At 41.4% G+C, this 115,343-nt stretch carries 94 protein-coding genes, 3 tRNA genes, 3 rRNA genes and 2 pseudogenes (2 of these 102 running past the window's edge); 71 read left to right on the forward strand and 31 right to left on the reverse strand.

Annotated elements, in window-relative coordinates:
• On the reverse strand, positions 1-557 hold the 5' portion of the coding sequence (uvrA, locus tag FVA69_RS02415) for an excinuclease ABC subunit UvrA (RefSeq protein ID WP_109912590.1). It extends 2,278 nt beyond the left edge of the window; only the first 557 of its 2,835 coding nucleotides appear in the window; its start codon is at positions 555-557; its stop codon lies beyond the left edge, outside the window.
• Between the two features lie 718 nt (positions 558-1,275).
• Between uvrA and FVA69_RS02420 the strand changes: the two genes are divergently transcribed.
• Positions 1,276-1,797, forward strand: a complete 522-nt coding sequence (locus tag FVA69_RS02420) for a single-stranded DNA-binding protein (protein ID WP_109912589.1) — start codon at positions 1,276-1,278, stop codon at positions 1,795-1,797.
• Between the two features lie 274 nt (positions 1,798-2,071).
• Here the strand turns inward: FVA69_RS02420 and FVA69_RS02425 are convergent, their stop codons facing one another.
• A complete protein-coding gene (locus FVA69_RS02425; RefSeq protein WP_117163030.1) occupies positions 2,072-2,479 on the reverse strand; it encodes a helix-turn-helix domain-containing protein in 408 nt (135 codons plus the stop codon).
• 239 nt (positions 2,480-2,718) lie between these two features.
• Complete coding sequence (locus FVA69_RS02430; RefSeq protein ID WP_164528353.1) at positions 2,719-3,891, reverse strand: MFS transporter; 1,173 nt, start codon at positions 3,889-3,891, stop codon at positions 2,719-2,721.
• Positions 3,892-4,224: 333 nt separating this feature from the next.
• On the opposite strand from FVA69_RS02430, the gene ivbL reads away from it, so the two are divergent.
• From ivbL to FVA69_RS02450, 4 genes are all read left to right on the forward strand, one after another.
• Entirely contained in the window at positions 4,225-4,314 is a 90-nt protein-coding gene (gene ivbL / locus FVA69_RS02435; protein WP_109912586.1) for an ilvB operon leader peptide IvbL, read from the forward strand.
• A 103-nt stretch (positions 4,315-4,417) separates the two neighbouring features.
• Positions 4,418-6,115 (forward strand): acetolactate synthase large subunit, encoded by a 1,698-nt coding sequence (gene ilvB / locus FVA69_RS02440; protein ID WP_109912585.1) that lies wholly within the window; start codon positions 4,418-4,420, stop codon positions 6,113-6,115.
• Positions 6,116-6,117: 2 nt separating this feature from the next.
• Complete coding sequence (gene ilvN / locus FVA69_RS02445) at positions 6,118-6,402, forward strand: acetolactate synthase small subunit (RefSeq protein ID WP_004914949.1); 285 nt, start codon at positions 6,118-6,120, stop codon at positions 6,400-6,402.
• Positions 6,403-6,595: 193 nt separating this feature from the next.
• Positions 6,596-7,258, forward strand: a complete 663-nt coding sequence (locus FVA69_RS02450) for a hypothetical protein (RefSeq protein ID WP_109912584.1) — start codon at positions 6,596-6,598, stop codon at positions 7,256-7,258.
• On the opposite strand, the gene FVA69_RS02455 is transcribed toward FVA69_RS02450, so the two are convergent.
• Entirely contained in the window at positions 7,255-7,812 is a 558-nt protein-coding gene (locus tag FVA69_RS02455; RefSeq protein WP_109912583.1) for a helix-turn-helix domain-containing protein, read from the reverse strand. The genes FVA69_RS02450 and FVA69_RS02455 overlap by 4 nt on opposite strands.
• Positions 7,813-8,023: 211 nt before the next feature.
• Here FVA69_RS02455 and FVA69_RS02460 point away from each other — a divergent pair, with 211 nt between their 5' ends.
• Together FVA69_RS02460 and FVA69_RS02465 are read left to right on the forward strand one after the other, a co-directional pair.
• A complete protein-coding gene (locus FVA69_RS02460) occupies positions 8,024-8,776 on the forward strand; it encodes a sulfite exporter TauE/SafE family protein (RefSeq protein WP_164528354.1) in 753 nt (250 codons plus the stop codon).
• 94 nt (positions 8,777-8,870) lie between these two features.
• A complete protein-coding gene (locus FVA69_RS02465) occupies positions 8,871-10,154 on the forward strand; it encodes an MFS transporter (protein ID WP_109912624.1) in 1,284 nt (427 codons plus the stop codon).
• Between the two features lie 47 nt (positions 10,155-10,201).
• Here FVA69_RS02465 and FVA69_RS02470 read toward each other — a convergent pair whose 3' ends face one another.
• The gene (locus tag FVA69_RS02470; protein ID WP_110731422.1) at positions 10,202-11,890 is read right to left on the reverse strand and encodes a hypothetical protein; all 1,689 of its coding nucleotides are present in this window, start codon (positions 11,888-11,890) and stop codon (positions 10,202-10,204) included.
• A gap of 614 nt (positions 11,891-12,504) precedes the next feature.
• Here FVA69_RS02470 and FVA69_RS02475 point away from each other — a divergent pair.
• The 3 genes from FVA69_RS02475 to FVA69_RS02485 all read left to right on the forward strand — a co-directional run bounded on the left by FVA69_RS02475 (position 12,505) and on the right by FVA69_RS02485 (position 16,721).
• The gene (locus tag FVA69_RS02475) at positions 12,505-13,851 is read left to right on the forward strand and encodes an NCS2 family permease (RefSeq protein WP_004914933.1); all 1,347 of its coding nucleotides are present in this window, start codon (positions 12,505-12,507) and stop codon (positions 13,849-13,851) included.
• 263 nt (positions 13,852-14,114) lie between these two features.
• Positions 14,115-15,764 carry a Na+/H+ antiporter gene (locus FVA69_RS02480; RefSeq protein WP_004914931.1) on the forward strand — a complete coding sequence of 550 codons (1,650 nt, stop codon included), beginning with the start codon at positions 14,115-14,117 and terminating at the stop codon, positions 15,762-15,764.
• Between the two features lie 57 nt (positions 15,765-15,821).
• On the forward strand, positions 15,822-16,721 hold the full coding sequence (locus tag FVA69_RS02485) for a carboxylate/amino acid/amine transporter (protein ID WP_117163035.1): 900 nt from the start codon (positions 15,822-15,824) through the stop codon (positions 16,719-16,721).
• Here FVA69_RS02485 and metR read toward each other — a convergent pair.
• Positions 16,606-17,562, reverse strand: coding sequence for an HTH-type transcriptional regulator MetR (gene metR, locus FVA69_RS02490; RefSeq protein WP_004914926.1), 957 nt, complete (start codon positions 17,560-17,562; stop codon positions 16,606-16,608). The two genes, FVA69_RS02485 and metR, sit on opposite strands and share 116 nt — an antisense overlap.
• Positions 17,563-17,670: 108 nt before the next feature.
• On the opposite strand from metR, the gene metE reads away from it, so the two are divergent.
• Positions 17,671-19,944, forward strand: coding sequence for a 5-methyltetrahydropteroyltriglutamate--homocysteine S-methyltransferase (metE, locus tag FVA69_RS02495; RefSeq protein ID WP_164528355.1), 2,274 nt, complete (start codon positions 17,671-17,673; stop codon positions 19,942-19,944).
• 214 nt (positions 19,945-20,158) lie between these two features.
• Here metE and FVA69_RS02500 read toward each other — a convergent pair whose 3' ends face one another.
• Positions 20,159-20,548: a YidB family protein gene (locus FVA69_RS02500; RefSeq protein WP_004914918.1), complete on the reverse strand. Its 390-nt coding sequence runs from the start codon at positions 20,546-20,548 to the stop codon at positions 20,159-20,161.
• Between the two features lie 382 nt (positions 20,549-20,930).
• Here FVA69_RS02500 and ltnD point away from each other — a divergent pair, with 382 nt between their 5' ends.
• The 17 genes from ltnD to tatC all read left to right on the forward strand — a co-directional run bounded on the left by ltnD (position 20,931) and on the right by tatC (position 36,798).
• A complete protein-coding gene (gene ltnD / locus FVA69_RS02505) occupies positions 20,931-21,839 on the forward strand; it encodes an L-threonate dehydrogenase (RefSeq protein WP_004914916.1) in 909 nt (302 codons plus the stop codon).
• On the forward strand, positions 21,836-23,113 hold the full coding sequence (otnK, locus tag FVA69_RS02510) for a 3-oxo-tetronate kinase (RefSeq protein WP_164528356.1): 1,278 nt from the start codon (positions 21,836-21,838) through the stop codon (positions 23,111-23,113). Before ltnD ends, otnK begins: the two co-directional genes overlap by 4 nt.
• Complete coding sequence (locus tag FVA69_RS02515; protein WP_109912576.1) at positions 23,106-23,747, forward strand: 3-oxo-tetronate 4-phosphate decarboxylase; 642 nt, start codon at positions 23,106-23,108, stop codon at positions 23,745-23,747. Before otnK ends, FVA69_RS02515 begins: the two co-directional genes overlap by 8 nt.
• A gap of 10 nt (positions 23,748-23,757) precedes the next feature.
• A complete protein-coding gene (gene otnI, locus FVA69_RS02520; protein WP_123382776.1) occupies positions 23,758-24,537 on the forward strand; it encodes a 2-oxo-tetronate isomerase in 780 nt (259 codons plus the stop codon).
• 12 nt (positions 24,538-24,549) lie between these two features.
• Positions 24,550-25,317: a DeoR/GlpR family DNA-binding transcription regulator gene (locus FVA69_RS02525; RefSeq protein WP_004914906.1), complete on the forward strand. Its 768-nt coding sequence runs from the start codon at positions 24,550-24,552 to the stop codon at positions 25,315-25,317.
• 63 nt (positions 25,318-25,380) lie between these two features.
• Positions 25,381-26,340, forward strand: coding sequence for a D-erythronate dehydrogenase (denD, locus tag FVA69_RS02530; RefSeq protein WP_004260834.1), 960 nt, complete (start codon positions 25,381-25,383; stop codon positions 26,338-26,340).
• A gap of 10 nt (positions 26,341-26,350) precedes the next feature.
• The gene (locus FVA69_RS02535; RefSeq protein ID WP_004914902.1) at positions 26,351-27,727 is read left to right on the forward strand and encodes a GntP family permease; all 1,377 of its coding nucleotides are present in this window, start codon (positions 26,351-26,353) and stop codon (positions 27,725-27,727) included.
• A gap of 289 nt (positions 27,728-28,016) precedes the next feature.
• Complete coding sequence (gene udp / locus FVA69_RS02540) at positions 28,017-28,775, forward strand: uridine phosphorylase (RefSeq protein WP_004914901.1); 759 nt, start codon at positions 28,017-28,019, stop codon at positions 28,773-28,775.
• Between the two features lie 274 nt (positions 28,776-29,049).
• A complete protein-coding gene (locus FVA69_RS02545) occupies positions 29,050-29,832 on the forward strand; it encodes a tyrosine-protein phosphatase (RefSeq protein WP_109912574.1) in 783 nt (260 codons plus the stop codon).
• 150 nt (positions 29,833-29,982) lie between these two features.
• Positions 29,983-30,513, forward strand: a complete 531-nt coding sequence (locus FVA69_RS02550; RefSeq protein ID WP_004914898.1) for a DedA family protein — start codon at positions 29,983-29,985, stop codon at positions 30,511-30,513.
• A gap of 107 nt (positions 30,514-30,620) precedes the next feature.
• Positions 30,621-31,976 (forward strand): DNA recombination protein RmuC, encoded by a 1,356-nt coding sequence (rmuC, locus tag FVA69_RS02555; protein WP_109912573.1) that lies wholly within the window; start codon positions 30,621-30,623, stop codon positions 31,974-31,976.
• Between the two features lie 75 nt (positions 31,977-32,051).
• Positions 32,052-32,807 carry a bifunctional demethylmenaquinone methyltransferase/2-methoxy-6-polyprenyl-1,4-benzoquinol methylase UbiE gene (gene ubiE / locus FVA69_RS02560; protein WP_047756010.1) on the forward strand — a complete coding sequence of 252 codons (756 nt, stop codon included), beginning with the start codon at positions 32,052-32,054 and terminating at the stop codon, positions 32,805-32,807.
• A gap of 1 nt (position 32,808) precedes the next feature.
• A complete protein-coding gene (locus tag FVA69_RS02565; protein ID WP_004914888.1) occupies positions 32,809-33,462 on the forward strand; it encodes a ubiquinone biosynthesis accessory factor UbiJ in 654 nt (217 codons plus the stop codon).
• On the forward strand, positions 33,449-35,083 hold the full coding sequence (gene ubiB, locus FVA69_RS02570) for a ubiquinone biosynthesis regulatory protein kinase UbiB (RefSeq protein ID WP_004914885.1): 1,635 nt from the start codon (positions 33,449-33,451) through the stop codon (positions 35,081-35,083). The genes FVA69_RS02565 and ubiB overlap by 14 nt, the downstream gene beginning before the upstream one ends.
• A 113-nt stretch (positions 35,084-35,196) precedes the next feature.
• Positions 35,197-35,478 carry a twin-arginine translocase TatA/TatE family subunit gene (tatA, locus tag FVA69_RS02575; protein ID WP_004260812.1) on the forward strand — a complete coding sequence of 94 codons (282 nt, stop codon included), beginning with the start codon at positions 35,197-35,199 and terminating at the stop codon, positions 35,476-35,478.
• A 3-nt stretch (positions 35,479-35,481) separates the two neighbouring features.
• Positions 35,482-36,027, forward strand: coding sequence for a Sec-independent protein translocase protein TatB (gene tatB, locus FVA69_RS02580; RefSeq protein ID WP_004914882.1), 546 nt, complete (start codon positions 35,482-35,484; stop codon positions 36,025-36,027).
• A 3-nt stretch (positions 36,028-36,030) separates the two neighbouring features.
• Entirely contained in the window at positions 36,031-36,798 is a 768-nt protein-coding gene (tatC, locus tag FVA69_RS02585) for a Sec-independent protein translocase subunit TatC (protein WP_109912571.1), read from the forward strand.
• A 76-nt stretch (positions 36,799-36,874) separates the two neighbouring features.
• Here tatC and rfaH read toward each other — a convergent pair whose 3' ends face one another.
• Positions 36,875-37,369: a transcription/translation regulatory transformer protein RfaH gene (gene rfaH, locus FVA69_RS02590; RefSeq protein WP_164528357.1), complete on the reverse strand. Its 495-nt coding sequence runs from the start codon at positions 37,367-37,369 to the stop codon at positions 36,875-36,877.
• Positions 37,370-37,534: 165 nt separating this feature from the next.
• Here rfaH and pepE point away from each other — a divergent pair, with 165 nt between their 5' ends.
• The 3 genes from pepE (at position 37,535) to fre (ending at position 40,560) form a co-directional block, all read left to right on the forward strand.
• Positions 37,535-38,260, forward strand: coding sequence for a dipeptidase PepE (pepE, locus tag FVA69_RS02595; RefSeq protein WP_109912570.1), 726 nt, complete (start codon positions 37,535-37,537; stop codon positions 38,258-38,260).
• A 112-nt stretch (positions 38,261-38,372) separates the two neighbouring features.
• Positions 38,373-39,848 carry a 4-hydroxy-3-polyprenylbenzoate decarboxylase gene (gene ubiD, locus FVA69_RS02600; protein ID WP_164528358.1) on the forward strand — a complete coding sequence of 492 codons (1,476 nt, stop codon included), beginning with the start codon at positions 38,373-38,375 and terminating at the stop codon, positions 39,846-39,848.
• Between the two features lie 10 nt (positions 39,849-39,858).
• On the forward strand, positions 39,859-40,560 hold the full coding sequence (fre, locus tag FVA69_RS02605) for an NAD(P)H-flavin reductase (protein ID WP_164528359.1): 702 nt from the start codon (positions 39,859-39,861) through the stop codon (positions 40,558-40,560).
• 213 nt (positions 40,561-40,773) lie between these two features.
• Here the strand turns inward: fre and fadA are convergent, their stop codons facing one another.
• Together fadA and fadB are read right to left on the reverse strand one after the other, a co-directional pair.
• Positions 40,774-41,940 (reverse strand): acetyl-CoA C-acyltransferase FadA, encoded by a 1,167-nt coding sequence (gene fadA / locus FVA69_RS02610; RefSeq protein WP_004914870.1) that lies wholly within the window; start codon positions 41,938-41,940, stop codon positions 40,774-40,776.
• Between the two features lie 4 nt (positions 41,941-41,944).
• Complete coding sequence (gene fadB, locus FVA69_RS02615; protein ID WP_164528360.1) at positions 41,945-44,137, reverse strand: fatty acid oxidation complex subunit alpha FadB; 2,193 nt, start codon at positions 44,135-44,137, stop codon at positions 41,945-41,947.
• Positions 44,138-44,394: 257 nt separating this feature from the next.
• Here fadB and pepQ point away from each other — a divergent pair, with 257 nt between their 5' ends.
• The 8 genes from pepQ (at position 44,395) to rrf (ending at position 54,230) form a co-directional block, all read left to right on the forward strand.
• Entirely contained in the window at positions 44,395-45,729 is a 1,335-nt protein-coding gene (gene pepQ / locus FVA69_RS02620) for a Xaa-Pro dipeptidase (RefSeq protein WP_109912568.1), read from the forward strand.
• The gene (locus FVA69_RS02625; RefSeq protein WP_164528361.1) at positions 45,729-46,343 is read left to right on the forward strand and encodes an IMPACT family protein; all 615 of its coding nucleotides are present in this window, start codon (positions 45,729-45,731) and stop codon (positions 46,341-46,343) included. The genes pepQ and FVA69_RS02625 overlap by 1 nt, the downstream gene beginning before the upstream one ends.
• Before the next feature lie 28 nt (positions 46,344-46,371).
• Positions 46,372-47,823 carry a Trk system potassium transporter TrkH gene (gene trkH, locus FVA69_RS02630; RefSeq protein WP_109912566.1) on the forward strand — a complete coding sequence of 484 codons (1,452 nt, stop codon included), beginning with the start codon at positions 46,372-46,374 and terminating at the stop codon, positions 47,821-47,823.
• Between the two features lie 60 nt (positions 47,824-47,883).
• On the forward strand, positions 47,884-48,408 hold the full coding sequence (gene hemG / locus FVA69_RS02635; protein ID WP_164528362.1) for a menaquinone-dependent protoporphyrinogen IX dehydrogenase: 525 nt from the start codon (positions 47,884-47,886) through the stop codon (positions 48,406-48,408).
• 461 nt (positions 48,409-48,869) lie between these two features.
• A 16S ribosomal RNA gene (locus tag FVA69_RS02640) occupies positions 48,870-50,409 on the forward strand.
• Between the two features lie 132 nt (positions 50,410-50,541).
• Positions 50,542-50,617: transfer RNA gene (locus tag FVA69_RS02645), tRNA-Glu, on the forward strand.
• 336 nt (positions 50,618-50,953) lie between these two features.
• Positions 50,954-53,971: ribosomal RNA gene (locus tag FVA69_RS02650) — 23S ribosomal RNA — on the forward strand.
• Positions 53,972-54,114: 143 nt separating this feature from the next.
• Positions 54,115-54,230, forward strand: a 5S ribosomal RNA gene (gene rrf, locus FVA69_RS02655).
• Together the 16S, 23S and 5S rRNA genes with 1 tRNA gene alongside form the textbook arrangement of a ribosomal RNA operon.
• 782 nt (positions 54,231-55,012) lie before the next feature.
• Here the strand turns inward: rrf and idi are convergent.
• The 4 genes from idi to FVA69_RS02675 form a co-directional block, all read right to left on the reverse strand.
• On the reverse strand, positions 55,013-55,534 hold the full coding sequence (gene idi / locus FVA69_RS02660; RefSeq protein ID WP_004914838.1) for an isopentenyl-diphosphate Delta-isomerase: 522 nt from the start codon (positions 55,532-55,534) through the stop codon (positions 55,013-55,015).
• Between the two features lie 145 nt (positions 55,535-55,679).
• The gene (gene narL, locus FVA69_RS02665) at positions 55,680-56,336 is read right to left on the reverse strand and encodes a two-component system response regulator NarL (protein WP_004914835.1); all 657 of its coding nucleotides are present in this window, start codon (positions 56,334-56,336) and stop codon (positions 55,680-55,682) included.
• Between the two features lie 18 nt (positions 56,337-56,354).
• A complete protein-coding gene (gene narX / locus FVA69_RS02670) occupies positions 56,355-58,112 on the reverse strand; it encodes a nitrate/nitrite two-component system sensor histidine kinase NarX (RefSeq protein ID WP_004914834.1) in 1,758 nt (585 codons plus the stop codon).
• A 373-nt stretch (positions 58,113-58,485) separates the two neighbouring features.
• Positions 58,486-59,400, reverse strand: a complete 915-nt coding sequence (locus FVA69_RS02675) for a DUF808 domain-containing protein (protein ID WP_109911823.1) — start codon at positions 59,398-59,400, stop codon at positions 58,486-58,488.
• A gap of 303 nt (positions 59,401-59,703) precedes the next feature.
• Between FVA69_RS02675 and FVA69_RS02680 the strand changes: the two genes are divergently transcribed.
• The gene (locus FVA69_RS02680; protein WP_004914830.1) at positions 59,704-60,690 is read left to right on the forward strand and encodes a glycosyltransferase; all 987 of its coding nucleotides are present in this window, start codon (positions 59,704-59,706) and stop codon (positions 60,688-60,690) included.
• Between the two features lie 43 nt (positions 60,691-60,733).
• Here the strand turns inward: FVA69_RS02680 and FVA69_RS02685 are convergent, their stop codons facing one another.
• Complete coding sequence (locus FVA69_RS02685) at positions 60,734-61,678, reverse strand: nucleoside hydrolase (RefSeq protein ID WP_004914829.1); 945 nt, start codon at positions 61,676-61,678, stop codon at positions 60,734-60,736.
• Between the two features lie 265 nt (positions 61,679-61,943).
• Here FVA69_RS02685 and FVA69_RS02690 point away from each other — a divergent pair, with 265 nt between their 5' ends.
• The 4 genes from FVA69_RS02690 (at position 61,944) to FVA69_RS02705 (ending at position 66,272) form a co-directional block, all read left to right on the forward strand.
• The gene (locus tag FVA69_RS02690) at positions 61,944-62,687 is read left to right on the forward strand and encodes a helix-turn-helix transcriptional regulator (RefSeq protein ID WP_109911824.1); all 744 of its coding nucleotides are present in this window, start codon (positions 61,944-61,946) and stop codon (positions 62,685-62,687) included.
• 340 nt (positions 62,688-63,027) lie between these two features.
• The gene (locus tag FVA69_RS02695) at positions 63,028-64,332 is read left to right on the forward strand and encodes an NAD(P)/FAD-dependent oxidoreductase (RefSeq protein ID WP_164528363.1); all 1,305 of its coding nucleotides are present in this window, start codon (positions 63,028-63,030) and stop codon (positions 64,330-64,332) included.
• A 49-nt stretch (positions 64,333-64,381) separates the two neighbouring features.
• A complete protein-coding gene (locus FVA69_RS02700; protein WP_109911826.1) occupies positions 64,382-64,750 on the forward strand; it encodes a cupin domain-containing protein in 369 nt (122 codons plus the stop codon).
• 28 nt (positions 64,751-64,778) lie between these two features.
• Positions 64,779-66,272, forward strand: coding sequence for an aldehyde dehydrogenase family protein (locus FVA69_RS02705; protein ID WP_123382522.1), 1,494 nt, complete (start codon positions 64,779-64,781; stop codon positions 66,270-66,272).
• Between the two features lie 145 nt (positions 66,273-66,417).
• Here the strand turns inward: FVA69_RS02705 and FVA69_RS02710 are convergent, their stop codons facing one another.
• Positions 66,418-67,080 (reverse strand): helix-turn-helix domain-containing protein, encoded by a 663-nt coding sequence (locus FVA69_RS02710; protein WP_109911828.1) that lies wholly within the window; start codon positions 67,078-67,080, stop codon positions 66,418-66,420.
• 397 nt (positions 67,081-67,477) lie between these two features.
• Between FVA69_RS02710 and FVA69_RS02715 the strand changes: the two genes are divergently transcribed.
• From FVA69_RS02715 to FVA69_RS02740, 6 genes are all read left to right on the forward strand, one after another.
• The gene (locus FVA69_RS02715) at positions 67,478-68,968 is read left to right on the forward strand and encodes an APC family permease (protein WP_004914823.1); all 1,491 of its coding nucleotides are present in this window, start codon (positions 67,478-67,480) and stop codon (positions 68,966-68,968) included.
• Entirely contained in the window at positions 68,943-69,557 is a 615-nt protein-coding gene (locus tag FVA69_RS02720) for a DUF3156 family protein (RefSeq protein WP_042851671.1), read from the forward strand. Before FVA69_RS02715 ends, FVA69_RS02720 begins: the two co-directional genes overlap by 26 nt.
• A 58-nt stretch (positions 69,558-69,615) precedes the next feature.
• The gene (locus FVA69_RS02725; protein WP_241254167.1) at positions 69,616-71,184 is read left to right on the forward strand and encodes an alpha/beta hydrolase-fold protein; all 1,569 of its coding nucleotides are present in this window, start codon (positions 69,616-69,618) and stop codon (positions 71,182-71,184) included.
• 181 nt (positions 71,185-71,365) lie between these two features.
• Positions 71,366-72,805 (forward strand): alkaline phosphatase, encoded by a 1,440-nt coding sequence (gene phoA, locus FVA69_RS02730; RefSeq protein WP_004914820.1) that lies wholly within the window; start codon positions 71,366-71,368, stop codon positions 72,803-72,805.
• A gap of 206 nt (positions 72,806-73,011) precedes the next feature.
• Positions 73,012-73,542: a GNAT family N-acetyltransferase gene (locus FVA69_RS02735; RefSeq protein WP_117162881.1), complete on the forward strand. Its 531-nt coding sequence runs from the start codon at positions 73,012-73,014 to the stop codon at positions 73,540-73,542.
• Between the two features lie 118 nt (positions 73,543-73,660).
• A complete protein-coding gene (locus FVA69_RS02740; protein WP_115166586.1) occupies positions 73,661-73,915 on the forward strand; it encodes a DUF1435 family protein in 255 nt (84 codons plus the stop codon).
• A 103-nt stretch (positions 73,916-74,018) separates the two neighbouring features.
• On the opposite strand, the gene FVA69_RS02745 is transcribed toward FVA69_RS02740, so the two are convergent.
• The 3 genes from FVA69_RS02745 to rsmC all read right to left on the reverse strand — a co-directional run bounded on the left by FVA69_RS02745 (position 74,019) and on the right by rsmC (position 75,446).
• Positions 74,019-74,104, reverse strand: a tRNA-Leu gene (locus FVA69_RS02745).
• Positions 74,105-74,151: 47 nt separating this feature from the next.
• A tRNA-Leu gene (locus tag FVA69_RS02750) sits at positions 74,152-74,237 on the reverse strand.
• 195 nt (positions 74,238-74,432) lie between these two features.
• Positions 74,433-75,446 (reverse strand): 16S rRNA (guanine(1207)-N(2))-methyltransferase RsmC, encoded by a 1,014-nt coding sequence (rsmC, locus tag FVA69_RS02755; RefSeq protein ID WP_164528364.1) that lies wholly within the window; start codon positions 75,444-75,446, stop codon positions 74,433-74,435.
• Between the two features lie 133 nt (positions 75,447-75,579).
• Here rsmC and FVA69_RS02760 point away from each other — a divergent pair, with 133 nt between their 5' ends.
• A complete protein-coding gene (locus FVA69_RS02760; protein ID WP_164528365.1) occupies positions 75,580-75,990 on the forward strand; it encodes a DNA polymerase III subunit psi in 411 nt (136 codons plus the stop codon).
• Positions 75,959-76,411: a ribosomal protein S18-alanine N-acetyltransferase gene (gene rimI / locus FVA69_RS02765; RefSeq protein ID WP_109911832.1), complete on the forward strand. Its 453-nt coding sequence runs from the start codon at positions 75,959-75,961 to the stop codon at positions 76,409-76,411. The genes FVA69_RS02760 and rimI overlap by 32 nt, the downstream gene beginning before the upstream one ends.
• A gap of 86 nt (positions 76,412-76,497) precedes the next feature.
• Here the strand turns inward: rimI and FVA69_RS02770 are convergent, their stop codons facing one another.
• On the reverse strand, positions 76,498-78,057 hold the full coding sequence (locus tag FVA69_RS02770; protein WP_196718585.1) for a BCCT family transporter: 1,560 nt from the start codon (positions 78,055-78,057) through the stop codon (positions 76,498-76,500).
• A gap of 322 nt (positions 78,058-78,379) precedes the next feature.
• Here FVA69_RS02770 and FVA69_RS02775 point away from each other — a divergent pair, with 322 nt between their 5' ends.
• The 4 genes and pseudogenes from FVA69_RS02775 to FVA69_RS21805 form a co-directional block, all read left to right on the forward strand.
• A complete protein-coding gene (locus FVA69_RS02775) occupies positions 78,380-79,507 on the forward strand; it encodes an aromatic ring-hydroxylating oxygenase subunit alpha (protein ID WP_004914806.1) in 1,128 nt (375 codons plus the stop codon).
• Between the two features lie 38 nt (positions 79,508-79,545).
• The gene (locus FVA69_RS02780) at positions 79,546-80,994 is read left to right on the forward strand and encodes an NAD-dependent succinate-semialdehyde dehydrogenase (protein WP_109911833.1); all 1,449 of its coding nucleotides are present in this window, start codon (positions 79,546-79,548) and stop codon (positions 80,992-80,994) included.
• Between the two features lie 79 nt (positions 80,995-81,073).
• Positions 81,074-81,559: pseudogene (locus tag FVA69_RS21800) on the forward strand (ferredoxin reductase); the annotation flags it as partial.
• Between the two features lie 96 nt (positions 81,560-81,655).
• Positions 81,656-81,964, forward strand: a pseudogene (locus FVA69_RS21805) (2Fe-2S iron-sulfur cluster-binding protein); the annotation flags it as partial.
• A 45-nt stretch (positions 81,965-82,009) separates the two neighbouring features.
• On the opposite strand, the gene FVA69_RS02790 reads toward FVA69_RS21805, so the two are convergent.
• Positions 82,010-82,915, reverse strand: a complete 906-nt coding sequence (locus tag FVA69_RS02790) for a helix-turn-helix domain-containing protein (RefSeq protein ID WP_109911835.1) — start codon at positions 82,913-82,915, stop codon at positions 82,010-82,012.
• 34 nt (positions 82,916-82,949) lie between these two features.
• Positions 82,950-83,864: a LysR substrate-binding domain-containing protein gene (locus tag FVA69_RS02795; protein ID WP_164528367.1), complete on the reverse strand. Its 915-nt coding sequence runs from the start codon at positions 83,862-83,864 to the stop codon at positions 82,950-82,952.
• Positions 83,865-83,966: 102 nt separating this feature from the next.
• Here FVA69_RS02795 and FVA69_RS02800 point away from each other — a divergent pair, with 102 nt between their 5' ends.
• The 10 genes from FVA69_RS02800 to deoD all read left to right on the forward strand — a co-directional run bounded on the left by FVA69_RS02800 (position 83,967) and on the right by deoD (position 96,059).
• Positions 83,967-85,031: a tartrate dehydrogenase gene (locus FVA69_RS02800; RefSeq protein ID WP_164528368.1), complete on the forward strand. Its 1,065-nt coding sequence runs from the start codon at positions 83,967-83,969 to the stop codon at positions 85,029-85,031.
• Positions 85,032-85,233: 202 nt separating this feature from the next.
• A complete protein-coding gene (gene prfC / locus FVA69_RS02805) occupies positions 85,234-86,823 on the forward strand; it encodes a peptide chain release factor 3 (protein WP_004914793.1) in 1,590 nt (529 codons plus the stop codon).
• 192 nt (positions 86,824-87,015) lie between these two features.
• Positions 87,016-87,426, forward strand: coding sequence for a BON domain-containing protein (locus tag FVA69_RS02810; protein WP_110731411.1), 411 nt, complete (start codon positions 87,016-87,018; stop codon positions 87,424-87,426).
• Positions 87,427-87,558: 132 nt separating this feature from the next.
• Entirely contained in the window at positions 87,559-88,656 is a 1,098-nt protein-coding gene (locus tag FVA69_RS02815) for a patatin-like phospholipase family protein (RefSeq protein WP_004914789.1), read from the forward strand.
• Complete coding sequence (locus FVA69_RS02820) at positions 88,649-89,434, forward strand: TatD family hydrolase (protein ID WP_226537941.1); 786 nt, start codon at positions 88,649-88,651, stop codon at positions 89,432-89,434. The genes FVA69_RS02815 and FVA69_RS02820 overlap by 8 nt, the downstream gene beginning before the upstream one ends.
• 305 nt (positions 89,435-89,739) lie before the next feature.
• The gene (locus FVA69_RS02825; protein WP_181937082.1) at positions 89,740-91,023 is read left to right on the forward strand and encodes a NupC/NupG family nucleoside CNT transporter; all 1,284 of its coding nucleotides are present in this window, start codon (positions 89,740-89,742) and stop codon (positions 91,021-91,023) included.
• Positions 91,024-91,517: 494 nt separating this feature from the next.
• Entirely contained in the window at positions 91,518-92,297 is a 780-nt protein-coding gene (deoC, locus tag FVA69_RS02830; RefSeq protein ID WP_110731409.1) for a deoxyribose-phosphate aldolase, read from the forward strand.
• Between the two features lie 48 nt (positions 92,298-92,345).
• On the forward strand, positions 92,346-93,668 hold the full coding sequence (deoA, locus tag FVA69_RS02835; RefSeq protein ID WP_004914783.1) for a thymidine phosphorylase: 1,323 nt from the start codon (positions 92,346-92,348) through the stop codon (positions 93,666-93,668).
• Between the two features lie 52 nt (positions 93,669-93,720).
• Positions 93,721-94,944, forward strand: a complete 1,224-nt coding sequence (gene deoB, locus FVA69_RS02840; protein ID WP_004914781.1) for a phosphopentomutase — start codon at positions 93,721-93,723, stop codon at positions 94,942-94,944.
• Positions 94,945-95,342: 398 nt separating this feature from the next.
• Positions 95,343-96,059 (forward strand): purine-nucleoside phosphorylase, encoded by a 717-nt coding sequence (gene deoD, locus FVA69_RS02845; RefSeq protein ID WP_004914779.1) that lies wholly within the window; start codon positions 95,343-95,345, stop codon positions 96,057-96,059.
• A gap of 59 nt (positions 96,060-96,118) precedes the next feature.
• On the opposite strand, the gene FVA69_RS02850 is transcribed toward deoD, so the two are convergent.
• On the reverse strand, positions 96,119-96,613 hold the full coding sequence (locus FVA69_RS02850) for a GNAT family N-acetyltransferase (protein WP_164528370.1): 495 nt from the start codon (positions 96,611-96,613) through the stop codon (positions 96,119-96,121).
• Positions 96,614-96,817: 204 nt separating this feature from the next.
• Here FVA69_RS02850 and FVA69_RS02855 point away from each other — a divergent pair, with 204 nt between their 5' ends.
• Positions 96,818-97,957, forward strand: a complete 1,140-nt coding sequence (locus FVA69_RS02855; protein ID WP_117162876.1) for a hypothetical protein — start codon at positions 96,818-96,820, stop codon at positions 97,955-97,957.
• 93 nt (positions 97,958-98,050) lie between these two features.
• On the opposite strand, the gene FVA69_RS02860 is transcribed toward FVA69_RS02855, so the two are convergent.
• From FVA69_RS02860 to FVA69_RS02880, 5 genes are all read right to left on the reverse strand, one after another.
• Entirely contained in the window at positions 98,051-100,840 is a 2,790-nt protein-coding gene (locus FVA69_RS02860; protein WP_164528371.1) for a M16 family metallopeptidase, read from the reverse strand.
• Positions 100,830-102,536: an ABC transporter ATP-binding protein/permease gene (locus FVA69_RS02865; protein WP_164528372.1), complete on the reverse strand. Its 1,707-nt coding sequence runs from the start codon at positions 102,534-102,536 to the stop codon at positions 100,830-100,832. Before FVA69_RS02865 ends, FVA69_RS02860 begins: the two co-directional genes overlap by 11 nt.
• Before the next feature lie 69 nt (positions 102,537-102,605).
• A complete protein-coding gene (locus FVA69_RS02870; RefSeq protein ID WP_164528373.1) occupies positions 102,606-105,371 on the reverse strand; it encodes a secretin and TonB N-terminal domain-containing protein in 2,766 nt (921 codons plus the stop codon).
• A 117-nt stretch (positions 105,372-105,488) separates the two neighbouring features.
• A complete protein-coding gene (locus FVA69_RS02875; RefSeq protein ID WP_164528374.1) occupies positions 105,489-106,475 on the reverse strand; it encodes a FecR family protein in 987 nt (328 codons plus the stop codon).
• Complete coding sequence (locus FVA69_RS02880; RefSeq protein WP_115168249.1) at positions 106,475-107,011, reverse strand: RNA polymerase sigma factor; 537 nt, start codon at positions 107,009-107,011, stop codon at positions 106,475-106,477. The genes FVA69_RS02875 and FVA69_RS02880 overlap by 1 nt, the downstream gene beginning before the upstream one ends.
• 179 nt (positions 107,012-107,190) lie before the next feature.
• Between FVA69_RS02880 and FVA69_RS02885 the strand changes: the two genes are divergently transcribed.
• Entirely contained in the window at positions 107,191-107,973 is a 783-nt protein-coding gene (locus tag FVA69_RS02885) for an energy transducer TonB (protein ID WP_109911845.1), read from the forward strand.
• Between the two features lie 26 nt (positions 107,974-107,999).
• On the opposite strand, the gene FVA69_RS02890 is transcribed toward FVA69_RS02885, so the two are convergent.
• Positions 108,000-108,743, reverse strand: a complete 744-nt coding sequence (locus tag FVA69_RS02890) for an AhpA/YtjB family protein (RefSeq protein ID WP_232062763.1) — start codon at positions 108,741-108,743, stop codon at positions 108,000-108,002.
• A gap of 222 nt (positions 108,744-108,965) precedes the next feature.
• On the opposite strand from FVA69_RS02890, the gene serB reads away from it, so the two are divergent.
• From serB to nadR, 3 genes are all read left to right on the forward strand, one after another.
• Entirely contained in the window at positions 108,966-109,943 is a 978-nt protein-coding gene (gene serB / locus FVA69_RS02895; RefSeq protein ID WP_004914755.1) for a phosphoserine phosphatase, read from the forward strand.
• A 319-nt stretch (positions 109,944-110,262) separates the two neighbouring features.
• Positions 110,263-111,648, forward strand: coding sequence for a DNA repair protein RadA (gene radA, locus FVA69_RS02900; RefSeq protein ID WP_004914753.1), 1,386 nt, complete (start codon positions 110,263-110,265; stop codon positions 111,646-111,648).
• Between the two features lie 29 nt (positions 111,649-111,677).
• Entirely contained in the window at positions 111,678-112,913 is a 1,236-nt protein-coding gene (gene nadR, locus FVA69_RS02905) for a multifunctional transcriptional regulator/nicotinamide-nucleotide adenylyltransferase/ribosylnicotinamide kinase NadR (RefSeq protein WP_109911846.1), read from the forward strand.
• A gap of 189 nt (positions 112,914-113,102) precedes the next feature.
• On the opposite strand, the gene ettA is transcribed toward nadR, so the two are convergent.
• Positions 113,103-114,770, reverse strand: a complete 1,668-nt coding sequence (gene ettA, locus FVA69_RS02910; protein ID WP_004914750.1) for an energy-dependent translational throttle protein EttA — start codon at positions 114,768-114,770, stop codon at positions 113,103-113,105.
• A 32-nt stretch (positions 114,771-114,802) separates the two neighbouring features.
• Positions 114,803-115,343, reverse strand: the 3' portion of a protein-coding gene (locus FVA69_RS02915) for a site-specific integrase (protein ID WP_164528375.1). 758 nt of this gene lie beyond the right edge of the window; 541 of the gene's 1,299 nt are visible here — the last part of the coding sequence; the start codon falls outside the window, past its right edge — the gene reads right to left on this strand; the stop codon is at positions 114,803-114,805.

Below are 115,343 nucleotides of genomic sequence, written 5' to 3' on the forward strand. Positions count from 1 at the left end.
AGATCGCAAACTTCCCCATCAATTCGGGCGCGGATATAGCCTTGGCTGGCCAAGTTATCGAGTAGCTTAACATGCTCCCCTTTACGTTCTTTAACGACAGGAGCAAGTAGCATCATTCGGCGATCGGTGGGTTGAGCCAAAACATTATCGACCATCTGGCTAACAGTTTGAGCTGCAAGCGGTATGTCGTGATCAGGGCAGCGAGGTTCACCAACACGGGCAAATAATAATCGCAGATAGTCATGAATTTCTGTGATGGTTCCGACCGTCGAACGAGGGTTATGTGAAGTGGATTTTTGTTCAATCGAAATAGCAGGGGATAACCCTTCAATATGATCGACATCCGGTTTTTCCATTAAAGAAAGAAACTGGCGGGCATAAGCAGATAAAGATTCAACATAACGGCGCTGACCCTCTGCATACAGGGTATCAAAAGCTAAAGATGATTTCCCTGAACCAGATAACCCAGTAATAACAATGAGTTTGTCGCGAGGGATGACGAGATTGATGTTTTTCAGATTATGCGTACGTGCGCCGCGGACTTCGATATTATCCATTTACCACTTCCCGGATGATTTGATATTGAACAATCGCAAGAGACTATTATCACATATTTATGGCTGAATGGATATACAGTATTTCCTATTCGTCATATTTCAAACCGTGGCGTTGTTGGCTTCTCTCAGCTACGCAGGTCACATACTTTTGTATGCTCCCCGCGATACCTTCGCTTGCCGCCTAGCCACAGCTTGAACTATTTAGAATAGGTTCTGCTCGTCATATTTCAAACCGTGGCGTTGTTGGCTTCTCTCAGCTACGCAGGTCACATACTTTTGTATGCTCCCCGCGATACCTTCGCTTGCCGCCTAGCCACAGCTTGAACTATTTAGAATAGGTTCTGCTCGTCATATTTCAAACCGTGGCGTTGTTGGCTTCTCTCAGCTACGCAGGTCACATACTTTTGTATGCTCCCTACGATATCTTCGCTTGCCGCCTAGCCACAACTTGAATTATTTAGAGTAAGATTTTAATGGTGAAACAGAAAAACAGAAAAACAGAAAAACAGCGATCTGAATTTATCGAAAAGGAAAAGATAGATGCGGTATGCATTATTTTGTGTCTATACTGACAAAAGCACTATGAAATTTCACTAAAAGCTGGAAAGCGTTTCGCAAATTAACAAGCTCAATTTCAAATATTGGTGCAAATCAGCTCTGTCGTGGTAAACTTCACGGCTAATCCAGAGATTAAAATTCAATGCATCAGGAGTAATAAATGGCCAGCAGAGGCGTAAACAAAGTAATTCTTATCGGTAACCTAGGACAAGATCCAGAAATCCGTTATATGCCTAACGGCGGAGCTGTGGCAAACCTGACTCTGGCAACTTCTGAAAGTTGGCGTGACAAGCAAACCGGTGAGATGCGTGAAAAAACCGAATGGCACCGAGTCGTTATTTTCGGCAAACTTGCTGAGGTAGCAGGTGAATACCTAAAAAAAGGTTCACAAGTCTATATCGAAGGTTCTCTGCAAACACGTAAATGGCAAGATCAAAGTGGTCAAGATCGTTATACGACAGAAGTTGTTGTGAATATCGGTGGCTCAATGCAAATGTTAGGTGGCCGTGGCGGTGATGCACCATCACAAGGTCAAGGCGGTCAAGGTGGTTGGGGCCAACCACAGCAGCCTCAAGCGGCACAACAATTCAGTGGTGGTGGAGCGCCAGCCGCACGCCCATCAGCACCTGCACCACAAACCAATGAACCACCAATGGATTTTGATGACGATATTCCGTTCTAATTCTTACTGATTAGAATGTATAAATAAAATAAAGGCTTCCTTGTGAAGTCTTTATTTTTTAATAAATATAAATGCTAATAATATATATCTAGAAAATATTGTTTTTTATTGGAATGATAAAACAAATACAGAACCGAAACATTAAGAGTTTATTAATTCTAAATTAAGAATTTCTTAAATAAATAAAAAATCCCCAGCAATTAAATTACATGGGGCTTTGTATTGGTAGTGTTATAAAAAAAAGAAATATAAATTTTATTTTCATATTAGCGTATCAAGCTACTTTAGGTTCCAGTAGTAATGGGTCATTTTGGCTTTCACCGGACAGGCGGTAGATTGACGGTGACGTACCTAAATAAGCTCTAAATCGCTTTGCAAAAGATTGCTGGGAGTCAAATTGGTATTTTAATGCAATATCAATAACTTGAAGTTCAGTGGAGCATAGGTCTTTAGCAGCTTCACAGATCCTTCTTCGGCGAATATATTCACCTAAAGGCATACCAACAACTTTTCTAAATACTCTTTGTAAATGCCATTTTGTATATCCTGATTTTAGTGCAATATCATCAAGTAATAGACGACTGGTTAAGTTCATTTCAATCCAAACTAATATTTCATTAACAACTGTAGATTGAAATTCTGTGTACTTCCCATTATAGGGAACAGGGATTTCTTTATACATAATATCTTCCTATTAGTTACTTTTTAATCTTATCCCTCATTCAGTCAATAGCCAATAAATAAATAGTAAACAAAGTTGAATTCAGTTTGTTAATTGGCAAAACAGACAAAATACCGATTTTTAATTAGTTTATAGCCAGTAGAGTTTATCTTAAGGAGATATATTCATCATATCGATTAACAATAGATGAAATTATTACGCTCTCTGAATATAAAACCATCGCACAGTGATATCACTTTTTATTGGTGTTTGGGGATATATTTTTTTAGCTTCCAAAAACTCATTAAAATTGTAGCGGAAATGATTACAGATAGAACATTCATCGCTTGCCATCCGAGAGTGAAGAAAAGAACGCCTGCTCCTAAACTGCCTATTCCACCGAAAAAATAGATAAGAAAATCAGTCATGCCTTGTACTTTAGCTCGCTCATGCATTTTATATGTATGGGGCAGTAGGTTGGTGGTACTGATTAAAAGCAAATTCCAAGCAACACCCACAAATATACCCGCCAACAAATAATTGTAAAAATGGTTATCTAGCAGGTTCATAGTTGCTGATAAAATTAACAGTACGATACCGCAGAAAATAATGCGTTTTGCCCCTAAAAGATGAATTAATGTTCCAGTGAAGAATGACGGTGCAAACATACCTAATACATGGAATTGAAATACAATCGCAATAGAGGAAAAGGCGAAGTCATGTTGTTTCATAGATAACGGTATCGAGGCAAAAGTAAAAACTACAATGGCATACCCAGCGGCACTGACAATAGCGATTAATTTTAAAATAGGTTGTGAATACAATGCACTGTAGTTGCGTTTGACTAACACTTCATCCGATGGCGTTTTCACTATTTTCTTTAAAGGCACAACGAGTAATAGAATAAATGCGATCACATAAATGGCGGCTAACGTGATGAACGGCCCTGCAAACGGGTATTCTGTAAAAAAGCGCTGGGTGGTAATGGCTAATGTTGGTCCGATTAAGGCCGCAGCAATGCCTCCACTCATAATAAGGCCAATAGCTTTTGCTCGTAAAGAAATAGGTGCTTCTTCAATTGCGGCAAAACGGAATTGTTGTGCAGTACCAATAGCAATCCCAGTGAAAAACAACCCGATGGAAAAATACACTAAATGACTTTCTATCACACCAAGAATAGAGAAGCCTGCACCGATTAACCCACCGATGTTACCAATAATAAAGCCCACCCTTCTCGAATATTTTTGCATTAAAAATGCGATCGGAATAGTTGCTAAGATTAAGCCAACGTACTGACTTACCAGTGGAATAGTTGCATAAGTTGGGTTGGTAGCCAATTTTTCGCCAATAACTACTGCTACAGAAAGGACAATCGCATTTCCTGTGATAAATAATGCAAGTGTGATAGTTAACCACCAAACGGATTTTGGCATATATCCCTCTGTCTATTAATTAAAAATCAATTGGTTATATTTCTTACATTGAGGGAATAATCCCTCTGAATGCGGTAAAGGATACAACTTAAAGTTGACTTTAAGTCAAGGTCTGCGATGGTATTTTAAGTAGTGATTAATGCTATATTTTTTTATTTTAATGGATAATGTCGCTGCTGGTGCGAGATGTGATGAGAGTCGCAATTACTATTCCTTTGGGATAAAACAAGAAAAAATGATTGTCATGCTGGGAAATTTATGTTCTTTTAATAAAAGAAACTGAAAAACAATAATCAATAAATTAGACAGACTAAACAGGAAGAACCCGTGAACATGACGACTAATCACTTAAACCTACTACTAACCGCGCCACGTGCCGCGGTGGTCGTGCGTGTGGTGGTGGTCGTGGGCTTAGCGCCGTAACGGGTACAAATCAACGCAGATTTAGAAACCCCGCCGGCGCAAACCGAGCGGGGTTTTTTATCACCTCTCGCTCGGATCCGCAGGCTAGCAAAGGATAATTATGATGAGCGAATCGGGCACCACAACACCACATAAAACCCGCTTTACGGGCGCAGAATTAATTGTATATTTACTGGAAAAACACGGTATTACCATCGTTTCTGGCATTCCAGGTGGAGCGGCTTTACCCTTTTATGACGCATTAGGTCAAAGCCAGAAAATCCGCCATATATTGGCTCGCCATGAGCAAGGTGCAGGTTTTATTGCTCAGGGAATTGCACGTACCACGGGGAAAGCCGCGGTTTGTATCTCTTCAAGTGGTCCTGGGGCAACAAACTTAGTGACCGCTATCGCTGATGCAAAACTGGATTCTATCCCGCTGGTTTGTATTACGGCTCAAGTTTCTTCGTCAATGATTGGCACAGATGCTTTCCAAGAGGTTGATACCTATGGTATTTCGATTCCAGTCACCAAACATAATTATTTGGTCCGTAATATCAATGAATTGCCACAAGTGATTTGTGATGCTTTTCGTATTGCAGAGTCAGGCCGCCCTGGGCCTGTTTGGATTGATATTCCAAAAGATGTGCAAACTGCCACAATTGAACTAACTGAAATACCAGAAGTATTACCGAAAGATAAAGCACCTGCATTTGATGTGGAAAAAGTTCTGCAAGCGGCTGAAATGATTAATAAGGCGAAACGTCCAGTACTGTATTTTGGTGGTGGGGTAATTAGTTCTGATTCGACAGAAACAGCGATCGCATTCGCGGAAAAGGCTTCATTACCGACAACCATGACATTAATGGCACTTGGCACTATTCCAATGCGCCATCCATTATATTTAGGAATGTTGGGTATGCACGCTGCCGCAAGTACTAATATGATCATGGAAGAATCGGATCTATTGATTGTGATTGGTGCACGGTTTGATGATAGAGCGATAGGTAAAGCAGAGAAATTTTGCCCTAACGCAAAAATTATCCATGTGGATATTGATAAAGCAGAAATCAGCAAAATTAAGCGTCCAGATATCGCTATTCATGCAGATGCAGGGCAAATATTGGAATTATTATTGCCTTTAGTAGAACGCAATGAACGCACAGATTGGATGGCGAAAGTGAATCAATTAAAAGAGCAATATCCATTGAATTTTAGCGAGGCTGATAACCCGCTGAACCATTATGGCTTGGTTCTGTCTACGGCACGTGCGGCTGGTGAAGATGCGATTGTGACAACGGATGTTGGGCAACACCAAATGTGGGCGGCTCAAGCATACCCCTTGTCTCGACCACGTCAATGGCTGACATCAGGTGGGTTAGGTACCATGGGCTTTGGGCTGCCTGCTGCCATTGGTGCAGCGTTGGCAAAACCCGAAAAAACCATTGTGTGTTTTTCCGGTGATGGCAGTTTGATGATGAATATTCAGGAATTGGCCACCGCAGCGGAGCACCAACTGAATATCAAAATTATCTTAATGAATAACCAAGCATTAGGGATGGTACATCAACAACAAGATTTATTTTTTGAAAATCGCATATTTGCTGCAGCTTATCCGTATCAAACCGATTTTATTAAGATTGCTGCAGGGTTTGGTTTGCAAACTTGCGATTTAAATAATGAAGCAGACCCAGAAATGGCATTAGAAGCGATAATGAATACCAAAGGTCCATGTTTGATCCATGCCTTGATTGATGTGAATCAGAAGGTATATCCAATGGTTCCACCGGGTGCAGCTAACATTGATATGATTGGAGCGTAATTATGGTATTTGAACATCATCCGATTGCTTTAGAGCTAATTGTTCGTAATCACCCAGGTGTAATGTCACATATTTGTGGTTTATTTGCACGCAGAGCATTTAATGTTGATGGCATTCTATGTATGCCGATTAAAGATAAAGATGAAAGCCGTATATGGCTATTAGTACAAAAAGATGAGCGTTTGCCGCAAATGATTAACCAAGTTGAAAAATTAGAAGATGTTCGGGAAGTACGCTTTAGTGATGATTTGCGTCTTTTCGAAACAATGCAAAATTATTTGCAGTAATTCTGAGGTAAATTTTATGACCTAGTAGCCCATACCAACAGTATGGGCTATTTTCTTTTATGTTTAATCATAGCGATAATTAGGGTTTCCTAAACCGAACGAAAGTGGTATAAATTCAGTTACTGAATAATGATTTTTTGAACGCATTACAGGTTTGCATTTGGTAAATTGAATAATAAACAGGTATAAATTTATGCAAAATAACATCTATTTATCGAACACTTATCAATATGAAATTGAAACAACCATACTGGCACAAGGGAATGATGATGAAGGTCATTGGGTGGCTCTAAAAGACAATATTTTCCACCCACAAGGTGGTGGGCAACCCATGGATACAGCTTGGGTGAATGATATTGCTGTTCGCATTAGGAAACAACCGAATGGTTTAATTGTAGGATACCTTCCTGAAGGCGTTACTTTTAGTCAAGAAAATAATGTGGTTGCAAGGGTAGATAAGGAAAAACGTCAGCGTTACGCTGCGCTACATACCGCAGGTCATTTGCTGAATTGGGAATTACGTCGCTTTGGCTGGCTGGCACAAAAAGGCCATCATTTTCCTGATGAATCTCGAGTGGAATTTAGCATGATGGAAGGGGATGTCACTCCTTTTGATAAACTTGATAGCCAATATATCGAAGATATTGTTAACCAAAGCATTCGCAGTGGGCGGTCCGTTGCAATAAAGCAAAAGGGTGATTTGCGGATCAGTTATATCGACCAAACTGAAGAAATGCCTTGTGGTGGAACGCATGTTTCTTCGCTAGATAATATTCAGCATTTTTCAATTAAGTCGATGAAATTTAAAAAGGGAACATTGCGCATTAGTTATGATGCACAACATGCCTTAATTTAAACACTATCACTAAGATGAGAGTAAGTCATGACGACGGTGGCTTGGAGCTCCCCTTCCATGCATAGATAACTGTGTGGGAAATCACCACTGAAAGCATAGAAATCCCCCGCCTCCAAAAGGATATTTTGGTCGTTATGCAACCGCAACATGAGTGAGCCAGAATTCACCATAATGTGCTCGTGAGTTCCACTCATATGGGCGGGGCTATTAATGATAGCGCCTCTTTTCATGGTTAATTGCCAGATTTCAGAGATATTTCCCATGCTAATGCGAAATTTAAACTGTTGTGAATACTCTTTTTCACTGGGAGTGGCTTTAAGCAAGTAGGGATAAGCTTCATGTTGCCGCGTAAACAAATCGCTGAGAGGAAAGCGTAGAGCAATGGCGATCGACTCTAATGTGTCGATGCGTGGGTTTGAATCACCAGATTCCAGTTTGGATAAAGCGGCTTTCGAAATCCCTGATAAACGAGATAGTTCGTTTAGCGAGAGATCCCTTGCTTGCCTAAGTAAACGAATTTTCTGCCCTATTTTTAAATTAATTTTTTTATCCACAATGTGTCTTTACCTGAATTTTAATTTATTGTGCTAGTTCTGTATCACTCAGAGAAGTAAATTATACACTCTTAGTTGTATATTGTATTTAAAGTGGCTATTTTGTTTTTTGATATAGATTTGAAATTTAAAACCCTACAAAAATAAAACTATTTTCTGTATTTGAAAAAATCTATAGTGAGGACGTTAAAAAACTTCTGGAGTTAAGGTCATGCCGTTTGAATTGTTATCACCAGAAATGGCGATTTGTTTCTCGACATTGTTGTTTGCTTATTTGGTTTTTGGCATGGCGGGTTTTGGTTCTGCTCTTATTGCAACCCCTGTATTAGCCATGTATTTGCCGTTAAACATGATTGTTCCAATCCTTGCATTAATAGATCTAACCGCTGCAGTTTTAAATTTACTTAAAGATGGTAAAAATGCGGATTATCAGGAAATTAAATGGATAATTCCATTAATGATAATCGGGAGTTTAGTTGGTGCTGCGATTTTATTAAAAACGCGTCCCGATATACTCGTATTATTACTTGGGTTATTTGTTGTCGGTTATGTCTTACATGCTTTTTTTTCTAAAAAACCAAAATCACCTTTTTCAAAAGCGTTGGTTGTCCCATTTAGTTTAGTGGGCGGTGTTTTTAGTGCTTTATTTGGCAGTGGTGGTTTTATCTATGCCATGTATTTATCTAGCCGAATTGAAGATAAACAGCGTTTTCGTGTCACTCAAATGACGTTAATTGGCTTTAGCACGCTGACTCGAGTGGTGATATTTTTAGTAATGGGTGTGTATCTCAATCTAGATATTTTATTGATTGCTTTAGCATTTTCCCCTGCCATGTTAATTGGTACGTGGGTTGGTCGGCATATAACATTAAAAATTTCACGTGAAAGTTTTTTAAAAGTTATTAATGCCATAATTTTATTATCAGGTATTGTGCTGCTTTATCGATATTTTTTCGTCCTTTAAGTATTTAGAATATTAAAAATAGTTTTATAAAGATAAATAGCAGAATATATGAGTCGTGTTACAATCACCACGAACATTATTAGTTTTACTAGTAATGATGCGGTTTTTTATTTTTCATAATAATCTATTTTATGGAGTTAAAATCTGTTCTTTTGCTAAAAAGAAACGGGTTAATTTCAACATGAGCTCTGATAATCAGCGTTTACAAAATTTTCGACGTTCCCCATCTTTTGCTATTTTTACCATTACAATGAGTATTGCTGTCATTGGTATCGTTATTGGGCTAAGTATTCCAATGGTGGCTCTTAGGCTAAATAATTATGGTTTCAATGAGTTGTATATTGGCATTATTTCTGCGGCTCCTGCATTAGGTATGTTTTTAATTGCCCCTATGGTTCAACGTATTGTGCGTTGGTCAGGTAAGCGAAAGGCAATGCTATTGGCAACCCTCGTTTCTGCCATTAGCCTATTGCCATTATTGAGTACGTTACCACTTTGGCTGTTATTTCCATTACGGTTAGTTACGGGTTTAGCGAGTGGCGTGATGATTTGCTTGGGAGAAACGTGGATTAATGAATTATCCCCTGAAAATAAGCGGGGTCGGATCTTAGCAATCTATACTACCGTGTTCACAGTAAGTCAGCTACTTGGGCCTTCATTTATTGCTTATTATGGTGTGGAAGATAAATCGCCTTTATTGATTTGTACGTTGATCCATTTAATCTCTGTAGTGCTATTTATTTTAATGGATCAAAAAGTTGGTGACCGTTTAGCTGAAAATGCCGCGCAATCTAATTTTTCAATTATTCAATTTGTAAAAATTGCACCGGGTATTTGTGGTGGAATTTTATTTTTTGCTTTTTTTGACGGAACCATTTTATCGATGTTCCCAATTTATGGTATGGGAATGGGGCATACAGAGGCGGTTGCTGCATTAATGATTAGCGCCATCCTTGCTGGAGATGCCATTATGCAGTTACCTTTTGGCTGGCTTGCAGACCATATGAATAGAGAAAAACTGTACCGAATTTGTGGTATTATCACACTCGCAGCTAGCTTATTATTACCCTTCCTTATTACTCAACCTTATCTGATTTGGGTTCTGTTATTTATCTTAGGAGCCACGGCAGGGGCAATTTATACGATTGCCTTGGTACAAATTGGCCAATATTTCAAAGGGAATGAATTGATCATCGCTAATGCAGCGGCGGCCATGCTATGGGGAATTGGTAATTTATCAGGGCCATTATTGGCGGGAGTGGCGACTTCAATCTCACCAGTGGGCTTACCGGTGCTATTGGTTCTGTCTGTGGCAGTATTTTTATGGTTCACACGAGAAAAATATAGCGCTCAAATGGTTGAACAAGTCAGCCCATAAAGCGCATTTGTGGTGCCCTACTTAAGCTAGAGAGCACCACAAATAGATTATTCAATAACTTTATACACAACAAGGTTTTCTCGGAATTCATCTGGCCGATGATTGTGCCAGAATAATTCCATGCCTTGCGGTGCAGGTTTGATTGTTTTCGAGAGTACAATTAACCAGCGGCATTGTTCAGGTTTTTCAAAGCGGTCTTGGCGTTGGTGTAATACGCCAGTGTAATAGTAGAGCATCGGTGCTTCAGATTCGCCAATATTATCAGAAGCCATACAATCGTTTTTTGTAAATTGGCCTGCTAAATGCTGGTTTAAATCGACAAAAACCCCTTCGAAACCTTTTGCGTAGTCTATCCAGCCCAAAAACAAGGTTAAAATTATCCCCCAAGCGGCACATAGGCCTAATAACCAATTTTTCATCATGTGAAAAGCCGGTGAGATAAAGTTTGGAATAATTTTATTGCGTAAAAACCACACTAATGTAATCAACAGACCACTGATAAATGCAATGGAAGAAAAGGGCATTTGGTAGCTCATAGGAAGCCAGCGGCTAAATGGAGCTAGCCATTCTTGTTGGTGGCCAGCCAAGGTGATGAAATAGCAGAGCCATAAAAACAGAATGAGTACAGTCCATAAAATAGCCGCAAAGCGAGCGATACCATTAAGAATTTTTTCAGGGAAACTGAGTAGTGTTAGGGTTCCTAATATGGCCATGGGGGCAACAAAAGGGAGTAAATATAGCGCGCGACCAGACGCTGAAATCTGTAAAAAAATGATACCTAATAAAGGAAATAGCGCCAGCAGAAACTCATTTGAATTAAATAAACGTTTAATCGGGTGCCTTAGAAAATAAGCGACAGCCAGTAAACCGGAAGGAAAGGCAAATAAGGAAACTGCCGCTGGAATGCGAGTTAAATTAGCTTTTGCCCCTAATTTTTCAACCGAAAAACCAAAGAAGCGGCCGATATTATTTTCCCAAAACCACACAAGAAATAAATCGGGATGCTGAAGATACAGTTGGATAGGCCAAGGTAAAATGGCGATAAGCGCGATTAACCCCGCCGTTAAACTGTATAACCAAAACTGCTTAGTTCGGCATTGAGCAAGAAAAATAGGTGATAAAAAAAGGCAAATCCAGAGAACGCCAGGAATAAAAACGCCTTTTGACAACATGGTGACGATGGTCCCAAGAGATAACCAAAGTGCAGACATGCGCATTTTTTGTTGTTGTATCAGCCCCAATAACCCATATAAGCCAATAGTTGTTCCTGCCATTAGTGCAACATCGGTAAACATATCATGGCTATGCCTGATAATACCGGGAGCACAGGCATACAGTGCAAAAGCGACCCAAATCCGAGTATCAGTGAAGTCTGTGGCTTGGAAAAAACGACGCGCCAAAAGGATAAAAAATGAAAAATTAATAACCGAAAAAATTAAGCTTGCACTACGGGCTGCATCATAAAGTGGCATCAAGCTTGATAACCAATGAGAGGTAATCGTAGCAACCCAATAATAAAGCGGAGGTTTTTCCATAAATGGTTCACCCGCATTTGTGGGAACTAACCATTTACCAGTTTCATACATAGTTTGAATAATACCAAAACTATAATTTTCATCTTGCTTCCAAGGGCTATGGCTATATATTCCTGGTAATAAATACAGAGCAAGAAAACTAATAAAAAGCAGTAAAATACTCCGCTGTAATATGATTAATGGTGCATTCTTATTTGACATTTTAATACGTTTTATGTGTTTTTTACTTGATTAAATTGAAACTATAACTGCGGTTGATAATAATTGAGCTTATGTACTTAAATATATATTTACTCAGTGAATGATATTTTTTTAATGAAAAACAATAAGAAATGTATTTTTAGCCACATTTTTAACAGACGCATATTACCACCAGTAAATAAGTTTTTAGCTATTGGTTTTGTAAGCAAATATTCTTGGATTGTATCAAAAAAATAACCTTCCACTTTAAACAGACATTATATGAAAGGTATTTAGCTATTTTTACGTAAAATAAATGTAACTAAAAAGAATCATTATTTGAAAATAATGTTCATTGCTTAAGAGCCTATATATTTGGGAGCGGGGGAAAGAACAAACGGGTAAGAAATGCTAAAAATGCTTGATCATTCCCCCTGTTTAGAATGATAATTGCTCCCCTCACGATACGTTTTATTCTATTTTAAAAACCAAACGATTGCGCAACTGTTTTTATTGGGATTTTTTCTCAGCCAGTTTGTTTTTTCTTAAAAACGTAATCGTTTACGTCAACGTATAAATTAGTCGTTAGCAGTATTTGAAAGTCGTCGTTTTCCATTAAACAGCAGAGGTATACCATGTCAGGCCAACAGGCTTCATCCAGTTGCAAATTGGATTCATTTTTCAAGATAACAGCGCGCGGCTCTTCAGTTCGCCGTGAAATCATTGCAGGATTAACCACATTCTTAGCGATGGTTTATTCTGTCATCGTTGTACCTGGCATGTTAGGGCAAGCAGGGTTCCCACCAACAGCGGTCTTTATTGCAACTTGCTTAGTGGCTGGTTTTGGTTCTTTATTGATGGGGTTATGGGCCAATCTACCGATGGCGATTGGTTGTGCTATTTCACTGACTGCATTTACCGCATTTAGTTTGGTATTAGGGCAGCAAATTAGTATTCCTGTGGCATTGGGCGCTGTCTTTTTAATGGGGTGTTTGTTCACCATCATTTCTGTGACAGGTATTCGTAGTTGGATTTTACGCAATATGCCAATGGGTATTGCTCATGGCACAGGTATTGGTATCGGCTTATTTTTACTGTTAATAGCTGCTAATGGGGTGGGTTTAGTGATCAAAAACCCAAATGCAGGCCTGCCTGTTGCTCTAGGTGAATTTACATCTTTCCCTGTATTAATGTCATTAGCTGGGTTAGCGGTCATTTTTGGTTTAGAAAAACGCCGCGTTCCGGGTGGCGTATTACTTGTTATTATTGCAATTTCAATTATTGGTTTAATTTTTGATCCTGCGGTTAAATATCAAGGCTTTTTCAAGTTGCCTTCATTGGGTGATGATGGGCTTTCATTAGTTTTCAATATGGATATCATGGGCGCATTACAGCCAATGGTATTGCCAAGCTTACTTGCATTAGTGATGACCGCTGTTTTTGATGCAACGGGGACTATTCGCGCGGTGGCGGGACAAGCCAATTTATTGGATAAAGACGGCCAAATTATTGATGGTGGTAAAGCGTTAACCGCAGACTCCGTGAGCAGTATCTTTGCGGGGGCGATTGGCGCATCTCCTGCTGCTGTGTATATTGAATCTGCAGCGGGTACCGCTGCTGGTGGTCGTACAGGCTTAACCGCAGTGGTTGTCGGCGTACTATTTTTACTCATTCTCTTTTTATCGCCACTTTCTTATTTGGTACCTGCCTATGCAACGGCGCCGGCATTGATGTATGTTGGGCTTTTAATGTTAAGTAATGTCTCTAAGCTTGATTTCGATGACTTTGTAGATTCAATGTCTGGTTTATTGTGTGCGGTATTCATTGTTCTGACTTGTAATATCGTCACGGGTATCATGTTGGGCTTTGCTGCTTTGGTTATCGGCCGTATTTGTGCAGGTGAATGGCGCAAATTGAATATTGGCACAGTCATTATTGCGGTACTTTTAGTGGCGTTTTACGCTTCAGGATTGGCAATCTAAAGTATATTATTTCAATAGGGTGGCTAATGTTGCCACCTTTTTAACTTATTGTATTAATTAATCGTAAAGTCTCAATTTTTTCCCCGAAAATGGATGGCTAAGGATAAAATAGAGAGAAGGCGGTTAATCAAGTGGATGTGCATGATTTCCACTGGTGAATGGCTGGGTTTTAATAATCATGGTCTGGACGGTGCTATCTCTTACTATGCGGCGGCAGGCAATATTTTAGGTTCTAGTCGCTAGGTTAATTCAGTAAGGGCAACATGGAAATTTTCTTTACTATTCTTATTTTGATTTTAGCTGTCTCTGTTTCAGGGGTTGCCGCTAAAATTCTTCCTATTCGTATTCCTCTTCCTCTCATTCAAATTGCTATTGGTGCGCTATTAGCATGGCCTCAATTCGGCCTACATGTCACCTTTGACCCAGAACTTTTTATGGTTCTGTTAATTCCACCTTTGTTGTTTGTTGATGGGTGGAAAACGCCAACACGCGAATTCTTTCAAAACGGTCGAGAAATTTTTATTTTAGTATTGGTTCTTGTACTGGTTACAGTGATTGGGATTGGTTATTTAATTTACTGGCTGATGCCAGGTATTCCATTGATTGCAGCATTTGCTCTAGCGGCGGTGTTATCACCAACCGATGCCGTTGCCTTATCATCCATTGTCGGAAAGGGGCGTATCCCTAAACGAATGATGAGTGTGCTAGAAGGGGAGGCATTGATGAATGATGCCTCTGGTCTGGTAGCATTAAAATTTGCAGTAGCAATTGCCATGGGGACGATGGTATTTAGTGCCTCTGGCGTCACCATTGAATTTTTCAAGGTCGCGATTGGTGGGCTACTCGCGGGTATTATCGTGACTTGGTTATACAGTAAATCATTACGTCTAATGAGCCGTTGGAGCGGCGATGACCCAGCAACCCAAATTGTGTTTATGTTATTGCTACCATTTGCTTCATACATGATAGCGGAACATATTGGTTTTTCAGGTATTTTAGCCGCTGTTGCGGCCGGTATGACTATCACAAAGTCTGGGGTTATCCGTAACGCTCCATTAGCGATGAGACTACGCGCTGATAGCGTTTGGTCTATGCTTGAATTTGTCTTTAACGGGTTGGTTTTCATCATGTTAGGGCTTCAATTGCCCGGTATTTGGGAAACGTCTGTTATCCAAGCGGATCTCGACCCAAGCGTAGAAACTTGGATGCTATTTGCGGCAGTAGCCATTATCTATTTTGCTCTACTGCTATTGCGTTTCTGTTGGCTATGGCTGATGAAAAGGTTTAGCCGTTTATTCTTAAAGAAAAAACCACTGCAATTTGCTAACTATACCGTACGTGAGCTTTGGCTAGCCTCTTTTGCAGGGGTACGCGGTGCGATTACCTTAGCGGGTGTGCTTTCTATTCCGTTATTTTTAACCGATGGTTCACCATTCCCAGCGCGTTATCAGCTAGTATTTATTGCCGCAGGGGTTATCTTATTTTCCATTTTTGCAGGTGTGGTCGCTTTACCGCTTCTGCTGCGTAATTTTACCGTGGGAGACAAAGAAGCCGATGCCAATGAAATTCGAATGGCAAAAGCCGCAATGGCAGAAGTGGCGATTGTTAGCTTAAATAAGATGCAGGAACGTTTATCTGCTGACGTTGATGAAAAACTCGATTCAGAAGATATCAGTGAAGTCGCTTCCCGTGTGACAGGTTATCTAAGACGACGTACGGCAGGGCAAGATGAAATTGATCATAATTTGCTGGTTGAAGACCTTGAACGACGTTTTCGTTTGACGGCATTACGTGCGGAGCGTGGTGAGCTTTATCACTTACGTGCAACCAAGAAAATCAGTAATGAAACGTTACAAACGCTGTTGGTTGATCTGGATTTATTAGAAGCCGTTTTGATCGAAAAAGAGCATTAAAACCAAAAAGCGAGTATTCTAGCCGACATTGTAAAGTTTGGGGCGAAATACAGCATTATGTGGTTACTTGTTATCACGACGCTGCTTTGGGCAGCGTCGTTTAGTCTTATCGGCGAATACCTTGCGGGCCAAGTAGATAGTTGGTTTTCAGTACTTGTAAGGGTGGCACTGGCTTCGCTAGTTTTTTTACCTTTCCTACGTTGGCGCCAGTTTAGCGCTAAAGTGATTGCACTTTATATGCTAGTGGGCGCTTGCCAACTTGGCATCATGTACCTATTTGTATTCCATGCTTATCAATACCTTACCGTTGCCGAATTTTTGCTTTTTACAGTATTAACACCACTATATGTCACGTTAATTTATGACTTACTAGAACGGCAAAAGTTGCGTAAAGGTTATTTGTTTAGCTCACTATTGGCGGTAATTGGCGCGGCAATTATTCGTTATGACCACTTGAGCGAATCTTTTTGGTTAGGTTTGCTTTTTGTGCAGCTAGCAAATATCTTTTTTGCGATTGGGCAGGTGGGGTATAAGCGTCTGATGGAGGTGCATCCAATCCCTCAACATCAGGCTTTCTCATGGTTTTACCTTGGTGCAACGTTAATTGCATTACTAGGGTGGTTGCTATTTGGTAATAAATCGATGATGCCGACAACAACTCTCCAGTGGGGTGTCTTACTGTGGTTGGGGATTGCAGCTTCAGGCATTGGCTACTTTATGTGGAACTATGGCGCAACCAAAGTGGATGCTGGAACCCTTGCTATTATGAATAACATGATGGTCCCAGCGGGGTTATTAGTTAATTTTGCTATCTGGCAACAACATCCGGATTGGCTGAGTTTTACCATAGGATCGAGCCTAATAGTTGCTTCTCTTTGGGTGCATAAGCGTTGGATCCTTTCGCGGCCTTCACATAAGACAAGTTCTCCACAGCGTGATCCGTCGTCGTCTCAGTAAACGCCTCAATAGCTGGCTGGCGCTGCTCTCCTTCACGGCAAGCGGCATACAGCCGGCTCCACAAACCGCTACCCAAGGTTTTGGTTTTGATCAACCCTTGTTTTTCAAATGAATCAACTGCCCAGTGAGGCAGTGCGGCAATGCCCATTTTAGCTGCGACCATTTGAATTAAAATTAATGTGTTATCAACATTTTTCACATTAGGTGACACGCCTGCAGGTTGCAGAAAATGGCGCCAAACATCGAAGCGATCCCGTTGTACCGGGTAGATAAGCAACGTTTCATCCGCCAAATCATGGGGCTCAATATGCGGTCTTTTGGCTAGCGGATGGTCATTCGCCACAATCAGCTTCACCTCATAATCAAACATTGGCGTATAGTGGATGCCTTGATCTGGCAAAATGTCAGAGGTCATCACAATATCCAATTCCCTTGAAAGTAACTCAGGCTGTGGGTCGAACGTCACCCCAGATTTAAAATCGATGCTAACTTGAGGCCAAGTTTGTCTGAATTGCTGTAATGCAGGGGTCAACCACTGAATGCAGCTATGGCATTCAATAGCGATGCGTAACGCACAAACCCCAGGCTCATTACATACTCGAATGGCATCTTTTACTAATGGCAGAACTTGTTGTGCTAATTGTAATAAGACTTCTCCTTGTGGCGTAAAGCGCAATGGTTGGCTTTTACGAACAAATAACCGGAAACCTAATCGATGCTCTAAATCACTAAATTGGTGTGATAGAGCAGATTGTGTCTGGTGCAAGTGTGTTGCTGTTGCCGCTAATGAACCGTATTGGCTGAGCGCTTGCAATGTTTTTAGATGTTTTAATTCGATCATGAGAAACCTTCACGGTGACAATGAATAATTTGCGCTTGTGCTTTATACAGTACCTGTTGATTATGGATGTGTAAACATCTAGACGGCTAAATATTTTAAGGGGTCAATATGTCTGTTATAAATCATACACTTGGATTTCCACGTGTCGGTCTAAAAAGAGAGCTCAAGCGTGCACAAGAAGATTATTGGGCAGGTAAAATTGATCAGGCCACACTATTAGAAACCGGTTATCAGTTACGTGTGCGCCATTGGCAGCAACAAAAAAATGCGGGCGTTGAGCTATTACCTGTTGGTGATTTCGCTTGGTATGACCAAGTGCTGACAACCAGTTTGCTATTGGGCAATGTACCGCCACGCCATCAAAATGAAGATGGTTCGATTGATTTGGATACTTTATTTCGTGTTGCTCGCGGTCGCGCACCAACGGGCAAACCTGCTCCAGCAGGCGAGATGACGAAATGGTTTAATACTAACTACCACTACATCGTGCCTGAATTTCAAAAAGGGCAACAATTTTCGCTGTCTTGGACACAACTGTTTGATGAAGTCGATGAGGCATTAGCATTAGGCCATAATGTGAAACCGGTTATCATTGGTCCTATTACTTACCTTTGGTTAGGTAAAGTGAAAGGTGAACCGTTTGACCGCTTATCATTATTGAATGAAATATTACCTGTTTATCAGGAGATCCTGTCGCGCTTAGCAGAAAAAGGTCTTGAGTGGGTGCAAATTGATGAGCCTGCATTAGTGTTAGATTTACCAGAGCAATGGCAGCAAGCTTATCAGCAGGCTTACCAAGCGCTGTCAGGCCAAATAAAATTACTGCTAACCACCTATTTCGATGGCATTAGTCACCATGTAGACTTGATTAAGCAACTCCCTGTGCAAGGTCTACATGTTGATGTGGTTGCAGGCGCTGATGATATTGAAAAATTACACCAAATACTGCCAGCAGACTGGGTATTATCACTAGGAATTATTAATGGTCGTAACGTATGGAAGGCTGACTTAGGGGAAAAATTCTTACAGGTGAAGCAGTTCTTAGGCCAGCGTGATATATGGGTAGGAACGTCATGTTCATTACTACACAGCCCAATTGACTTAAATGATGAGACACGTTTAGATGCTGAGGTGAAAAGCTGGTTTGCTTTTGCTATCCAAAAATGTGAAGAACTTGCTCTGTTAACAAAAGCGTTAAATCAGCCAACAGACAGCCATATTGCTGAATTAGATACATACAGTGCACCTATTCGAGCGCGTAGAACATCAGCTCGTGTGAATAATGCATCAGTAGCTCAGCGTTTAGCAGCAATCAGCGAAGGGGATACAGAACGTTATAGCCCCTATCCACAGCGAGCAGCACGCCAACGTCAACGCTTTAACTTACCATTATGGCCGACAACCACGATTGGCTCATTTCCTCAAACAAGTGAAATCAGAACATTACGTTTAGACTTCAAAAAAGGGAATGTGGATAAAACCTACTATCGCACCAATATTAGTGAGCATATTAAGCAAGCCATTAAAGAACAAGAAATTTTAGATATCGATGTCCTTGTGCATGGTGAAGCTGAACGTAATGACATGGTGGAATACTTCGGTGAGCACTTTGATGGTTATGTATTTACCCAAAATGGTTGGGTGCAAAGTTATGGTTCGCGTTGTGTAAAACCCCCAGTGATCATTGGTGACATTAGTCGCCCAGAAGCGATTACAGTAGAGTGGGCAAAATATGCTCAGTCCTTAACGGAAAAACCGGTCAAAGGGATGTTAACCGGCCCAGTCACTATTCTATGTTGGTCATTCCCGCGTGAAGATGTGAGCCGTGAAACGATTGCGAAACAAATTGCGCTAGCCTTGCGTGATGAAGTCGACGACTTACAAAAAGCAGGTATCGGTATTATTCAAATCGATGAGCCTGCACTGCGTGAAGGGTTACCATTGCGTCGAGACGAGTGGGCGGCTTACCTCAAATGGGCGGTTGATGCTTTCAAACTCAGTGCTGCGATTGCGGATGACGACACACAAATTCACACCCATATGTGCTATTGCGAATTCAATGACATCATGGATTCCATTGCGGCATTGGATGCCGACGTGATCACGATTGAAACATCACGTTCAGATATGGATTTGTTAGATGCATTCGAAGATTTTGATTATCCAAATGAAATTGGTCCAGGAGTGTACGATATTCACTCACCAAATGTACCTAATGTGGAATGGATTGTTGCGCTATTAAGAAAGGCAGCGAAGCGTGTTCCGGTTGAGCGCTTATGGGTAAACCCAGATTGTGGCTTGAAAACTCGCGGCTGGCCAGAAACTCGCCAAGCATTAGCCAACATGGTTGAGGCAGCGAAACAGCTTAGAAATGAGCAGTAAAATGGCGACTAGTTAGTGTGTCAAAAAGGCAGGGAAACCTGCCTGAGGTTGTTGACAAAGCGGGATAAAAGCGTGGTTTTTCCCGCTTTGTGTTATCAGCCGAAAATCAATAAATTGATTTTCCTCGTTTATTTTCAAAACCTATTCGACTTGTCGCCAAACATAATATGTTTTCAGCAGTCTGAGGCAGGGAAACCTGCCTTTTTAGAAAATATTAACCAAATAATTTGGATTTCAGTAAGTTCATACCGATAGAAGCCAAATCGAGGTTTTCTGGAACTTCGCCATTTGGTGTGGCGCTGTCAACTAACTGAGGAAGATATTTAGCAATCATTTCTGAGGTTGCTTGAGGTTCTAAGCCTACCTGTTGAGCCAATTCTTGGATATTCGCATTTCCAAAAACTTGCATTAATTGGCTGGCATCGATAGGTAAATTATTCCCTTCACTGATCCACGAGGCAATAACACCACCTAAGCCTTGTTCATTAAATTTTTCGATAACACCTTGAAGGCCACCTTGATTCTCAACCCAGTTTATTACTGATTGAAACTGTTGCATTTTATCGCCTGCAACCATACCCATCATTTGCTCAAACAACCCCATGTTATCTCCTAGGCAATCTGCCAATTTATGCTCTCATTCATAGTATGGAGCATTATTCAAAAAATTGTAGTCGGCTATTTTCAGCAATTTAAGTTTTAGGTCAATAGAAATGATGCATTGAATATAGCCCAGTAAAAAAACCACGGTTTGGCATTTGTGAATTAAACGTGAATAAACATAATGAGCATCACATTTTTTATCACATTATCCTGTGAAAGTGTGTTTGAGGTGCGGTGTTTTTTATTTTGTTTTAATTCAACTAATTATGCTTTATTTGTTGGTTTTTTATATTATCTCAAATGTGATATTAGTCATGTGTTTGTGAATTTTATTGTGTGAAAATTCACAACAGTCACGAAGATTAACAACATCAGGGGTCATTATGGGAAATTTCGTTAATAAAATTGGCGTGATTGGCCTAGGTTCTATGGGGATGGGGATCGCACAATCTCTTATAAAAAATAACATTCCCACCTATGGATTTGATTTAAACCAAGATGCATGCAAAAGCCTATTTAATGCAGGAGCAATTGCAGTGGGGCAAAATGCAGCGGAATTTGCCCATGAAATTGATGCTTTGTTGCTGGTAGTGGTTAATGGTCGTCAAGTTGAAGCCATTTTGTTTTCGGGTGAACAGCCTTTAGTTGAACAATTACGCCCCGGCACAGTTATTGTGCTGCACAGTACCTTGGCTGCGGAACAAACTAAAAATATCGCTCAGCGACTTGCTGTATATCAATTACCCCTTGTAGATGCGCCTATTTCAGGTGGCTCAATTAAAGCCGCTGAAGGGAAGTTGACCATCATGGCTTCAGGTGAACCAGCTCTATTTGAGCAGCTTTCACCCGTATTTAACGCTATTTCTGAGCGCTTGTATCGAGTAGGGAATGAAGTTGGCTTAGGTTCAACCGTCAAAACGATTCACCAGTTATTAGCTGGGGTACACATTGCTGTTGCGGCAGAAAGTATGGCTTTAGCCGCCAAAGCGGGTATTGAGCTTGACGTGATGTACGACATTGTCACTCATGCAGCTGGAAATTCATGGATGTTTGAAAACCGTATGCAACATGTCTTAGACGGTGATTATACGCCAAAATCCTCAGTAGATATTTTTGTCAAAGACTTAGGGCTAGTGATGGAAACTGGAAAAGCACTAAATTTCCCATTACCACTTGCTTCAACAGCTCATCAAATGTTTATTTCAGCGAGCAATGAAGGCTTTGGTCAACAGGATGACAGCGCGGTGATTAAAACATTTAAAGGTATTACTTTACCGGAGAAAAAAGCATGACAGTGAAGTTAGGCGTAATAGCAGATGATTTTACCGGTGCGACAGATATTGCAGGCTTTATGGTGCAAAACGGTTGGAAGGTTGTTCAGTTATTGAATGAACCCAATGAGAGCACACCAGTACCACAAGATGTTGATGCGATAGTGATTAGTTTAAAAAGCCGCTCTTGTCCTGTCGATGAAGCCGTCAGTGCATCGACCAATGCAGGTAATTGGCTGAAACAAAAAGCGCATTGCCAGCAAATTTTCTTTAAATATTGTTCGACGTTTGATTCAACCGAAAAAGGCAATATTGGCCCCGTTACGGATGCATTAATGGCGCAACTGGGTACAAACTTAGCATTAGTTTGCCCCGCGCTACCCGTTAACGGTAGAACGGTGATTCATGGACATTTATTTGTGAATGGCCAGCTACTTAATGAAAGTGGCATGCAGCACCATCTTGTAACGCCAATGACCGACGCAAATTTATTGCGTGTGATGGAAAAACAATCAAAAGGTCAAGCCGGTCTAATCAAACTTGAAGATATTCAAAAAGGCAGTGAGGTTGTTAGCCAAAAACTGACCGAGTTAGCCCAACAAGGTGTGAGTTACGCGGTTGTTGATAGCTTAACAATGGATGATTTGCTCCCTATCGCACAAGCGGTTAAAGCGATGCCATTGTTGACAGGGGGTTCCGGTCTCGGTGCTGCACTGGCCAATGTGGATAGCCAATGTCCATGGGGCGGTACAACGCAACGAGGTGAAAAGCCAACAGGGAAAAACAGGAAAACAGTTGTTTTATCGGGAAGTTGCTCGGTAATGACTAACAAACAAGTTCAGGCTTATCAGCAAGTTGCTCCTGTAAAAATGTTGGATGTGGGTGAGTGTTTAAATAACCCTGAGTATGCCAAAACATTGGCAGATTGGGTGCAAGCACAGCAACTAACGGGTTTGGCGCCAATGCTTTATGCCACTCAATCACCTGAATTACTGAAAAAAACACAAGAGAAATACGGTGCTGCGGAGTCGAGTTTCGCGGTCGAGAAGGTATTTGGTGAGGTCGTCGCGCTGTTGCAAGCGAAAGGGTATGACACCTTTATTATTGCGGGTGGTGAAACCTCCGGAAAAGTGGTTCAAAGCCTTGGGACAGAACAATTAAGTATTGGCTCACCAATCGCCCCAGGTGTGCCATGGGTACAGGACTTAGCAAGCGGTAACTGGTTAGCGTTGAAATCAGGTAATTTCGGCCAAGAAAATTTCTTCCAGTTTGCACAGGAGATGTTTAATGAGTGATGAAAAGGCGCTGCGCCAAGAGTTAGTCGATTGGGCTAAATCAATGTTTAACCGTGGTTACAGCAGCGGTGGTGCAGGAAATATTAGTGCTCGGTTACCTGATGGTTCGATTATTGTGACACCGACAAATTCCAGTTTTGGTGATTTAGACCCTAGCAAACTGAGTAAACTCGATGCACAAGGAAATTGGATTGGGGGAGATAAACCGACAAAAGAAGTTTCTATGCATATGGCGATGTATTTGCAACGCCCTGATTGCCAAGCGGTTGTTCATCTTCACTCACCTTGGTTAACGGCGTTGTCTTGCTTGCCGGGGTTAGATACAAAAAATTGTTTACCTCCAATCACACCTTATTATGTGATGCGAGTGGGGAAACTGCCATTGATTGAATACTTGCCACCGGGGGATGACCGAATTGGTGAGGAAATTGCAAAATTAGCACCGACACATAATGCGGTATTGCTGTCGAATCATGGTCCGGTCGTGGGTGGCAAAACGTTAAGACAAGCGTTCTTCAATGCAGAAGAGTTAGAAGATACTGCTCGTTTATATATCACATTACGCCCACATGGCTTTACAACATTAACGCAAGAGCAAGTTGAACAGCTCGAAAGTCGTTATCCACAAAAGTAGCGAGGCGAAAATGGCTAAATTTGCTGCAAATTTAAGCATGATGTTTACCGAAGTGCCTTTTATACAGCGCTTTGAACGTGCTGCGAATGCGGGGTTTAACGGTGTTGAATATCTCTTCCCTTATGAAGAAGATGCCAATGTCATTGCGGGTGAACTGAGCAAACACCATTTAACACAGGCCCTGTTTAATATGCCTGCGGGAAATTGGGCTCAGGGAGAGCGTGGTATGGCTTCGCTCCCGGGTCGTGAGAGCGAATTTGCCGAGGGCGTACAAACTGCATTGAAATACGCAAAAGCATTAAGCTGTAAACAAGTTCATGCGATGGCGGGGAAAGTGAATGAAAATTATACACTTGAACAGCAAACCGCGTGCTATATCAAAAATATTCAATATGCGGCAGATGTGATGGCTGAGCACGGTATTCGTGTGCTTATCGAACCCATCAATACCCGCGATATGCCTGGATATTTTTTGACGACGCAAAAACAAGCGGAAGCATTACTACCTGAAATTAATCGTGAAAATGTATTTATCCAGTTGGATTTATATCACTGCCAAATTATGGAAGGTGATTTATTGAAAACAATTGAGCGTTTATGGGGTAAATTTAGTCACATTCAGATAGCGTCAGTCCCATATCGTCATGAACCGGATAGCGGTGAAGTCAATTACCCATGGATTTTTAAGCAGTTGGATGAAATGGGTTATGAGGGTTGGTTAGGATGTGAATACCATCCTGCAGGCCGCACCGAAGATGGATTAGGCTGGCTTAAACAAGCAAATTCATAATTAGGAGAACCTATGCTCCCTTCTGAGCGTCGTGATTTTATTTACCGTTACGTGCATGAACATCAAACCGTATCGATCAGTGATTTGGTTGAGCTAATGAATGTCTCTCATATGACAGTGCGACGTGATATTCGGATGTTAGAAGAAGAAGGGAAGGTACTCAGTATCAGTGGTGGCGTTAAGCTAAATGATGTGTTGCGCCAAGAGCTACCTTGGAGTGAAAAGGCGCGGTTGCATCATCGCCATAAGCGTGAAATTGGTCAGTTTGCCAGCTCATTAGTTGAAGATGGGCAAGTGGTGTATCTCGATGCAGGAACCACCACTTTTGAGATAGCGCGCGTACTCGGTGAGCGTTTTAACTTAACGATTGTCACTAATGATTTTTCGATTATGCAGTACTTAATGAATAAATCGCAGCTAAACCTATACCACACCGGGGGATTGGTGGATAAACGTAACCATTCTAGTGTAGGAAATACGGCTGCGATGATGCTGAAAACACTCAATGTTGATATTGCTTTTATCAGCACTAGCTCATGGGATTTACAGCACGGGGTTTCTACCCCACATGAAGAAAAAGTTCAGATAAAACAAACGCTATTGGATGTTGCCCGTCGCTGTGTACTGGTTTCAGACAGTAGCAAATTCGGCAAATATGGCATGTTTCGTGTTTGCCCATTGAATCAATTGCACGACATCATTTGCGATGACCAGTTGCCAGCTGATGTGGTGCAGCGGATAACAGAACAAAACATAAAACTTCATTTAATCAAGACATAAAACATAAATAATCTTACCTAAAACTGCATAGCCAGCTAAAAGGCTATAGCAAGGAGAATTACAATGAAAGTTATTATTACTGGTGGCGCAGGCTTTCTGGGCCAGCAGCTAGCCGCTGCTTTGCTTAAAAATAGCCAGGGTTTAAAATTTGACCACCTTGTTTTAGCCGATATTCAATGCCCTACATCACCGGTTGAAGATGCCAGAGTCAGTTGCGTTGCGTTAGATTTAACGCAAGCAGGCGCGGCTGATAAACTGATCGATGCACAAACCGATGTGGTTTTCCACCTTGCCGCTATCGTAAGTAGTCACGCTGAAAGTGACTTTGACTTGGGTATGAAGGTTAACTTCGAAGCTACTCGCCAATTATTGGAAGTCGCTCGAGCCAAGAACCCAGCAATCAAATTTATGTTCACCAGTTCTCTTGCCGTGTTTGGTGGTGAGCTACCGGATGTCATCACAGACTTGTGTGTCGTTAACCCACAGTCATCCTATGGCGCTCAAAAAGCGATGTGTGAACTGATGGTCAATGACTATTCACGTAAAGGCTTTGTTGATGGCCGTGTGATGCGTTTACCCACCATTAGTATTCGTCCTGGTGTACCCAATAAAGCGGCGTCTTCATTCGCAAGTGGCATTATTCGTGAGCCATTAAATGGGGTTGAAAGTGTTTGCCCTGTCTCCCCTGACCTTGCGCTATGGTTATCTAGCCCTGAAACCGTGATTAACAACTTTATTCATGCGGTCAGTATCCCTGCTGAGAAATTCGGTAAATCTCGCACTGTGAACCTACCAGGTATTACGGTTACTGTTCAAGGCATGATTGATGCCCTGCGTGATGTTGCAGGCCAAGAAGCGGTGGATCTTATTCGTTTTGAACCAGATGAAGCTATTAACCGCATTGTGGCGAGTTGGCCGGGTAAATTTGATATTAGCCGTGCATTGGATCTCGGTTTCCGTGCAGATGGCTCGTTTGGTGATGCGATCCGTTCGTTTATCACTCACCACGGCTCGTCTAAGTAGGAGATAGCCTATGTCCTATATTCCTGTTATTGGCCTCGCAGTGGCCATATTTGTCCTGATCTTTTTAGTATTACGAACGCGTGTTCATGCGTTATTAGCTATGCTAATTGCTGCGGCAATCGCTGGTGTATCTGGTGGTTTGACTGCCGCAGAGACAGTGACAGTCATTACAAAAGGCTTTGGGTCAACACTCGGTAGCATCGGTATCGTTATCGGACTCGGGGTAATGATGGGAAGGGTGCTGGAAGTTTCAGGTGCTGCTGAACAAATCGCTTATAGCTTTATCAAATGGTTAGGTAAAAAGCGTGAAGAATGGGCGTTAGCGATTACGGGTTATATTGTTAGTATTCCTATCTTCGTTGACTCTGCTTTTGTGATTTTATACCCATTGGCAAAAGCATTAGCCAAAAATGGTAAACGTAGCATACTAACTTTAGGCGTTGCACTCGCTGGTGGGCTAGTGGTGACACACCATACCGTTCCACCAACACCAGGGCCTTTAGGCGTGGCAGGGATTTTTGGTGTCGATGTTGGCGCCATGATCCTAGCGGGTATGAGCCTGGCTATCCCTTGTGTTATCGGTATTGTGTTTTACGCAAAATGGTTAGGGACTAAGTACCCTGAATTTATGCCAGATGAAACGGGCAGTGAAGACCTGAAAGAAGTTCACGCTCGTTATATGGAAGAAAAAGCGAATAAGCCATTACCAAGCCTGTTCTTATCGCTTTTACCGATTATCACACCTATTTTGTTAATTTTTATCAATGCTATCAATGGATTAATTCTCAAAACAGAATCTTTCCAAGGTATGGAAAGTAATTGGTATTTCCAAACATTTGAATTCTTAGGCGCACCAATTATTGCATTATCAATTAGTGTGTTGATCTCTGTTTACACATTAATGCCAAAAGCAACAAAAGAAGAAGTCATCGACCGTATGGAAGAAGGCTTACAAGCAGCGGGTATTATCCTGCTAGTTACGGGAGCGGGTGGTGCATTAGGTGCGGTACTGCGTGATAGTGGCACAGGAAATATTCTTGCTGAACATGTTGCAAATCTGCCGATTACACCAGTATTGATTCCGTTTATCATCGCGACATTGGTTCGTTTGATTCAAGGTTCGGGTACGGTAGCAATGATTACCGCAGCATCTATTTCTGCGCCAATCATTAGCCAAATACCGGATATTAACTTATTGGTCGCGGCGCAAGCGGCAACCATGGGGTCTCTGTTCTTCGGTTACTTCAACGACAGCCTGTATTGGGTGGTGAACAGAATGATGGGAATTAAGGACGTTAAACAACAAATGATTGTTTGGTCTATTCCGACCACCATTGCGTGGGCGATAGGCCTAGTTGGTGTCCTCGTTCTTGATGTAATTCTCTAACATAGCGTTATCAGTTTTAGTTCTGCCAAATAATCAAAGCGCCCAGCAATTAGGGGCGCTTTTGTCGTTATGCCAAACTTTCATCTATACTGATGGCAATGGAATTCAAAGAGAAATAAAATTCATGAATTTATGTGATTCAAGTCACTAAACAATGAAATCAATCCTTTATTGCTTTCATTAAAAGTGATATTCATCACTAAAAAAATATCGTTTTCTCGCTATATTACAAATAACGATTAATCAGTATTGACTGATTTAATGATGCCATTGTGTAAAGGAGTTTGAAATGTCTGACGTTTTCCACTTAGGTTTAAAGAAAAGTGACTTACAGGGTGCGACCGTAGCGATTGTTCCTGGGGATCCTAACCGTGTTGAAAAAATTGCACGTCTGATGGATAACCCTGTACACCTTGCGTCATTACGTGAATACACCTCTTGGCGTGGTGAGCTTGACGGAAAAGCTGTCATTGTTTGTTCAACCGGTATCGGTGGTCCATCAACGTCAATTGCAGTTGAAGAACTTGCACAGCTTGGTATCCGTACTTTCTTACGTATTGGTACAACAGGTGCAATCCAAGAAGATATCAATGTCGGTGATGTTCTGGTGACAACAGGGGCAGTGCGCCTAGACGGTGCTAGCCAACACTTCGCACCATTAGAATACCCAGCTGTTGCTGATTTTGACTGTACTAATGCGCTTTATGCCGCAGCGAAAGATGCAGGTGCGACCGTTCATGTTGGTGTTACTGCATCATCTGATACCTTCTACCCAGGTCAAGAGCGTTATGATACCTATACTGGCCGTGTGATGCGTCATTTCAGAGGTTCGATGAAAGAGTGGCAAGACATGGGCGTAATGAACTATGAAATGGAATCAGCCACATTGCTGACTATGTGTTCTAGTAGTAAAGGGTTACGTGCTGGTATGGTTGCGGGTGTTATCGTGAATCGTACCCAACAAGAAATTCCAAATGAAGCGTTACTGAAGAAAACGGAAGGTAACGTATTAAGTATTGTGGTTGAAGCTGCTCGCCGCTTACTGTAGTCCCTGATTTACTGGCCCGTTTACTTGACTTTCACTCGGTTGTGGACAAAAAGTAAGCGGGCTTAGTCCCTTTATCCACTTTTCATTTCTCTTTATTTCCTCGATAGATTTGGCAATTACTAATCAATTTACAGGAAATATTCTGATCCTCTTATTTGCTAGATCTGTTATTGTCATAAAAACAATTATCAATATTATGTGCCCTTAAATTATTCAGGTTACGTTTATTTTATGGCTAACTGGAATGAAAGCTATAGGGCGAAAAGGAATTATTATGTCAACAACACCTTATCTTCATCCTTCTGTTCTGCCTTTGAAGGGCGGTATTAACTTTCGTGATCTCGGTGGTAAAAAACTTGCTAACGGTGGCAAAATTAAGCCCGGTGTCCTGTTTCGTTCCGGTGCGTTAGACCGATTAACACAGGAAGACGAAGCGGTTTTGCGTTCACAAAATCTTTTCCAAATCATTGACTATCGTGATGAAGCTGAAATCTTAGATAAGCCTGATGTCATTTGGCAAGGAGCGCATTATGTGCATGCGCCAGCAAATCCGTTAGCCAAAGAAGTCACCGCAAATTTAGATAAATTAACGCCAGAGATATTGGAACAATTTGATCCGCAAGCCTTTATGTTTCGTTTATATGAATTGTTACCACTGAACAACCCCGCTTATCATCAATTGGTCAATTTACTCAAACAACCAGAAAAAGGTGGCATAGTACAACACTGTGCTGTAGGAAAAGACCGTACGGGCGTCGGGTCCGCATTGGTGTTATTTGCTTTAGGTGCAGATTTAGACACCGTAATGGAAGATTACTTACTGACTAATGAAACACTTGCACCTTACCGCAAACACTTACTTGAAGAGCATGCAAAAACGATGGACGAAAGCATCGTGAAAAAATTTGAGTATGTCTATTCGGTACGTGAAGACTTCTTGAGAACAGCACTAAACAGTATTGAAAGCCAGTATGGCAATGTTGACCAATGGCTAGAAAAAGATTTTGGTTTAGGAAGGCAGCAACGAGAAGTACTGCAAAGCCAGTTTCTGGACTAAGTTGCTCTAATTGGAATATGAGTTGTCGGATAATCCGTTTTTCTTTATCCACAACTCGGTTTTCCCAAAGGTGTTTTTGCTTTGTTTAACTTTGATTTACCACTTTTTCGTTACAGTATTCTGATTATCCCCTAATGAAAGGAACTGACCGTGACACTCAATGAAATTGTCACCATAGTGACGGACTTTACACGCGAACATGAAGTATGGGCGCTTCCTATTATTTTCTTTCTGGCTTTTGGGGAATCTCTGGCATTTTTGTCGCTTCTGTTACCTGCAACGGTTATTTTACTTGCGCTCGGTGCTTTGATTGGTGAAAGTAATATTACTTTCTGGCCAATATGGCTAGCAGCAGCACTCGGCGCTTTCTTTGGGGACTGGCTTTCTTATTGGTTTGGTTATCATTACAAAGAAAATGTACGCCATATGTGGCCGATTTCTCGTAACCCGCAAATGATTGATAAAGGGCAGCGTTTCTTTGACCGATGGGGTATTTGGGGCATTTTCTTTGGGCGCTTCTTCGGGCCTTTGCGAGCCATTGTTCCCTTGGTTGCAGGGATTTGCGCCATGCCACAACGGCATTTCCAACTCGCTAATATCGCTTCTGCGATGATTTGGGCATTTGGTATTCTAGCGCCTGGGGCATTAGGCTTGAAATGGTTTGCGAGCTGGATAGGCTAAGCTTGCGAAGCGCTTCGCAAAATTTTCTTCCATGGCTAAATTACCTCTGGACACTTATACAGTATCCCATTACCTTACACTAGACTTTGTAAAGTAAGGATTTAACCGTGGATACCTCTCTTTTATATGCTGTTATTGGTGCGTTGAGTGGCGTTTTAGTTGGTGGCTTGGCAACGTGGTTCTCTATTGCCCAAAAAATTACGCAAAAAGATCAGGAACTGCAACAACTCAACCGCCAACTTGCGGCAAGTGACGAAAAAAATATTCACCTTGCGCAATGGAAAGAAGAATACGAAAGGCTAGATCAAGAGCTGCGTACTCAAAGGGATATTAACCGAGAACAAGAAGCAGAGCTTCGCGAGGTAATCACTCGTTTTGAACAGAACCAGCTAGCCAACGAAGAAAAACAGCGTATTTTACAAAATAGTGAACAACGGCTGACAGCACAATTCGAAAACTTAGCTAACCGTATTTTTGAACAGAATGAGCGTCGTGCATCTGAGCAACAACAAAAAAGCCTATTGGCGATGTTGTCACCTTTTCGCGAGCAATTAGAAGGTTTTCGTCAGCAAGTTCAACAAAGTTTTGGTGAGGAAGCCAAAGAGCGCCACACTTTAGCCTATGAAATTCGGCAATTACAGCAGCTCAATAATCAAATGACCAAAGAGGCCGTTAACCTGACACGAGCGCTGAAAGGGGATAACAAAATTCAAGGGAACTGGGGGGAAACCATTCTTACTCGGATCCTCGAAGTCTCAGGTTTACGTGAGGGAAGTGAATTTGAAACCCAAGTTAGTATCAATACAAGTTATAATAGCCGTTATCAACCGGATGTGATTATTCACCTTCCAGAAGGGAAAGATGTGGTTGTTGATGCAAAAATGTCGCTGGTTTCCTATGAACATTACTTCAATAGCGAAGATCCACATGAACAGCAACAAGCGTTAAAAAATCATGTGGCATCTATCCGTAATCACATGCGTATGTTGAGTCGTAAAGATTACCACCAGTTACCGGGAATTCGTTCACTGGATTACGTTTTAATGTTTATCCCTATTGAACCTGCGTATTTACTGGCTTTGAAAGAAGCTCCCGAGTTACTTGATGAAGGAATTAAACAGAATATTATGTTAGTTTGTCCTTCAACATTGCTAGTCGCAGTGAGAACGATTAATAATATTTGGCGGTATGAACGCCAAGGGCAAAATGCTCAGGAGATAGCAAATAGAGCAGCAAAAATGTATGACAAGCTGCGTTTGTTTGTAGATGATATGCAGGTTTTAGGCACCAGTCTTGATAAAGCAAATAATACTTACCTATCGGCAATGAAGCGTCTTGCTCAAGGGCGTGGAAATTTAATTAGCCAGGCGGAAAGTTTTAAAGAGCTAGGGGTCGAAATTAAGCAACCTATCCCGCCTCAATTGGTTGAGCGGTCTGAGACGCCTAATTGTGCGGAATCTTAGACTTCTGATAGGGTTTTGGCTCAAAGACTGTTACACTTCCTACAAAAGTTTGAATGATAAGCAGGCATAAGAGAAATGACTGAACCAACTAAAGAAACCATTGATTTCGGTTTCCGTACTGTCGGCAAAGAAGATAAAGCTGGCCTAGTAGCGAATGTTTTTCACTCAGTAGCATCAAAATATGACTTAATGAATGATTTGATGTCATTTGGTATTCATCGTATTTGGAAGCGTTTTACCATTGAGGCGAGCGGAGTACGTCGTAATCAGCGAGTACTTGACCTTGCGGGTGGAACGGGTGACTTAACCGCTAAATTTTCACGTTTAGTGGGCGAAAAAGGCGAAGTCATACTCGCAGACATTAATGATTCAATGCTAAAAATGGGGCGTGAGAAATTACGTGATCTTGGTATTGTCGGTAATGTTAATTACGTGCAAGCCAATGCGGAAGAGCTGCCATTCCCTGATAACTATTTTGACTGCATTACTATCTCTTTTGGTCTGCGTAATGTCACCGATAAAGACAAAGCGCTACGCTCTATGTTCCGAGTGTTGAAGCCAGGTGGGCGTTTATTGGTATTAGAGTTCTCAAAACCAGTTATTGAGCCACTGAATAAAGCTTATGATGCCTATTCATTCCATATACTCCCTCGTATTGGTCAAGCGATCGTTAATGATCCCGATAGCTATCGCTATTTAGCTGAATCAATCCGCATGCATCCAAACCAAGAAACACTAAAAGGTATGATGGAAAATGCAGGGTTTGAACAGGTTTCCTACACCAATATGACAGGTGGAATTGTCGCATTGCATAAAGGGTTTAAATTCTAAGATGGAAGCACCATCAACACATACCGAAAACCAAAATACAGTTTTGTATTCTTTGATCACAGCATTGATGGAAACCTCTCTTAACCACATGTTGTTCAAAGAAAAAGTTCTACAGCCAGCTAGGATGCGTTTGGCAGGCAAAGTTATGGCAATTGAACTTAAAGAACTGAATAAAACGTTGACGCTCGTTTTTGCTGAAAATCATGTTGATGTGTTAAGCCAGTGGGTTGAGCCTGCGGACTGTACCATTAAAACATCCATCTTCACGCTCGTTAAATTGAAAGACAAACAGCAATTATCTCAACTTATCAATCGTGGTGATATCGTGATTGAAGGGGATATGCAAATTGTACAGCACTGGTCTTCTTTGCTTGACTTAGCTATTTGGAACCCAGCTCATTATCTGTCTCCTTACATTGGTGATGTTGCAGCAGAGGGCCTTAGTAAGTTCCTGAATAAAGGTGTTTGTCTTGCATCTCATTTAGTAAAACGGCAAAAAACGTATATCAAAGACGCCATTGTTGAAGAATGGAAAATGGCACCTAGCCAGCTTGAACTCGCTCATTTTAGTGATGAGGTTGAGCAAGTGGAATATTCAATGAGTGCGCTTGAGCAACGGTTAAGCCAGTTGGAGGAGAAGCATGACACCCGGTGAAATAAAACGACTTTACTTCATTATTCGGGTTTTTCTCTCTTACGGATTAGATGAGTTAATCCCCAAAATTAAACTAACGTTACCATTAAGAATTGGTCGCTTAGGTTTCTTTTGGATCAGAAATAAGCATAAAGACAAAGCATTAGGTGAAAGGCTTCGTCTCGCCCTACAAGAACTCGGGCCGGTTTGGATCAAATTTGGCCAAATGCTATCGACTCGTCGAGATCTTTTCCCACCCGCAATCGCAGATCAACTTTCGCTATTGCAAGACAAAGTGGCGAGTTTTGATGGCAAACTGGCACGAAGCTATATTGAAGAATCCCTCGAAGGCCCTTTAGAACAATGGTTTGATGATTTTGATGAACAAGCTTTAGCTTCTGCATCTATTGCTCAGGTTCATACCGCAACGTTAAAAGAAAATGGCAAAGATGTTGTCATCAAAGTTATTCGCCCTGATATTCTGCCAATTATTAAAGCTGACATTAAATTAATGTACCGCATTGCCAATTGGGTTCCGTTGTTGCCAGATGGGCGGCGGTTAAGACCAAAAGAAGTCGTGCGTGAATACGAAAAAACGTTGATTGATGAGCTTAATTTGCTCCGTGAATCAGCAAATGCCATTCAGCTTCGTCGTAATTTTGAAAACAGCGCCATGCTGTATGTGCCAGAGGTCTATCCAGATTATTGTCGTGAAAATGTGATGGTCATGGAGCGTATCTACGGGATCCCAGTTTCTGATATTGCTGCGCTTAAAGCGCAAGGAACCAATATGAAACTGCTGGCAGAGCGTGGTGTTAAAGTCTTCTTTACACAAGTTTTTCGCGACAGTTTTTTCCATGCAGATATGCATCCAGGAAATATCTTTGTTAGCTACGATCATCCAGAAGATCCTCAATACATAGGGATAGACTGTGGAATAGTCGGTTCATTGAACAAAGAAGACAAACGTTATTTGGCAGAAAACTTTATTGCGTTTTTTAATCGTGATTACCGCAAAGTAGCAGAACTACACGTTGACTCAGGCTGGGTTCCTTCAGACACGAATGTGGAAGACTTTGAGTTTGCTATCCGTACGGTATGTGAACCTATTTTTGAAAAACCATTGGCTGAAATTTCATTTGGGCAAGTGTTATTGAATTTATTTAATACAGCACGTCGTTTCAACATGGAAGTTCAGCCACAGTTGGTATTATTACAAAAAACATTATTGTATGTTGAAGGGTTAGGTCGGCAGCTTTACCCGCAGCTTGATCTCTGGAAAACAGCAAAACCATTCCTTGAGGATTGGGTTCATAGCCAAGTAGGGATACCTGCAATTACTCAAGCATTAAAAGAAAAGGCACCGTATTGGGCAGAAAAAATGCCTGAAATTCCTGATTTAATTTATGGTGCATTACGGCAACATAAGTACTTACAATCAAACATAGACCAACTAACGCAACAACTGAAAAGTCAGCGTAATAAACAACGTAAATCTCAGTACCTTTTAGGTATAGGTGCCACATTTATTCTCTGTGGGAGTATGTTCCTTATTTCGAATCTCACCCCGTTTGGTATTGTGTTTATGGTGGCAGGAGCACTGTCTTGGTTGTTTGGTTGGTGTAAAACTGGCGGAAATTAAGTAAACTTTGTTTTGCGACAAGTTTATAAGGCTGTGAACATTTCCGTATTTTGTGTTGGTTGTATATAATAGATCTAACAACAATTGATCCCAAAACTATAGAGGTATTAACAATGGAATCAACTATTGCAATGGCTGCTTTCGGTAGTCCTTGGCAACTCATTATCATTGCTTTGCTTATTATTTTAATTTTCGGCACCAAAAAATTGCGTTCTTTAGGCTCGGATTTGGGGGAGTCACTCAAAGGCTTTAAAAAAGCAATGAATGATGACGAAAAAGCAAAAGCAGAACAAGAAAAGCAAGATGCTGACTTCGCACCTAAAAATATTACTGAACAACAGGCTGCTGAAAAGAAAGAAAGCCCAGTTGAGAGCAAAAACAAAGAGCAGGGTTAAACCGTGTTTGACATAGGTTTTAGTGAACTGTTGCTTGTTGCAGTTATTGGTCTCGTTGTATTAGGCCCTGAGCGGTTACCAGTGGCAGTGAGAACTGTCGCTGGGTGGATCCGTGCGATGCGCTCTATGGCTGCAAATGTACAAAACGAGTTATCGCAAGAATTAAAGCTGCAGGAGCTACAAGAAACGCTGAAAAAGGTGGAAGAAAAAGCTAATTTAGAAGCGCTTTCTCCGGAACTTAAGCAGTCTATGGAAGAACTGCGTACAGCGGCACAATCGCTTAAAAGCGATTACCAAGCGACAACTAATGATATTGAAACAGAGTTAAACAAAGCAAAAGAGATCACTGACAGTTACGATAGTGCTGTAAAGGAAGCGAAAGATAATACTCAGCAACCTGAAGAGTCTGATCCAAACCCTGAACATGCAGCTAAAATGGCGGCAGTTGTTGAGGAGGAGCAGAAACCGGAAGATTCAGCCGCTGTGAAAACAGTAGAATCACTCGATGCTAATGTAAAAAACTCTAATCAAACTGAAAGTGAAAAATAACACATGGCTGTAAATGATACACAACCACTTATTAGCCACCTCATTGAACTTCGTAAACGGCTACTCAACTGTTTAATTACAGTTTTAATTGTTTTTGCTGCGCTTGCTTATTTTTCAAATGATATCTATCGGCTGGTTGCAGCTCCTTTGATTGATAAGCTGCCAGTAGGTTCGCAAATGAGTGCGACGGATGTGGCGTCTACATTCTTTACCCCAATTAAATTGACAATGATGGTTTCGGTTTTTGTATCGATCCCAGTTATTCTCTATCAAATATGGGCTTTCATTGCACCTGCCTTATACAAGCATGAACGTAAACTCATGTTGCCTTTGCTTGTTTCAAGTAGTTTCTTGTTTTATTTGGGAATGGCATTTGCCTACTTCGTTGTTTTTCCGCTCGCATTTGGTTTCTTTGTTAAAACAACCCCAGATAGCGTTAACTTTATCCCAGATATCAGTAAATACCTTAGTTTCGTCATGACATTATTCATGGCTTTTGGTGCTGCATTTGAAGTCCCTATTGCAATTATTTTACTGTGTTGGACAGGCGTCACTACACCTGAAGCCCTAAAACGTAAACGTCCTTATATTTTAGTCGGGGCATTTATCGTTGGGATGTTTTTAACGCCGCCTGATGTTCTCTCTCAAACTTTACTTGCTGTTCCTATGTATTTGCTCTTTGAGCTCGGTGTTTTACTATCCAATTTCTATGTTGGCAAAGGTAGAAATCGACAAGAAGGCGTAGAGGAAGAAGAAAAAGAAGAGTCCTAATTTGCGTTAACCTATCGTTATTCAATACAGAATGATGAAAAGCCCTCTAAGAAGGGCTTTTTTATTACTTCAATGCTTAATCTGTATTTTTTTTAAACTGTGTATTATCAACTATTTTGGGGACGCTTTTATTTAAAATATTCAGCAAAAGAATAGAACGGTACTCACCATTAGGTTCAGCAAAAATAGCTTGCACCCCCGCAAAAATACCTTCGGTAATAGTCACTTGGTCACCATGCTTTGGTATATCTGGCGCGACAGAATAACTAATAGGGGTTTGTTGTAGGAGTTCAATAATCTCTTCAGGGACTTCCGTCGGCAATTGGCCAAAACGAATAAAATGGCTGACCCCTCTCGTTGACTGGATTGTTGTCGTATGAATTTCATTATGATCAAATTTCACAAATAAGTAATTTGGAAACAGAGCTTCTTGCACAGTCGTTCTTTTTCCTCTAACCACTTTTTCCATTTCAGTCATGGGCGTCATACAAACAACATTCTGTCGATTTAAATGCTCCATAGCGCGTTCAATTTGGCCTCGTTTGCAATAAAGCAAATACCATTTTTCCATTTTTTTGAATTCCATCTGACAAAACTATGTTTATGATAACAAATTACGACATAACAATGTGACTAATGAATAACAGCACCATATCATTGATATTCATCAGTCTATATTAATCGAATATAGTCTTATGATAACTGTAATGCAAAAACCAAATCAGTAGGAGACATAATGGATATCTTTTTGTTGAGTAACGGCAAGCTACCAGGCAACCCTGTATGGCTAAGCTACGCTTTACCTCGAATCAAAGAAATGATTGCTCGTAAGAACATAAAGTCAGCGGTTTTGGTTCCTTATGCAGTTCTTCGTGGCTCACATGACGAAAGAGCAGAGCAGCTTTCCGAAGCGCTGGGAATAAAAGTTACATCAATTGAGCATTTTTCTAGTCCAGTGGACGCGATTGAGCAGGCAGAATGCATTCTTGTAAGTGGCGGCAATACTTGGTGGTTGAATAAATGCCTACATGAGAATGGGTTGATCGTTGCGATTCAACGCGCAGTTCGTGAACGTGGCGTGCCATATATCGGCTGGAGTGCAGGATGTAATGTAGCGACACCAAGTATTCGTACTACGAATGATATGCCTGTGAGTAACGCAGCAATTATGCCATCTTTAGGGCTATTCCCATTACAAATTAATCCTCATTATATTGATGCTCACATCTCTGGTCATATGGGAGAAACTCGTGATGAGCGATTACAAGAATTTTGTGTGATTAATCCTCATGAAGTTGTTGTTGCGCTCAGGGAAGGAAGTGGGTTACAAATTAAAGGTAATGAACTTCATTATTTCAGTGGAAAAGATGAAGGTTTTAAACTATTTCAGCATAATAAAACATTCTCAGAGCAATTTAATACATTACTATTAGAAAAATTAGTCCCTTTTGATTGCCAGTAAAATGGTATACTAAACCAGAAAAAGATTGATTTTTAAGTGCTTTAGACAGTAACTTGTAACCTTGGCCGGACGTCTTATAATGGGACTCCCTCTGTAACAGTAAAAGAAGATAATGAAATACCGTGACCTTAGAGATTTCATCTCGCAACTTGAAAAACAAGGCGAGCTAAAACGCATTACAATGGAAGTCGACCCCTATTTGGAAATGACAGAAATTGCAGATCGTACACTAAGAGCAGGGGGACCGGCCCTATTATTTGAAAATCCCAAAGGCTATAACATGCCTGTCTTGTGTAACCTGTTTGGAACAACTAAACGTGTTGCGATGGGGATGGGGCAAGAAGATATAAAAGCTTTACATGAAGTAGGCAAATTACTGGCGTTTCTGAAAGAGCCTGATCCACCAAAAGGTTTCCGTGACCTTTTTGATAAGCTTCCAAAATTTAAACAAGTGTTGAATATGCCAGCTAAACGGTTAAGCTCAGCGGCTTGTCAGGAACAAATTTGGGCAGGTGAAGACGTTGATCTCACAAAAATACCTGTTATGCATTGTTGGCCAGAAGATGCTGCCCCTCTAATTACATGGGGTCTGACGGTGACTAAAGGCCCACATAAAGAAAGGCAAAACTTAGGTATTTATCGTCAGCAAGTTCTTGGAAAAAATAAAGTTATTATGCGTTGGCTATCTCATCGCGGTGGCGCTTTGGATTTTCAAGAATGGTGCCAAGCACATCCCGGTGAAAAATTTCCTGTTGCAGTAGCCCTAGGTGCAGATCCTGCGACCATTTTAGGTGCGGTAACACCAGTTCCTGACACATTATCAGAGTACGCTTTTGCGGGGTTGTTGCGTGGTAATAAAACCGAGGTTGTTAAATGCATATCGAATGACCTAGAAGTTCCTGCTGGCGCTGAAATTATTTTAGAAGGGTATATTGAACCGGGTGAAATGGCCCCTGAAGGCCCTTATGGTGACCATACTGGTTATTATAATGAAATAGATATTTTCCCAGTATTTACTGTAACTCATGTGACTCAGCGTCGTGATGCAATTTATCATTCAACTTATACGGGAAGGCCACCAGATGAGCCCGCAGTATTAGGGGAAGCCTTAAACGAAGTCCTTGTTCCCATTCTTCAAAAACAATTCCCTGAAATTGTTGATTTTTATCTTCCTCCTGAAGGGTGCTCGTATCGTCTTGCCGTTGTGACAATGAAAAAACAATATGCAGGACATGCTAAAAGAGTCATGATGGGAGTCTGGTCATACCTGCGCCAATTCATGTACACTAAGTTTGTTATTGTTTGTGATGATGATATTAATGCACGAGACTGGAAAGATGTCATCTGGGCAATTACAACCCGTATGGATCCAGCTCGTGACACAGTAATGATGGAAAATACGCCCATAGATTATCTCGACTTCGCTTCTCCTGTATCAGGATTAGGCTCAAAAATGGGGCTTGATGCCACCAACAAATGGCCGGGTGAGACAGATCGTGAGTGGGGGCGTCCTATTGTAATGACAGAGAGCGTTAAATCTCGCATTGATGATATTTGGGAACAGTTAAATATTTTTGACACAAAATAAGAGGGAAACCATGGCAACTTTAAGCTGTAAAGTAACATCTGTTGAATCTATCACGGATACGGTTTATCGGGTGATTTTGTTGCCAGATGGTCCTTTTCATTTTAAAGCAGGTCAATATTTAATGGTCGTGATGGATGAGAGAGATAAGCGACCATTTTCAATGGCTTCTACACCGAATAATAAAGAAACTATTGAATTACATATTGGTGCTTCTGAGATTAATTTATACGCAATGGCTGTCATGGATAGAATTTTAGACCAGAAACGTATAAATATTGACATTCCTCACGGTAAAGCTTGGTTTCGGGAAAATAGCAGTAACGCAATGATCTTAATTGCAGGTGGAACCGGTTTTTCCTATACCCACTCTGTATTACTTGCAGCTTTAGCTGAAAACTCGGATCGTGATATCACTTTCTATTGGGGTGGTCGCCAATTGGAACACTTATATGACCTTGGTGAATTGCAGGCCCTCAGTGAAAATTACCCTAATTTGAAGATCATTCCAGTTGTAGAGCAACCAGACGAACTATGGCGTGGTAGAACAGGAACAGTCCTGAGCGCAGTATTAGAAGATTTTGGTGATTTGTCCAGTCATGATATCTATATCGCAGGCCGCTTTGAAATGGCTAAAATAGCGAGAGAGCGGTTTTGTAGTGAGCGAGGAGCTAAGGCAGAACAACTCTTTGGAGATGCTTACGAATTCATTTAACCCGTCCTACTTCAAATTGTAGGGGTGTTGGTTTCGCTCATTCGCCCTAGTCACATACTTTTGTATGCTCCTAGGGCCTCATTCACTTACCGCCTATCGATAATCTTTAAATTTTTCGTGGCTATTTGGCCAGAAAAAGGCAAAAAAAACCCGCCCCTGACTAGGCGGGAACATCGACAAAATACAATGTTTGCGAAAACTAAAACTAAATTGTTAAACACGCTCAATAATTGTAGCAATACCTTGGCCGAACCCGATGCACATGGTGGCTAAACCAAATTGTTTATCGTTTTGTTCTAATTGATTAAGCAATGCTGTTGAAATTCTTGCTCCTGAGCATCCCAAAGGGTGGCCTAGCGCAATGGCCCCACCACTGAGATTTACTTTATCATCTAGTTGATTTTCTGATAGCTTTAAGCCTTTTAAGCATGCAATAGATTGCGCTGCAAAAGCTTCATTTAATTCAATAATATCAATATCATTTAAAGTTAGTCCTGCGCGCTTTAAAGCGAGTTCACTTGCTGGCACCGGGCCAAATCCCATGATCGATGGATCGCAGCCAACAACTGCCATTGAGCGTATTTTAGCTCGAGGCTTAATGCCTTGCTGTGTGGCATAACTTTCGCTGGCTAGCAGCATCGCAGATGCACCATCAGATAGAGCAGATGAATTACCTGCGGTCACTGTACCACTAGCAGGATCGAAGGCGGGGCGAAGAGCAGCCAAACCTTGAAGGCTTGCATCAAAGCGAATCACTTCATCATAATTTACCGAAATGAGGTTACCAGTGGCATCATGGCCACTAATTGGAACGATCTCGTTATTGAACTTCCCTTTTTCCGTTGCTAGAGCTGCAAGTTGGTGAGACCTTAATGCAAATGCATCTTGCTCTTCTCGGCTAATTTTATACATTTTGGCAAGCATTTCAGCGGTTAATCCCATCGCTCCAGCGGCTTTAGCAACACGTAAAGTCAGTTTAGGGTTGAAATCTATACCATGAGTCATTGGGACGTGGCCCATATGCTCAACTCCACCAATGAGTACTGATTTTGCATCACCTGTCATAATTAACCGGCTCGCATCATGTATCGCTTGCATTGATGAACCACAAAGGCGATTTACTGTAACGGCAGGAACCGTATGAGGTATATCTGTGAGTAATGCTGCATTTTTAGCAACATTAAACCCTTGCTCTAGTGTTTGCTGAACACAACCCCAGATGATGTCATCCAATTCTTTTTTACTTGAGTTTGGATTACGTTCAAAAATCGCATTCATGAGGTGCGCAGAAAGGTCTTCAGCTCTAACATGGCGAAATACCCCACCTTTTGAACGGCCCATTGGTGTACGTATTCCATCAATAATGACGACATTTTCCATAGAATTAACCTCTCGCAACTTTTTTGACATCAATCGCCACTACTGGTGGCTGTGGGTAATATCTTGCATTGGTAGCCGCTTTTTCTTTTAAGCCGCTAGGCGCGTGATATAGAGGACTCAAGTGCTGCAAAGATTCCGTTGTTTTTAAGTAAGATTGACTACCTAAGGTATCTAAATAGCAGAATACTCCCCCTCTAAATGGTGGAAAGCCTAAACCGTAAACTAAAGCAATATCTGCATCCGAAGGGCTTTGGATAATGCCTTCCTCTAAGCAACGAACAACTTCGTTGATCATTGGAGCCATCATTCGAGCAATAATTTCTTCTTTGGTGAAAGAGCGTCTTGTTGAGCAAATAGTAGCAAGTAGTTCATCCGTCCGCGGATCATCAACTTTTTTCGGTTTCCCTTTTTTATCTTTTTCATATTGATAAAACCCGTGGCCATTTTTTTGGCCAAAACGTTGTTGTTCATACATCACATCAATGGCATTTTTGCCTTTTTTTCCCATTCGTTCAGGAAAACCTTGAGCCATAACTTGTTCTGCATGAAAAGCAGTATCAATACCAACCACATCAAGAAGATAAGCAGGCCCCATTGGCCAGCCAAACTCTTTTTCCATGACTTTATCTATTTCTCTAAAGTCAGCCCCATCTTGTAACAGTAAGTTAAAGCCAGCAAAGTAAGGAAAAAGTACTCGGTTAACAAAGAAGCCAGGGCAGTCATTGACAACAATAGGGGTTTTCCCCATTTTATTGGCGTAGGCAACAACCTTAGCAACAGTGTTATCAGAAGTTTGTTCTCCGCGAATAATTTCGACTAATGGCATTCGATGCACAGGGTTAAAAAAGTGCATTCCGCAGAAGTTTTCTGGGCGCTTTAGTGATTTAGCGAGGGTTGAAATTGGAATAGTTGATGTATTTGAAGCCAGTATAGTTTCACTTGTTACTAAGGACTCAACTTCAGCTAATACAGCAGCTTTGACTTTAGGGTTCTCAACAACGGCTTCAACGACGATTTGGCTATCTTCTATGCCATTGTAAGATAATGAAGGATGAATAGATGATAAGGTCGCCGCCATTTTTACAGCTGTAATTTTTCCACGCTCAAATTGGTTATTTAATAGCTTTTGTGCCTCTTCAATCCCTAATTCTAATGACTTAACATTAATATCTTTCATTAAAACAGGTACGCCTTTGCTGGCAGACTGATAAGCAATGCCTCCGCCCATAATTCCTGCACCTAATACGGTGGCATGTGTTGGAATCTCAATACGTTGTGCGATCTTTTTACTATTTGACTTAACTTGTTGGTCATTTAGAAAAATACTCACTAACGCACGTGCAACATCACTATGCGCTAGAGGAACAAATGCTGCTGTTTCATGCTTTAAGGCCTCATCGCGGGTACAATTTGCTGCCTTTTCTATTGTATTCACAGCCGCCATAGGGGCTGGATAGTGTTTGCCTGCAACCTTATACACCATTCCCTTAGCGACATTGAAACTCATCGTTTGCTCAATAGGTTTCAATTGCAGAGGGCTAAGTTTAGGTTGGCGTTTTTGCTGCCAATTGAAGGCTCCGGTGATTGCAGATTCAATGAGTTGTAGCGCTGATTGTGCGAGAGCTTCTGTATTAACAACGGCATCAATAAGGCCAAGTTTTAAAGCTTGAGAGGCATCGATATCTTTACCCGCAGTAATAATTTCTAATGCGTTATCCAAACCAATTAATCGAGGTAGCCGAACAGACCCACCAAAGCCAGGCATGATCCCAAGTTTCGTTTCAGGAAGCCCAATTCGGGCATCAGGGGAGGCGATACGAAAATCAGTGGATAAAACACATTCACAACCACCACCTAGTGCATAGCCATTAATGGCGCAAATCGTTGGAACAGGCAGGTCTTCAATACGATTAAATATACTGTTAGCGTAGTGTAACCAATCACTTAGTGTTTCTTTTGATGCTTCAAAGAGTGACAGAAACTCTTTGATATCAGCGCCAACAATAAAAGCGGGTTTATCAGAACGGAAAATTACACCTTGCAGCTCGGTTTGTTGCTCAAGAACAGACACGGCTTCATCAAGTGAAGCAACGGTGTGGGTGTCCAATTTATTAATTGGCCCTGGTGAGTTAAAAACCAGTTCTGCAATCCCTTGTTTCAACCATTGAATATAGATAGTGTCACTTTGATAAAGCATTCTGCTCTCCTCTACGTGGTAGTGTTATCTGGTACGACCAGATGAAAAGAGTGTGACTAGAATGTTAATTAATTGCAAATGATTAATGACAAAAATGGAAGGTTGGTCACAGCAATTAAGTGAAATAATTAATGATTTAAATGATAAATGTATTATATATCAATTAATTAATTAGGGTTTGCAACAGAGTGCATATCCGTTAATAACAGAACGTGGTAAGCTTAATTTTTCTAATTAATGCTGAAAGGTTGAAGGAAATGGAAAAACTGACTGCACTCTACGCTGAACACATTAAAACGTTACAAAACAGAACTCAGCAAGTTTTACAGCGCAGCAAATTAGATGCCATATTGATTCATTCAGGTGAACCCCTACGCATCTTTCTTGATGATAGCGACTATCCGTTTAAAGTTAACCCTCATTTCAAAGCGTGGGTACCTGTTACCGATGTTCCACATTCATGGTTATTAGTTGATGGCATAAATAAGCCTAAGCTATGGTTTTATTCCCCCGTTGACTATTGGCATAGTGTTGAGCCACTACCGAACAGTTTTTGGACCAAAGATATTGAGCTAATCCACTTAAAAAATGCGGATGACATCAAAACGCTTCTCGCAAGCTTATCAAAAGAAAATGTTGCCTATATAGGCTCAGCAACGGCACGAGCAGAATCTTTAGGGATTTCTTTGCATAATATCAATCCCAAATCGGTTTTAGATTACTATCATTATCATCGTTCTTATAAGACAGATTATGAGCTTTACTGTATGCGAGAAGCTCAAAAAATGGCTGTAAATGGGCACCTCGCTGCTCTCGAAGCATTCCGTGCAGGTATGAGCGAATTTGATATTAATGTCAGTTACTTACAATCTACCGGTCATCGAGATACCAATGTGCCTTATGGTAATATTGTTGCGCTGAATGAAAATGCGGCGGTATTACATTACACGAAACTACAGCAAACTGTGCCGAACGAATTACGCAGTTTTCTTATTGATGCAGGCGCTGAATATAATGGCTATGCTGCTGATATTACGAGAACTTATGCGGCGAAAGGTAAAGACGAATTTGCTGAATTGGTTGCAGATGTCAACACAGAGCAGCTTGCTTTAATTGATACGATTAAGGCAGGTGTCCGCTATACTGATTATCACGTGGATATGCATCATAGGATTGCTAAGATACTGATTAAACATGATATTGTTAAAGATATTAGCGAAGAGTCGATGGTGGAAAGTGGCTTAACAACGCCATTTTTACCTCATGGTTTAGGCCATCCACTTGGGTTACAAGTTCATGATGCTGCAGGTTTTATGCAAGATGATAGTGGTACTCATCTCGCAGCTCCTAAAATGTATCCATTCTTGCGTTGTACTCGTGTTTTAGAACCTAAAATGGTGTTAACTATTGAGCCTGGGCTCTACTTTATTGAATCTCTGTTATCTGAATGGAGAAATGGGGAGTTCAGCCAACACTTTAATTGGGATAAAATCGAGTTCTTCAAACCTTACGGTGGAATCCGCATTGAAGATAATATCGTGATCCATGCAAATCGTATTGAGAATATGACTCGAGACTTACATTTACGTTAATGAAACCTTATTTAATACCGGCTGAAACCATTTCTTTTACAGAAGAAATCAAAAAAAGCCAATTTATTACGTATTTAGCTCATACAGATGGTATTGAAGCGGCAAAAGATTACATTCAATCGATTAAAGCTCAATCCCCAGATGCCCGGCACCATTGCTGGGCATTTGTTGCTGGTCGGCCTGATGATTCACAAAAATTGGGGTTCTCTGATGACGGAGAGCCGACAGGAACAGCAGGAAAACCCATCATGGCGCAACTATTAGGTAGCAATCTAGGGGAGGTTACCTGTGTTGTTGTACGTTATTTTGGTGGGATAAAACTAGGCACTGGTGGGCTAGTTAAAGCTTATGGAAATGGTGCCCAGCAAGCATTAAAAATATTACCAACAAAGACAAAAGTACCACAAAAAATCTTTAATTTAGTGTGCGACTATTCATTGATTAATGCGATTGAACAACTGCTTGTCCAAGTGAATGGCACAGTTTTACACAGTGATTATAATGAAACTGTCTCTTTACAAATTGCAATTCCTGCCACTCTTGAGCAGGAAGTCAATGATAAATTACGCGATATAAGCCGTGGAGCCTTAACGCTCACGTCAGAATCACAATAGTAAACAGTTTTATCAAGGAACCTGCCGAATGCATTTTCGTGCAATAACCCGTATAGTCGGGCTGCTTGTCATCATCTTTTCTTTTACCATGGTTATTCCTGGTATTGTCGCGCTAATTTATCGTGATGGTGCAGGGCGAGCTTTTAGCCAGACTTTTATTACTGCTTTGCTAATTGGCCTTTTTTTGTGGCTACCAACCCGTAATAGCCGGCACGAACTGAAAGCAAAAGAAGGCTTTCTTATCGTTGTTTTATTTTGGACGGTACTGGGAAGCGTAGGGGCATTACCTTTTATTTTTTCTGAAAGACCTAATCTTTCGGTAACTGATGCTTTTTTTGAATCGTTCTCAGGATTGACGACGACAGGTGCGACAACGTTAACAGGGCTTGATTCCCTACCCAAAGCTATTTTATTTTATCGGCAGATGCTTCAATGGCTTGGGGGGATGGGGATTATTGTACTTGCCGTTGCAATTTTACCACTTTTGGGTGTCGGGGGAATGCAGCTATATCGTGCAGAAATGCCGGGTCCTTTGAAAGACAATAAAATGCGGCCTCGTATTGCAGAAACAGCAAAAACATTATGGCTTATCTATGTACTGCTAACTATTGCCTGTGCGGTTGCTCTATGGATAGCCGGTATGGATGTTTTTGATGCTATTTCTCACAGCTTTTCGACTATCGCTATTGGTGGGTTTTCAACTCATGATGCTAGTATTGGTTATTTCAATAGTCCTGCGATTAACACTATCATTGGTATTTTCCTGATTATCTCTGGTTGTAACTTCGGTTTGCACTTTGCAGTATTAACTGGACGTAGTTTAGGGATTTATTGGCGCGATCCTGAATTTAGAATGTTTATTAGCTTCCAGTTTGTCTTGGTGGTTATTTGTACCTTAGTACTTATGTTCCATTCTGTTTATAGTAGCTTTGGTCAAACACTTGATCAGGCATTCTTCCAAGTCGTGTCCATGGCGACAACGGCTGGATTTACGACAGATAGCTTTTCTGGTTGGCCTCTTTTTTTACCTATGCTGCTATTGTGCGCCGCATTCGTTGGTGGATGTGCAGGCTCGACAGGTGGTGGGTTAAAAGTTATTCGTATATTGTTACTTTTCTTACAAGGCTCGCGTGAGTTAAAGCGCCTAGTTCACCCAAATGCAGTCTACACAATCAAATTAGGACAACGCGCATTACCTGAAAGGATCATCGAAGCTGTTTGGGGCTTCTTTTCTGCATATGCACTGGTCTTTGTCGTCAGCTTATTATTACTGATTGCTACAGGAGTTGATGAATTCTCTGCTTTTTCAGCAATTGCAACGACACTGAATAACTTAGGGCCAGGGTTAGGGACTGTGGCTGATAATTTCACAACGATGAACCCTACAGGCAAATGGATATTAGTTGTCACGATGTTATTTGGGCGTTTGGAAGTTTTCACTTTATTAGTGCTACTGACTCCCACTTTTTGGCGTGAATAGTTGGGTACAATTAATAAATAATATTACCTATATAGAAATGATATTAATTTAGGAACAATAATGAGCTACTTACTTTTACACTCCAGTACGGATGGGCAAACTAAAAAAATTATTCTAAAAATGGCGGAGCAACTGAGAAACTCAGGTCGTGAATGTGATATTCGTGATTTAAATACTGACCAACAGCTTAATTTATCAGGCTACGATAAAGTATTAGTAGGGGCATCCATTCGTTATGGGCATTTTAATAAAAAACTACAACGCTTCGTGCTTTCTCATCAAAATCAATTGAACTCAATGAAGACGGGTTTTTTTGCTGTAAATTTGACGGCAAGAAAAGAAGGCAAGGATACGGTAGAAACCAACGCATATACGCGAAAATTTTTAGAAGCATGTCCTTGGAAGCCTACATTGAAGTCTGTTTTTGCCGGAGCGCTGTTTTATCCACGTTATACATGGTTTGATAGAATGATGATTCGTCTAATAATGAAAATGACAGATGGCCCAACCGATCCAAAAACAGAGATTGAATATACTAACTGGGAAAAGGTTGCTGAATTCACAGTTGAATTTGATGATTTGTAGTTCACAATTTCAACAAAACGTAGTTATTTTGTGTGATTTGTTTAATAAATCATCGCTTGATGAAATAAATCAAAAAAACACTTGCGAGAATTTTTCGACTCCCTATAATGCGCATCCGTTGTCACGACAAACCGGTTCGAAGAAAACTTCGTAACCCAGTGATAACAGAGGTGAGAAAGAAAAAAGTTGAAAATAAACTCTTGACTTTCTAAATAAAAAACGTAATATACGACACCTCGCGACAACGACCTCGAAGTCGAAAATCAAAAGATTTAGTCGCAACGCTCTTTAACAATTTATCAGACAATCTGTGTGGGCACTCACAGGACACTATCAAAAAAATATTTGATTTTAAGTCTTGAAGAGTGACTAACACGTTAATTCATATATATGAACTAATAGGTAATTTGGTTTCTTCGGAAATCAAACGACAGTAAACATTCTTTGAGCATCAAGCTTTTTAATTGAAGAGTTTGATCATGGCTCAGATTGAACGCTGGCGGCAGGCCTAACACATGCAAGTCGAGCGGTAACAGGGGAAGCTTGCTTCTCGCTGACGAGCGGCGGACGGGTGAGTAATGTATGGGGATCTGCCCGATAGAGGGGGATAACTACTGGAAACGGTAGCTAATACCGCATAATCTCTCAGGAGCAAAGCAGGGGAACTTCGGTCCTTGCGCTATCGGATGAACCCATATGGGATTAGCTAGTAGGTGGGGTAATGGCTCACCTAGGCGACGATCCCTAGCTGGTCTGAGAGGATGATCAGCCACACTGGGACTGAGACACGGCCCAGACTCCTACGGGAGGCAGCAGTGGGGAATATTGCACAATGGGCGCAAGCCTGATGCAGCCATGCCGCGTGTATGAAGAAGGCCCTAGGGTTGTAAAGTACTTTCAGTCGGGAGGAAGGCGTTGATGCTAATATCATCAACGATTGACGTTACCGACAGAAGAAGCACCGGCTAACTCCGTGCCAGCAGCCGCGGTAATACGGAGGGTGCAAGCGTTAATCGGAATTACTGGGCGTAAAGCGCACGCAGGCGGTTGATTAAGTTAGATGTGAAATCCCCGGGCTTAACCTGGGAATGGCATCTAAGACTGGTCAGCTAGAGTCTTGTAGAGGGGGGTAGAATTCCATGTGTAGCGGTGAAATGCGTAGAGATGTGGAGGAATACCGGTGGCGAAGGCGGCCCCCTGGACAAAGACTGACGCTCAGGTGCGAAAGCGTGGGGAGCAAACAGGATTAGATACCCTGGTAGTCCACGCTGTAAACGATGTCGATTTGAAGGTTGTTCCCTTGAGGAGTGGCTTTCGGAGCTAACGCGTTAAATCGACCGCCTGGGGAGTACGGCCGCAAGGTTAAAACTCAAATGAATTGACGGGGGCCCGCACAAGCGGTGGAGCATGTGGTTTAATTCGATGCAACGCGAAGAACCTTACCTACTCTTGACATCCAGAGAATTTAGCAGAGATGCTTTAGTGCCTTCGGGAACTCTGAGACAGGTGCTGCATGGCTGTCGTCAGCTCGTGTTGTGAAATGTTGGGTTAAGTCCCGCAACGAGCGCAACCCTTATCCTTTGTTGCCAGCGATTCGGTCGGGAACTCAAAGGAGACTGCCGGTGATAAACCGGAGGAAGGTGGGGATGACGTCAAGTCATCATGGCCCTTACGAGTAGGGCTACACACGTGCTACAATGGCGTATACAAAGAGAAGCGACCTCGCGAGAGCAAGCGGAACTCATAAAGTACGTCGTAGTCCGGATTGGAGTCTGCAACTCGACTCCATGAAGTCGGAATCGCTAGTAATCGTAGATCAGAATGCTACGGTGAATACGTTCCCGGGCCTTGTACACACCGCCCGTCACACCATGGGAGTGGGTTGCAAAAGAAGTAGGTAGCTTAACCTTCGGGAGGGCGCTTACCACTTTGTGATTCATGACTGGGGTGAAGTCGTAACAAGGTAACCGTAGGGGAACCTGCGGTTGGATCACCTCCTTACCATTGAAGTGTTTTTGTGAAGTGCTCACACAGATTGTCTGATAGAAAGTAGAGCAATGGCTTTACGTGGGAGACTTATTCGAGAGAATAGGACTTACATGAGATACCGCAGTAGTATGTGCAATATCTTGTGTCCCCTTCGTCTAGAGGCCTAGGACACCGCCCTTTCACGGCGGTAACAGGGGTTCGAATCCCCTAGGGGACGCCAATTGCGCCGATATCGAGTGAAAGACGATGTCCCCAATAATGATTAAGCCAATTACATTGTAGTTGGTTTAACAATTATGCTCTTTAACAATCTGGAACAAGCTGAAAATTGAAAACAACGCACATTGTTTATCGCTTAAACAATGTGAGAGTCTCTCAAAAATCTCAACTTGAATAGTGTACTTTAAACTATCGAGTCGACGAGCGACATGAGTTCAAGGCAGCCCGCGCACAGCAAGCGCAGCGTACTTAACGTACGTGAGCATTGCGCGCACGGACTAACGCCGAAATCATGAAGCACAGTCACTCGCTGTAAAAAGACACCTTCGGGTTGTGAGGTTAAGCGACTAAGCGTACACGGTGGATGCCTAGGCAATCAGAGGCGATGAAGGACGTGCTAATCTGCGATAAGCGTCGGTAAGGTGATATGAACCGTGATAACCGACGATTTCCGAATGGGGAAACCCAGTGCAATCCGTTGCACTATCGTTTGATGAATACATAGTCAAACGAAGCGAACCGGGGGAACTGAAACATCTCAGTACCCCGAGGAAAAGAAATCAACCGAGATTCCCCTAGTAGCGGCGAGCGAACGGGGAGCAGCCCAGAGTCTTAATCAGCATTAGCATCAGGAGAACGGTCTGGAAAGGCCGGCAGTAAAGGGTGATAGCCCCGTATCCGAAGGTGTTAGTGTTGTGAACTCGACGAGTAGGGCGGGACACGTGTTATCCTGTCTGAATATGGGGGGACCATCCTCCAAGGCTAAATACTCCTGATTGACCGATAGTGAACCAGTACCGTGAGGGAAAGGCGAAAAGAACCCCGGCGAGGGGAGTGAAATAGAACCTGAAACCGTGTACGTACAAGCAGTGGGAGCCCCACCACCAAAGCATTTTCTGGTGTTGAGGACAACTTTAAAGTGACATTCAACACGCGTTGGCGGAGCGTTTTTTGCGACGCCCAACACACAAAACAAGCAGTGAATGTGCTTTGGGGTGGGGTGACTGCGTACCTTTTGTATAATGGGTCAGCGACTTATATTCTGTAGCAAGGTTAACCGTATAGGGGAGCCGTAGGGAAACCGAGTCTTAACTGGGCGAATAAGTTGCAGGGTATAGACCCGAAACCCGGTGATCTAGCCATGGGCAGGTTGAAGGTTGGGTAACACTAACTGGAGGACCGAACCGACTAATGTTGAAAAATTAGCGGATGACTTGTGGCTGGGGGTGAAAGGCCAATCAAACCGGGAGATAGCTGGTTCTCCCCGAAAGCTATTTAGGTAGCGCCTCGTGAACTCATCTTCGGGGGTAGAGCACTGTTTCGACTAGGGGGTCATCCCGACTTACCAACTCGATGCAAACTACGAATACCGAAGAATGTTATCACGGGAGACACACGGCGGGTGCTAACGTTCGTCGTGAAGAGGGAAACAACCCAGACCGCCAGCTAAGGTCCCAAAGTCATAGTTAAGTGGGAAACGAAGTGGGAAGGCTCAGACAGCCAGGATGTTGGCTTAGAAGCAGCCATCATTTAAAGAAAGCGTAATAGCTCACTGGTCGAGTCGGCCTGCGCGGAAGATGTAACGGGGCTAAACTATGCACCGAAGCTGCGGCAGCGATATGTAAATATTGTTGGGTAGGGGAGCGTTCTGTAAGCCTGTGAAGGTGTACTGCGAGGTATGCTGGAGGTATCAGAAGTGCGAATGCTGACATAAGTAACGATAATGCGGGTGAAAAACCCGCACGCCGGAAGACCAAGGGTTCCTGTCCAACGTTAATCGGGGCAGGGTGAGTCGACCCCTAAGACGAGGCAGAAATGCGTAGTCGATGGGAAACGGGTTAATATTCCCGTACTGGTGATAATTGCGATGGGGGGACGGAGAAGGCTAGGCTATCCGGGCGACGGTTGTCCCGGTTTAAGGATGTAGGCAGGTGAATTAGGCAAATCCGGTTCACTACATGCTGAGGTCCGATGACGAGTCACTACGGTGATGAAGTAGCTCATGCCCCGCTTCCAGGAAAAGCCTCTAAGCTCTAGATTATCATTAATCGTACCCCAAACCGACACAGGTGGTCAGGTAGAGAATACTCAGGCGCTTGAGAGAACTCGGGTGAAGGAACTAGGCAAAATGGTGCCGTAACTTCGGGAGAAGGCACGCTGGCGCTAGGTGAAGTCCCTCGCGGATGGAGCTGAAGCCAGTCGCAGATACCAGCTGGCTGCAACTGTTTATTAAAAACACAGCACTGTGCAAACACGAAAGTGGACGTATACGGTGTGACGCCTGCCCGGTGCTGGAAGGTTAATTGATGGGGTTATCCGTAAGGAGAAGCTCTTGATCGAAGCCCCAGTAAACGGCGGCCGTAACTATAACGGTCCTAAGGTAGCGAAATTCCTTGTCGGGTAAGTTCCGACCTGCACGAATGGCGTAATGATGGCCAGGCTGTCTCCACCCGAGACTCAGTGAAATTGAACTCGCTGTGAAGATGCAGTGTACCCGCGGCAAGACGGAAAGACCCCGTGAACCTTTACTATAGCTTGACACTGAACATTGAGCCTTGATGTGTAGGATAGGTGGGAGGCTTTGAAGTGTGGACGCCAGTCTGCATGGAGCCAACCTTGAAATACCACCCTTTAATGTTTGATGTTCTAACGTAGCCCCGTTATCCGGGGTGCGGACAGTGTCTGGTGGGTAGTTTGACTGGGGCGGTCTCCTCCCAAAGAGTAACGGAGGAGCACGAAGGTTGGCTAAGCATGGTCGGACATCATGCGGTTAGTGTAAAGGCATAAGCCAGCTTGACTGCGAGAGTGACGGCTCGAGCAGGTACGAAAGTAGGTCTTAGTGATCCGGTGGTTCTGAATGGAAGGGCCATCGCTCAACGGATAAAAGGTACTCCGGGGATAACAGGCTGATACCGCCCAAGAGTTCATATCGACGGCGGTGTTTGGCACCTCGATGTCGGCTCATCACATCCTGGGGCTGAAGTAGGTCCCAAGGGTACGGCTGTTCGCCGTTTAAAGTGGTACGCGAGCTGGGTTTAGAACGTCGTGAGACAGTTCGGTCCCTATCTGCCGTGGGCGTTGGAAGATTGAAAGGGGCTGCTCCTAGTACGAGAGGACCGGAGTGGACGCACCACTGGTGTTCGGGTTGTCATGCCAATGGCATTGCCCGGTAGCTAAGTGCGGAAGAGATAACCGCTGAAAGCATCTAAGCGGGAAACTTGCCTTGAGATGAGTCTTCCCTGACTCTTTAAGGGTCCTAAAGGAACGTTTAAGACTAAGACGTTGATAGGTTGGGTGTGTAAGCGTAGCGATACGTTGAGCTAACCAATACTAATGAACCGTGAGGCTTAACCTGACAACACCGAAGGTGTTTTAGAGAGATTATGTTGATTCAATAAGCGTGAGAAGCCGAGAGGTGAAGGACACAGCAGCTTGTTCGAGATTGATGTTCTGGTTTAGTGCACGAAAGTGAGATTAAACGGGAACACACAGAATTTGTCTGGCGGCAATAGCGCGGTGGTCCCACCTGACCCCATGCCGAACTCAGCAGTGAAACGCCGTAGCGCCGATGGTAGTGTGGGGTCTCCCCATGTGAGAGTAGGGAACTGCCAGACATTCAATTAGTGAGAAAGCCACCCATTGGGTGGCTTTTTTGCGTTTGGGGGAAACTAACTAATTGTTGATGTTAGCGTTGAAGCCCCTTAATGTCCTAACTTCCCAACTTCCTAACTTCCCAACTTCCCAACTTCCCAACTTCCCAACTTCCCAACTTCCCAACTTCCCAACTTCCCAACTTCCCAACTTCTTTCTTCTTTTAACGACTCGCTTAATTTATTTGATGTTATTCCTCTTCGTAGAGTCATTAGTCATAAATATAACTATCGCTAATGGAAGCTCACGATGCAAAGTAGTGAGTAACAACTCACTTCTATTTGAGCTGCAAAGAGGATGGGGAGTTAAGAGGGAAGAATTAAATCAACGCGTTGCACTCTGAGTATTCAGGGGGGAATGCGATTGAGGGGATAAGGTAGTGAGTAATAGCTCACTTATTATAGGATTAAAAATATATCGGGTAAAAGAAGGAATAAAATATAGTGAATAAGGCCGCAGTAAGTTTTAAGTGATTACTTACTATAGAAATATACCAGTAAAGTTTATTAATAATGTAATTATATTCAATGAATAAATAATAATGACAATATTTAGTATTGAAAATAATTCAATGGAAAAGATTAGTTAGCCTACGTTGAGAATTGAGATTAAACTAGCACTATTTATTTATATGAAACTGATAATTAAATTATTTTCTCATCTATAATATATCTTTATGATATGTAATATTATATAAATTTTTTTATGATTTGAATGGTGTCTTAAAAATTAAAATATTACAAACTCATTTATTTAAAATATTTAATAAAGGAAATTCTTCCAATATTTTTTTAAACCATGGTGTAAATATTTCAGGCGTAAGAACGATCTCTTGTTTTAATTGAGGAAGACTTACCCACCGTATAGATGAAACTTCATCCCTATTTGGTTGAATATATTGATTGTAATAACCAATAAAAATATGGTCATATTCATGTTCAATTAAGCCTCCCTGAACATCAGCTTTATAAATTAAGGAACCCACATATGTTAATGGGGTGACAAAGCCTAGCTCCTCTTGAAGCCTACGTTCAGCAGCTTTCTGAGTATCCTCATTAGGTTTAGGGTGACTACAGCAAGAATTTGCCCATTGCCCTGCTGAATGATATTTATGAAGTGCCCGTTGTTGAATTAATAGCTCATTTTGCTCATTAAAGATAAATACTGAAAATGCTCGATGTAGATAACCGAGTTGATGTGCCAATAATTTTGACATAACACCAACAGGTTCATCATGTTCATTAACTAAAATTAATTCATCTTCCATTTATACTATTTTCCATCATAAAAATTATTACACTAGTTTAGTATAATTAAAAATATAAGTTTGCATATTAGAGCTGTTTATTAGTTAACATGATTTTTTCAAAGCTCACAGCTATCATAAGCTTATATAGCTGTGAGATTAAAAATTATTTTTGTTGTAACACCCAAACAGCGGCTTCAACCCTTGATTTTAAATTGAGCTTTTTAAGTAAATGTTTAACATGTACTTTTACTGTGCTTTCTGCGATATCTAGTTTACGAGCTATCATTTTATTTGATAAGCCTTGTGATATCAGCTCTAGAATATCGGCTTCCCTTGGTGTTAATGAAGTTATATTATTATCATCCTGTGTGGTATTGTCTCTGAGTGATTCAGCAAGTACAGATGCTAATGTTGGGCTAACAACTAACTTACCGCTAGCGGCTTCTTTTAGGGCGACTATAAGCTCTTCAGGCTCCATATCTTTAAGCAAATAGCCATCAGCACCTCTTTTTAGTGCATTGACTAAATCATCACTATAATTAGAAACAGTAAAAAGAATAATCCTACCGGATAGTTCTCGCTTTCTAAGTTCATCAAGAGTTTCAAAACCATTCATTCCAGGCATGTTGAGATCCAGTAAAATAAGATCAGGATCTTGCTCTTCAGCGATCTGTATACCTGTTTTACCATCTCCTGCTTCACCGATAACTTGTAATGAAGATTCCAAACTAATCAATTGTTTGACTCCATTTCTTAGCATCGGATGATCATCAATAAGTAGAATGGTTGATTTTTCGTTTACTATATTTGTATTTTCCATAGATGATTTTCCGGTATGTTAAGCGTCAGATAAAGGAAAGGTAACTTTTACCTCTGTTCCACCTTGAGGCCTAGGTGTAATACAACAATTACCATTAAGGCTTAATGCTCTTTCTCTCATAATAATAAGCCCATAATGATTAAGTTTATCAGTGTTTGACGTGATCCCTGCACCATCGTCGATAATGGTAATAGTAACAATACCATCATACTGGTTTAATGAAACCTCAGCCGATGTTGCATTAGCATGTTTTAGAATATTAGTTAATGCTTCTCGGACGATTTGTATAATATGAATAGATTGGTGTGGTGAAATACTCTTTGCGGGTAGGTCGTAGTTTAAGGTTACTGTATACCCCATACGTTCGCTAAATTCATTAATGGTACTTTCTAATGAGGGAAGTAGGCCAGGTTCCATTAATTTAAGCCTAAATGTGGTTAATAGCTCTCTCAGTTGGCTATATGCGGTATTAATTTCGCTGCGCATTTCTGTTAAAAGCTGTTGAGGTTTTTCTGGTAATGGCTCAGGCTGTAATTGCAGATAGCTAATTTGCATTTTCAAACAAGATAAAGACTGAGCGATAGAGTCATGAAGCTCGCGTGCAATTGCAGAGCGTTCATCCATGATAAGCAACTGTTGTTGTTGTTCTATTTGGTGCTCCATCGCGAGCATACCAGAGATTTGTTTTGCTAGAACAGAAACGAGGTTGTTTTGTTCGTCTGAAAGTATTTGATTATCTTCAATCTCACCAATAATAACGCCATAACGATGCATATTGTCTGATAAATCCCATTGTAAGCTGAGAGGTTTATCGATTGAAATTTGTTGTTTTAGCTTCGTTGTCTTCGCTTCAGATAATCCGGTTGAATAGCAACATATTTCATGAAAATAAGCTTCATTACTCTCTTCATACAACCGTAAACTTAGATTTTTGAGTATGGTAATGTTTTCTAGTTCAATAAGGACTTTTTGTAATCGCAAATAGAGGGGATCTGATGAATGAAGAATTTGGTTTGATTGATATAAATAAGATAACACTTTATTTTTTGTGATTAAATCTGCAGTTTTTTCTGCAACTCTTTCTTCAAGTTGATGATAGCTTAGCGCTAATTCATCTGACATTTGATTCAGCGTTTCTCCTAATGCGTTTAACTCATCTTGCCTATTATTTTTAGGGTAGCGTTGGCTAAAATCTTTTCGCCCAATCGCATTGACCATTGATAATAATTTAACCCATGGGTAATAAATTTTTCTTCTTAAGTGCCAGATGGTTCCCATAAGTAATAAGAATACTAAGCTAATAAAAATCAGTTGTGTCATAGCTACATAAGCAATCTTTCTTTCTGTTTTCTCATCAATATTATGAACCAATTCATCAAGTTTACTTACAAATGATATAACTTCGTACCTTGCATCGTTAGGCGTATTTGCTTCCATTAATGAAGGTCGTAAGATATGTAACCAGTAATTATAGAGCTCATCAAATTGAGGCGTTAAGCTTTCAATTTTTACAACTTGGGTCAGTTCTGGGCTAATGAGGTCAGATTCTAATGCGTCGAGATAACGCTGATTTTGAGTGTTCAGAGGGACGAGAGAAAGCAATCTGTAGCTCTGCATTCGTAGTGAACCTGATTTATTTATTGCGTGAGCATTACCTTGTACACTTATAATCATTCGATTAGAAATCGTCATCCCAATAATTCCTAAGATCGCAATAAGTAGCATAAGGCCGATCACTTGGTTAATAATTGAAAATCGACGATACAGTGTGGGCATGTGTCACTTCCTTAAAGAGTCGCGCTAGCGAACTTAAAATGCATAGTTCTAGTATTGTTCATAAAGGGGCGAACATTAAATATACTACTTTGGTAGTAATTTTCTGGTGTTATAACAAAATAGAAAATAGAAAATAAAATTTCTCTTTAAGTTTTGTACTTTTATTTATTGATATATAAGATTAAATTTGGTTTAGTCTGGAATGGGGATACGTATTATAGCTTAAATTAAAGATGAATTTCCTTTGATTTAGATCAGTTTAAATATCGATGAAAATCAATGTGTAAAATAATATACACCGAAAAATGTTACTGAAAAACTATCGAATGGCAGGAAGAAAGATAGCTCTAATCGATAGAGCTATCTTTTTGTTTTAGGCTTTTTTAAATTTTTTGAATAGTGAGATTATCGAGACAAGGATTAGGCCGGTTACTAGCCCAAAACATAAATTAATTATAGTCGGTAAGACAAACTGCATAGTACTACCAATGATAGGTGTTAAGGTTGCGGTAAATGATATTTCGGTAATCCATTCTGAAATATAGCTGATACCGTGCGTTAGGATACCTCCACCGACCATAAACATCGCAGCTGTTCCTACAATAGATAATGTTTTCATGAGATAAGGAGTCGCATAAATTAAGGCATTACCACATTTTTTTAATAAAGAAGAGGTTTTCTTCTGTAAATAAAAGCCTAAGTCATCTAATTTCACAATACCTGCAACTAAGCCATACACACCGACAGTCATCACGATAGCAATGATAGAGAGTACGGCTACTTGGTTGATAAAAGAGGTAGTGGAAACAATGCCGAGTGTGATGGCAATAATTTCAGCTGATAAAACAAAATCGGTACGAATAGCTCCTTTGATTTTTTTACTTTCAAATTCCTTAAGTTCTTCTGCTGATAATTGCAATTGGTGTTGGGGAGTAGAATCTTTTGCATTAGAATGCAATAGCTTATGAGTGATTTTTTCTGCTCCTTCAAAACAAAGATAGGCTCCACCAATCATGAGTAGAGGTGTGATAGCCCAAGGGATAAACGCACTGATTAACAACGCTAAAGGAACAAGTATTAATTTATTAACAAATGACCCTTTAGCGACGGCCCAAACAACAGGAATTTCCCTCTCTGCACGAACGCCTGTGACTTGCTGGGCGTTTAGTGCGAGGTCATCACCTAAAACTCCGGATGTTTTTTTGGCAGCCATTTTTGTCATGACGGAAACATCGTCTAGTACAGCGGCAATATCATCAAGTAATGTGAGTAAGCTACTTCCAGCCACAAGAATATCCTCAATATTTTTTAAGGTGTCATTAATGTTTATTAGGTCAATTAATGGATAATTAGTTCATTACAATATAAATCATACTTACAAATAAGATAATTCCATTGCAGATTGATAAATCTGAATTTTAAATTATTAAATTTTTATGACAATGGAACCAATGTGATTTTTTCTTTTCTAACTTATTAATTTTAGTGAAGTAACATGAAGTGACATATTGCTATCTGCTACTTTGCTTTATATTTGGTTTAATTATTTAGCTTATGAATAATTTTTAATAGATTGGTATAGGGTTAATACATGTCTTCTCAGCCAGTTTTGAGTATTGTCGTTGCTGTATATAATGGTGAAAAATTTCTACCTCAGTTTTTTGATAGCTTAATCGCGCAAAAGTTAGAAAATTGGGAGTTGATCGTTGTTAATGATGGTTCTAAAGATAAAAGTGAAGACATCATTAAGTCTTACGCAGATAAATTTGTACATTTAAAAGTGCTTTATCAAGAGAACCAAGGCGTATCAGTTGCCCGTAATACGGGGATGGTAGAGGCTACGGGAAAATATATTACATTCCCTGATATTGACGATGAAATTAGCCCTCAAATGTATGGGCGTTTATTAGAAATAGCATTATCAAATGACCTCGATGTTGCAACCTGTAATGGAACTTATGTTTATACTAATGGTGATGCACCAAAGGCAATTTTCCCACCGAATAAAGTCCCGTCAACTGGGGTAATTTCAGGCCCTGAATGGCTTGAAATTGGCTTAAGTTCACGCAAGTTTCTGCATGTAACTTGGCTGAATTTATATCGTTTGGACATGTTGCGCCAACACAAATTTTTCTTTGAGCCTAAGTTACATCATCAAGACATTCCTTGGACGACGGAAGTCTTACTCGTGGCGAAGCGCGTGCAATTTATTAATGAACAATACTACCGATATTTAATCCATAACCAATCTGTTTCGCATTCATTAAGTGGTGATGAACGCTCTGTCCGCAAGATAAAAACGTATTTGAAGATTATTGATATGCTGCTAAATATTTACCAGCGTTATCCTGAACAAGTTAAACAGGCACCAGCTTGCTTATGGCAGGTAGGAAAGGAAGGTTTGGGGGTGATTCAAGCGCTATTAGCCATTAAATCACCCGATGTACAGAAGGAAATGGTACAACTATTTTTTGATAAGGGTTATTGGCAAATAGTGTGGGCGCATGCAACAACAGTAAAATTAAAATGGCGATTAATTAGACGCTACACTAAGTTAAAAGAAATTATCAAATCATAATCTTCTGAAAAGGTAGCTGTTTTTATAGGCTACCTTTTTGTTTTTATTTTTCTAGTTGCTTTAGAGAAGCAATAAACATATCCCATAACTGAGGGTTATTTAATGTTGTGGCGACTTGTGTGTGGCAATCTGCTTTAGCTGGATGGCGAAAGTCAGTCACTGTCATACCTGTTGTTAGAGCGCCTTGTAGCTCGATATCAATTGGAGCCTTAATCGTTTCCATTATGGATGGGTCGATAACATAAGCAACAGCGCATAGGTCGTGAACCGGGGCGTGGTCAGTATAGCCATTACGTCTACGGTAACCTGCCGTGTAGTAATTTAGAGATTCAACAACAAAGTCACTTACAGGTGTATTTAACGCTGCAATTGCTTCCATTATTTGGTCGTCTGGCCTTGCTTGGTGTGTAAGGTCTAACCCAATCATAGTGATAGGCCAAGTTTCATTAAACACGATATGAGCAGCTTCAGGGTCTATAAGGATATTGAATTCGGCGACTGCAGTACGGTTGCCCGTATGGTAGCCTCCTCCCATTAAAACAACTTCTTTTACTAATTCTACAATTTCAGGTGCTTTCCTCACGGCTAAAGCAATATTTGTGAGTCCTCCGATAGGTACGAGAGTAACCGTTTTAGAGGGATGTGACTTCAGCGTATCAATAATTAAGTCCACAGCGTGTCGTTGGTCAATAGGTAATTTGGGTTCAGGGAGGTGAGTGCCGTCCAGTCCTGTTGTTCCATGAACTTCTGGGGCAGTCTGTATTGTTCTCACTAATGGCCTAGAGCAACCAGCAGCGATAGGGATATCATTTGCACTAACGAATTCCATAATTGCGCGTGCATTATAAGTAACTTTGTCTAAAGTTTGGTTTCCGACAACCGTCGTTACCGCAAGTAACTCTACATTTGAATTGCCTAATGCTAAGAAAATTGCCATTGCATCATCATGGCCAGGGTCACAATCGATAATAATTTTATTGCTAGACATTATTTCTCCTTTTATTAGGTTATTTACTTTTAATTAACATAATATATGGATAAATTTATTTTTATGTGATGTAAGTTCTATTTTTATGAATACTAATGTAATGAAATTATTCATTAGGGTTACTAATATAGAGTGATGTGATTAACATATTAATAACAATCGTGTTGAGTTTATAAAGATAATGTGTTCTTTATGAAGTTTTAAGCAATATAAATGAAGCCGCCTAGAGGGGGTTTATTAATTAGTTAATAATTGTGGAGGCAGAATGGAGAACTATCTGGAAAAATTACCTGATGTCATTGATTCTGTTGCAACTAACCAGTTTTATCCTAATTTATTATCATGGTTATCTTCACTTATTGCATTCGATAATGCGATTGTTTACTCCTTTGAAAAAGGAGCTCCACCCCGATTTCTTTCCAAAGTAGAGCGCCGTAATAGCGATAGTATTAACAGAATCTATCAACGAGGTGCTTATTTAATGGATCCATTCTACCAAGAAATCCAAAAGGGAGGCGCTTCCAAAGTATTAACACTAAAAGAACTCGCACCTAAAGGATTTTATCATACAGATTATTATCTCAATTTTTATCGTAAGACAGGGTGGTGTGATGAAGCTGGGTTGTTATTAGATATTTCAACTGACAGGCAATTAGGCATTTTTTTTGGTAATGAAGATAGGCCTTTTTTCTCGGGAAAATATACGCAAGCGCCCCTTAAAGACGCCTTCGATATCATTCGTAGTATGGTGAAACTTCATAAAGATGTTTCTCCTTCTTCGGTGTCGAACCACCATCAAAATACTGATATGCAAACACGATTTGGGCTGACACCAAGAGAGTGTGAAGTTGTCGAATTAATCTTAGCAGGTAAAGGTTCACCACAAATTGCACAGATGCTTTTCATTAGTTTAGGAACAGTGAAAAATCATCGTAAAAATATCTATCAAAAACTAAATATTAATTCACAGGTTGAATTATTTAACTTATTAATGAATAGGTTAAGCTAAGTATAATGTGTTTTTATATTTATTTTAACCTAATGATTTAATAGCATTTTATAGCTTGTTATCTTTTTTATTGCTGCATTATTTTTTTTATTTTTGTCTAGATGATTTGTATGAACTAAAATTAAATTAATAATCATTATTATTAATATGAGAATGGTTTATTAATTATTTGATTTTTAGATTGTTTTTTTATTTTTTTAAAATTTTATTATTATTTAAATATTCTACTTGCGTCACAATTGTTAACTTTATGTTTCGAATGTCCCTAAAGGGCTATGTAATTGTTAATGTAAGGTTAAGATAATCGAGTTATCGAAAGATACTAAATAGGGTATCCATAATGAATAACCAAGTAGAATCATTGACTTACTATGCAGCAACTAAAAAGTATGACTTACGTTTTCCTACGCTAAAGGAAGATCTTGATGTTGATGTGGTGATTATTGGTGGTGGTTTTTCTGGGATCCATACTGCGCTTGAGCTGTGTGAGAAAGGGATTACCAATATCGCTATTTTGGAAGGACGGCACCTTGGCTACGGTGGTTCAGGGCGTAATGGCGGGCAAGTAATGGCGGGCATTGGCCATGATATCGATGCAATCAAAAAATATGTCGGGCCAGAGGGTTTAGAAACGATTTTTAAACTCAGTAATATGGGCGCAGGGATCATGCGTGATCGTATCGCTAAATATGATATTGATGCAGATTTTTGCCGTGGTTACGCATACTTAGGTAGTAATAAGCGCCAAGAAAAAACCTTACGCAGTTGGCTAAAAGATTTTAAGTCAGTTGATCCTGATGAAGAAATTGAGTTTTACAGTGGCTCAGAACTAAAACAGATTATTGGTTCTGATGCTTATACCTGTGGGATCAAACACATGGGTGGCGGGCATGTTCATTCATTGAATTTATTATTGGGTGAAGCGAAAGCGATTAGTGAAATATATGGCGCTAAAATATTTGAAAATAGCCAAGTATTAAATGTGGAATATGGTAATACCATCAAAGTCAGAACTGCGATGGGAACAGTTAAAGCACAGAAAATGCTGTGGGCTTGCGATTCATTTTTAAATGGCCTTGAGCCGACGATTTACCCTAAAACTATTAATACTTACGCATATCAATTAATGACGGAAGAGCTACCTGATGAATTAATCGAGCGAATTAGCCCAATTCGTGGTGCTTATAGTGATATTCGTCCTGTAATAGATTACTACCGGGTGACGAATGAGAATCGCCTATTATTTGGCAGTTCCACTCATTTTCTTGAATATATTCCGTCTGATCTTAAAGCATGGAATCGTAATTTAATGCTAAAAGTCTTTCCTTACCTCAAAGACGTCAAAATTGAATTAGCTTGGGGTGGACCAATGGCATGTAGTGCAAATTTATTTCCACAAATTGGTTCATTACCACAACACAAAAATGTGTTTTATGCACAGGGCTATTCAGGTTTTGGTGTTACGCCAAGCCAGATTGTGTGCAAAGTTCTTGCTGAAGGGATGGTGGAAGGTTCTCATCGTTATGACTTAATGAGTTCTATCCCGCACGCCAATATTATTGGTAAAGATAGTCTGCGTAATGTGATTGTTTCGTTGGCAAAAATAATGCATCAGATATCCGGTTATTGGCAAGGTCGTCGCTAATTCGTTATCCACCTAATTAGTTTATTAAAATCGATTAAAGGTAAAAATTATGATTAGTCCATTACTGTTAAATAAACCACTACCTGAGTTATTGAATGTTGGTAGCGTGACAAATTTAGGCTCTGTGGTTGTTGAAGGCGATCCTCAAGCGAGTGTTGCAATGATCCACGGTGAACCAACGGATAACCTGACCTGCGGTATTTTTGCTTGTACTAAAGGCAAGTTCAAAATGGTATATCCATTTGATGAAATGGCGACAGTCCACGAAGGTTCGGTGAAGTTAACGGATGTGAAAACCGGTGTGACGGTTGAATACCATAAAGGCGATACCTGGTTTGCCGCGAAAGGTACCGAAGTTTTATGGGAAATTGATACACCACGCTTCGTAAAACATTACTTAGCTTGTGTAAATGCCTAATTAATTTCTATTGAGTGGAGTGATAACAATGAGCGAGTTAACCCTATTACCAGAAGTCAGTGAGTTTTTGAAGCGTCAGCACGGTCATTTTATCAACGGGTTACCGGTTTCTGGCAAAGGCGATACTTTTTTTGATGTTGTTAACCCAGCCACTGAACAGGTTATTGCTAAAGTAAAAGAAGGAACTTTAGCGGAAGTTGATGCCGCAATGGATGCGGCTCATGCTGCATTTAAAGGAGTTTGGGCAAACACGACACCAATGGAAAGAGGGAATTGCTTAAACCGCCTTGCTGACTTGCTTGAAAAGCACCTTGAAGAATTAGCCCAGTTAGAGACGTTATGCTCAGGTAAAACCATTCAATTATCTCGTTTTCTTGAAGTGGGGTCATCTGCGCAGTTTTTGCGTTATTTTGCCGGTTGGGCGACTAAAATCAGCGGGGAAACATTGAATGTTTCATTGCCTTCTTTTAATGGTGAGAAATATTCTGCATTTACCCAGCGTGAACCTGTTGGTGTTGTGGCTGGTATTATTCCTTGGAACTTTTCTATTATGATTTCCATTTGGAAATTAGCGGCTGCTTTAACATGTGGCTGTACGATTGTGTTGAAACCAAGTGAATTTACTCCACTAACTATGCTAAGAGTGGTGGAATTGGCAAAAGAGGCGGGAATTCCTGACGGTGTAATTAATATCGTAAATGGTGGTGGTCGTGAAGTTGGGCCAGCACTGATTCATCATCCACTTTGTTCTAAAGTGACATTTACGGGGTCTGTACCGACTGGGCTGGCGGTAGGGCGTTCAGCAATGGAAGGTAAATTAACCCGAGTAACACTGGAGCTTGGTGGGAAAAATGGTGCTGCATTCTTAGCTGACCTTCCGGTTGAAAAAATTGTTAATGGGATTATTGAAGCGGGGTATCTAAATCAAGGGCAAATTTGCGCGGCTGCTGAGCGGTTCTATATTCCATCTAAATTGATGGATGAAGTATTAGCGCAACTAAAAACGCGTTTGTCTGCGATGAAAGTCGGTTCTCCATTGGATGAAACAACCGAGATGGGGCCGCTGGCCAATAAAGCGCATTACGAAAAAATCTTAGGTTTGTTTGAAAAAGCTCGCCAAGAGGGTAGTGAAATTATTTATGGTGGCCAACCCGTTGCAGGCGCTGGGTACTTTGTGCCTCCAACCATTATTCGTGCTAATAGCCCAGATGATGTATTGATGAAAGAGGAAACATTTGGGCCAATAGGGACTTTCTTGAGTTACGATGACGAAGAAGAACTTATTGAGATGATGAATAGCACTCCGTTTGGTTTAGCTGCGAGTTTATGGACAAATGATCTTAGTAAAGCAATGCGTATGATTTCACGCATTGAAGCGGGAACGGTATGGGTGAATATGCATACCTTCCTTGACCCCGCAGTGCCATTTGGTGGCATTAAGTCATCAGGTATTGGTCGTGAATTTGGTAGTGCCTTTATTGAGTATTACACAGAGTTAAAGTCTGTCATGGTGCGTTATTAGTGTTCAATTTATATTCAATTAATCAACATTTCCCGGCCATCGTGCCGGGTTTTTTATATTTGATAGATACTATGGCTTATTAATCAATTCAAAGACAAAGCTATTGTGGATGTTCATCCACGGCGGGTGGTCGTTAGATTTACTGTCATTTTTCTTGGTGAATGATAAACCCGGATGAAACAAGCTCGGTTCGGTTAGTCACATTTGCTTTAGTGAAGATATTGCGTAAGTGAGTCTTCACTGTTGATAGCGAAACCCCCAGTAATAATGCAATTCGCTTATTGCTCGCGCCTTCTCGTACTAAATGGATAATTTCTTGTTCTTTGGGGGTATAAGCCACTAAGGAATCAGGTAGTACATCAAATGTCATCAGCTCAGCGACAGGTAAAATAGTATTTAATCGCATGATTTCTTGTTGGCTAAATGGGCTGTCTCGCAGCACCGAAATCCCCGCAATAATTTTATTTTTACGACGAATAAATATTTCCGCCATATCAGTCATGTTATTTGGCTGCATAAAATCATGGAAAAAAGCTTGATTCTGCTGGCGTATTTCAGAATCCATTCTCACTAAGCGTAAATCATCGCTGCGAAAATGGTCAGGGTGTAAAGGATCTAATTGGTGAAAATAAGCGAGATACTCTTCATGCATTTTTGCCGGTATCCCGTGAAGAACGTAGTTATCTGGTTGGCAATGATCATTCACGAGGTAATACACCAATGCAGAAACCGGAATAATATGCGCAATGGTATTTAGGCAGCAATCAATCAATGTTTGTTGATGAGGCTCGAATAATGGTGAATTCATCATATTCCCTTGTGTACTAATCGAATTATTATCATGCCTCTTAATGAATTTAACATAAAATAAACATATTAATAACGTGAAGTTGATAGCAGTATTTAAAACTCATGAAAACCTCATGAATATTGATTTGCTGCTTTTTGGTATCTTTAGAAAGATATTTATTAATATATTAACAAGTGGTTTGTTTGTTACATATTGATATTACTTTAATTATTTTTTTTGTTTTTAAAAATATGGGTACTTTTCGCGAGCTATACTTTATTTCCCCTCTCTCTGGGTATCGTCCTTTAGAACGATAGCAGTGGATTTAAGCTTATTTCTATAGTGGATATGAAACCACTTTATTTTTACAAAAAATTCACATTAATAGCTAGGTAGAGAGTGAGAGGGAAGCAAGATGAATTTATCCTCAAAATTGTCGACACATTTAGAAAAAGGGAAAGTTGGCTTTCCGACCACCTTGGCGAGTTCTGCTGGTTTGATTATGGCCAGTCCTGTTATTTTAACCGTCACGAGTGGATTCGGCATCGGTGGCGATACGTTTGCCTTAGCGGTGCTACTCAGTTTCATCATGATGCAAGCTCAGTTAACTACATTTTCGGAGGCTGCGGCCATTCTCCCAACGTCAGGCTCAGTATATGACTATATCTCTTGTGGGATGGGACGCTTTTGGGCGATAACAGGTGCGCTTTCGGCTTACTTGATTGTGCATGTGTTTGCAGGAACTGCCGAAACTATTCTGTCAGGGATTATGGCTCTCGTTAATTTTGAGCATCTCAACACGGTCTTAGAGACCAGTAACTCATCTTGGATGGTTGGTGTTGGGTTGGTTGTCACGTTTGGTATCTTAAATGCATTTGGTATTGAAGCCTTTGGTAAGGTCGAGGTTGTACTGACATTTGCCATGTGGTCCACGTTAGTAATTTTTAGTGTGAGTGGTTTGTTGTTGCCATTTCATGTGGATATGGACGGCTGGTTTGGTCAGCCACTCAATACGGACCCAACACTAATACTGAGCTTTGTTGGTATGGCAATGTTCATGTTTGTTGGTTGTGAGCTAGTAACCCCAATGGCTCCTGAAATTAAAAATTCCGCGAAAGTGATTCCCCGTGCGATGACAACAGGTTTATTTTGTGTCGCACTCTGTATGGTGTTATTCGGTGCAGCGCTAGCGAACCAAGTGGAAAATGTGGTCGTTGACCCGCTGACAGGTACGCGTTTACTTGAAACACCGATGGCAATCCCTGCATTCGCCGAAATTGTTATGGGTGAGTTTGGTAAATACTGGATAGGTATCGCGTTATTACTGGCTGGTGGAGCGACCATCAATACGTTAATGGCAGCGGTTCCTCGCATTCTTTATGGAATGGCTCTTGATGGGGCATTACCACGCATCTTTGCTTATTTGCACCCTCGTTTTAAAACTCCAGTATTCGGTATTTTAGTAGCTGTGATGATCCCATGTTTGCACGCTTTTGCTATTCAAGGCGACCTTGATCGTATCATTCCATTGGTACTGGCGGCGGTGTGTTCTTGGGGTACGGCTTACTTGCTGGTAACGATTTCAGTAGTGTTATTGCGTATTCGTCGACCTGACTTACATCGAGCCTATCGTTCGCCTTTTTTCCCTATACCGCAAATTATTTCGAGTGTCGGGATTATTTTAGCGATTGTGTATATCACTCCACCAGGCATGAATAAATCGGATATCTATATTCCTTTTGCCATTATGTTAGGTTTAACAGCCGGATATGCATTAATTTGGACCGTTTTTGTACAGAAAGTGAACCCATTTAAACCTGTGGATGTTGAATACGTTTTATCTAATTCCTTCGCTGATGAAGAAATGGAAGGAGGCCAACTTGAGCCATTACGTAACCTCGCCTAAACCGTCTTTGTGGAAGAAAATCGGTAAGTTTACCCAGCAACGTTTGCCTGCCGGATATCAAACAGGATTGACTCTTAACCGTGTTGAGAAGGACATGGCGCCTTATCCATGTGAGTGGGGGGCACCCGGAGTGCTTCATGTGCAGCCTCAACCCGAATTAACGATTGAGGTGACTGAACGGCCAAGAAAATTGTTTCTCGCTTTTATTGTGTATAGCCGTTTTGCGGTATCTGGCCAATGTACAGATAGTATCAATGCAAAAATTGAAGTAAAAACCCGTGGGACTATAAAGAAGAAGCATATCCATTTTGTTTCGAAGCAGATGGATGGGCAGAAAGTTATTGAATGGCTGAATGAGTACCCAATTATTAGGCAAACATTAGAAGAGCTGGAATTTAATCATTGCGAGATAGAGTTTAGCCGAGGACGTTGGCGTTGTGAAATTGAGCCTTACACGGCATCAGAAATGGTGAGCCGCATTCCCGCGACTCGCCGTTATTTGAGATTAATAAAAAAACAACGCTATTATTTATTGAGTGCGCTGCAGTTAATTAACCAACTGGTGGAAAAACGTGCTGTGAGCCATTGAGTTTAAAAGAGTTTTTTGATAGTAATAATTATTATCAATTGACTCACTGGAATTTGATGTGAAATCTTTGCCTCTTTTAGGTTGTATGTTGTTTTCTTCTGCGGTGATGGCAACACACGCTGACTGTATACGTTTATCTGAGCTTTCCTTTGCTGAAGGGGTACATGATAGCGAAGGTCATAGCTGCTTATCTTTTGAAGTATCGCAGCAAGATTTTATAAAACAACGCGGTGAAGGTCTTTCCAAGGTTCTATTATTGGATTCCAATAAACAGCCAGTGCGTGCATTGCAAGAGTACGGTTCAGTACAAGAACCTCATAGTGCGGATTATTTAGTATCAAAAAATGGGGTTTATTATTTAGCGTTGAATGGTGAGCCGGGTAAACCTTGGCAATTAAAGTTTGATGTCACCCAGTACCAGCCTTTAGCCATTAAAAAGGATAATGAACCGGTTACTCCTAAGCTGCAAAGTTTATTGGATGAATATTATCAAAATGGTGATACAAGCGCATTTTGGCAAGCCGTTGCCGCGCAAGGAACGCCACTGGTTGAAGATTTTTCAAATAGACAAAAACGGGTGACATTCCTTTGGCGTGGCGCGAAAGCAAACGCCTATATTTTAGGTGCGCCGTCAGGTAGTCACGAAAGAATGGCCCATTTGGCGGGAACGGATATTTGGTATCGTTCTTTTATCATCCCTAATGATACGTTATCGCAATATAAAATTGCACCTGATATCCCTTCTGTACCGGAAGGCGGTTTTGCTCAACGTAAAGCAATTCTAGTCACCGCGCAGTCTGACCCATATAATTCTCACGTTATTCCTTCCCTAAATGTCGATAAATATAACCGTTTTTCGTTGTTATCATTGGCACCGAACATACGCCAGTGTCACTTTCCTGATGTAGAAAATCGGCAGATTAAAGGCCGTTTAGAGACTTTTACGTTGGTGAGTCAAATATTAAAAAACGAAAGAAAAATAACGGTTTATCAGCCTAATGTACCAATGGAATCACCGGCGTTATTGTTGCTATTGGATGGGCAAATTTACCTGCAAAACTATCAAATGGAGAAATTCTTTGATAAGTGGATGAATCAGGGGAGTTTTCCAGCTATGAATATTATATTTGTTGATAGCATAAATTCAGAGCGTCGTGGGGATGAACTTCCCCCAAATGATGCCTTTCCTAAGTTGCTGGCAGATGAGCTTATGCCTCAATTAGCACAAATGGGAATTCAAGCGCCTGCAAGCCATACGATTATTGCGGGTTCCAGTTATGGTGGGATTGGCGCGACATGGAATGCATTACAACATCCTGAAATCTTCGGTAATGTTATCAGTATGTCAGGATCTTATTGGTGGGCTCCAAAAGATAAAGACCCTGAGTGGTTAATTCGTGAAATCGAAATTATACCAACGCAACCTATCCGTTTTTTCCTTGAGGCCGGCTTATTCGAACAACGCGGTAGTTGGGGGGGAATTATTCAGAACCACTACCGATTACTGGATGTTCTAAAACACAAAGGTTATCAAGTTGATGCTATTGAGTTACCTAGCGGGCACGACTATGTTTCTTGGTGTGAAACGCTTTATGAGGGAACAAATCAACTTGTGTCACAATGGTAAATAGCCATAACACTGATTCACAACAAGCAGCTTATATTTAGCTGCTTTTTCACATTTATGACAAACGTCTTCATTTCGCCATAAAAGCGTCATTCAACTGTCATCTAGCTCCTTTAGCATGCCTGTCATTATTTGAAATACACATTTTCTCTTTTTATTATTGATTGGCAAGGAAACAGTTATGACTGGTAATTTTATGAAATCCCTTTTAGCTGTCACGGTAAGTACTTTAATTTTAGGAAGTGCAGTCCCTGCCTACGCGGCTGATAAAAATGATGCGGTGTCAGAAAACCGTGCGGCACAAGGTGATATCACAAAATTTGGTGGTGCGCGTCGTTTAGCGACAGAGCAAACTGATATCATGAAAGCGGCACTTCACAATGGCCAAGCCAAAAATGTGATTCTGTTTATTGGTGATGGTATGGGTGACTCAGAGATAACCGTTGCCCGTAACTATGCAGAAGGTGCTTCAGGGTTCTTTAAAGGAATCGATGCCTTGCCAATTACAGGCCAATATACCCATTATGCGTTAGATAAGAAAACCCAAAAACCAGACTATGTGACTGACTCTGCAGCGTCTGCCACGGCGTGGTCTTCTGGTGTAAAAACCTACAATGGCGCATTAGGGATTGATGTATTTGGCAACGATCATGAGACATTAATTGAGATAGCTAAACGTAATGGTAAAGCGACGGGTAACGTCACAACCTCTGAGATTCAAGACGCTACGCCAGCTGCACAGTTTTCGCATGTGAGTGCGCGTAAATGTTATGGCCCTGAGGAAACAGCAGAAAAATGTGCGGCTAACGCGCTAGAAAATGGCGGTCGAGGTTCAATTTCAGAGCAACTGTTGGTAACTCGCCCAGATGTCACCCTTGGTGGTGGAGCTAAGAGCTTCAAGCAAGAAGCAAAGGCGGGTGACTACAAAGGTAAAACGTTGGAGCAACAGGCGATTGAGCGTGGGTATAATATTGTGCGTGACGCTAAGTCATTAGACAGCATTACTGTTGCAAATCAAGATAAACCTGTTCTGGGCTTATTCCATGATGGCAACATGACTGTTGCATGGGAAGGCCCGAAAGCAGTTCATTACGGTAATATCAACAATGCGCCGTTAGAATGTAAACCGAATGCTAAGTTAGACCCGAATGCACCAACATTGGCTCAAATGACGAAAAAAGCGATTGAGCTGTTAGAAGTCAACCCAAATGGTTTCTTCTTGCAGGTTGAAAGTGCTTCTATCGATAAGCAAGACCATAAAGCAAACCCATGTGGTCAAATTGGTGAAACTGTCGCTCTCGACCAAGCTGTACAAGTCGGCTTAGATTTCGCTAAAAAACATGGTGATACATTAGTTATCGTGACCGCTGACCATTCACATTCAAGCCAAATTATTCCTGAAGGCACTAAGTCAACGGGTTTAACGCAGGCGTTGATTACTAAAGACGGTTCTGTGATGGTGGTAAATTACGGTAACTCTGAAGAAGATGACTCTCAAGAGCACACGGGTGCTCAGTTACGTGTAGCGGCTTATGGTCCACATGCGGCAAACGTAATGGGTCTGACTGACCAAACTGATTTGTTCTTTACCATGCGCGATGCAATGGGATTGAAGCAATAAACCAACCCTGTAGTAAAAATTCTCCGCAATAGGATGTTGCGGGGAGTTTTTTTATTTCTAGCCCTTTTTTTTCTTATTTTTCAACCATGCCTCAATGAACGTACTAAACATTTGCACTTCTTTTTTTATTCATTATCTTGATAAATTGATTTATTAAATAACAATAAATGTGCTTATTCATAGGCACGAATAATGAGAATGACATTATGAGAGAAGTTCGCGAACTGCAACGAGAGGAAATCCCATCTGTTTGGTCTATCGACCGCACTGAATTAATTGAAAACCTTTATCTATATCGAAATGGTGAGTTGGTGCTATCCAAGCAGCGGTTTGATATGAAAGGTTGGCCAGAAGGCGAACCTGAAGCTTATACCCCTCATTTGTTGGAAAGTTATGACCAAGGAGCGGTATTTCTTGGTATTTTTGAGCAGGGCAAGCTAATTGCTGCCGCAAGTTTAGATAATGTGTGGCGCGGCGAACAAAAAAATTTACTGCAATTGTCTTTCCTGCATGTGAGCCACTCACATCGTGGTAAAGGTTTAGCAGGGATGTTATTCCAACAATGCGCTGAAATGGCGATACAAAAAGGTGCAAAAGGCTTATATATTTCTGCGACACCTTCAGAAAATACGGTGCACTTTTATCAACATCTCGGTTGTTCCTTAATTGCCCAGCCTGACCCTGAATTATTTGCATTGGAGCCCGAAGATATTCATTTTATTTATCTATTTTCGTAAGTTTGTATTTTGTAAAATAAGTGTTAATTTATAGCGTGGTGAAATAAAAAAGCATTGAAATTTACTAGAAACTAGATATGATTGATAATCATTATCATTTAAGGGTGTTGAGGTCACTATGCCAACTAGCATATCAAAAACCACAGGTTTAAGGCGAATAGGTGCTGGCCTTTGGGGTGTTTTTGCTGTGATATTGCTGAGCATTGCTTATATACTCAATAATATGGGCTTAGATAATCTAAAAATCATTATGATTACCATGATGGTAGCAACCGCTGGGATGCTATTTAATCGCGGTTCTCGTCGTTTATTGATTGTCCCCGCAGTTATTTCACTCGCATGTTTTATGATGGCCTTTGTTCTACAAAGTTAGTTCTATAATCAGTAAGTAACAGAACAAAATAGAGAATTAGGGCAGCGCTAGTCGTACAAGGAAGGTCAAAATGGGCAGGGTGTTATAAACAATGACTGACCAGTGGTGCGAAAGGGGGGACTTGAACCCCCACGTCCGAAGGACACTAACACCTGAAGCTAGCGCGTCTACCAATTCCGCCACCCTCGCAATACTGTCTCGTCAATACTAAATTATTGTGGTTTATACAAAGTTAGTGGTGCGAAAGGGGGGACTTGAACCCCCACGTCCATAGGACACTAACACCTGAAGCTAGCGCGTCTACCAATTCCGCCACCCTCGCAATACCTAACTAAACTTTGATTCATCAATGCTTCTAACCAGCAATAATGTGGTGCGGATTTTAGGCTAATTTCGACGAACGTCAATAATTTTTTTATGAAGTATTTTTCGATTGATGAAAAAATGGCCGGTAAAGGATCACCAGCCAATGAGTAGTATGATAAATTGTGCTTTAGTTAAATTATTAGCGATTAAATTAACGCTTAACTGCTTGGTAAACTTTAAATTTTCCTGTTTTGGCAAGTACTTCGTGACTACCAAAAGCTTTATCGAGCAAATCAGGGTATGGTAAGAAAGCATTAGCTACGATGCGCAAACGTCCACCTTTTTTCAGGTATTTAGGGGCTTGGTAAATCATATTTTCAACCGCACGATAACTGGTATTTAGGCCATCATGGAATGGTGGATTTGAAATAATCCAATCAAATTTATCGTTAATATCAGAGTAAGCATCACTTGCGATGACTTTACCGACCAGTTTATTGGCCTCAAGAGTGGATGCTGCGGAGTCAAGCGCAGATGCACTGACATCACTTAAGGTGAGTTTGATCTCTGGGTTTTGTGAGCCGATCACCGCAGCGATCACGCCATTGCCACAGGCGAGATCAAGCAGATCACCGCTCATTGGGTCAGTTAGCGTGGACAATAGTAGATCACTACCGATATCCAGCTCATTATGGCTAAATACCCCAGGTAATGCATTAATTCTAACATTATCAATTTGATAATGACGCCACCAGCGAGCAATATCAAAGGTTGTGGGTTGTTCTAATTCACCATAGTACAAGCCACAACGGCGTGCAGAGTCGATTTTTTGTAAGTTAGCGATCCCTTCCATAATAGATTCGGCGCTTTTAACACCACTGCGATTCTCGCCGACGATAAAAATTTGGCTACCTGCAGCAAGGTGAGTACAAAGGTCATCGAGTTGGAAGCAGGCTTCTTGCTTGTTTTTTTGCCAAAAATAAATGAGAGTATCGCAAGGCTGGATAAATTCTGCTGGGGTTATGGCAGAGAATAACGCCATATCACCCATTAACGGTTGTAAGCGTTGCCAGTGATGATACTGGTTGGTGATGACGCGAACACTAGCTGCTTCTAAGGTTGCAGCGAGCTCATCCTGAATGTCACCAGCCAAAATGACATGACGATCTATAAAATGTTCGAGATGGCGTTGAATAACTTCGCTGGCAGGTGTCAGTAATGACATATTCTGTCAATCTCCTAAAATAATAAAAAAACCGATGACATCTTACCAAAGATAAGAGAAATAGCATTGCTCTGTTGGCGCTATTAATCCCCTTTGATAAGATGTGGTTGTAAAATTGCGACTGGAAAATCAAATGACACGACGTGACAGGCTTTTAGAACAAATGGAGATCACTCAATGGATGGTGAGAAATCCTGCTGTGTTACGTGGTGAACGTGGTGTAAGGATCCCAGCGTCGACTAAGCTTATTATTATTACTGATGAGAACCTTGATTTAAATAGCCAATTGCTAAAAGATGTTTTTCTTTCCATGAATATTGCACAGGACGATGTGGTTTGTGTCAATTCAGAGCAATTAGGTTTAATCCCAACACCAATAATAACACCATGTTGGGTATTAGGTGATGAAATCCAGCCTGAAGGTTCAAAAGTCATGTTTACTTCACCTGTTTTGTCTGAGCTAAGTACAAGCTGTAGCGCTAAACGGGCACTATGGAAACAAATTTATCAATATGATGAAAATTTCAACACTAAAGCAATCTGATCTTGCAACTGCGTACTTAATTGAGAAGTTAAGCCATGACTTTCCATGGACTGAGCGAGTTTTTTATGGAAATCAAGGGGAAAAGTATCATAACTTAAAAATTTCTGTTAATAATCAAATTATTGGTTATGCGATAACACAATGTGTTCTTGATGAGGCGACCCTATTCAATATTGCTCTCCACCCTGATTACCAAGGGAAAGGGTATGGCCGCTTGTTGCTAGAAGAGCTTATCAAGGAACTCATAAAGAAAGGCATTCTCACATTATGGTTAGAAGTGAGAGAATCAAATGCATCTGCTTTGCATCTATACGATAAGCTAGGTTTTCACCAAGTAACGGTACGTAAAGATTACTACCCTGCCAAAAAAGGCCGAGAAGATGCTTTAGTACTTGCTTTAACTCTATTTTCCGATGAATAAATTTAAGTAATAAATAATTTATTACTAATATAATTAAAACCCCAATATGTTGTCAGACATACTGGGGTTTGTGCTTTTAGTGACGATTATTTTTCAATTTCAGGAAGGATAGGTTTACTAATTATTTGGATATTATCTTTTAACTCTTTTTTGGCTGCAGCTTGTGCATTGACTTCTTCATTGAGGCCTTTATAGGTGGAGTAACACATAATTAGCATCATGATGGATAATGGCACCGCCATAGCAACCAGTGCGGATTGCAAACCTGATAATCCACCTGTCATAATTAGCACGATCGCGATTGCTGCAATAATGACTCCCCAAATGGTTTTAGTGACATGAGAAGGATTTGGGTTCCCATTTTCGCTGACCATTCCCAGTACAAATACCGCTGAGTTAGCAGAAGTAATAAAGAAAATCAGCACTAAGGCAATGGCTAAAATACTGATAAATGTTGATGCAGGGAAATAGTCTAAGAACTTAAACAATGCGGATGTGACATCGGTTTTTACGGCATCAGCCAGTGCTGTTTGGCCTAGATTTTGAATAAGATGGATTGCTGACCCACCCATGACTGCAAACCAAGCAAAAGCACTTAATACAGGAATAAATACTGCGCCAATCATAAATTCTTTGATTGTTCTTCCTTTCGATATACGAGCCACAAAGCTGCCAACTAGCGGTGCCCATGCTATCCACCAACCAAAGTAAAACAGTGTCCAGTTAGCAATCCAAGTACCGTCATTATAGGGTTCAGTGCGAAATGACATGCTGACAAAATTTTGGACGTAGTCTCCAATGCCTTGGAATAAGACTTTTAAGATAGTTTGGGTTGGGCCAGATAGAAAGATAAATGCCATCAATCCTAGAGCAAGTATGATATTTAAGTTTGATAGGTGTTTTATTGCCCCTTGTAGCCCGGAAATTGTCGAAGCAACATAAACAACAGTAATGATAGCAATCAAACCAATTTGTACATAAATACTAATGGGCAATCCCCATAAGTAATTCATACCACTGTTAACTTGTAGTGTACCAAAACCTAATGATGTGGCGATACCAATAACGACGGATAACATCACCAATATATTGATCCATTTCCCGACAGAGCCGTAGATCCGATCCCCAATTAAGGGATAGAAAACAGAACTAAGTGACGACGGGAGCTTTTTCCTAAATTGGAAATAGCCCAAAGCCACGCCGACGAGTGCATAACACGCCCATGCGGAAACCCCCCAGTGTAGATAGACATATTGCATGGCTGCTTTGGCCGACTGTTCTGTTGAACCTTGACCAACTGGTGGGCTGATATAATAGGAAACAGGCTCTGCCACTCCCCAGAACATCAAACTGATACCAATTGAGGCACTGAATAACATCGCAATCCAAGTGACTGTGCTGTATTCCGGCTTATCATTGTCATCACCAAGACGTATGTGACCAAATTTGGAAAATCCAAGAAACATACAAAAGCTGAAAAAGATAAAAACGGAACCTAGGATAAACCAACCTAGATTGTTATAGATAAAACTTAAGGCGGAATGTGAAAAAGCTTCCAGTTTATCAGGAATAAATGCCCCAAAACTGATTAACGCCAGACTAAAGGCTAGCGACACGTAAAATACGGATTTTTTGTGATTCATCATACCTCTTCTCCAGTTGCTCACTTATTTTTTTCTTTTATGAGAGTTGGCTTGCAGGGAATACTCGTTTTGTTTTTAAGGGTACTTTTTTGTTAAATGCTACTTTTGGTTTACAGAGAATAGCCATGCAAAGATTACGTAGTCAACAAGTAATTAACTAATTATTAACAGTTGCAATAATTATTGTTAATGCAATTCATTGTTATAAAACAAATAAATGTTATTGATTAAATTTTTATCAATATTTCATTTGATCATTAATGCGATCTGCATTAACATTCCTGAAAAAGATGTTAACTATAAGTTTACATAAGTGAGGGCAATTATGAGCAATGCAGCTAAAGTCATTTCGATTAATGATCACCTTGATATTGATAACGCATGGACAATCCCTGCTCGTTATTACACGTCTAATGATGTTTTTGAGTATGAAAAAGAAAAAATATTTGCTAATTCATGGGTTTGTGTCGCTCATGTTAGTGAGGTAAAAGAAAAAAATTCGTATATCACTCGTGAGCTCATTGGCGAAAGCCTCGTGATTGTTCGTGGTCGTGATGATGTATTGCGTGGTTTTTATAATGTCTGCCCGCACCGTGGACACCAGTTGATCAGCGGTGAAAGTGGTAAAGTCAAAAATGTGATTACTTGCCCTTACCATGCGTGGGCATTCAAGTTAGATGGTCAACTAGCACATGCGACCAATTGTGAGAATGTGAACAATTTTGAAGCAGATGCAATGTCATTGAGTAGCTTCCATGTTATTGAACATGCAGGGTTTATCTATGTAAATATGACAGTTGGTGAACCACAACCTATTGAAGAGCAGCTTCCAGGCTTAGCCGAAAAAATGCAAGAAGCATGTGCGGTGATTAGCGATTTAAAATTGGCTGCACGTTTTGTTAGTCATACACCAGCCAATTGGAAAACCATCGTTGATAACTATATTGAGTGTTATCACTGTCCAACTAACCATGTGAGCTTTGCAAGTTCCGTAGATGTTAACGTATACGAACACCAATTATTGGATAATTGGACTGTTCAAATTGGTAAAGCAAAACCCTCTGAGTCCTCTTATCAGTTTGATGAATCTGTTTTAGACCCTCGTTTCTTTGGTTTTTGGATTTGGCCAAGCACCATGTTCAATATGCCTCCTGGCGGGGATTTCATGACGGTGATTTATGAGTTTCCAGTGAACGCAGGGGAAACCTTGCAGCACTATGATATTTATTTCCTCAATGAAGAACTGACTGAATATCAGAAAAACTTAGTTGAATGGTATCGTACCGTATTCCGCCCAGAAGATCTGCGCTTGGTGGAAAGTGTACAAAAAGGATTGCGATCACGAGGTTACCGAGGCCAAGGGCGCATTATGGCTGACAGACAGCGTAGTGGAATTAGTGAACATGGTGTTGCCCATTTCCACAAAATTGTTGCTGGCGCACACACTGAGTAATCACGTTATCCATAAAAAAACAAAAGGAGAAGTCACAAATGCATCATTTAACTCACCCTGCGCTATTTCGTCAGTCATGCTACATCAATGGGCAATGGGTTGATTCAGATAAAAAAATCCCTGTGACTAATCCTGTTGACCAATCTGTGCTGGGAACAATTCCCAGCCTGTCAGTCACCCAAGTGGATGACGCTATTGAACAAGCGCATGTCGCAATGGAAGATTGGAGTAAGCTTACTGCTAAAGCGCGTTCTATCATTTTACGCCACTGGTTTGAGCTGATTGAAGCCCATGTTGATGATCTTGGGCGTTTAATGACTCTTGAACAAGGTAAGCCGTTGCATGAGGCAAAAGGTGAAATTCGCTATGCGGCTTCTTTTATCGAATGGTTTGCGGAGGAGGGGAAACGTGTTTATGGGGAAACCATCCCTCAAACGGTGGGAAGTAACCGTCTTTCGACAATCAAGCAGCCGATCGGTGTTTGCAGTGCGATTACTCCGTGGAATTTTCCCGCAGCGATGATCACTCGTAAAGCGGCTCCAGCACTGGCTGCGGGTTGTAGTATTATCATCAAGCCAGCGACTGAAACGCCTTTTACGGCACTTGCCCTCGCTCAGTTGGCCGATGAAGCGGGCATTCCCGCAGGGATATTCAATATCATTACTGGGGATTCTCGTGTTTTAGGTGAACGTCTAACTAAACATGAGCTTATTAGTAAGTTTTCATTCACCGGTTCAACGCAAGTTGGCCGAGTATTGTCTGAGCAGTGTGCATCGACAATTAAAAAAACATCACTCGAACTGGGGGGAAATGCGCCTTTTATTGTTTTTGATGATGCAGATATTGATAAAGCGGTAAAAAGTGCGGTGCAAGCGAAGTTTCGTAATGGCGGGCAAACCTGTGTTTGTGTGAACCGTTTTTATCTTCAAGATGCTATTTTCGATGAATTTCAGTCCAAGTTCGTTGCAGAAGTCGCCAAATTGCAAGTCGGTAATGGCCTTGAAATAGGAACGGATATTGGGCCTATGATAACAACACGTGCCATTGATGGTATGAATGAGTTACTGCAAGATGCACTCGCGAAAGGGGCACACCAATTAACCTTAGGTAGCGAAGTGGCGGAGTATGGCAATTTCTTTAATCCAAAAGTTCTTGTTGATGTTGATGACTCAATGAGGATTGTTCATGAAGAAATCTTTGGTCCTATTGCAACATTGATTCGTTTTAGTGATGAAAATGAAGTGATTGCTCGTGCCAATAATACGATTTATGGCTTAGCGGCTTATTTCTTTTCTCGTGATGTTAGCCGTGTTTACCGCGTTGCTGAAAAACTGCAAAGTGGCATGGTCGGTATCAATACAGGCTTAATTTCTAATGAAGTTGCTCCTTTTGGAGGAGTAAAACAATCAGGTTTAGGAAAAGAAGGCTCTCGATATGGCATTGAGGATTATTTAAGTACTAAGTATCTGTGTTTAGATATTGAATAATGAGAGGGGCACTGTGATGAACCAACAAAAAATTGCAGTCAATGTCAGTCGAATTGAGCAAATTAGCCCAAATATCAAAATGTTCGAGTTTGTTGCACAAGAGGGCGCGCTAATGCCTTTTAGCGCAGGTAGTCATGTCACCGTTCATATGGGTGAGCAGGCTGGTTTGCAACGTGCATATTCATTAATCAGTGACCCACAGCAATGTGGAAGCTATTGTATTTCAGTCTTACGTGATGAAAATTCGAAAGGCGGTTCGGCATTTATGCATGAGCACCTATCTGCTGGGGATAGTTTATATTTGTCCCCAGCGCAGAATTTTTTCTCATTAGCTGCGGATAACCAATGTAAGCATATTTTGATCGCAGGTGGGATTGGGATCACGCCTTTTCTTTCTTATCTCTATGAGCTAGAAGAAAATGAAATGGATTTTGAGCTTCATTACTGTTTTCGTGATAGTGCAACAGCGGCATTTCTTGAACATTTACAACAGCGTATTGGCTCGCGGTTATTTCTTTATGACAGCAGCCAAGGGCAGCGAATGTCTGTCGAACAATTGGTTAAAGCACAAGCGAGTAATAGCCATCTGTATGTATGTGGCCCTCAATCATTAATTAATGAGGTGATTGAAAAGGGTCATCAGCACCTTGGTGAATCACAGGTTCATTTTGAAAATTTTGGTGAAATTACCAGTGAAGGGGATTCATTTGAGGTCTATTTTCAACGTTCAGGCTTTAGTTTGGAAGTGGGTAAAGACGAGTCTATTTTACAGGTAATCGAAGCTGATAAGCGCATTAACGTGGAATGTTTATGCCGTAATGGAGTTTGTGGGACTTGTGAGACGGCGATACTTGAGGGAGAGGCCGACCACCGTGACCACTACCTTGATGATGATGAAAAAGCCGAGCAAAAAACGATGATGTTGTGTGTTTCGCGAGCTAAATCTAAACGATTAGTTCTTGATTTATAATCAAAGCTGCCCCGCTTTAGCCATAAGTGGGGCAAGATACTGGTTTTAAATATCTTTTAATTCAAACATTAAAAAAGGCTGTTTTTCATCATTAAAGTGTTGATAAGCCGTAATTTGCTTATCTTGAAATACGATTTGCCCCCGCCCAGTGCGAAATACTTCATCTAACCATGGCTTATGGTTGATCACTAATTGATACAATAAACGTTGTAGTTCAAGGTAATCTATTTCAGTCGATTGGTTGTGTAAGTTGCTGGCTAATATTTCACCTGCTTTATCGGTAAATACGACTAAATGATTGAAATGGGACAATAAGACGTCGAAATAGCATTTGATTTTACGCAGGCGCAGTTCGGTATTTTTACGTTCTGTGTTGTCTAAGCTGATCCCAACCAGTTTTGTCACTTTGCCATTCGGGCCTTTAACCCCTGTCGCTCGGGAGGTGATCCAGCGGTAATCGTCTTCCCAGTTAATTTTAAAATCCATTTCATGGGCACCACCTTCACGGATAATTTTAGAATATCCATTGACCAGTTTTTCTTTGGAGTCATGGCTCATTAAGGCCCAGAAATCTTCATTACTGGTGATTTTAATGCCATAAACGGCTTCAACGTTGTCCGAGTAGTTCAATTCTCCCGTTAATAAGTCCCACTCCCATGTCACGATATCTGCCGATTCTTGCAGATGAACTTCGTTGATGTTGCGCATGACACCTGAATTGCTAACAGTAACTTGGTTATTGGTATATTCACCGTATTTCAACCATATTTTGTCGACATCCAATAACGTGGCGAGCTTTTCAAGATTATCTTCATCAATCATACCGCCTTTTGTCCACTTATTAACCGCCGTTCGGGAAACCCCAAGGGCTTCAGCTGCTTTTAATTGACTCATTTTTTTCTGTTTTAGCAATTTCAACAAACGTTCTTTGAATGTCTCTGTTTCTGTCATCAATTCATGTTTACCTTATAACTTATGGGGTTAACTAAAAACCATGTGATAAGTGAGTAGCAAGGTATTGCTCTAGATTTTCGATAAAGACTCTAAGATTAGCACTCGTTCGGAGACTTCTCGAATATACAGCATAAACATCTGCGATTTGGTGCCATTGCGGTAACACTCGTACTAATTGGCCAGACTGTAACTCAGGCTGCACACTCCATTGGGAGCGCAATAGGATCCCTTCGCCACTTAAACACCATTGTTTAGCGACTTCACCATTGTTGACGGTTAATTTGCTATTGGGGGTGACCGTCATACTTTCTTGCTGTTGTTCAAGCTTCCATACGGCGGGGGCTTGGTTGCGCTCTTTAATCGCAATACAAAAGTGTTTTTGTTCTAACTCTTGTGGATATTTTGGGTAGCCGTGTTTTGCTAAATAGGCTGGTGAAGCGCACAAAATTCGTTGGTTTTGTGCAATTCGCCTTGCAATAAATTGCTCTGCTATTGCACCGCCAATACAGATATCAACATCAATGTTTTCACTAATAATATCGACAGACTTATCGGTTAAAGTGAGATCAATACCTAATAAAGGATAATTTCCCCGTAGTGTGAGGATAAACGGGTTAATATAAGTACTGCCAAACCCTGTGCTACAACTGATACGCAGTGAGCCGCGGATCTCTTCGCGACAGGCGTTGAGTTGCTGTTGCATCTGTTCCAATTCAGCTAGCATCACTTCACTGCTACGTAAAATAATTTGCCCTTCGTGAGTTAGCTTAATTGAGCGAGCAGTCCTAAAAAATAAAATTTGTCCTAAATTTTCTTCTAGCAATTTAATGCGTTTAGAAACATAAGCTGGGGACACTAACAGCTGTGAAGCCGCTTGAGAGAAACTCATCAAGCGGGCAACTGTGACAAAAACGCGGATATCCTCTAACGAAGGAAGCTTGTTCATAGTTTGTAAACCTAAGGATTACACTTCATATCTATACTTTATCACAGCAACCCCTAAACTGGAGAACAAACAGACATAATTCATTTATCAGAGGTTTTCACAATGTCACAATTTAATATAGCGGTTATTCCTGGTGATGGTATTGGTACCGAAGTGATCCCTGAAGGATTAAAAGTATTAGTAGCAGCAGCCAATAAATACAATGTAAAACTTAACTTTACTCATTTTGATTGGTCGTGCGAAACCTATCACCGTACTGGGCGCATGATGCCTGAAGATGGCTTAGAGCAGTTGCAAAAATTTGATGCGATTTTCCTCGGCGCGGTAGGGTTCCCTGGTGTTCCTGATCATATTTCATTATGGGGGCTGCTATTACCCATCCGCCGCGCTTTTAACCAATATGTTAACTTACGCCCTGTACGCTTATTTGATGGCATTAAATGCCCACTAGCAGATAAAAAACCGGGAGATATTGATTTTTATGTCGTGCGTGAAAACGTTGAAGGGGAATACTCTGCGATTGGCGGTATTCAGTACGAAGGTACGGATGAAGAAATGGTATTGCAACAAAGTATTTTTACCCGTAAAGGTACCGACCGTATCTTAAAATATGCTTTTGATTTGGCGCAGTCACGCGAGAAAAAACATTTAAGTTCAGCGACGAAATCTAACGGGCTATTTCATTCAATGCCTTATTGGGATAGCCGTGTAGCCGAAATGGCGAAGCAATACACAGATATCAAAGTTGACCAATTCCATATTGATATTTTTGCAGCAAACTTAGTGAGAATGCCAGAGTTCTACGATGTGATTGTCGGGTCAAACCTGTTTGGTGATATTTTGTCTGATTTAGGGCCTGCTTGTACGGGAACTATTGCGATTGCGCCATCGGCCAATATTAACCCAGAAAAACAATTCCCATCGATGTTTGAGCCTGTTCACGGGTCAGCACCTGATATCGCAGGGCAAAATATTGCCAACCCGATTGGTACGATTTGGGCAGCCGCCATGATGATGCAGCATTTGGGATGTCCCGAGATGCATGATTCTATCATGTCCGCAGTAGAAACAGCGATTAAACAACGTCAACATTTGACTCGCGATATGGGAGGCAATGCTAGTACACAGGCGCTAGGGGATGAAATTACCCGTTTAGTCAGTGCCTAAAGGCGGTATTTATTGAGCCAATTTAGTGAGCCATCGGGGGACTGTTTTGCCTGTTCCTCGATGCTTTGATTGTTAATACCCCCAAGATCTGCGAAAATATCCGCCAATTTTGATTAACAAGACGGATTTGCGACGCCAAGAGCCACATTGAGCCTCTTCGAATGCTTATACAAATCTGTATATAAACGAAAAGAACGGTTAAATGACAGATCAGAACTTTCTCCATGAAGTTAGCACACGCAGAACGTTTGCTATCATATCCCACCCCGATGCGGGTAAAACCACAATCACTGAAAAAGTGTTATTGTTCGGGCATGCTATTCAACGTGCAGGTACGGTAAAAGGCCGTGGCTCTAATCAACACGCTAAATCTGACTGGATGGAAATGGAAAAGCAGCGTGGTATTTCGATTACTACCTCTGTCATGCAGTTTCCTTATAATGATTGTCTTGTTAACTTACTGGATACCCCAGGGCACGAAGACTTCTCCGAAGATACTTACCGTACATTAACGGCGGTTGACTGCTGCTTGATGGTGATTGACTCCGGTAAAGGGGTTGAAGACCGGACACGTAAGCTGATGGAAGTTACCCGTCTACGTGATACTCCAATCTTAACTTTCATGAATAAATTGGACCGTGATATTCGTGATCCAATGGAATTAATGGATGAAGTGGAAAATGAGCTGAAAATTGCTTGTTGTCCAATCACATGGCCTATCGGTTGCGGTAAACTATTCAAGGGTGTTTATCATTTATTACGTGATGAAACAATCCTATACCAAACAGGCCAAGGGCATACGATTCAAGAAGTCCGTATAATTAAAGGGTTAAACAACCCCGATCTCGATGCCGCTGTTGGTGAGGAACTAGCCGCGCAGTTACGCGATGAGCTGGAATTGGTTCAAGGGGCATCCCATGAATTTGACCATGATGCATTTTTGCAGGGTGAATTAACCCCTGTCTTTTTCGGCACTGCATTAGGTAACTTTGGTGTTGACCATATGTTAGATGGCTTAGTTGAATGGGCTCCACAGCCGCAGCCACGCCAAACAGATTTACGCCAAGTGAATGCGACAGAAGAAAAATTCACCGGTTTCGTATTTAAAATTCAAGCGAATATGGACCCGAAACACCGTGACCGCGTTGCATTTATGCGTATTGTTTCAGGTACTTATGAAAAAGGCATGAAACTACGCCAAGTGCGTATCAAAAAAGATGTGGTTATTTCTGATGCTTTAACCTTTATGGCGGGGGATCGCTCTCAGGTCGAAAACGCCTATGCAGGGGATATCATTGGGTTACACAACCATGGCACGATTCAAATCGGTGATACCTTCACGCAAGGTGAAGAACTCAAGTTTACGGGGATTCCTAACTTTGCCCCTGAATTATTCCGCCGTATTCGTTTACGTGACCCATTAAAGCAAAAACAACTGTTAAAAGGCCTCGTTCAGTTATCTGAAGAGGGGGCGGTACAGGTTTTCCGCCCGTTAACTAACAATGATTTAATTGTTGGTGCGGTAGGGGTGCTGCAGTTTGACGTGGTAGTTTCGCGTTTGAAAAGCGAATATAACGTTGAAGCTATCTATGAAGCCGTTAACGTTTCTACTGCGCGTTGGGTTGAGTGTGATGATGCGAAGAAATTCGAAGAGTTTAAACGCAAAAATGAGCAAAACTTAGCCCTTGATGGTGGCGATAACTTATCTTATATCGCACCGACTATGGTGAATCTTAACCTCACCAGTGAACGTTACCCTGACGTTAAATTCCGCAAAACACGCGAACACTAATTGCGTTGATGGCCCACGGCTAACAATAGTCAGTGGGTCATCTTATTTCGAACTTCATTTAAAGCTTCTTTTTCTGTTTTTTGGTGCTTATCATCAAGAATATTCTGTCTTTATTACCTTTCTCTTTATTTTTTATATTTTTTTACTTAGGCTATATTATTCGTTGTCCATTGCAGTGAAAGGAAGGTTTTTATGAAAAAAGCAAAACTATTGAGCGTGTTAGGAGTTATTGGGTTGAGCTGGACGCTAGCAGCTTGTAGCTCATCATCGGATAGTGCTTTGAAAAAACAAGCTTCAGAAACATGGGACAGTGCATCTAAGACAGTGGAAATGGCCGGTAAAGACACTGGGAATGCCATTTCGAGTGGCGCTAAAAATACCGGTGAGTACATTGATGACTCAGCGATTACTGCGGACGTAAAAGGAAAATTACTGGGTACGAAAGGTATTTCGAGTAACAGCGTATCAGTTAAAACCGTCAATGGTGTTGTTTACTTATCAGGCTTTGTAAAATCAGCCGATCAGATAGATAAAATTACCCAAGTCGCCTCTCAAGTTAAAGGGGTAAAATCAGTACAAAATGGTTTAGTGATTGCTAACTAATCTATAAATAAATGTCTCAATAGCTCATATTGCTGAATATTTATTGTACAATCTTGATAGGGTGGGCTTTCAAAAGGAAGCTCATTCTGTTTTTGAGCTATTTCAAATGAACTTCTGTCATCTAGAGGCATTATGGGAAAACACGTTTCAGTTACACTTGGCACGATTGAGCCGCTTGCATTCTTTGATAATATTAACTCGGGAAAAACTGCCCTGATTTGTGAAGGTGGCGGCCAACGAGGGATTTTTACAGCGGGTGTACTGGATGAGTTTCTTATTTCTGACTTCAACCCTTTTGATCTGATGATAGGCACTTCAGCAGGGGCTCAAAACCTGTCTGCGTATATTTGTGGGCAAGCGGGTTATGCGCGCCGTGTGATCACTCGCTATACGACCAATTCGGCATTTTTTAATCCACTACGCTTTATCCGTGGAGGCCATCTGATTGATTTAGATTGGCTCGTCGACACCACAGCAAAAGAATTCCCATTACGTATACAAGCAGGGCTCGATTTATTAAATTCAGGTCGTGAATTCTATATGGGAGCAAGCCGCAGTGATGATTTTTCAGCCGCTTTTCTAAAACCTGACGCTGACAATTGGCTCGATATTATTCGCGCATCCAGCGCTATCCCTGGCTTTTACCGGGCAGGTGTCGAATTTGATGGCACGCTTTACCAAGATGGTGGCATTAGTGCAGCTATCCCAGTTGAAGAGGCATACCGCCGCGGTGCAGAGACTATTGTGGTGATCCGTACCGTGCCTTCCCAAATGTATTTTACCCCTGAATGGGTGAAAAGAATGACTCGGTGGCTGGAAGGGGATAAGAATGGCCTACAACGTATGGCTGCGATGCTGAAAGTTCATCTGAAAAGCTACCGTAGAACACAAGAATTTATTGAAAACCCACCAAAAGATGTACAGGTCTTTGAGATTTATCCACCTGTTCCACTGAAAAGCAGTGCACTGGGTAGTAAGGTGTCTTCGCTTAATCAAGATTACCATACGGGGCGCCGGTGTGGTCGTTATTTTATTGCTGCACTGGGTAATGCCTTTGAGCACAACACAAATCGCTTTAGCCATACCTTGGCACAAAAAATTGAGTCTAACCCATTAGATATTCAGCTTGAGCCACAAGTACCGAACGAACTCATTCCGGAATTGGTGGCAGAGCCTGTCACGTCAATGCCTTTGGCCGCAATATCAGCAAATGAAAACCGTGATGGCTAAACATCAATTTATCGATACCCATTGCCATTTTGATTTCCCTCCTTTTAGTGATTCCTTCGCTGAAAGTTTGCAGCTTGCTCGACAAAGTGGCGTGAGTGATATTGTTATTCCTACCGTGAGTGTGGATAATTTTGCACGAGTTTGGCAACTGGCACAGCGGTATTCGCAGTTGCATGCTGCTATGGGGTTTCATCCGTTATATTTGAGCCAGTTTCAAGAGCAACACATTGATATTTTGGTTGATTATCTTAACCAAAAAAATAAAAAGTGTGTGGCGATAGGGGAAATAGGGCTCGACCTCTATATGCAAAACCCTCAGTTTGAACGCCAGCAAGTGGTATTGTCCGCCCAATTAAAGCTAGCGAAACAGTTTGATTTACCAGTTATTTTGCATTCACGTAAAAGTCATGACCCATTAGCGGCGATGTTGCGTCGTTTTGATGTTCCTGCTCGTGGAGTCGTACATGGCTTTGCTGGTAGCCTATCTCAAGCGCAAGCCTTTGTTAAGCTGGGTTATTATATTGGTGTGGGTGGGACAATTACCTATGAAAGAGCGAATAAAACTCGCTATGTGATGTCAGAACTTCCTTTGACTTCATTATTATTCGAAACGGATGCCCCCGATATGCCTGTTTCAGGTTTCCAAGGCGAGCCAAATCGACCTGAGCGTATTGAGTGGGTTTTTCGTTCATTATGTGAGCTTCGCCACGAATCCCCTGCAGAAATAGCCCAACAACTTTACAACAATAGTTTGTCGTTATTTAATCTTCCTCAGTAAAACCGTATACATAATCATAAATAATATTTATATAATTTCATTAATTAGCTATTTAAATCTATTTAGTTTTTATTGTGGTTAATTGGGATTTTAGTGTCTTTCCAGACTAAACTGAGTTGATTTTGTGATTTTTATCACATTACTTGAATTTTTGTTGTTTATTGCAGTATGTATTTGTGATGAGTATTGCGGGTTATTGGTGATGACTAGGTATAATCATTAAACTAAGAGTCAAGGCGACTTACACGTTTCCTTATATATCAACCTAAAATAAAGTGAACAGGGATCCTTCCATGCAGCTCATTATGAGTATTATCGGAATGGCGGTACTTATCGCGATAGCTATTCTATTTTCCAGCAATCGCCGAGCAATTAGGCTACGCACAGTTGGCGGCGCATTTTTAATTCAATTAGCCATTGGTGCATTTGTTCTTTATGTTCCTGCGGGGCGTAGTGTGCTCCAAGGGATGTCTGACGCGGTTTCTAAAGTTATTGGATATGGTCAAGATGGGATGAGCTTCATCTTTGGCGGTTTGGTTTCCGATAAAATGTTTGAACTGTTTGGCGGCGGTGGTTTTATTTTTGCTTTCCGCGTTTTGCCAATCATTGTTTTCTTCTCTTCATTGATTGCTGTCCTTTACTACTTAGGGATCATGCAGTTAGTGATTAAAGTACTTGGTGGTGGCCTGCAAAAAATATTGGGAACCTCAAGAACAGAATCGTTATCTGCGACAGCAAATATCTTCGTTGGGCAAACGGAAGCGCCATTGGTTGTTCGTCCTTATATTGCAACAATGACGACATCAGAGTTATTTGCCATTATGTGTGGTGGTTTAGCTTCTGTCGCGGGTTCAGTTTTGGCGGGCTATGCACAAATGGGTGTACCGATGGAATACCTGATTGCGGCCTCCTTTATGGCCGCTCCAGGTGGTTTGTTATTCGCCAAACTGATGGTTCCAGAAACAGAAGATGTAAAAGATAGGGTTGATGCGACAGATTTAGTCGCTGAAGATGAACGCCCTGCTAATATCATTGATGCGGCCGCTTCTGGGGCATCATCAGGGATGCAACTGGCACTGAATGTGGGTGCAATGTTATTGGCGTTTATCGCTTTGATTGCATTGATCAATGGTATCTTAGGTGGCATTGGTGGCTGGTTTGATTATCCACAATTATCACTTGAATTATTGTTAGGTTGGTTATTTGCCCCAATCGCATACTTAATTGGTGTGCCGTGGAGTGAAGCGACAATTGCCGGTTCTTTCATCGGCCAAAAAATTGTCGTGAATGAGTTTGTTGCATTCATGAATTTTGGTGAATACATGAAAGCGGATGCTGAAGTTCTGGCGGCAGGTAAACAAGTACTTTCTGACCATACTAAAGCGATTATTTCGTTTGCATTATGTGGTTTTGCTAACCTTTCATCCGTCGCTATCTTACTCGGTGGCTTAGGCGGAATGGCGCCAAATCGCCGTGGTGATGTTGCTCGCTTAGGTATGAAAGCGGTTATGGCCGGTACCCTGTCTAACTTAATGAGTGCAACGATTGCTGGCTTTTTCTTGACATTAGGCGCAGCAGCAGTCATTTAGTTTATGTATCTGGTGGTAAGATTAATATCATCTCAAACTCAAATAAGTCAATCGGAAGGGCAATAGTCCTTCCGTTTTCATTTTGATTCGCTATATTCTTTTGTGACTTTTTATATCAATCGTAAATTTTCAACTATTCTTAACTTAGTCAATTAATGATGAAGAATATATTGAAAAGCCATTTGAGAGAAAAATGGATGGCGAGAGATGTTATAATTAGATTGTGATCACATTTTTTATTTTAATAATGTAACATTCAGTCGATTAATGTGATTTGTAGCACATAAAATGGCATCATTCCATGGTCAAATAGGCATTAGTAAGCTGCTATGGAACTGCTAGTTCTCAGAGTCTAGGACTCTAGGGCATGATGCGGTGAGAAGGATCTCAGCTGCTCAGTTCGGAAAGCATCCGACTAGCATCTTTAAGGAACCAAGCCCGCTCGCCAACAAAGAACGTGTCGTTCTGAAGAATTAACAACGTTGGAGAGTTATATGACTGATTTAAAAGCGGCCGCACAACGCGCGCTGTCCCTTATGGATTTAACCACTTTAAATGATGACGATACTGATGCGAAAGTCATCGCACTGTGCCATCAGGCGAAAAGCCCTGCAGGCAATACAGCAGCAATCTGTATTTACCCTCGTTTTATTCCAATTGCACGTAAAACATTACGTGAACAAGGCACTCCAGATGTACGTATTGCAACGGTCACAAATTTCCCTCACGGTAACGATGATATTGATATCGCATTAGCTGAAACTAAAGCGGCGATTGCTTACGGTGCGGATGAAGTTGACGTGGTATTCCCTTATCGCGCATTGATTGCCGGTAATGAGAAAATTGGTTTTGACTTAGTGAAAGCCTGTAAAGACGCTTGCGCGGCAGCCAATGTGCTGTTGAAAGTGATCATTGAAACCGGTGAGTTAAAAGATGCGGCATTAATCCGTAAAGCTTCTGAAATTTCCATTAAAGCGGGTGCTGATTTTATTAAAACCTCAACAGGTAAAGTGCCTGTTAATGCAACATTAGAAAGCGCAGAAATCATGATGCAAGTCATTCATGATATGGGTGTGGAAAAAACTGTTGGTTTTAAACCTGCTGGTGGCGTACGTACCGCAGAAGAAGCGGCAGAATATTTAGCGTTAGCTGGTCGAATTTTAGGTGATAATTGGGCAGATAGCCGTCATTTCCGTTTTGGTGCTTCTAGTTTATTAGCAAATTTATTAAATACGCTGGGTTTTGACGTTAAAAAATCAAGCAGTAGCTATTAATTTTCGCAATATTGTTAGCCGATAAATTCGACTTTAAAGGAGCATATTGTGTTTCTGGCACAAGAAATTATCCGTAAAAAACGTGATGGTAAGCCATTAAGCGAAGAAGAGATTCGTTTCTTTATCAATGGTGTTCGCGATAACTCAGTTTCAGAAGGTCAAATTGCTGCATTGGCAATGACTATCTATTTTAATGATATGACCATGCCTGAGCGTGTTGCATTAACGCTAGCTATGCGTGATTCAGGAACGGTGCTGAACTGGAAATCACTCAATCTCAATGGCCCATTAGTTGATAAACATTCAACTGGTGGTGTGGGTGATGTCACTTCATTAATGCTCGGCCCAATGGTCGCAGCGTGTGGTGGCTATGTACCGATGATCTCAGGCCGTGGTTTAGGCCACACCGGTGGCACATTAGATAAACTCGAAGCGATCCCTAATTTCGATATTTTCCCAGATGATGCGCGTTTCCGTGACATTATCAAAGATGTCGGGGTAGCAATTATTGGGCAAACCAATTCATTAGCACCTGCAGATAAACGTTTTTATGCGACCCGTGATATCACTGCGACAGTAGATTCTATTCCGCTAATTACGGCTTCAATCTTAGGTAAAAAATTGGCAGAAGGCCTTGATGCTCTGGTGATGGACGTTAAAGTTGGCTCAGGTGCATTTATGCCAACTTATGAGAAGTCAGAACAGCTAGCTGAGTCTATTGTTAAAGTCGCGAATGGCGCAGGGTGTAAAACCACCGCATTATTAACTGATATGAATGAAGTACTGGCATCCAGTGCCGGTAACGCCGTTGAAGTGCGTGAAGCTGTACAATTTTTGACAGGTGAATACCGTAATCCACGTCTTTATGAAGTCACCATGGCGCTATGCGTAGAAATGTTAGTGTCTGGCTCATTAGCCGCAAACCGCGAAGAAGCACGTCAAAAATTACAGGCAGTATTAGACAATGGTAAAGCGGCAGAAGTGTTTGGCCGTATGGTTGCAGCGCAAAAAGGGCCAGCTGATTTTGTTGAAAATTACAACAAATACCTGCCGACTGCGGTGCTGAGCAAAGCGGTTTATGCACCAAAAGACGGCATTATCACGCAAATGGATACACGTGCGCTGGGAATGTCTGTCGTGACTTTAGGTGGTGGTCGTCGTAAAGCGACAGACCCAATTGATTATAGTGTTGGTTTGAGTGATATCGCTGCGTTAGGTGCCAAAGTGGATACCCAAACGCCACTGGCAATTATCCATGCAAATAGTGAAAAAGCGTGGGAAGAAGCCGCGAAGGAAGTGCGTGAAGCGATGGTGATTGGTGATAAAGCACCTGAAGCTACACCAATGGTTTATCGCCAAATCAGCGAGTAATACACAAGATTTTAGTGGTATATCGTATTTAAAAATACCGCAGGAGAAAAATATGAAACGCACATTTATTATGGTTTTGGATTCCTTTGGGATCGGTGCTGCACACGATGCACATAAATTTGGTGATGAAGGCTCAAACACACTGGGTCACATTGCAGATGCTTGCGCACGTGGCGAAGCGGATATTGGTCGTAAAGGGCCTCTGCATTTACCGAATTTAACAAAATTAGGTTTAGGTAAAGCAGGAGAAGAATCAAGCGGTTCATTCCCTGCAGGCCTTGATCCTAATGCAGAAATTATTGGCGCATACGCTTATGCGAGCGAAATTTCTTCGGGTAAAGATACCCCGTCAGGTCACTGGGAAATTGCGGGTGTACCTGTGCTATTTGATTGGGGTTATTTCTCTAATGAAGAAAACAGCTTCCCACAAGAGCTGCTGGATACTTTAGTCGAGAAAGCAAACTTGCCGGGCTATTTAGGTAACTGCCATTCATCCGGTACAGTTATCCTCGATCAACTGGGTGAAGAGCACATGAAAACCGGTAAACCGATTTTCTATACCTCTGCTGACTCCGTATTCCAAATTGCGTGCCACGAAGAAACTTATGGCTTAGATAAACTGTATGAGCTGTGCGAAATCGCACGTGAAGAGTTAACCAAAGGTGGTTATAACATTGGCCGTGTTATCGCGCGTCCATTTGTTGGTGATAAAGCCGGTAACTTCACACGTACAGGTAACCGTCATGACTTAGCGGTAGAGCCACCAGCACCAACAGTATTGAAAAAATTAGTTGATGAAAAACAAGGTGAAGTGGTTTCTATCGGTAAAATTGCTGATATTTACGCTCATGTTGGTATCACTAAGAAAATTAAAGCCACAGGTATTGATGCACTGTTCGATGCAACGGTAGAAGAAATGAAACTGGCGGGTGATAACACCATCGTTTTCACTAACTTTGTGGACTTTGACTCAGCATACGGCCACCGCCGTGATGTGGCTGGTTATGCCGCAGCATTAGAATTGTTCGACCGTCGTTTACCTGAACTAATGAAATTAGTTAAAGAAGATGACATTCTGATTTTAACCGCTGACCACGGTTGTGACCCAACTTGGCCAGGTACAGACCATACCCGTGAGCACATCCCAGTACTGATTTATGGACCAAAAGTTAAACCTGGCTCATTAGGTCACCGTGAAACGTTCGCGGACATTGGGCAGACAGTCGCTAAGTACTTTGATTTGTCGCCGATGGAGTATGGTAAACCAATGCTCTAACACCCATTACCCGTCATTCTTTGAGCTGTCGCGGTGTTGGCTGCATAAAATCCCCCTAATCACATACTTATGTATGCTCATAGGGATGATTTTCTTTGTCGCCTAGCGACAACTCAAATTATTTAGGGTAATTGTGCGCAGTTAAAGGTAATGGGCAAGGCTTTGCCGTCATTCTTTGAGCTGTCGCGGTGTTGGCTGCATAAAATCCTCCTAATCACATACTTATGTATGCTCATAGGGATGATTTTCTTTGCCGCCTAGCGACAACTCAAATTATTTAGGGTAATTGTGCGCAGTTAAAGGTAATGGGCAAGGCTTTGCCGTCATCTTTTTTAAGAATAAGGTGGGGAACCACCTTATTCATTTAAAAAAATTTAATCATTTAAAGGGAAATAATCATGGCAACTCCACATATTAATGCAGAAATGGGTGATTTCGCTGATGTCGTTCTGATGCCAGGCGACCCATTACGTGCAAAATACATCGCTGAAACCTTCCTTCAGGATGTTCGCCAAGTCAATAATGTGCGTGGCATGTTAGGTTTTACAGGGACTTATAAAGGTCGTAAAATTTCTGTTATGGGTCACGGTATGGGGATCCCTTCATGCTCCATTTATGCGAAAGAACTGATCACTGATTTTGGTGTAAAAGTGATTATTCGTGTGGGTTCATGTGGCGCAGTAATGGATGACGTCAAATTGCGTGATGTTGTGATTGGTATGGGTGCTTGTACTGATTCACGTGTTAACCGTCAACGTTTTAAAGAAAATGATTTTGCAGCGATTGCAGACTATGACTTAGTCCATAATGCGGTTGAAGCGGCAAAAGCAAGAAACGTGAATGTGCGTGTGGGTAACTTGTTCTCAGCAGACCTATTTTACTCACCAGATCCTGATATGTTCAAAGTGATGGAAAAATACGGCATCCTAGGTGTTGAAATGGAAGCTGCGGGTATTTATGGTGTTGCCGCTGAGTTTGGTGCACGTGCATTAACGATTTGTACCGTTTCTGACCACATCAAAACTGGCGAACAAACAACGTCAGAAGAACGTCAAACCACGTTTAATGAGATGATTGAAATTGCACTGGACTCCGTGCTGTTAGGCGACAAATAGTCGTTAGACGTTTTCATGATGCGCTAAAATGCCACCTATTGTGTGGCATTTTTTTATCGCTATTTTTTGATCCTACTCATCATCACCGCATCAACATATTGCCCATCACGAAATGCATAATCTTTCATGCGGCCTTCTAGTTCAAAACCAAACTTTTCATACAGCCCGACGCCACTACCATTTGCGGCGAATACTTCTAGTTCTATGCGATGGACATTCAGCCAGTTGTCACAGTAATCCACCATCACTTGCATCAGTTGTGAGCCAATACCTTTGCCTTGGTGGGCTTCACTGACGGTAATACCGAAAGTCGCAACATGGCGACGGCGTATTTGGCTGGGTTGATGGATAACGAGTAACCCGACAACGACATCATCAATAGTGGCCACAAACTGTGTGACTAGCGGGTCATTAGCACTTAGGCGAGCTTCCCACGTATTTGTTGTTGGGTATGGCAGTTGTAAAGTATTCGCATACGCGGAATAGTCAGCGTGCATTTGGGTGATTGCAGGCACATCGTCCAGTGTTGCTCTGCGGATGGTTATGTTATTCATATAGAATCTCTTTATCGTTATTTATTATATATAAGGGTATTAATTCCACTTAATTATCGTTGTGTCAATTAGATTATGCTAGATATCAATGTGTTATTTAAATATGCCACCTATGTATAGGAGTAGCGCTATCTGATATCGAATATTTATCTATTTATATATTATTTTTGAATGTAGTTATCTATTAAGAAAAGAGGAAAAATTATGGGGATTACACTCAGAAAAAATGATACAAATATAGCCAGCGGTGACACATTGGCTATGATGATTCAAAAAAAAGGAAATAAAGATAATATTAGTAAAAAGTCAAAAAACTTAATTGTTAATGAAATAAAAAGGTTAATACAAGCTAATTCAGAAGAAAGTTTAAAGTTGCTGAATGAAGGAAGATTATCTTTAACAAGTATAGGTTCCGATAAAATTAAATGTAAACTTAGAAAATATTTTCCGAATGATATTCGTAAAGTAAATAATAATCCTATTACCATGGAGGCTAAATATATAGACGACAATATTAAAACATCACGAGTTGAAGTAGTGAAAAAATTAACACCTAGGACTATTGAAAAAAAATCAGAGGAAAAAGTTAATAACAATATTGAAGTGGTGGATAAAAAGTTAAACAATCAGGATATAGAAGAAACAGACCCAATCAATATAGATGTAGAGTTACAGTTGAAAATAGCCCTTGCAACTAATTCATCTATCAAAGAGGTGAAGCAGTATGTGAAGTCGTATTTATCAGAAAAAGAAGTAGAGGAAGGTGAGACTCAAGAATGCTTAAAACACATTGATAAATTAAATAAAAATCAAGGGAGCTATATCGTTAAGGAAACGATTGAAAATGTGCTTAAAAACATCTCATCCAATGAAAAAGACCCTAAATGGATAAGTCGTGTTTTTATTGAACGACTAAAATGCGAACTTAATAGAACTGAGCACCATACTCATGATAAGGCTACATCAACAACCGATTTGAGAAATCTAGAGGTTGATAATATTCTAAATGAAATTCGCTTGAACGATGAAAGAAAATTAACAACTCCTATGGAATTAAAGAAAATCATTAATGAGGCTGTTGAGAGAAGATATTTATCTGAAATAAATTTAGTTGAAGTTAAATCTTTATTGCGAAAAATGAAAAGAGATGAAATCTCAGAAGTTTACTCATCGGCCATAGGTTATTTGAAGTATGGTATAAACTTTCCTGTTGGAAGTAATGATGAGAAAAAAATTAATAAGATCATTCATGAGATAGAAAATCCAAGTGTTAAGCACAGAATTTTAAATTTCTTTATTGATATGAAATTTAAAATTTTAAGGATATATAATAATTTATTTTAAATAGATTGGAATGAGAGAGTTATATTAAAAACGTCAATCTTAGAAAGAATGGCTAACAGCTGTTTGATAGCCATTCTTTTATTTATTAGAAAATTAAGGCGTCATCATAAACACTTTTGAATTCTGCCCTAAATACTGACGAGCCAAGCGGTTAATATCCTCAACCGTGAGTTGGCGAATAATATCTTGCTGTTGGCTTAAACGCTGATATTGCCCATCATCGGCGGCAATCTGTGCCAAAGCTTCGGTCCAATAGCTTGAGCTATCCGTCACTTGTGAATTTTCAGTGAGCCAAATATTTTTTGCTTCAGTTAACTCTTTTTCACTCACACCTGTTTGACGAATTTGCCCAATCGTTTTTTGGGCGATTTGCGTCATTTCTTCAGCGCGCTCAGGTGACGTGGTGAAATTCAAGCGAGCGAGGTAATAAGGTTGCGGTTTTTTTGCTAACATCTGTGAAAAACCTAATGCATAGATCCCGCTGGCTTTTTCACGTAATTCGCCGCGCAGACGTTGGCTCACAATGGTATCAATAAGTTGAATTGCTAAGCTATCTTGTTGGCTCCATACGGCGGGTGAGGCGAATTGAATGCTGACCATGCTTTTATCACTGCTACTGATGGGATATGTTTTATTAAAGCTGGCCATTTTTGGTATGATCCCTTGGTCACGAGATACCAGTTTTTGATTACTTTGCGGCAGTGATGCAACCCATTGCTCTAACAGCGGTTTTAGCTCACGGCTATTCATTGCACCTGTAATGACCAGTGTCATATCTGCTGTTGACGTGAGTAATTGGCGGTTGGCTTGCTGCAACTGTTGAGCAGTAAATTGTTGCCAGCTACCCTGTGGATTGATCACTAAAAATTCACCATGGGTATAGCTTTCTTTATTGATATTATCAAGGAACGTGCGCTCTACGGGAGTTTTGGATAAGTTTAAAGCAAAAGATTGTTTTTGTTGCTCTAACTTTTCGCCACTAAATTGAGGCGCTGTTAGCTTCAAGTTGAGTAGTTGTAGAGCCGTTTCGAGGTTATCGACAGGGGTTTTTCCCCGAAAACCATGCGTGAGTAATTCACTGTATGGGCGAACGCTAATTTGGTTTTGTTTTGCCAGTAAAGCCAGATCACGAGCGCTGTAATTCCCATAACCGCTGCTTTCAGGAAGTTTCAATGCCCAATCGGTTAAACCTGCCGTTTGTTGCGTTTCTAACGAGCGACCACCGGGTAATTGCAAGTTAAATTGAATGTCATCTTTCAGATTTTTATCTGTTTTAACAATGACCTGAATACCATTGCTTAATGTCCAACGCTCTGTTTTTTCAACCGGTAGCTTAGATTGCTCAACAATATCCCCTTTGGGAACTTGAGGTAGCTGTAGTTGAATCGCTTTGGAGCGCAGCGTAAATGGCCCGGGTGTACTTTGGCGTATTTTAAGCCATTGTTGATTAAATGCGGACTTATCCATTGTCGCGGCATCTGTATCCGGTCCAATTAATGCTAAACGCGGGGAGGCGGTTTGTAGGAATTTAGCGACATGTTGTTGTAAATCCTGCGGTTTGACAGACTTTATCAATTGGTAGCTGTTATCTAACTGCTGGCGCTTATTCCACATCGGCATGTCGTATTCAAGTGCCGTAGTGAGTTGCCCCGCTAAATATTCATTGCTATAACGTTGTTCTGAAGCGGCTTGCTGGCTAAATTTTTTCAGCATGGCTTGCTTTGCAGAATCAAGTTCTTCTTGGGTAACCGGCTCAGTAGCAAGGCGTTGTAGCTCTGTAAATAAAATCTCAGTCGCACCTTGGTAATCATTGCCTTTCGGGTGGATGATCATCAACTGTTGTAAGCGCTGATTATCTAACATTGCCCCTTGTTCATTGATGCTAATCGACGGCAAAATGCCGTTATCCACCATGACGGAGAAACGCTGGTTTAAAATGGCTAACCAGAGGTTATCGAGTAAATCTTCGGACTGCCCTAAGCGCGTATTTAGCGGTGCGCTAACATCCTTTTGTAAGGCAAATTGCACATAACGCGCCCCTTGCTCTTTATCAAACACGCCTTGCACTAACATATTGGTTGAGTGGGCAAATTGTTTCCATTGCGGGTTATCTTCTGCCACTTTTTCGGGTTTAGGGAGCGCAAATAAATTATCAACCTGATTGCGTACTGATGAACTATTGAAATCACCAATAATTAATAGTGACATTCGCTGAGGTTGATACCATGTTTGGTAATAGCTTTTCGCTTGCTCAATCGGGGCATTGCGTACCACATCTAATGAACCAATTGGGTTGCGATCGACGTATCGGCTACCGTGGTAGCGTAATTTTTCTAAACTATCGTTGATGCGATAGCCCATCCCTTGGCGTAAGCGCCACTCTTCAACAATGACAGGACGCTCTTTTTCAAAGGCGTCTTGGTCAAATGTCATATTTGATGCCCAATCAGCCATCACTTGTAAGCCCGTGGCGACTTGTGCTGTCGTGGCTTCAGGGAGTGATAATTTATATAGTGTGGAATTTAAACTGGTGATCGCATTAACATGGCTACCGAGTTTAAGCCCTTGGTGTTCAAGCTGTTTGAACCCCGTGGTTCCCGGAAAATGTTTGGTGCCTTTAAACGCCATATGTTCAGTAAAGTGCGCGAGACCAAGTTGCTGTTCATTTTCTTGCAATGAACCGCTACTGACCAACAAACGCAGTTCAACTCCAGGTTGATTGCGTTGTAGAAGGTAAACTTGCAGTCCATTTTCGAGTTGATAGTGTTGCAGGTCACCGCGTACAGGCAACAGTGAGGTTGAATTTTGGCTCACAGATGTGCTGCCTGCGCAGCCACCGAGCAGAATGCTTACCAGTGTGGCGAAGGTAATTTTACGAAGCATATTCAGGTGTTCCTGTATTTAAGGATTTTTCACTCGCAGGTTCAACGAGCAATATTTGTTGTTCCGCAAATTGAGCAACGAAGCTCTGATGGCTAACCAAAATAATGGCACTGTCATGTAACTCAGCTTTCAATAGAGCGAGGAGTTCTAATGCGCTGTTTTCATCAAGGGCAGAGGTGGTTTCATCCAATAACAGTAGTTTTGGTCGGTTGAGCAATAAACGCGCAAACATAATGCGCTGCTGTTCTCCACCAGATAGGCGGTTGTTCCAATCAGTTTCGAGTGCGAGTTGGTGATGCAGCTTTTCTAACCCGACTAACATCAATGCATATTGAAAATCTTGCTGACTAAATTGGGATGTTGCTTTGGGATAAGCCAATAAGCTATCAAGCCGACTAATTGGTAAATAGAGGCGTTGTGGGATCCACATAACTTTTTCTGTTCGGCTGATAGTGCCGTTGAAGAAAGGCCAATGCCCACTTAGCGTGCGTAATAAGGTGGACTTACCAACACCAGAACGGCCACGAATCAAGGTTAATTCGCCTTGTTTGGCGGTTATATTCACGGAATTAATTAAGCAGCGGTTGTCTGCGGTAGAAACGGATAATTTAGCGATCAGAGGTGGCGATTTTTCGTCGATAGTAACCACCGCTTTGTTATCGTTTTCCAATAAAACCACAAAGTTGTATAAACGGGAGACTGTGGCTTGCCATGCGGCGATTTCTTTATAGGCAAAAATAAACCAGCCGAGTGAAGTGGCAACACTGGTAAAGGCTTGGCGCAATTGCATTAAGCCACCCAACATGATTTCACCCGCAAGGAATTTAGGTAATGCGAGTAATACAGGCGCTAAGGCGGTAACTTGTTGGTAACCCACTGTGTAGAAAGAGAGGTTCCGCTCACAACGGATCAAGCGGTTCCAGTTGCTAATAATTTCACCAAAGCGCCCCATCAGTTCTTTTCTATCTTGAGTTTCACCACGCTGCCCTGCGATGGCATCACCGTGTTGGCGGCAATTAATTAATGAGCTACGGTAATCCGCTTCGCGGCGCTGTTTATCCATATGCAAGCGACGTAGTGGAAAACCTATCCATTGGGTGAGGGCGATACCAATCAAGGTGTAAATGATACAGGCCCAGAACATATAGCCGGGTATGGTCCAGTCGCTATCGGCAAAATTAAACAACAGGCTACCGGAAAGTGTCCAAAGGATGGCCGCAAATGAAATCAGAGTTAACATTGAGTGGAGGAATGTCACCACTAAATTTAATGTCGATTCAATCAGTAAACGAATATCTTCGGCAATACGTTGGTCTGGGTTATCTGGCTCTTGTGATGTCAGCCTTAATAGGTAATGTTTGCTATTTGGGGATAACCAACGGCTAAGTACTTGCTCCGTCATGCCTTTGCGCCAGCGGATAATCAGCATTTGTTTTAGGTAATTACCCATAACAACGACAAAAATTAGCCCGCTGACTAAAATCACAAAGTATTGCAATAAGCCATACAGCGCTTGGCCGTCGAGTTTTTGTAGGGCGTTATAAAAATCCCCATTCCACATGTTCATTTTGACGTTGAACCAAACCGAGGACAACGTGAGCCCGAGTGAGGCAAACAGCAGTATCCAGCACAAAAGGGCAGCACGCTGCCCCCAAAAAGGTTTTACTAAATAGAAAAATTGTTTCAGTGTCTTCATGACGTTTTGTTCATTTGTTGTTTTATTTTAATGGCTTATATTTTTTAAATTGCTCACATTGCTGGTGGATTACAGGTCGTAATTGACTTGTAACCAGAACTGACGGCCCGGGTCGTAGGACTTCAATACTCGGTCTTCAAAGACAAAGCGGTCAGCAACATTTTTATTGTTAAGGATATTGTTCACTTCGACTGAGAAGCCAAAACCGTGAGCGAATTCAGGTTTCCAGCCTAGGCGAGTATCCCACGTATATTTACTGGAGAAATGCTGCTTGGTGTACTTACGAACTTGTCCATATTCAGGGTCGACTGCGTAGGCGTTATCGTAGCGAACTGCTTGGTCTCGAGCTCCCCACCATTGTAGGCGGTTGTACCAAGTTAGGTCATAATCATCCCAAACACTGGTCAGTTCTAAGTTAAATTTGAACGGAGAGTTAAAGCTGGTTGAAGGCAATTTTGATGCATCAATAATTTTGCCGTCATACCAAACTTTGTTTAGATTGACTTTATTGGCTGGGTCAAATGAGTTATAACCTGAATCTTTCGGGGTATTACTTTCACTTTGCTGCCATGTAAGTGATGCTGTCATTACATGGGAAGCATCTGCCCACTCCCAAGGTTGGCTGTTATTAACTGAAAGGGTTACGGTGTCGTGTGAGCTACGGCCGCCATTGTCGTACATCCGAATGCTACGTTTATCGGCATCACGAGTGTCATATTTGGTACGAGTTCTGACTTCGTCATACCCTTCACGGTGTACGTATTGTAGACGCCATGTGGTTGAAAGGATTTCTTGTTGCAGAGCAACAGTAAGCTCATCATTATATGGCGTTTTTAGTGAATCTACGCCTTCGTAATCTTTTTGGTTATCCCAATCGTTTAAATTTGGATCTAATGAACAGCCCCAATTACAGTTTTGCATACCTGCATTTTGTGCACCATATAAGGCATAGGTTAGCATTGAACGGCCATAATAACGGTTAGCACCAGCGATCAATAACGTTGAGTTGTCGCCAAAAATGTCATATGAACCAGAAAGTCGAGGGGCAATATTTGTGCGACTCACAAAGTCATCACGATCTAAACGAATACCTGGACGTAGTGTTAATTTGCCATATTGTAAGTTGTCATCAAGAAATAATGCGTAGTTAGTGTAATCTGCAGAGTGCTTACCTGCTTGGAACCGAGTGACATTGGTAAGTTGGCCATTCCAATAATCATTTTTGTCAATGACGCCTGAATAGTTATAACGATAAAAATCACTATCTCGTTTATATGTCCCTTTAGTATAGCTGAGCTCACTACCAATAGTCGGTTTATGCGTAATACCTAACCCATCTTCCATTGAGGTGAATCTCATAACTGCTTTTGCTGTTTGGCTATTTTGTTCAGAGATTAAATCACCTTGTCCACCACTACGTAGGTATTTCCGGTTATCCCAGTTATAGTCAGAGTCCATTGCAAGAACTTCGACATAATAATTTTGGTCATTGACCCGTTCATCTTTTAGTTGCTGAGTACTTGCTGTTAGCTCTAACTGACCAACTTCAAATTGGTGTTTGAAAACGCCTGTAAAACCTAAACCTTTATGTGTACTGTCATAGCCTGAATTCATGATAGTGGAAGTAAATAAGCGGCTATCATAATCAGCATAGTTTGCAGAAAGATCTAAGGAGCTTTTATCAGAGAGATCAATGGTATATTTCAAAAAGTAGTTATCAGAAATCCTTTTTTGATCTTTTTTTCCAGTTAGACCATCCGTCATTTCCAATTCACCATCACCATTGATCATTGCGGCGCCATCATTGGCGAGCGTCATCGGGATAGTCGAGCTACGACGTGAGGCCGAGAATACGAGCCCTGAATTTTCACTCACCCCTAATTCAAACCAGCCACCAAAGTCATTTTTATCGTAGCGGTTTTGAAAGCGAGCAGGGTTGGCGGTATCATTTTTTGTGGTATCAATACCTTGTGTGGAGTCATGGAACAAGTTGTTCCAACCGGAGCGAGTTAAGCGGTAATAGGCATGGGCGCTATTTTCCCCTTGCCAGCGACGGCTATTGACTTCAACGGTTCCCCCTGTAAACCCACCAAATTCGACAGGAATGTTATTGTCATACACTGTCATGCTGTCGATCAGACGGCTATCGATGTAGATCCCTTGGTCGCTACTGCTCAGACGGGTCGCTGTTTCACCGAGACCACTGTCTGCGGGGTCAAAATCATTATTAAAACTAACACCATCAAGGCGATAAGCATTTTGATAGCTGCTTGAGCCGTGGATTGAGATGCGGGAAGGCTTGATTTCTCCTTGGTTCATCGAGTTGCTGTCATTGTTAGCAAATTGGACAGCAGGGTTAGTTTTCATTAAATCGGTGATATTGCCATCACCGGTATTTTTCTGGCTAATCTCTTCAGACGTCACATATTGCGGTGCTGACATAACATCTGTTGCGGGGTGATTCTGAACAACGCCAGAGACTTGAGTTTCCGGTAATACCAATGTGCCTTGGCTTAAATTTTGCTGACGAATAACGAAAACACCATTTTCATTGATTAACTCTAAGCCGCTACCGATGAGTATTTTTTGTAATGCGGTTTGTGCGGAGTAGTTACCAGACAAGGCAGGTGCTCGTAAGCCATTTAACTGACCTTTATCATAAATCAATTGAATTTGGCCTTGGCGGCTAATTTCAGCCACTGAGGTCGCCAGTGATTGTTCTGGTAGTGAAAATGCGAGTTCTTGTGCTGATGCAGACTGACAAACAATGGCGCTACTCACCGCAATAGCAAGGGCGAGCGGCCTTAATCGGCTTTGAGTAAACTGAATAGACATGGTTATCCCTTATTCTTAAGCTGCACAAAAAGTGTGCGAAAATAGGTCAGCAAAATGATGACTAGTTAAGAAGAGGGTGAAATGAGAATTATCCTCACCTGCAAATGAAAATATTTTTTATTTATTTTTTTTATTTTGAATAATCAATACGTTATTTTTATCTCGATAGACGACTTGTACCGGAAGTAATGAAGGAAGGGCTTGAAAAAACTGTTCTGGCTGATGGGTATTGATGCGACCTGAGATTTTACTCTTCGCTAATTGAGCGGGAGAAAGCTCGATATTTATCGATGAATAGTTTTTAAGTTCGTCGAGGACTTCTGAAAGTGGTTTATCAACAAAAACAAATTCACCAAAACGCCAACGAGCCACATCTAGCGGGTTGATGTGTTGGCGAGCGATTGGGCTGTTCGGCGATTGACTGACTGCACTGTCACCAGCAAGTAGGAAAACGGGTTGTTTGCTTGCGGCATCTTCAAAGCTGACAATGCCTTGGCTGACATTCACAGCAACTTGCTGAGCCACTTTGTTAACTTCAAATTCGGTTCCTACCACTTGAATACGCCGGTTATCAGCTTGAACAATAAAAGGCCGATAAGGGTTGGATTTGACTTTAAAGTAAACATTTCCCTGTTCTAGGTACAGATTACGCACTGGAGTTTCATAGGCGACATGAATACGGGTATTGCGGTTAAGAAACAGCTGAGAACCATCGGGTAATGTGACTTCTTTAGGCGTATCCGTTGCTACTAAGGTCATATTATTGAGTAACATCGCAGGCAAGTGGCTGTAAGGCAAAAACAAAATAGCTGCAATAAAAAATGCCGCTAAAGTGTTGCCCAAAGGGCGCCATAAGCGAAAAAAAGGGCGTTTTTCCTTCGGAAGTATTGTGCTAGCAGGGCGCGGCATATCATCAAAATCGCGCCATAGCTCAGCAATGGCATCATACGCTTTTGCATGTTCAGGTGATGTTGCAACCCATTGTTTGAATTGCTCAGTTTCAAGAGCACTAATGCGTTGGCTATGCATGCGGGTAAACCACAGCGCGGCTTCTTCATCAATGCGGCTTTCATCATCTGATGTTTGCAAAGAGTCGTGTGTCATTACGAATTATTGCCCTGATTATCAAGGTGTTTTTTACAGTGAACAAGTGCTGCTGCAATATGTTTTTCCACCATACTGATTGAAATTTCCATTCGCTCAGCAATCTCGCTTTGAGATAAGCCATCAAAACGATACAGCAAAAATGCTTCTCGTCGACGGGGGGGTAACGTTTCAAGTGCTTCGCTCAGCCGTTGGATCCGTTGCTGATGTTCCAAGATTTCACTGGGATCAGCTTGGCTCTGTTCAAAATGTGGCTCATGAGTAACGTCATCAATGGATGTCTCTGATTTAGTTTGGCGTTGGTTACGTCGCCAATGGTCAATCAAAACATGATTCGCAATTTTAAACAGATAAGCGCGGCTCTCTTTTACAGGCGTTTGTTCTTTACGGTTTAGCCATAGTGTAAACACATCCTGTGATAAATCATCAGCATCGTTGCTGTTATCTAGCCGACTGCGGAAAAAGCGCACAAGTTGGCTATATGTTGACTGATACGCACCGCTAATTTTACGGGCAAGAGATTTATCAATAGTCATTTTACTGGTGTTAATGTCATAAAAGAGCACAGTTGTGCTGATTAATAATCTGCTCAGATTACTTTATTATTTAAATCAATAAGTTATTTTAATAATTGTGTTTTTACTAATAATAATGAATATCATTTTTGTTTGTATTATGCCTATAATCTGCAAAAAATAAAGTCGTGAGGCAGAATATGAGCAGTATGACGGGTCAGTTAGAGCGCCCGATTTTCCGTCCACTAGGCGGTTTGGTTTTAAGTTGTCTTTTCCATGGAACACTGGCAATCATTTTTATTGGATGGTTTACCTCTTCAATTCCTAAGACCGGGGTATTACCACCAGCAATCTCGTTGCAGCTGGGTGTTTATCAGCTTGAACAGCAGGCTGAGCCTGAAATCAATCATGCCCCTAAACAACAAATGACGACACGTGAGGAATCATTACCTGAAGTCGTTGAAAAGGTGGATAAATTACCTGAAACTGCGATTGTAGATAATGGCACATTGACGAAAGTCAGTGAGAAAAAACGACCACCGAAAAAGAAAATTCCACAAGAGAAAAAAGTCATCGACGAAGCACCTGTTACCACGCAGGAGTCGACGGTCACTTCCGCCCCTGCATCAGGGAGCGAATCCAGTAGCAGTGCGAATTTTTCCAGTAATGCGTCTGCGGCAGTGAGTGGGCACCAAGGTTGGCAAAGTGAGGTTCATCAGCGGATAGCTAAAACCAAACGCTATCCGCGTGCTGCACTGCGTTACCGCTCAACAGGGGTTTCTCATATAAAAGTAGTTTTGGATAGTCGGGGCCAAGTGATTGCCGCCAGTTTATTGAATTCATCCGGTACGAAAATATTGGATAAAGAAGCGTTGGCGACAATTTCACGTGCTGCGCCTTTTCCTACCCCGCCAGAAACATTGCTAGTCGATGGTCGGGTCGAGTTTATTGCGCCAATCGTGTTCGACACAACTTCTATTTAAATTTAACTCAATAGCCCTTTTTAGGGCTATTTATCAGATGAATTTGGCTTATTTTTTGAGGCAGGCCGTTTAGGGCGATAAGGTCGAGGTTCTTTCTTTCGTTTCAAACGTGCTGGTTTAGTAGCTGGCGTTCCTTTGTTCTCTTGCTTGCCATCTTCATTACTGTTGTCATCTCCATTATCATCTTGATTTTCCTCTGTATTAATGACTAACGGAGGGGCTTGTTTGTGACCTTTCTTTTTCTTTAAACGCAGTAATGTATTTGCTAAAACGAAACCAATACACAAGGAGAGTAGAATAAAAATTCGTAATACATTGGTACTGTTATCTGCTTGTTGAATTTCGGCTGAAAGGAGCTCTGTATCAATCGTCAAGCGTAAATAGCCTTTTGGCTCTTTTGTTCCTTGAATGGGAACAACAAGCTGGTATTGAAAGTTTTGTAGTGATGAGCTGTCATCTATCGCGAGACGTTCTTTTACCGTGGTAGGTTCACCAACTTGAGTGACCAATGTGCCGCTAGCGGTATAGATACTGGCATCTAAAATATACCTATCTTTCACCACGTTATTTAAATTGGCATTAATGCGCTCTAAGTTAAAATCTTTACTGCCTGGAACAATATAATCAGATAAGCTGAAGGCGACTTGTTCAGCAAGAACATAGGTCAATTGTTTAAATTGCTCAATTCTGCCTTGGTTTTGGCTATTTCCTAAATAAGAAATACCATGCATCAGTAAGGTTACCAGCGCAATGCAGATAACGATAATCACTGTTTTGTGGAGCCTAAAGGTAAGTTTCATTGCTTTATTGGTGCTCTCGACTTATTTTGAGTATAAAAATGTCGTTATACTTCAGGTAGTATGGGATTATCTTCAGTTTTAGCAGTAAACACATAAGGTCACCAAGCCTTAAAATTTAGTATAGTGGCTTCGTTCGGCTGCTCGCAACTTATCATTATAAAAAAGTTTTTTCGATTACAGGAGCTAATTTTCATGTCAACGAGTTTGACCTATTGTTATCTACCCGACGAAATCCAAAAATGGCCGGGGTTGCCATTGTCGTTAAGTGGTGAAGAAGTGATGCCATTGGATTATCGTGCAGGTGACAGTGGGTGGTTACTATATGGCCGTGGCTTAGATAAAGCGCGGATCAGTAATTTCCAACAGCGATTAGGGATCGCTATCGTAATTGTCTCCTCGTGGCGTATTGATGACTACCAAGTGGTCAGAATTGCCGGGAGTATTACACCGCGAATTAAAAAACTCGCTGACGAATGTTTATTAGATGTGGTGCCATTAGGGCAAATACCACGTTTGCGTTCACCGGGCCTATTACTGATGGATATGGACTCGACAGCCATTCAGATTGAATGTATCGATGAAATTGCTCGCTTAGCAGGGGTGGGAGAGCAGGTTGCAGAAGTGACCGAGCGAGCCATGTTAGGGGAGCTCGATTTTACCGAAAGTTTACGAGCAAGAGTTAGCTTACTTGAAGGCGCTGATGCCGCTATTCTTGATCAAGTGATGGAAACATTGCCTTTAATGCCAGGCTTAACGAATCTCGTACGTAAGTTACAAGCAATGAATTGGCACATTGCGATAGCATCCGGTGGTTTTACTTTCTTTGCTAATAACTTGCAACAGCGATTGAAACTTGTGGCGGCGGTTGCTAATCAACTTGAAGTCAAAAATGGCAAGTTAACGGGCAAAGTTAAAGGCCCAATTGTAGATGCGAAATATAAAGCGCAAACCTTGGTTAAATTGGCTGAAAAACTGGAAATTCCCATTGAACAAACGGTGGCGATCGGTGATGGGGCAAATGACCTGAAGATGATCCGTAAAGCGGGGCTGGGTATTGCGTATCATGCGAAACCAAAGGTGTACGCAAGGGCGAAGGTCGCTATTCGTCATGCAGATCTGATGGGGGTGATGTGTGTGTTGAGCGGGGGCCTCAAACACGAAGAACGCTAAATATTCTTCATATTTCGTGCTGTGGTGGTGTTGGCTGCACTCGGCTGCTTGGGTCACATACTTGTGTATGCTCCCCAAGACATCCTCTTTTGCCGCCTAGCCACAACCCGAACTATTTTGAATATTGATATCGATATTTTATGGTTTGTGCTGTGGCAGTGTTGGCTGCACTTAATCACCCTAGTCACATACTGATGTATGCTCCTAGGGATAACTAAGCTTGCCGCCTACCTACAATATCGAACTATTTAGCGTATAGGGTTGAAATGTTATAAAAATAAGAAATAAGAACAAAATTGAATTTTAAGAGGAGTTTGCTGTGGCAAAAGGGGTTAAAAGGGCGTTTGTCTGTAATGATTGCGGGGCAGATTATCCGCGTTGGCAAGGGCAATGTAGTGCGTGCCATGCATGGAATACCATTACGGAAGTGCGTCTGGCCTCAACAAGCTCTTCATCGCGTACTGACCGCTTAACGGGCTATGCAGGAAATGCGGCTGGGGTCAGTAAGGTTCAGAAATTATCTGAAATCAGCCTCGAAGAACTGCCTCGTTTTACTACAGGATTTAAAGAGTTTGACCGCGTGCTCGGTGGCGGAGTCGTACCTGGGAGTGCCATCCTCATTGGGGGGAACCCCGGAGCGGGTAAAAGTACCTTATTGTTGCAAACCATGTGTTTGTTGTCCCGTGAAATGAAAACTCTGTATGTCACAGGAGAAGAGTCTCTTCAACAAGTGGCGATGCGAGCGCACCGCTTAGGGCTACCGACCGACTCACTCAATATGCTGTCAGAAACCAGTATTGAGCAAATTTGCTTAACTGCGGAGCAAGAGCAGCCCAAATTGATGGTGATTGACTCTATCCAAGTGATGCATATGGCGGATATCCAATCTTCCCCGGGCAGTGTGGCACAAGTTAGGGAAACCGCGGCTTATCTTACCCGTTTTGCGAAAACCCGTGGTGTGGCCATCATTATGGTCGGTCACGTCACCAAAGATGGCTCATTGGCAGGCCCTAAAGTCCTCGAACACTGTATTGATTGCTCTATTATGCTAGATGGCGATGCGGATAACCGCTTCCGTACTTTGCGTAGTCATAAGAACCGTTTCGGAGCAGTCAATGAATTAGGTGTGTTTGCCATGACAGAACAAGGGCTTAAAGAAGTCAGTAACCCCTCAGCAATCTTCTTAAGCCGTGGTGATGAAATCACATCAGGTAGTTCGGTAATGGTAGTTTGGGAGGGGACAAGACCGCTGCTGGTGGAAATCCAAGCGCTTGTCGACCATTCTATGATGTCGAATCCACGGCGTGTTGCGGTCGGGCTTGAACAAAACCGTTTAGCCATTTTATTGGCCGTATTACACCGCCACGGTGGTTTGCAAATGTCAGACCAAGACGTTTTTGTTAACGTCGTGGGGGGCGTTAAAGTCACCGAAACCAGTGCTGACTTAGCACTATTGCTGTCCCTTGTTTCTAGTTTTCGTGATCGTCCGTTACCTAGAGACCTTGTGGTATTTGGTGAAGTTGGGCTGGCAGGGGAAATTCGTCCAGTTCCAAGTGGGCAAGAACGTATCTCTGAAGCAGCAAAACATGGTTTTAAACGCGCTATTGTCCCTCATGCGAATATGCCCAAAAAATCACCTCCGGACATGAAAGTGTATGGCGTGAAGAAATTAGCAGACGCATTAAGTATTTTGGATGAATTATAAGCTTTTAATTTAGGGTAAAAGGAAAATACATGGCTGAATTTGACTATCTTAAAAACGCAATTAAACGGGCGGGTTACACGCTCCAGCAAGTTGCGGATGCGACAGATATGACCAAAGGCTATCTCAGCCAGTTGATTAACGACAAAATTAAAAGCCCTAGCGCACAAAAAATTGCGGCTCTTCATCGCTTTTTAGGTCTTGAATACCCCAATCAGCAAAAAACGATTGGGGTAGTGTTCGGCAAATTTTATCCATTACATACTGGGCATATTTATTTGATTCAACGGGCGTGCAGCCAAGTGGATGAGCTTCATGTCATTCTCTGCCACGATGAACCCCGTGATAAGGACTTGTTTATTAACAGTTCTATGTCTCAACAGCCCACAGTAAGCGACCGTTTACGGTGGTTATTACAAACCTTTAAATATCAAAAAAATATTCATATTCACTCATTTGATGAAAATGGCATAGAGCCGTATCCACACGGTTGGGAAGTGTGGAGTGATGGAATGAAAGGCTTTTTGAAAAAGCATAATATTAACCCAAGTTTTATTTATTCAGGGGAAGCGAATGACGCTCCGCGCTATAAAAAATATTTAGGTATCGAAACCATTTTGATTGACCCTGAACGTACGTTTATGAATATTAGCGGTAACCAAATTCGCCAAGCGCCGTTTCGTTATTGGGAATATATCCCAACGGAAGTCAAACCCTTCTTCGTGCGTAAAGTGGCGATTTTAGGCGGTGAATCGAGTGGTAAGTCTACGTTAGTCAATAAGTTAGCGAATATTTTCAATACATCCAGCGCATGGGAATATGGCCGAGACTATGTGTTTAGCCACTTAGGTGGCGATGAGATGGCATTGCAATATTCTGACTACGACAAAATCGCCTTAGGACACGCTCAATATATTGATTTTGCAGTAAAATATGCTAATAAAGTCGCATTTATTGATACCGACTTTGTCACGACTCAAGCCTTTTGTTTGCGCTATGAAGGCAAAGAGCATCCATTTGTTCAGGCATTGATAGACGAATACCGATTCGATTTAGTCATAGTTTTAGAGAATAACACTCCTTGGGTAGCTGATGGTTTAAGAAGCTTGGGGAGTGATAAAGACCGGAAAGCGTTCCAAGGCTTACTCATTGAAATGCTGAAGAAAAACAATATTGAATTTGTGCGTGTAGAATCCTCAGATTATGACACACGCTTCTTAGAGTGTGTCACCCTTGTTCAGCAGTTACTGATGTTGGATGACTTATAAATAAAGTCACCCAATAAAAAACGGCATCGAATGATGCCGTTTTGATTCTATCTATATGATATCGATCCCTTAAATAATTTGAATTATAGGTAGGCGACAAGAGAGTGAGTCCCTAGGAGCATACACCAGTATGTGACTAGAGCTCACGAGCGCAGCCAACACCGCTATAATTCTAAATTATGACAGGGATTATTTGGTCATACGCTTATACTTCATACGATGTGGCTGCAACGCTTCCGCGCCTAACGTCCGTTTTTTGTAATCTTCATATTCAGAGAAGTTACCTTCGAAGAACGTAATATTACCTTCGTCTTGGTAATCAATAATATGGGTTGCAATACGGTCAAGGAACCAACGGTCATGGGAAATAACCATGGCACAGCCTGGGAACTCTAACAGGGCGTTTTCCAGGGCACGTAAAGTTTCAACGTCGAGGTCGTTGGTTGGTTCATCGAGTAACAGGACGTTACCGCCCACTTGCAGTAATTTAGCTAAGTGTAAACGGCCGCGTTCACCACCTGATAACTCACCAACACGTTTACCTTGGTCCACGCCTTTAAAGTTAAAACGACCCACATAGGCACGGCTTGGAATTTCAAAGTTACCAATACGCATGATATCTTGGCCGTTAGAAATTTCTTCCCAGACAGTTTTGCTGTCATCCATCGCATCACGGAACTGGTCAACAGAGGCAATTTTTACGGTATCACCTAACGTGATTGAGCCGGAATCCGGTTGCTCTTGGCCTGAAATCATACGGAACAGGGTGGATTTACCCGCACCGTTAGGGCCGATAATCCCGACTATTGCCCCTTTCGGGATTGAGAAATTCAGGTTATCAATCAGAACGCGGTCACCATAAGATTTACTTAGGTTTTCAACCTCGATAACTTTATCCCCTAAACGCGGTCCAGGTGGAATAAACAGTTCGCTAGTTTCGTTACGTTTTTGATATTCAACGCTATTGAGTTCTTCAAAGCGAGCCAAACGCGCTTTACCTTTAGCTTGACGGCCTTTTGGATTTTGGCGGATCCACTCAAGTTCTTTTTCGATAGACTTACGGCGAGCGGCTTCTGTAGAGGCTTCTTGCGCCAAACGCTCATCTTTTTGCTCAAGCCAAGAAGAGTAGTTACCTTCCCAAGGAATACCTTCACCACGGTCAAGTTCGAGGATCCAACCCGCAACGTTATCTAAGAAGTAACGGTCATGCGTGATAGCCACAACAGTCCCTTCGTAATCGTGTAAGAAACGCTCTAACCAAGCAACAGACTCAGCATCTAAGTGGTTGGTTGGCTCATCGAGCAGTAGCATATCGGGTTTTTCGAGTAGTAAGCGGCAAATTGCCACACGACGGCGTTCACCCCCAGAGAGGTTTTCGATTTTAGCATCCCAAGCGGGTAGGCGCAGTGCATCCGCCGCACGCTCTAATTGGTTATCTAAATTATGGCCATCTTGTGCGGAAATAATCGCTTCTAACTCGCCTTGCTCTTTCGCGAGTTTATCGAAATCTGCACCTTCTTCCGCGTAAGCTGCATAAACTTCATCTAAACGAGTTAATGCATTTTTGACTTCGCTAACCGCTTCTTCAACGGCTTCACGGACAGTATGTTCAAGATTTAACTTAGGTTCTTGCGGAAGATAGCCGATTTTCAAACCAGGTTGTGGACGTGCTTCGCCTTCGATATCGGTATCAATACCTGCCATAATACGCAGTAATGTTGATTTACCTGCACCATTAAGACCTAAAACACCGATCTTAGCCCCCGGAAAGAAGCTCAGAGAGATATTTTTTAAAATATGACGTTTCGGTGGAACAATTTTTCCAACCCGATACATACTATAAACGTATTGAGCCAATTTACTTTTCCTTTTGTTTTATAAGCAAAAAGTTAAACAACCTTTAATTTATGGGGCATGGATGGGGCATTATTAGAAAGCTTTGAATTTAGCATTTCTACCTGATCATTATTATTCTCAGGCATCCAATCACCATAAACCGTAAAAATCATTTGTGCTGAACTGTGCCCCATTTGTGTTGCTAAAAATGATGGGTTAGCACCTGCAGAAAGCATCCAACAAGCATAAGTATGCCTTGTTTGATATGCGTTTCGATGTCTTATTTTAGCCTTTTTAATCGTTCTATCCCACATATCTCCAAGAGTTGTTGTGGAATACCGACCGCTTTTAATCGCATAACCGCGAGCATTGATACTAGGATCAAATATAAAAGTGCATTTATCTTTACGTATTTTACCAAACTCTCGCAGACGGACGTCAACTTTAACCGATTCTCGCATGTACGTTAATGGCATTTGAGCTTTTAATGCATTTATTGCCGGCTCGAGTAAAACAATAACCCTGTCAGTTCCCGCATTAGTTTTGGGTAAGGTATATTGCTTTGCAGCCGTCCAATTGCGTCTCACTGTAATT

The sequence above is a fragment of the Providencia sp. PROV004 genome (assembly GCF_011045615.1).
GTDB classification, from domain to species: Bacteria; Pseudomonadota; Gammaproteobacteria; order Enterobacterales; family Enterobacteriaceae; genus Providencia; species Providencia rettgeri.

What these genes read in the sequence shown, in the direction of transcription:
- FVA69_RS02465 (WP_109912624.1), top strand. Translation starts at nt 8,871, where the DNA reads ATGATGCGGTTTTTTATTTTTCATAATAATCTATTTTATGGAGTTAAA.
- narX (WP_004914834.1), bottom strand. Translation starts at nt 58,112, where the DNA reads ATGCCCACACTGTATCGTCGATTTTCAATTATTAACCAAGTGATCGGC.
- pepE (WP_109912570.1), top strand. Translation starts at nt 37,535, where the DNA reads ATGGATATCTTTTTGTTGAGTAACGGCAAGCTACCAGGCAACCCTGTA.
- FVA69_RS02850 (WP_164528370.1), bottom strand. Translation starts at nt 96,613, where the DNA reads ATGAATAACATAACCATCCGCAGAGCAACACTGGACGATGTGCCTGCA.
- FVA69_RS02790 (WP_109911835.1), bottom strand. Translation starts at nt 82,915, where the DNA reads ATGACAGAAACAGAGACATTCAAAGAACGTTTGTTGAAATTGCTAAAA.
- FVA69_RS02460 (WP_164528354.1), top strand. Translation starts at nt 8,024, where the DNA reads ATGCCGTTTGAATTGTTATCACCAGAAATGGCGATTTGTTTCTCGACA.
- denD (WP_004260834.1), top strand. Translation starts at nt 25,381, where the DNA reads ATGAAAGTTATTATTACTGGTGGCGCAGGCTTTCTGGGCCAGCAGCTA.
- hemG (WP_164528362.1), top strand. Translation starts at nt 47,884, where the DNA reads ATGAGCTACTTACTTTTACACTCCAGTACGGATGGGCAAACTAAAAAA.
- FVA69_RS02815 (WP_004914789.1), top strand. Translation starts at nt 87,559, where the DNA reads ATGGGAAAACACGTTTCAGTTACACTTGGCACGATTGAGCCGCTTGCA.
- serB (WP_004914755.1), top strand. Translation starts at nt 108,966, where the DNA reads ATGTCAACGAGTTTGACCTATTGTTATCTACCCGACGAAATCCAAAAA.
- tatA (WP_004260812.1), top strand. Translation starts at nt 35,197, where the DNA reads ATGGAATCAACTATTGCAATGGCTGCTTTCGGTAGTCCTTGGCAACTC.
- ubiE (WP_047756010.1), top strand. Translation starts at nt 32,052, where the DNA reads ATGACTGAACCAACTAAAGAAACCATTGATTTCGGTTTCCGTACTGTC.
- FVA69_RS02825 (WP_181937082.1), top strand. Translation starts at nt 89,740, where the DNA reads ATGAGTATTATCGGAATGGCGGTACTTATCGCGATAGCTATTCTATTT.
- FVA69_RS02475 (WP_004914933.1), top strand. Translation starts at nt 12,505, where the DNA reads ATGTCAGGCCAACAGGCTTCATCCAGTTGCAAATTGGATTCATTTTTC.
- FVA69_RS02800 (WP_164528368.1), top strand. Translation starts at nt 83,967, where the DNA reads ATGTCACAATTTAATATAGCGGTTATTCCTGGTGATGGTATTGGTACC.
- FVA69_RS02795 (WP_164528367.1), bottom strand. Translation starts at nt 83,864, where the DNA reads ATGAACAAGCTTCCTTCGTTAGAGGATATCCGCGTTTTTGTCACAGTT.
- ltnD (WP_004914916.1), top strand. Translation starts at nt 20,931, where the DNA reads ATGGGAAATTTCGTTAATAAAATTGGCGTGATTGGCCTAGGTTCTATG.
- idi (WP_004914838.1), bottom strand. Translation starts at nt 55,534, where the DNA reads ATGGAAGATGAATTAATTTTAGTTAATGAACATGATGAACCTGTTGGT.
- FVA69_RS02740 (WP_115166586.1), top strand. Translation starts at nt 73,661, where the DNA reads ATGCCAACTAGCATATCAAAAACCACAGGTTTAAGGCGAATAGGTGCT.
- FVA69_RS02535 (WP_004914902.1), top strand. Translation starts at nt 26,351, where the DNA reads ATGTCCTATATTCCTGTTATTGGCCTCGCAGTGGCCATATTTGTCCTG.
- FVA69_RS02425 (WP_117163030.1), bottom strand. Translation starts at nt 2,479, where the DNA reads ATGTATAAAGAAATCCCTGTTCCCTATAATGGGAAGTACACAGAATTT.
- pepQ (WP_109912568.1), top strand. Translation starts at nt 44,395, where the DNA reads ATGGAAAAACTGACTGCACTCTACGCTGAACACATTAAAACGTTACAA.
- FVA69_RS02865 (WP_164528372.1), bottom strand. Translation starts at nt 102,536, where the DNA reads ATGAAGACACTGAAACAATTTTTCTATTTAGTAAAACCTTTTTGGGGG.
- ubiB (WP_004914885.1), top strand. Translation starts at nt 33,449, where the DNA reads ATGACACCCGGTGAAATAAAACGACTTTACTTCATTATTCGGGTTTTT.
- FVA69_RS02710 (WP_109911828.1), bottom strand. Translation starts at nt 67,080, where the DNA reads ATGAATTCACCATTATTCGAGCCTCATCAACAAACATTGATTGATTGC.
- FVA69_RS02820 (WP_226537941.1), top strand. Translation starts at nt 88,649, where the DNA reads ATGGCTAAACATCAATTTATCGATACCCATTGCCATTTTGATTTCCCT.
- FVA69_RS02685 (WP_004914829.1), bottom strand. Translation starts at nt 61,678, where the DNA reads ATGTCTAGCAATAAAATTATTATCGATTGTGACCCTGGCCATGATGAT.
- nadR (WP_109911846.1), top strand. Translation starts at nt 111,678, where the DNA reads ATGGCTGAATTTGACTATCTTAAAAACGCAATTAAACGGGCGGGTTAC.
- FVA69_RS02705 (WP_123382522.1), top strand. Translation starts at nt 64,779, where the DNA reads ATGAGCGAGTTAACCCTATTACCAGAAGTCAGTGAGTTTTTGAAGCGT.
- FVA69_RS02515 (WP_109912576.1), top strand. Translation starts at nt 23,106, where the DNA reads ATGAGTGATGAAAAGGCGCTGCGCCAAGAGTTAGTCGATTGGGCTAAA.
- FVA69_RS02525 (WP_004914906.1), top strand. Translation starts at nt 24,550, where the DNA reads ATGCTCCCTTCTGAGCGTCGTGATTTTATTTACCGTTACGTGCATGAA.
- tatC (WP_109912571.1), top strand. Translation starts at nt 36,031, where the DNA reads ATGGCTGTAAATGATACACAACCACTTATTAGCCACCTCATTGAACTT.
- metE (WP_164528355.1), top strand. Translation starts at nt 17,671, where the DNA reads ATGTCTGTTATAAATCATACACTTGGATTTCCACGTGTCGGTCTAAAA.
- FVA69_RS02870 (WP_164528373.1), bottom strand. Translation starts at nt 105,371, where the DNA reads ATGTCTATTCAGTTTACTCAAAGCCGATTAAGGCCGCTCGCCCTTGCT.
- FVA69_RS02875 (WP_164528374.1), bottom strand. Translation starts at nt 106,475, where the DNA reads ATGACACACGACTCTTTGCAAACATCAGATGATGAAAGCCGCATTGAT.
- FVA69_RS02860 (WP_164528371.1), bottom strand. Translation starts at nt 100,840, where the DNA reads ATGCTTCGTAAAATTACCTTCGCCACACTGGTAAGCATTCTGCTCGGT.
- udp (WP_004914901.1), top strand. Translation starts at nt 28,017, where the DNA reads ATGTCTGACGTTTTCCACTTAGGTTTAAAGAAAAGTGACTTACAGGGT.
- FVA69_RS02855 (WP_117162876.1), top strand. Translation starts at nt 96,818, where the DNA reads ATGGGGATTACACTCAGAAAAAATGATACAAATATAGCCAGCGGTGAC.
- FVA69_RS02810 (WP_110731411.1), top strand. Translation starts at nt 87,016, where the DNA reads ATGAAAAAAGCAAAACTATTGAGCGTGTTAGGAGTTATTGGGTTGAGC.
- ilvB (WP_109912585.1), top strand. Translation starts at nt 4,418, where the DNA reads ATGAGCGAATCGGGCACCACAACACCACATAAAACCCGCTTTACGGGC.
- metR (WP_004914926.1), bottom strand. Translation starts at nt 17,562, where the DNA reads ATGATCGAATTAAAACATCTAAAAACATTGCAAGCGCTCAGCCAATAC.
- deoC (WP_110731409.1), top strand. Translation starts at nt 91,518, where the DNA reads ATGACTGATTTAAAAGCGGCCGCACAACGCGCGCTGTCCCTTATGGAT.
- FVA69_RS02545 (WP_109912574.1), top strand. Translation starts at nt 29,050, where the DNA reads ATGTCAACAACACCTTATCTTCATCCTTCTGTTCTGCCTTTGAAGGGC.
- rfaH (WP_164528357.1), bottom strand. Translation starts at nt 37,369, where the DNA reads ATGGAAAAATGGTATTTGCTTTATTGCAAACGAGGCCAAATTGAACGC.
- FVA69_RS02760 (WP_164528365.1), top strand. Translation starts at nt 75,580, where the DNA reads ATGACACGACGTGACAGGCTTTTAGAACAAATGGAGATCACTCAATGG.
- otnK (WP_164528356.1), top strand. Translation starts at nt 21,836, where the DNA reads ATGACAGTGAAGTTAGGCGTAATAGCAGATGATTTTACCGGTGCGACA.
- FVA69_RS02625 (WP_164528361.1), top strand. Translation starts at nt 45,729, where the DNA reads ATGAAACCTTATTTAATACCGGCTGAAACCATTTCTTTTACAGAAGAA.
- FVA69_RS02780 (WP_109911833.1), top strand. Translation starts at nt 79,546, where the DNA reads ATGCATCATTTAACTCACCCTGCGCTATTTCGTCAGTCATGCTACATC.
- FVA69_RS02700 (WP_109911826.1), top strand. Translation starts at nt 64,382, where the DNA reads ATGATTAGTCCATTACTGTTAAATAAACCACTACCTGAGTTATTGAAT.
- FVA69_RS02880 (WP_115168249.1), bottom strand. Translation starts at nt 107,011, where the DNA reads ATGACTATTGATAAATCTCTTGCCCGTAAAATTAGCGGTGCGTATCAG.
- FVA69_RS02775 (WP_004914806.1), top strand. Translation starts at nt 78,380, where the DNA reads ATGAGCAATGCAGCTAAAGTCATTTCGATTAATGATCACCTTGATATT.
- FVA69_RS02715 (WP_004914823.1), top strand. Translation starts at nt 67,478, where the DNA reads ATGAATTTATCCTCAAAATTGTCGACACATTTAGAAAAAGGGAAAGTT.
- ubiD (WP_164528358.1), top strand. Translation starts at nt 38,373, where the DNA reads ATGAAATACCGTGACCTTAGAGATTTCATCTCGCAACTTGAAAAACAA.
- FVA69_RS02480 (WP_004914931.1), top strand. Translation starts at nt 14,115, where the DNA reads ATGGAAATTTTCTTTACTATTCTTATTTTGATTTTAGCTGTCTCTGTT.
- fadA (WP_004914870.1), bottom strand. Translation starts at nt 41,940, where the DNA reads ATGGAAAATGTCGTCATTATTGATGGAATACGTACACCAATGGGCCGT.
- FVA69_RS02695 (WP_164528363.1), top strand. Translation starts at nt 63,028, where the DNA reads ATGAATAACCAAGTAGAATCATTGACTTACTATGCAGCAACTAAAAAG.
- trkH (WP_109912566.1), top strand. Translation starts at nt 46,372, where the DNA reads ATGCATTTTCGTGCAATAACCCGTATAGTCGGGCTGCTTGTCATCATC.
- phoA (WP_004914820.1), top strand. Translation starts at nt 71,366, where the DNA reads ATGACTGGTAATTTTATGAAATCCCTTTTAGCTGTCACGGTAAGTACT.
- rsmC (WP_164528364.1), bottom strand. Translation starts at nt 75,446, where the DNA reads ATGTCATTACTGACACCTGCCAGCGAAGTTATTCAACGCCATCTCGAA.
- prfC (WP_004914793.1), top strand. Translation starts at nt 85,234, where the DNA reads ATGACAGATCAGAACTTTCTCCATGAAGTTAGCACACGCAGAACGTTT.
- ilvN (WP_004914949.1), top strand. Translation starts at nt 6,118, where the DNA reads ATGGTATTTGAACATCATCCGATTGCTTTAGAGCTAATTGTTCGTAAT.
- deoD (WP_004914779.1), top strand. Translation starts at nt 95,343, where the DNA reads ATGGCAACTCCACATATTAATGCAGAAATGGGTGATTTCGCTGATGTC.
- FVA69_RS02420 (WP_109912589.1), top strand. Translation starts at nt 1,276, where the DNA reads ATGGCCAGCAGAGGCGTAAACAAAGTAATTCTTATCGGTAACCTAGGA.
- deoB (WP_004914781.1), top strand. Translation starts at nt 93,721, where the DNA reads ATGAAACGCACATTTATTATGGTTTTGGATTCCTTTGGGATCGGTGCT.
- FVA69_RS02690 (WP_109911824.1), top strand. Translation starts at nt 61,944, where the DNA reads ATGGAGAACTATCTGGAAAAATTACCTGATGTCATTGATTCTGTTGCA.
- FVA69_RS02485 (WP_117163035.1), top strand. Translation starts at nt 15,822, where the DNA reads ATGTGGTTACTTGTTATCACGACGCTGCTTTGGGCAGCGTCGTTTAGT.
- rimI (WP_109911832.1), top strand. Translation starts at nt 75,959, where the DNA reads ATGATGAAAATTTCAACACTAAAGCAATCTGATCTTGCAACTGCGTAC.
- FVA69_RS02565 (WP_004914888.1), top strand. Translation starts at nt 32,809, where the DNA reads ATGGAAGCACCATCAACACATACCGAAAACCAAAATACAGTTTTGTAT.
- fadB (WP_164528360.1), bottom strand. Translation starts at nt 44,137, where the DNA reads ATGCTTTATCAAAGTGACACTATCTATATTCAATGGTTGAAACAAGGG.
- FVA69_RS02885 (WP_109911845.1), top strand. Translation starts at nt 107,191, where the DNA reads ATGAGCAGTATGACGGGTCAGTTAGAGCGCCCGATTTTCCGTCCACTA.
- otnI (WP_123382776.1), top strand. Translation starts at nt 23,758, where the DNA reads ATGGCTAAATTTGCTGCAAATTTAAGCATGATGTTTACCGAAGTGCCT.
- FVA69_RS02770 (WP_196718585.1), bottom strand. Translation starts at nt 78,057, where the DNA reads ATGATGAATCACAAAAAATCCGTATTTTACGTGTCGCTAGCCTTTAGT.
- fre (WP_164528359.1), top strand. Translation starts at nt 39,859, where the DNA reads ATGGCAACTTTAAGCTGTAAAGTAACATCTGTTGAATCTATCACGGAT.
- FVA69_RS02735 (WP_117162881.1), top strand. Translation starts at nt 73,012, where the DNA reads ATGAGAGAAGTTCGCGAACTGCAACGAGAGGAAATCCCATCTGTTTGG.
- FVA69_RS02450 (WP_109912584.1), top strand. Translation starts at nt 6,596, where the DNA reads ATGCAAAATAACATCTATTTATCGAACACTTATCAATATGAAATTGAA.
- ivbL (WP_109912586.1), top strand. Translation starts at nt 4,225, where the DNA reads ATGACGACTAATCACTTAAACCTACTACTAACCGCGCCACGTGCCGCG.
- narL (WP_004914835.1), bottom strand. Translation starts at nt 56,336, where the DNA reads ATGGAAAATACAAATATAGTAAACGAAAAATCAACCATTCTACTTATT.
- FVA69_RS02470 (WP_110731422.1), bottom strand. Translation starts at nt 11,890, where the DNA reads ATGTCAAATAAGAATGCACCATTAATCATATTACAGCGGAGTATTTTA.
- FVA69_RS02680 (WP_004914830.1), top strand. Translation starts at nt 59,704, where the DNA reads ATGTCTTCTCAGCCAGTTTTGAGTATTGTCGTTGCTGTATATAATGGT.
- FVA69_RS02500 (WP_004914918.1), bottom strand. Translation starts at nt 20,548, where the DNA reads ATGGGGTTGTTTGAGCAAATGATGGGTATGGTTGCAGGCGATAAAATG.
- FVA69_RS02430 (WP_164528353.1), bottom strand. Translation starts at nt 3,891, where the DNA reads ATGCCAAAATCCGTTTGGTGGTTAACTATCACACTTGCATTATTTATC.